Origin of the sequence: Streptosporangium sp. NPDC001559 (assembly GCF_042893955.1) — a bacterium.
In the GTDB taxonomy this organism is placed as follows: Bacteria; Actinomycetota; Actinomycetes; order Streptosporangiales; family Streptosporangiaceae; genus Streptosporangium.
Genome location: NZ_JBIAVG010000002.1, coordinates 566,651 through 650,861, shown reverse-complemented (window position 1 = coordinate 650,861; position 84,211 = coordinate 566,651). Strand labels below are relative to the sequence as shown.

The window sequence follows — 84,211 nt, the reverse complement described above, 5'->3', positions numbered from 1 at the left end:
CCCCACACAAAAAACCACCTTTTTTTTTTGTTGGGGGCGGCCGCCCGCCGGGGGGGGGGGGGGGGGGGGGGGGGGGGGGGCGGGCCCCCCCCCCCCCCCGCCCGTGGACCAGGCACTATTCGTGAATGGGTGACATGTTTGTCCACTCCCGGTCACCATCCCGGTCACCGCCACCGTCGCCGGAGCGGGGTACGGCGGACCTCAGGAACGCAGTTCGGGGAACTGGTCGTCGCGCCACTCACCGGAGGAGCCGCCCTCGGCCGCGTCCCGTTCCGCGCGGCCCCTCAGCTCGACACGGCGGATCTTGCCGGAGACCGTCTTCGGCAGCCCGGAGAACTCCAGGCGCCGTATCCGCTGGTACGGCGCCAGCCGCTCGCGGGCGTGACGCAGGATGGCCAGCGCGGTCTCCCTGTCCGGCTCCCACCCGGCCGCCAGCGTGACGTAGGCCTTCGGCACGGCCAGGCGCAGCTCGTCGGGCGCGGGCACCACGGCGGCCTCGGCGACGGCCGGATGCTCGATGAGCACGCTCTCCAGCTCGAAGGGGGAGATCTTGTAATCGGAGGCCTTGAACACGTCGTCGGTGCGGCCGACGTAGAAGATGTAGCCGTCCGCGTCGCGGGAGGCGACGTCTCCGGTGTGGTAGTAGCCGCCCGCCATGGCCTCGGCGTTGCGCGTCTCGTCACCCCGGTAACCGGCCATCAGCGAGACGGGACGCTCGCCCAGGTCGACGCAGATCTCCCCCTCCTGGGCGCGCTCGCCGGTGACGGGATCGACCAGTACCACCGGGACCCCGGGCATGGGCAGCCCCATCGAGCCGGGCTTGACCGGTGTGCCGGGCACGTTGCCGACCGAGAGCGTGGTCTCGGTCTGTCCGAAACCGTCGCGGATCGTCAGCCCCCAGTGGCCGCGGACCTGCTCGATCACCTCGGGGTTCAGCGGTTCTCCGGCGGAGACCACCTCCCGCAGCCGCCCCGGCCCACCCGACAAATCAGCTTTTATCAGCATCCGCCAGACGGTCGGCGGTGCGCAGAACGTCGTCACCTCCGCCCTGCGGATCTGGGCGAGCAGCGCGCCGGCGTCGAACCTGCCGTAGTTGTGCACGAAGATCGTCGCCTCGGCGATCCAGGGCGCGAAGAAGCAGCTCCAGGCGTGTTTGGCCCACCCGGGGGAGCTGATGTTCAGGTGTACGTCCCCCGGCCGCACGCCGATCCAGTAGGCCGTCGTCAGGTGGCCGACCGGATAGGAGACCTGGGTGTGCTCGACCAGCTTCGGCCTGCTCGTGGTGCCCGAGGTGAAGTACAGCAGCAGCGGGTCGTCCGGCACGGTGCCCGGATGCGCGGCCGGGGGCGCGTCGAGGGTGTGGGCGTCACGGTAGGGAACCCAGCCCGCCGGGGCGCCGTCGACGCAGATCCTGATGTAGGTCCCCTCGATCCCGTCGAACTTGGCGGTGTCGGCGGCGTTGGCGATCACGTACCGGGCTCCGCCCCTGCCGATGCGGTCGGGCAGGTCGGCCGGGCCGAGCGCGGTGGTCGCGGGCAGGATCACCGCGCCCAGCTTCATCACCGCCAGCATCGACTCCCACAGCTCGATCTGGTTGTCGAGCATGAGCATGACGCGTTCCCCCCGGCGAACCCCCTGGGCCGCCAGGAACGCCGCGACCCGGTCGGAACGCCGGGCCATCTCGTCGAAGGTGTAGCGGGCCTCGGAGCCGTCCTCCTCGACGATCCACAACGCCGTACGGCCGTTGCCGCGCGCGATCGCGTCGAACCAGTCGACCGCCCAGTTGAAGGGACCCTCGAACCGGGGCCAGGCGAAGCGCCGCACCGCCTCCGCGTGCTCCCCGCCAAGTCCCAGCAGCAGGTCACGCGCCTGACGATAGATCTCCGTGTTACCGCTTTTCCCCATCGCACGACTCCTCTCTGCGGCACCTTACTCCGAGTGGCGCTCGGCACCGTTTCCGGAACAAAGGTCCTTTTCGTGAACCGGCCGGAAGGCACCGGCGTCATCGTGCGGGAGACCACAGCGGGCTCCCGGGTGAGTGAGGAGTCATGATGCGTGGGTCGAAGGCCGCCGCCGTACTGACCGCGGCGGGAGCGCTGGCGCTCTGCGCGCCGGCACAGGTCCAGGCGGAGACCGCGACGACGGCGGGACACGCCGCCGTGGCGAAGCCGTCCGAGGTTGCGGGCAGGTTGTTCCGGGCCTGGCTGGGGAGGGACCGCCGCGCGGCCTCCGCCGTGGCGACGCCCGCCGCGGTGAACACGATCTTCGGGTACCCGTACCGGACGCCGGACCGCTTCGCCGGTTGCGCCGGCAACGCCTGCCGGTTCGTCCACACGAGCGTCCGCGTCCCCGGCGGGCTCAACGGAATCCTGATGATCGTGTCGGGGTCGAAGGTGACCAGGGTCTACACCTCACGTCACGTCACCACCCCCGGCGGGGCCGCCACCCGCCTCTTCGGCGCCTGGCGGGCCGGAGACAGGAACCGCGGTCTTGAGGTCGCCTCGGCCGGGGCGGTGAGGACCCTGTTCAGGACCAGGTACGGCGGCGTCGGCTACATCTTCCAGGGATGCGAGTCCGAGCGCGGCGGACAGCGGTGCGCCTACTCCTACGAGGGCGGCGCCATGTTCATGCACGCGCGCAGGCTGTCGGCGGGGTCGGGGTACTGGATCAACTCGATCGACTACGTCGCGGACTGATTTTCGGACATCGCCGTCCCGGCACCGCGGCTGTCGGGACGGCCTCATCCATGAGACCTCCGGTTGCCGGTTCACCGTCCTGCGCACACCCTGACAGTGATCCCGTGAGGGATCCCTGAGGCCTCCGCCGTCCGCCATCGGGGCCTTTTCGCTCCACGCCCTCCCACAAGCAGGAAGGACCCCCCAAACGATGCGCCGCGTGCTCCTCGTCACCGCGTTCGCCGCTCCCCTCCTCGCCCTTCTCCCCGCCGCTCCGGCTCAGGCCATGCCCTGCGGGATGGGCCGCAGTTGCAGCACCACCTACTACTCCGACGACTCGCTCACCACCGCGGTCGGCGGCGAGTGGACCGACTGCTACGGCTACACCGCGAGCTGGGGGGTCTGGAGCGGTCACAGCACCTACTACGAGAGTGACTGCTGACAGTCCGCGGGGCCGTACGTCCGGGAAACGGAGGTGCGGCCCCACGCGTTCCGCGTCGCGGAAGGAAACGGATACACCGGTGTGACGTGCGCCACACTGCACTAATGTCCTTATTTTTCAGTACATATTCATGATAGTTATTTGGGCCAACGGGGATCTTGCTTCATCGCAGAAACGGGGAACCATGCTCGCGCCCACGACGGGAAACCATCACCAAGGGTGATCACACCGGTTCGCTCGGCGAACCGGCCGCTCTCCTCCCTCTTCACACCGACGCCACGGGGCAAGAAACGGCGCCGGTGAATCCCATGTCGGAGGAACCTGAAACCGCCCGCCGTTTCCAGGGGAAATGACGGGCGTCCGAACTCCACGCGACCCGTCACGGTCGGTGTGAACGCGTTTTCCGTGCGAAGAGGCATTCCCGTCGAATGTTCGCTCACGACATAGGACGCACATGCGAATTTCTCTTGGGGGCTCCCTGGGCCGGCTGGCCCTGGGCGTGACGACGGTGGCCGCTCTCACCGGCGGGACGGCCTTCCAGGCCCTGGCCGCACCGGGCGAAGGGCAGCCGCCGCAGACCGTGGCCGACGACGACGCGAGGGACGCCGTCGAGCAGGCCGCCGCTGAGCAGGCCGCCTCGCTGGGGCGGGCCGTCCCCGTGCCGGGGCTGACCGACGAGACCAGCACCACCGTGGCCAACCCCGACGGCAGCTTCACCTCCACGATCACCTCCGGCCCCTCACAGGTCAGGCGGAACGGCCAGTGGGTGGCCGTCGACACCGACCTGGTCGAGGAGGGCGGGGCGCTCAGGCCGCGCGCGGCGCGGGCGGACGTCAGGATCTCCGGCGGCGGCGACGGGCCGCTGGCGACGCTGACGGACGACGCGGGACGCGTGTTCTCCCTGCAGTGGCCCAAGCCGCTGCCCAAGCCCGTCGTCAAGGGGAACGTCGCGACGTTCACCGACGCCGCCGGACCCGCCGCCGACCTCGTCGTGACCGCGCTGCCCACCGGCTTCCGGCACGACGTGGTGCTGCGGGAGCGGCCCTCGGGCCCGCTCGAACTGCGCATCCCCGTCCAGACCACCGGGGTCGCGCTGTCGGAGTCCCCGGCGGGACGGCTGCTGCTGACCGACACCGAGGGCGCGGGCAACGGCGAGGTCGTCGCCTCGGCGTCGCAGCCGCTGATGTGGGACTCGCGCGGGCACGGCAAGCCCCGCGGCAAGGCGGTCTCGGTGATCGACACAAGGGTCGAGACGGAGAACGGCTCGACGACTCTGGTCCTCAAGCCGGACCAGGCGTTCCTGTCCAACCCCGCGACCGTCTACCCGGTGACCGTCGACCCGACGACCACCCTGCCCATCGAGGCGGACACCGACGTCGCGACCTCCTGGAACTCGCACCCGGGCGACGTCCTGATCATCGCCGGGACGATGCTGAAGGAGGACCAGAGCGGCAGCGACGTCATGCGCTCCCTGCTGAGGTTCGACACCCACGCGCTGAACAGGAAGAAGGTCCTGTCGGCCCGGCTCGGGCTGTGGAACGTCGAGACCAGCGCCTGCGGCAGGCGGGTCGGCTCGGGCCTGACCGTGCAGCGCCTCACCGGCGCCTGGAACGAGCACAACCTGACCTGGGCGAACAAGCCCCCGGCGACCTCGGCGGGCGCCACGACCAACCGTGAGGGTCGCGGCCGTACCTGGACCGCCCCCTGCCGCCGCGGGGCGGGCTACCTGCGCTGGGAGGTGACCTCCATCGCCCGCGCCTGGGCCTCCGGCGCCCCCAACCACGGCGTCCAGCTGCGCAGCGCCAACGAGTCCGAGGCCAACAACTGGCGTGCGTTCGCCGCCTCGGAGAACAAGGAGGAGGGCGTCGGGCAGCCGACGCTCACCGTCACCTACCGGCGGCACTGACCCCTCGCCGACCCCTTTCACCGACCCAGGACCGGCCCCGCCGGGCGGGCGCGTCGCGCTCACCCGGCGGGGCCGGTCCGCGTACACGGTCGTGCGGACGGCCAGGGCTCAGTACGGTCTAAACAGAGGGCGTCGCCACGGGGGCGGCGAACCGTACAGCGAAAGGGCGCGCATGACCACCGAAGCGATCCACGGCGGCGGCGACGAGCTTCCCTCCGGCGGGGAGAGCGATTCGGCCTGGGTGGTCGAGGAGGCCTCCCTGGTCCTGGTCGAGGTGACGCTCAACGCGGTGGCCGAGATGAGCGACCTGTCGCTCACCCAGTTGCGGGTGCTGCTGGCGGTCGACCGGCACGGCCCGCTCAACCTCAGCACGCTCGCCGCCCATCTCAGCATGTCGATCTCGGCCACGGGCCGGATGGTCGACCGGCTCGACGGCGCCGGGCTGCTGACCCGTTTCCCCGCCCCGCACAGTCGCCGTGAGATCCGCATCGAGACCGCCGAACGGGGCCGGGAGACGCTGCGGCGGTTGCGCTCGGCCCGTCGCAGGCGCATCGGCGCGGCGCTGGAGCGACTGACGCCCGGGACGCGGCAGGCCCTCGCCCGGGGGCTGCAGGAGTTCACCGCGGTCGCGCAGGACGAGGACGATACCGACCTTCTCTCCTGAAGCCCCGCTTTCCCCATGACAACCCCACACATCCAGCCATAAAGGTCAGTTCACGACGGCCCGCATCAATGGCTCATTTTCCTTCCTCATGCCCCCCTGGCGTGCAGAAAACCCCGAAAACGCTCCTCCGGGCGACCCTTTCCGTCATTCCGGAGGACCGTCTCGCACGTTTCGGGCCTGAAAGAATCGACAGGCCGAGCAGATGGATTCCCCCGTTAACCATCGCATGATAGAAACACTTTCCTTGACGAAAGTGTTGCCCGACTGCTGACTCCGGTTGTTTCCATGCGGCAATGAGGCCGCCACCGACAGCGGGCAGCTCCACACAGTGAACATCAGGAGCGGCGCGGGCGTGATGACGCATGCCCGCCGAGGGGGTTCCATGGTTCCTCGGACAGCGCGTGACAGAACCGACCGGGCGGCGGCAGCCGCGACGGAGATGCTCCTCCAGGCGGGCAGGTTACTGCACCGCTCGGAGACAACCCCCGACCTGCGGGCCGTCTTCCGCGGCGACCAGGCCGTCAACGACGCCCCCTACCGGGAGCGATGGGCGCACGACAAGGTGGTGCGCTCGACCCACGGGGTGAACTGCACCGGATCGTGCTCCTGGAAGGTGTACGTGAAGGACGGGCTGATCACCTGGGAGACCCAGCAGACCGACTACCCCTCCGTGGGCCCCGACCGGCCGGAGTACGAGCCGAGGGGGTGCCCGCGCGGGGCCTCCTTCTCCTGGTACACCTACTCTCCGACCAGGGTCCGCCACCCCCACGCCCGCGGCGTCCTGGTACGGATGTACCGGGAGGCCAGAGCCAGGCTCGGCGACCCCGTCGCGGCCTGGGCGGAGATCACCTCGGACCCGGAGAGACGACGGCGCTACCAGTCGGCGCGCGGCCAGGGCGGGCTGGTGCGGATCGGGTGGGACGAGGCGCTGGAGATCGCCGCCGCCGCGCACGTCCACACCATCATGAAGTACGGTCCCGACCGCGTCGCGGGCTTCTCCCCCATCCCCGCCATGTCGATGGCCTCGCACGCGGTCGGCGCGCGTTTCATGTCGCTCATCGGCGCCCCCATGCTGTCCTTCTACGACTGGTACGCCGACCTGCCGGTGGCCTCGCCCCAGGTCTTCGGGGACCAGACCGACGTGCCGGAGTCGGCCGACTGGTGGGACGCGGCCTACCTGATGCTGTGGGGGTCGAACGTCCCGGTCACCCGCACCCCGGACGCGCACTGGATGGCCGAGGCCCGCTACCGGGGCCAGAAGGTCGTCGTGGTCTCACCCGACTACTCGGACGCGACGAAGTTCGCCGACGAGTGGCTGCACCCGCACCCGGGCACGGACGGCGCGGTCGCCATGGCGATGGGACACGTCATCCTGAACGAGTTCTTCGTCGAGCGCACCGTGCCGTACTTCACCGACTACGTCAGGCGCTTCACCGACCTGCCGTTCCTGGTCGCGCTGGAGGAGCACGAGACGGGCGGATACGTGCCCGGCAAGTTCGTCACCGCCGCCGACCTGGCACCGGACGACGCCCCGAGAGAGGGGGCCGACCGGTGGCGGCCGGTGCTCGTCGACGCGGTCACCGGTGAGCCGGTCGCGCCCAACGGCACCCTCGGCGAACGCTGGACCGAGGAGGGCGCGGGCCGGTGGAACCTGGACCTGGGCGCGGTCGAGCCGCTGCTCAGCCTCCACCCGCCGCAGGGCGGCGAGACCGCCGAGATCCTGCTGCCCCGCTTCGACTCCGGCCTCGGTGAAGGCGACGGGGAGACGGGCGCGGTGCGGCGCGGGGTGCCGGTGCGGCGGATCGGCGGGCGCCTGGTGACCACCGTCTTCGACCTGCTCCTCGCCCAGTACGGCGTGCGCCGTCCCGGCCTTCCCGGACGGTGGCCGGACGGCTACGACGACGCCGACTCCCCCTGCACCCCGGCCTGGCAGGAGCGGATCACCTCGGTCCCCGCCGAACGGATCACCCGGATCGCCAGGGAGTTCGCCACGACCGCGGAGAAGACCCGGGGCCGGGCGATGATCGTGATGGGCGCGGGCACCAACCACTGGTTCCACTCCGACACGATCTACCGCTCGTTCCTCTCGCTGCTGCTGCTGACCGGTTGCCAGGGCGTCAACGGCGGCGGGTGGGCGCACTACGTGGGCCAGGAGAAGGTACGGCCGCTGGCCGGATGGCAGCAGCTGTCCACGGCCGCCGACTGGGTGCGTCCCTCACGGCAGATGGCGGGCACGCCGTACTGGTACGTGCACACCGACCAGTGGCGCTACGAGCGTTTCTCCGCCGACGCGCTGTCCAGCGCGACCGGGCGGAGGCTGTTCGCGGGACGGCACACCGCCGACCTCGTCGCGCAGTCGGCCAGGCTCGGCTGGATGCCGTCGTATCCGACCTTCTCCGCCAACCCCCTGGAGCTCGGGGCCAGGGCGCGGGCCAGTGGGAAGGACCCGGCGCTGTGGGCGGCCGAGGAGATCGCGGAGGGCAGGGTCGGCTTCGCCTGCGAGGATCCGGACGCGCCGGAGAACTGGCCGAGGGTGCTGACGGTGTGGCGGGCCAACCTCATCGGCTCCTCGGCCAAGGGCAACGAGTACTTCCTGCGGCACCTGCTCGGCGCCCCCGACAACGCCACCGCCCAGGAGGCGCCCGCAGGCGACAGGCCCCGCGAGGTGGAGTGGCGCGACGAGGCGCCGCGCGGCAAGCTCGACCTGCTGCTCTCGCTGGACTTCCGGATGACCTCGACCACGTTGTTCTCCGACCTGGTGCTTCCCGCCGCGACCTGGTACGAGAAGCACGACCTGTCCAGCACCGACATGCACCCGTACGTGCACGCCTTCTCCCCCGCCATCAGCCCGCCCTGGCAGGCCCGCACCGACTTCGAGATCTTCCACGGTCTGGCACGCAGGTTCTCCGAGCTGGCCGCGGGGCGCCTGGACGTCGCCCACGACCTGGTCGCCACCGCGCTGCAGCACGACACACCTGGTGAGACGGCCCAGCCCGGCGGCTGCGTTCCCGACTGGCGCGGCGGCGACGTCCCGGCGCGGCCGGGCCACAACCTGCCCGCGCTGACCCTCGTCGAACGTGACTACACCGCCGTCGCCGCCAAGCTCGCCTCCCTCGGCCCGCTGCCGGAACAGGTGGGCCTGACGGTCAAGGGCGTCACCGTCGGCACCGCGCCCGAGGCGCGCTGGCTGACCGCGCGCTGCGGGCAGGCCGGGGACGGCCCGGCGGCGGGCAGGCCGCTGCTGGACAGCGACGTCAAGCTGTGCGAGGCGATCCTGGCCCTGTCCGGCACCACGAACGGGCGGGTCGCCGCCGAGGGCTTCACCAGGCTCGGCGAACGCTGCGGCCCCGGCTCCGGCATGGCCGAACTGGCCGCCTCCGTCGCCGAGCGCCGGGTGGTCTTCTCCGACACCCAGGACCGTCCCGTGCAGGTCGGGGCGAGCTTCGAGTGGTCGGGCAAGGAGGCCCCCGACCGCCGCTACGCGCCGTTCACCGTCAACGTCGAGCACGCCAAACCGTGGCACACCCTCACCGGGCGCCAGCACTTCTACCTCGACCACGACTGGATGGCCGAGCTGGGCGAGCAGCTCCCGGTCTACCGGCCGCCGCTGGACATGACGGCCCTCGGCGAGGGCGGCGTCGGCGAGCACGGCGGGGCGCAGCAGGAGGGCCGCGCGGTGACCGTCCGCTACGTCACCCCGCACTCCAAGTGGTCCATCCACTCCGAGTACCAGGAGAACCTGCTGATGCAGACCCTGGCCAGGGGCGGCCCCGTCATCTGGGTCAGCGTCGAGGACGCCCGGGCCGCCGGGATCGCGGACAACGACTGGATCGAGGCGGTCAACGCCAACGGCGTCGTCGTCGCCCGCGCCGTGGTCTCCCACCGGATGCCGCAGGGCACCGTCTTCATGTACCACGTGCAGGAACGCCTGGTGAACGTGCCGAAGTCGCAGGCCACGGGCCGCCGGGGCGGCGTGCACAACGCCCTCACCAAACTGCTGATCAAGCCGACCCACCTCATCGGCGGATACGGCCAGCTGTCCTTCGCGCCCAACTACTACGGGCCGACCGGCAACCAGCGTGACGCGGTGACCGTCATCCGCCGTCGTTCCCAGGAGGTGCAGTACTGATGCGCGTGATGGCTCAGATCGCCATGGTGATGAACCTGGACAAGTGCATCGGCTGCCACACCTGCTCCGTCACCTGCAAGCAGACATGGACCAACCGGGCGGGCACCGAGTACGTCTGGTTCAACAACGTCGAGACCCGTCCCGGGCAGGGCTATCCCAGAGGTTACGAGGACCAGGACAAGTGGAAGGGCGGCTGGCGGCTGCGCAACGGCAGGCTGGTGCCGCGCTCCGGCGGCCGGATCAGGCGCCTGAGCCGGCTGTTCGCCAACCCCGAACTGCCGTTGCTCGACGACTACTACCAGCCGTGGACCTACGACTACGAGAACCTCATCAACGCCCCGCTGGGCGACGACGTGCCCACGGCCGCGCCCCGCTCGCTCATCGACGGCTCCCCGACGGCCGTCACCTGGGGGCCCAACTGGGACGACGACCTGGGCGGCGGCCCCGAGCACCTGGCGGGCGACCCGGTGCTGCGCAAGGTCAGCCAGGAGGTGCGGCTGGAGTACGAACGCTCCTTCATGTTCTATCTGCCGCGCATCTGCGAGCACTGCCTCAACCCGTCCTGCGTGGCCGTCTGCCCCTCCGGCGCGATGTACAAGCGGCTTGAGGACGGCATCGTCCTGGTCGACCAGGACAGGTGCCGGGGCTGGCGGATGTGCGTCAGCGGCTGCCCGTACAAGAAGGTGTACTTCAACCACGACAGCGGCAAGGCGGAGAAGTGCACGCTGTGCTACCCGCGGATCGAGGCCGGGGCGCCGACCGTCTGCTCCGAGACGTGCGTCGGCAGGCTGCGCTACCTCGGGGTGATGCTCTACGACGCCGACCGGGTCGGGGAGGCCGCCGCGACGCCTAAGGAGGAGGACCTCTACCCGGCCCAGCTCGACTGCTTCCTCTCGCCCGACGACCCCGAGGTGGTCGCCGCGGCGGAGGCGGCGGGCATCCCGCACGACTGGATCCTGGCCGCCAGGCGCTCCCCGGTGAACGCGCTCATCACCCGTTACCGGGTCGCGCTGCCGCTGCACCCGGAGTACCGGACCATGCCGATGGTCTGGTACGTGCCGCCGCTGTCCCCGGTGGTGGACGCGCTGGCCGGGACCGGCAACGACGGGGAGGACGCGGACAACCTCTTCGGCGCGATCGACGCGCTGCGCATCCCGCTGGAGTACCTGGCGGGACTGTTCACCGCGGGCGACACCGCCCCGGTCGAGGCGGCGCTGCGCAGGCTCGCGGCGATGCGCTCGCACATGCGGGCGCTCAACCTCGGCGAGGAGCCGGACCCCACGGTCGCGGAGGACGTCGGGATGCGGCCCGGGGAGATCGAGGAGATGTACCGCCTGCTCGCCCTGGCCAAGTACGACGAGCGGTACGTGATCCCCACCGCCTACGCCGCGGGCGCGGGGCGGGCGGACGCGGCGGCGGGGTGCAGCCTGGACGGACCGGGCGGCCCCGGCATGACGGAGGACATGTTCGCGGGGATGAGGGCGGGAGCCGACGCCGCCGCCTTCCACGCGTCACCGATCCCGAACGGCGGCGACGAGCGGCGCGGGCGGTTCAACCTGTTCGGCTGGGACGGCAAGGGCCGGCCCGACGGCCTGTTCCCGCCCCGGAGAGGAGAGGCCGGATGAACCACGCCGTCGTCCACCAGGCCGCCTCCCTGCTGCTCGCCTATCCGGGTCCCGCCTGGCCCGGCCACCTCGACCTGGTAGCGCGGGCCCTGGCCGTCGTCCCGACGCCGCCGGCCCGCCTCCTGCTGCGCTTCTGCGACCACGTGCGGGAGCAGGACACCCTCGACCTCGCCGGCCGGTACGTCGCGACCTTCGACCGCAGCGGCCGCCGTACCCTGCACCTGACCTACTACACCGACGGCGACACCAGACGGCGGGGCGCCTCCCTCGTCGAGATCAAGGCGCTCTACCGCGACAGCGGCTGGCAGCCGGAGGAGACGGAACTGCCCGACTTCCTGCCGCTGATGCTGGAGTTCGCGGCCCGCTGCCCCGAACGGGGCGGGCCACTGCTGCGCGGGCACCGGGCGGCGCTCGACCTGCTGTCCGCCGCCCTGCACAAGTACCGCAGCCCCTACGCCGACGTGCTCGACGCCGTGCGCGCGACCCTGCCTCAGGCGAGCGCGCGGGAACGCCGGGCGGTGGGCGAGATCGCGCAGGCGGGGCCGCCCTCCGAGAGCGTCGGCCTCGACCTCACCCCCTATCCAATGGTCACTCAGCACTCCAGCCAGGGAGCCCGCCGGTGAGACATCTGCAGATCGCGTTGTGGGGCGTACTGCCCTACCTCGTCCTCGTCCTGTTCGTCGCGGGCAGCGTCTGGCGCTACCGCTACGACCGCTTCGGGATGACCACCCGATCAAGCCAGCTGCACGAGAGCCGCCTGCTGCGCGTGGCGGGGCCGCTCTTCCACTACGGCCTGCTGTTCGTCATCGCGGGCCACCTCGTCGGGCTGCTCGTCCCCGAACGGCTGACCGAGGACATGCACATCACCGAGTCCCTCTACCGCGCGAACGCGCTGTTCGTCGGTGGCCTGGCCGGGATCGCCGCCGTCTGCGGGCTCACCCTCCTGCTGTGGCGAAGGCTGCGGGTCAGGGCCGTCAGGCAGGCGGGCGTCCGTGGTGACCGCCTGGTCTATCCGGTGCTGGTCACCGTCCTGCTCGCCGGGGTCGCGGCCACCCTGATCGGGGCGAGGACGGGCTCCTACGACTACCGGCTCGGGGTCTCGGTGTGGTTCAGGAGCCTGTTCGAGCTGGAGCCCGACGTGCCCGCCATGGCGAACGCCCCGCTGCTCTTCCAGGTGCACACCCTGCTCGGCATGGCCCTGTTCGCGCTGTGGCCGTTCAGCAGGCTGGTGCACGCCTTCGGCGTCCCGCTGGGTTATCTGGTGCGCCCCTACGTCGTCTATCGGTCGCGGGCCACGCTCGCGGGCCGGGGCGGGACGCGCTGATCCCATGACCACTTCACCCCTCCCCGCCCCGGTCGCTCTGGTCTCGGTCAGGATGCCCATGACCGTCACCCCTCACCTGCTGACCCGGACCCCCCACCCGCCGAGTGGACCGACCACCTTTCTCGTCACGTTGGGCCTGCTGCGCACCCACTGGCAGCTCCTCGCCCTCATGCTCGCCGTGGCCATCGCCACGGCCGTGCTCCTCACCGTCAACCGCCAGGCCAGGCGTCCCCGCCTCCTGACCCCCACCACCGAGCTGCTCACCTTCCTGCCCGCGGAGCCGTCCTCGGCCTCGGCGCCGCTCCCGTCGGCCCTGACGGCCCCGGCGCCGAGGCCCGTGCGAAAGAAAAAGGACAACAGCCTGCCTCCGGTCAAGGAGACCGCGGCACGGCGGGCCGCGGAGATCCTGGTGGCGACGATGCCCACCCCGTTGTGGCCGATGGCCAGGGCCAGGGCCGTACGACTGCTCGCCCGGGGGGACTCCGCCCGTGAGGCGGAGGTCCGCCGCCGCCTGAACCTGTCGCGGACGGCCCTCGCGGAGGCCGCCCCGGCCGAGACGGAGACCGTCCACCGCGCCGTCGTCCAACAGTGGAACCTGGCGTTCATCGCCACCCGGGGAAGGGACCCCCACACCCCCGCCCTGCTGCACGCCTTCAGCGACACCTTCGCCCACCTGCTCGTCACCGCGGTCCCCGGACGGGACCCCGACCCCCGCTGAGGACACTCCGGCACCCGCGCCCACCGGTCGCGGGTGCCGGGAAGTCGGATCGCGGCGGCCGTACCCGGCGGTGGACAGGGGGAGCGCGGGGTGCGTCCCGGTGGCACGGAACGCCAAGGAAGGCGCCGTGTTTCCGCGTCACACGGAATAAGCGGAGCGTGAACAAGAATCAGGTCGGCCGATCTTTCTGATTGATTATGGAAGATCCCCGGAATTGCATCACACCAGGCCGGAACCATTGATCACTTTTTCCCCGCATTAACGACCTGTTCGACACAACCAATTCGGACTCTATAACAAAACATCATCGGCGAAACAAATACATTGCAGTGCACAATGCCGAATGGTTCCCTCGTTGGCGTACCTGGATAGCTGATTCTTCCGCTGCCGGTCCCTCCACGGGGGAGGTTTGGGCAATGCTCGCCATCGGTCGACTTCGTCGTGCCCGAATTCTGATTCCACTTGTCGTCTCGACGCTCGTCGCGTCGTTTCTCACGGTGCCGGACGTGCCTCCCGCGGTTGCCGCGCCGCCGCCGGTTCCGCAGGCCAGGCCCGGTCCCGGCCCCGTCGAACGCCCCCTGCCCAGGGGGATACGCCCGGACAGGGCGTTCAAAGCCGGCGAACGGCCTCCGGTCGTACCCCTGGGGGCGAAGGCCGCGGGTGAGCCGGTCGGGGTCAGCGGGGAACGCTGGACGTCCCTCACCGGAAAAGGCGCGAGAAAAGCCGCGGACGACGGGTTCACCGATCTGTCGCTGCAGCCGGGTTACGTGCTGGGCGACACCTCGCTGGTGACCTACTTCAACGTCGGCCAGGCCGATCCCTCGTGGACGGCCGCGCGGGTGCGGCTGTACGACGCCGAGTCGCAGACCGAACAGACCTCCACCCTGGTGGGGCGCCCCGACCTGCAACGGTCCTACTGCGGCGGCGCGGGCGACCTCTGCCGTTCCTTCGGCGCCGCCGACGGCTGGACGCTGGAGACCGGCAGGGAGTACTTCGTCACCGTCGCCGCCGTCTACGACGACGGCCGCGAGGTGGTCTCCGCCCCGTCGGACCGCTCGGTCCCGCGCGAGACCGTGGACCCGCCGCCGGTCCCGAACGAGCAGGCCTCGGGCTGTGGGTGCGGCAACGCGCTGGCGTTGACCGCCGCGGGCCAGGCCTCCAGGGCGCTGGGCGTCAACACAGGCACCGGTGCCTTCGTGCGGACCGAGCAGGACCTGGCGATGGCCTCGTACGGCCCGCAGTTCGTCTCGGCGCGCACCTACTCCTCGATGAACCGGGGCGCGAGCCCTCTCGGTCCCGGCTGGGCCTGGTCCTACGACATGCGGGTGAGCGTGGGCGAGGACGGCGTGGCCGTGGTGCGCGCGGAGGACGGCGCCCAGGCCCGCTACGCCCCGGCCGGGGACGGCGGATACAGACGCCCGCCCGGCGTGCGCTCCGCCCTGCGCGAAACGGCGGACGGCTGGGAGCTGACCACGCCGCGGCAGGTGCGCTACGGCTTCGACGATCAGGGACGCCTCGTCTCGATCCGCAACGCGCGCGGCGTCGGGGTGCGGCTGGCCTACGAGGGGCTCGGGGTCAACGTCACCGACGCCTCGGGCCGGGTGGTCTCGGTGCGGATCGAGGGCGGCCTGATCCGGGAGATCAAACTCCCCGACGGCCGCAACGTGAACTACTTCTACACCTCCGGGCTGCTCACGTCGGTGATCGACGCCCGCGGGTTCACCTGGAGGTACCGCTACCACGCCGACACCCTGCTGTCGCAGGTGGCCGACCCGCACAACGTGGCGATCGTCTCCAACGACTACGGCGCCGACGGCCGGGTGACCGCGCAGCGCGACGGCCTGGGCAAGCAGACCACCTTCGCCTGGGACGCCGCCAAACAGGAGGCCACCACCACCGACCCCGACGGGGTGGTGCTCTGGGACGGGTACCGGGGCAACACGCTGGTGTACTCCCAGCGCGGCACCGGCGACTCCGACAACCACCGCTACGACCGGGAGCTCAACCGGAACCTGGTGGTCAACGGCAAGCAGCACCAGCACGAGGCGACCTTCGACGCCAACGGCAACCGCCTCCAGACCAAGGCGCCCCAGCCGCTCGGCTTCTCCGAGAAGACCCGGTTCGACGAGCGCAACAACCCCACCACCCACACCGACGCCAACGGCCAGGTGTGGAAGGACACCTACAACGAGTTCAACGAGCTGGTGCGCAGCGAGGACCCCGAGGGCCACGCCATCACGCACACCTACGACTCCCGCGGGTCGCGGACCTCGACGACCGACCAGCGCGGCAAGGTGAGCCACTACGAGTACCTGCCGCAGGGCGATCCGAACGCCGGACTGCTCAAGGCGGCGATCTCCCCCTCCGGACGGCGCAGCGAGGTCGTCTACGACGCCACCGGGCGTCAGACCGCCACGGTCGACCCGCGCGGCACCGTACCGGGCGGCAACCGGGCGGCCCACACCACCCGCTACGCCTACGACGCCCAGGACCGGGTGACCGGCACCCTTGAGCCGGGCAAGAACGGCGCCTGGCGCAGCGGGTTCGACGAGACCGGCCGCCTGGTGCGCAGACAGACCCCGACCGAGGCCACGACCGACTACTTCTACTTCGCCAACGGCCTGCTCAAGACGGTCGACGACTCCCGGCGCACCACCACCTACACCTACACCGACGCCGGACGGCGGGCCTCGACGCAGGCGCTCCTGCGTACCAGGGCCCCCATCACGACCACCTACGGCTACGACGGCAAGGGCCTGCTCAAGACGGTCACCTCGCCACGCGGCAACGAGCCCGGCGCCAACCCGGCCGACTTCACCACCACCTACTTCTACGACGCCGACGACAACCCGATCCGGGTACGGCACCCCTATCCCGGCGGCGGGTTCACCGAGCGCGACATCAAGGTCGACGCTCTGGACCGGACCACGAACAAGACCGACGAGCTGGGCAAGGAGTCGGCGTTCGGGCGCGACAACAACGGCCAGGTCACCTCCACCACCGACGCGCTCGGCCGCAGGACCACCATGGGTTACGACCGCAGCGGACGGCAGACCGAGATCAAGGACCCGGCGGGCAAGACCACCCGCACCGAGTACGACGCGGCGGGCAACCGGATCAGAGAGACCAACGCCGAGGGCGGCGTGACCACCTGGAAGTACGACGACGACGGCCTGCTGACCGGCGTCACCGAACCGCGCGGCAACGTCGAGGGCGCCGACCCCGCCCGCTTCACCACCCGCTACGAGTACGACCGGGCGGGCAACCAGGTCAAGTCCGTCGACCCGCTCGGCGGCACCACGACCGCCGTCTACGACGCGAGCAACCGGGTCACCTCGGTGACCGACGCCAAGGGACGCACCACCTACCGGACCTACCGGGAGGACGACCTCCCGGCCACGGTGCACACCCCGGAGACGCCCTACAACCCGAACGACCCGACGGCCCGCTCCACCGTCTACACCTACAGCACCGACGGGCTGCTGGAGTCGGTGCGCGACCCACTGGGCCGCTACACCCGGATGTCCTACGACGACGCCGGACGCCTGATCACCAAGGCCGATCCGCTGTCGCGGCGGGTCGAGGTCACCTACGACGCCGAGAGCAACCCGCTGACCGCGATCACCGTCAACGGTCCCGAGTGGGTCAGCCCCGAGGAGCGCCTCAAGCGGACCGTCGTCAGCACCTACGACATCCTGAGCCGCCGTACCAAGACCGCGCTGGGCTCGCAGGGGCCGGCCTACACCTTCGGCTACGACGCCAAGGACCGCACCACCTCCTACGGTGACCCCACCGGGGTGCGGGAGGTCGGCTACGACGACGAGGACCAGATCCTCAAGGTGACCCGCAAGACCGCCGGCCAGGCCGACGAGACCTTCTCCTACGGCTACGACGAGCGCGGCAACATCACCTCCCGCACCTACCCCGACGGCACCGCGGTCACCTTCGCCTACGACGGCGACGGCAGGCAGACCGAGCAGAAGGTGACCGGCGGCACCGCGGGCGCGGGCGCCGAGTGGCGCTTCGGCTACGACGTGGCGGGGCGGCGCACCAGCACCACCCTGCCCGGCGGCACGGGCCTGACCGAGAGACGGGCCTACGACGACGCCGGGCGGCTGACCCGCATCGCCACCGCGAACGGCGACGCCGATCCGGTCTCGGCCTTCGACCTCACCCTGGACCAGGTCGGCAACCCCACCAAGGTCGTCACCACGCGCGGCACCGCGAGCGAGTCGGTTTCCTACGCCTACGACACGGTCGACCGGGTCACCTCGGCCTGCTACTCGGCCACGAGCTGCGCCACCGGCTCGCAGATGGCCGGGCGGATCGACTACACCTACGACCTGGTCGGCAACCGCCTCAGCCAGAAACGCACCGGTACGGCGGGCGACGACACCACCGTCTACGCCTACGACGAGGCCGACCAGCTGACCCGCGAGACCGTGACCCGGCCCGGCTCCAGCGTCGCCCGCGACTTCGCCTACGACGTCAACGGCAACCAGATCCGCGCGGGCGCCGACCGGTTCGAGTACAACCTCGACAACAGCCTCGCCAAGGCCACCGTCAACGGCAACTCCACCATCTTCGCCTACGACGCCACCGGCCTGCGCCTGTCGGCGACCACCGCGGGAGCCGGTGGCACCGTCTCGGCGATCCAGCGCTGGAGCTGGGACGTCAACGGCACTCTGCCGCAGATCGCGCTGGACACCACCGTCAACGCGGGCGGCGCCGTCGTCGAGAGGCAGGGCTTCACCTACGGCCCCGAGGACGAGCCGCTGGCCCTGCTGGCCGGCGGCGCGCACTCCTACACCCACGACTGGCTCGGCGGCGTCGCCAACATGGTCTCGCCGTCCGGCCAGATCGAGGCGGGCTACGACTACGACCCGTTCGGCAACCCCCGCACGGGCACCACCCTCACCGCCGGAGCCGCCGGGCGGGCGACCCCGCCGCCGGGAGGGGCCGGAGCCGCCGGGCGGAGCGGAGCCGGCACGCCCGAACGGAGCGCCGCGGCGGGCCCGGACAACCCGCTGCGGTTCACCGGCGCCTACCAGGACAGCACGACCGGCGACGGCAACTACTACCTGCGCGCCCGCAACTACAACCCCGGCACGGGCCGCTTCGGCAGCGTCGACCCCATGCCGACCGGTGCCGGCGCCACCTCCGCCTACACCTACGCCTCCAACAACCCCCTCGTCTACACCGACCCCACCGGCATGGTGAACGCGGCGGCGGACGGCGGCGGCAGTACCGCACCCGGTCAGGAGGCCGAGTCCGGGCCCAGCCCCGAGGACGTCGCCAAGGCCCAGCAGCTGCAGAACAAGAGCGTGCTGGACGTCATCCTGGAGGCGGGCGGCCAGATCCTCATGGAGATCATGGGGATCAACGACATCGTCAACTGCCTCAACGGCGACATCGGCTCCTGCGTGATGGCCGTGATCGGGGCGCTGCCCTGGGGCAAGATCTTCAAGGCCAAGAAGATCGCCGAGGCGATCTGGCGGGCGGGCAAGGCCGTCTTCGCCTTCTTCGAGGAACTCAAGTGGGCCAAGGCCATCCTGCGCGGCGCGGAAAAGGCGGCCGAGGCGGCCAAGGCCGCGGCCGCGAGGGCGGCCAGAGCGGCGGCGGAGAAGGCTGCGGCGGCCAAGGCGGCGGCCGAGGCCTACGCCAAGAAGGTGGCCGCCGAAGCAGCCGAGAGATCCAAAGCCCTCGCCGCCAAGGCCAAGGCCAAGACGAAACCCAAGGCGGCGTCGGAGAGGCCCCGTTTCGACAGGCCGAGCTGCAAACCCGGCAACAGCTTCGTCGCCGGCACACCCGTGCTCATGGCCGACGGCACCGTCAAACCCATCGAAAAGGTCGACCTGGGCGACCGGGTCGTCGCCACCGACCCGGAAACCGGCCAGACCTCTGCCGAACCGGTCGTGAGGCTGATCGTCGGCGAGGGCGACAGGAACCTGGTCCGCGTCACCGTCGACACCGACGGCGACAGGGGATCCGCAACCGGCCGGATCGTGGCGACCGACGGCCACCCGTTCTGGGTCGAGAGCGCACACGAGTGGCTCGAAGCCGGCGAACTCCAGCCCGGCATGTGGCTGCGTACCAGCTCCGGCACCCACGTCCAGGTCACCGCGCTCAAGAAGTGGACCGCCCACGAACGCGTCCACAATCTCACCGTCGCCGACCTCCACACCTACTACGTGGTCACCGGCGGCACCTCGCTCCTTGCCCACAACGACGGCTGCGACTTCATCGGCCCCAAGGACCATGTGGCGCTCGGAAGACGTGACTTCAAACTGAACGAGTTCTCGGAGAAGGTCGGCGCGCGGAATCTCCTCGGAGCGACAAGCGCGACGTGGCGGGACGAGGTCCAGTCGGCGATCGCCAGGGTCGGACGCGGCGAGGGCGAGATCTCGTTCATGCTGGACGGTCTCCCCGGCGCCAACCGCGGGCCCGCGAAGGCACTGGAGATCGCCAGGAACACCAACTCTCGTGATCTGCTGCACACCCAGTGGGAGCTGTTGCAGGTGGACGCGGCGGGCATCATGGATCAAGTCAACTTCTTCCGCTGGAACCGTAGGCTCAACGACTGGGCTGGTGTGGGATGAACATGTCGATCGAGAACGGACGGCTCCCGCTCGTCCTGCCGGGGCGGTTCAAGCCCTGGGCGATCGAGGTGGGGCACAGCAAGGTGCTGCTGCGAGGTTTCCAGGGTGACCCCGAGGACGAGGAGCGGCCGAGGGTGTTCGACGTTCTGTTCCAGGACGTCTCACGGATCTCCCTGCCCGCCCTCCACTTCGGTTTGCGCCTCACCGTCGCCGATCCCGAGGTGACACGCTCGGAGGAGCGCCGGGTCGGAGAGAACTGGGGAAAGGCGAGGATGTTCCTCCTGGACCAGGACAGAGACTCCGACTACGTGGTCGCGGGGTTCGTGTTCTGGGCGGAGGTGCTCGTCGGTGGCGGCTCGCCGAGCCCCCTCCTGGCCGAGGAACCGGCTGAGGGGTCGATCAGAGGAGCCGTCCACCGTCTCTGAGAGGTCGCGGTCCGCGAGATCCCCTCGCGGACCGCGGTCCGCCGGCCCATCACGGCGAGCCCTGTCCGGCAAAAGTATGAACCGGAAACATTTTCCTCAGAAAGCATGATCGCTACGCTGGTCGTCCATGACTTTCACGCATTCCACGCGGTGGCTGGCGGCGGCGTCACTCGTCGCCGGGCTGTCCGTGGCCGCACCGGCACACGCCCACGAGGCTGCCGTACCCCCGTCGAGCACCGTCCTGCGCGGCCTGGACCTGGACCGCGCGACCGTCCTGGACATGCAGCGCGCCATGAACCAGAAGCGCTTCGACTCGGTGGCGCTCACCCGCTTCTACCTCGACCGGATCCGTACGGTCGACCCGCTGCTGCACGCGGTCATCGCGACCAACCCCGCGGCGCTGCGGGAGGCGAAGCAGAGCGACCTGCGGCGGCGCCAGGGCGCGCGCGGCCCCCTCGAGGGCATCCCCGTCCTGCTCAAGGACAACATCGCCGCCACCGGACGCGCGACCGCCGGTTCGCTGGCACTGCTCGGCTCCCGCCCGGCCCGTGACGCCTTCCTGGTCCAGCGGCTGCGCGCCGCGGGCGCGGTGATCCTCGGCAAGACCAACCTGTCGGAGTGGGCCAACTTCCGTTCCAGCGCCTCCTCAAGCGGGTGGAGCGCGGTCGGCGGCCAGACCAACAACCCCTACGTCCTGGACCGCAACCCCTGCGGGTCGAGCAGCGGTTCGGGGGTCGCCGCCGCCGCGAGCCTGGCCGCGGTCACCGTCGGCACCGAGACCGACGGTTCGATCGTCTGCCCGGCCGGCATCAACGGCGTCGTCGGGGTCAAGCCGACGGTCGGCCTGGTCAGCCGCACCGGAGTGGTGCCGCTCTCCCTGGCCCAGGACACCGCGGGTCCGCTCACCAGGAACGTCACCGACGCGGCCGCCGTGCTCTCGGTCATCCAGGGGGTGGACCCGCGCGATCCGGCCACCGTTCCGGGCGGCAACCGCGACTACCTCAAGGCTCTGCGGCCGGACGCGCTCGCCGGCAAGCGCATCGGCGTCTGGCGCTCGGCTGCGGGGAACAAGCGGGAGGTTGTCGCCGCCCTGGACGCCACCATCGCCACGCTCAAGGCGCGCGGAGCGACCGTGGTCGACAACCTCGAACTGACGGGGACGGCCGAGGCGGCCGAGCAGGAGTTCCCGGCTCTGACGAACGAGTTCAAGCACGACATCAACGCCTATCTGGCCGAGGCCCCCGGACGGCACCCGGCGGACCTGGCCGGGCTGATCGAGTTCAACAAGAAGCACGCCTCGACCGAGCTCCGCTACTTCGGGCAGGAGCTGTTCGAGCAGTCGCAGGCGACCAGCGGCGACCTGAACGACTTCGAGTACCGCGCGGCCAGGGAGAAGGCGACCTCGCTCTCCCGTGACGCGATCAACTCCGTGATCTCCGCCAACCGGCTCGACGCGGTGCTCGCCCCGACCAACAACGGGGCCTGGGTGACCAACCTGGCCAAGGGTGACGACTTCACCGACTTCGTCGCCACCTCCTCGCCCTCGGCCATGGCGGGCTACCCGGCGGTCACGGTCCCCGGCGGATACGCCAAGGACGTGCTGCCGCTCGGCGTGACGTTCTTCGGCGGCCGATTCTCCGAGCCGACGCTGATCGCCATCAGCTACGCGTTCGAGCAGGCGAGCCAGGTGCGCAAGGCCCCGACCTACCTGCGGACGCTGCCCTGACGGGCTCTTCGGGCTGACAGCCGCGCCCCGCGGACGGATCTCCGTCCGCGGGGCGCCCTCCGGATTCCCGACTGTAAGACTAGGATTTTCGATCCTAGGGAAAACACTCCGCTTCTCGTCCGTCTCGGGGGATGGGACCGTTTCGGCCATGTCCCGGTGCGCGGTGCACCGCCCGCGCGCCCCGATCACGGCTCAAGGAGTGTCATGTCCTCTTCGTCCTTCCCCACCGTCGGCAGGGCCGTCGTCGTCTCCTCCTACGGAGGCGCCGAGGAGCTGCGGCTCGCCGAGGTGCCCGTCCCCTCCCCCGGTCCCGGCCAGGTGCTGTTGCGGGTGCGCGCCGCCGGGGTCAACCCGGTCGACTGGAAGATCCGGGCCGGGCTGCTCAAGGAGTTCCTGCCGGTCGACCTGCCGTACACGCCGGGGGGCGAGGCGGCCGGTGAGGTGGTGGCCGTCGGTGAGGGAGTGAGCGCCTGGGCGGTCGGGGACGAGGTCCTCGGCCCGGTCACGGGCGCGTACGCCGAGTACGCCCTCGCCGACGCCGCCCTGCTCTCCGCCAAACCGGACGACCTGTCCTGGGAGGCCGCCTCCGGGCTGTACACCTCGGCGGAGACGGCCAACCGGGTGCTGGATCTCCTCAAGGTCGGTGAGGGGGAGACCCTGCTGGTCCACGGGGCCGCCGGCGGCGTCGGCGGCCTGGTGGTCCAGTTCGCGGTCGCGTCCGGCGCCCGTGTCGTCGGTACGGCCGGCACGGCGAACCACGACTACCTGCGTGAGCTCGGTGCGGTTCCGGTCTCCTACGGAGAGGGGGTGTTCGACCGGGTTCGTGAGGTGACGCCCGAGGGGGTGGACGCCGTACTGGACGCGGCCGGGGGCGCGCTGGCCGGCTCGGTCGACCTCCTCGGCGGTCCTGAGCGGATCGTCGGCATCGTGAGCGTGCCGGAGGCCGTCGAGACCGGGACGCGCTTCACCGGGGGCGGCGAGGGGGAGAGCCACGGTGTCCAGGCCGTGGCACGGGCCCTGGCCCTGCACGCGGCGGGGACCCTCGCCCTGCCGATCCGCGCCGTCCTCCCGCTGGCCGACGCCGCCGGGGCGCACCGGCTCAGCGAGGAGGGGCACGGACGCGGCAAGATCGTCCTGGTGCCCTGAATCACGTGAGAAGTCACCCGGGTGGCTCTTGATCAACACGTGGGGGATTCGGTTGACTTGACCCCGGAAGAGCAAGGTCAAGAAAACAGGGTGTCAAACGACAGAGGGGACCTGTCAGAAAATGCACGTGCTTTTCGTACCTGCTCCGGGAATCGGGCATGTGTTTCCCATGGTGCCGCTCGCGTGGGCGTTCCGCCTCGCCGGACACGAGGTCACCTTCGCCGCCGCCGGGGACGCCCTCGCGGTCCGCGACGCCGGATTCCTCACACTGGACGCCGTACCCGGTCTCACCACGGCGCGAATGATCGCCGACTTCAAGGAGGGCCCCGCGGCCGAGCGTCTCCAGCAGCCCCGGGAGGGCATCAGTCCCGAGGAACTGGAGCAGATCAAGCCGCTCGTCGTCGCGATGTGGGACGGCTATGTGGACGGACACGTCAGGCTCGCCGAGCGCCTGCGCCCGGACCTGATCGTCTACGACCCGATCTTCACCGCGGGGCCGGTGGCCGCCGCCAAGCTGGGCGTGCCGTGTGTCGCGCACAGCTACGGGGTCGGCGGATTCGAGCCCGAGATCTTCGATCGGGCGCCGGCGAACGAGGCGTTCCTGCGCCACGGTGTCACGGTGCCCAAGGGCATCGAGACGATCGGCGTCGTCCCGCCCTCCCTGGAGATCGGGCTCCGGCCCCGGTGGTCGATGCGTTACACGCCCTACAACGGCGGCGGGCTGCTGCCCGAGTGGCTGCTCGACGAGGGTGACCGGCCCCGGGTCGCGGTCACCCTGGGCACGGTGGTTCCCGAGACCCACGGGCTCGGCGAGTTCGCCCCGATCATCGAGGCGGCCGAGGCGGTGGACGCGGAGTTCGTGATCGCCACGGGCTCCGGCGAGACCTCGTGGTCCACGCCCCTGCCGCCGAACGTCCGGGTGACCGGCTGGGTGCCGCTCGGGGCTCTGCTGCGCGGCAGCGCGGCGGCCATCCATCACGGCGGCGCGGGCACCACGCTGACCTGCTCCGCGCTGGGCGTTCCGCAGCTCATCCTGCCCAACGGCGCCGACCGGCACATCAACGCCGAGACGCTGGCCGCCAGGGGCAGCGCGCTCACCACGCTGATCGGTGACCTGGAGGTGCCGCTGATCGAGCGCCTGCTGACCGACGAGGCGCTGCGCGCGACGGCGCACGAGGTCAGGGCCGAGATCGAGGCACTGCCCACACCGGTCGAGATCGCCGCCGAACTGGCGGCGCTGTACACCCCGGACGCGCTCAGGCCCGCCGTGGTGTGACGCCGCGACCGGCCCGGCCGTGCCCGGACCTCATGTCACGGGTACGGCCGGGCCGGTCAGGGCAGCTGCCACAGGTGGGTGCGCTGCCCCTCGTGGTCGAGGACGCACAGGATCTCCGCCGGGCCGTCCTCGGCCCCGAAGGCGTGCGGGATCATGGTGGAGAACTCGGCCGCCTGCCCGGCCTCGACCCTGATGGTCCGCTCCCCCAGCAGCAGCGTGAGGGTTCCGGACAGGACGGTGAACCAGTCTCTGCCGGGGTGGACCTTCAGCTCGTCGACGCCGCGCCGTACGGGCTTGGTGACGCGCATCTTCGCGACGGTCACCCCGTGCGGCCCGTCGCGCCCGCCCAGCATCCAGGTGGTCAGCCCCCGCGCCTCGTCGTGCCTCGGCCTGATCACCACGTCCTCGTCGCCCACGGGCTCGACGAGCTGGTCGATGGTGGTGCCCAGGGCCCGGGCGATCGCGCTGAGCTGGTCGAGGCTGATGCGCCGGTGGCCGGTCTCGATGCGGCTCAGGGTCGAGGGGCTCAGGTAGCAGCGGCCCGCCAGGTCGTCGAGCGACCAGCCCCTGGCCACGCGCAGCCCTCTGATCCGCCCGCGCACCACGCTGTCGAGATCACCGTCTTGCTTCATACGCAAGATGGTATGTCATCAACGCAAAATCCTCGTAGGGTTCCCTCATGGGAAACCCTCACCACCACCATCACCACCACGCCACCGCCGACCACGACGGCGCGGGCATGGCCGAGCTACTCGACCTGGACGCGGAGGTCCTGCACGCCCACCTGGCCGAGGTGACGGACCTGATCGCCGGACTGACCGCGGACTCGCCGCCCCGTACGATCCTCGACCTGGGCAGCGGCACGGGAACCGGCGTCCTGACGCTGCTCGCACGGTTCGGGGACGCCGAGGGGATCGCCCTCGACCAGGACGAGCACATGCTGCGCCGCCTCACGGACCGGGCCCGCGCCCTCGGCCTCGACCGGCGGGTCCGCACCGTCCAGGCGGACCTGGACACCGCCTGGCCGTCCGTCGGCGCCGTCGACCTGGTCTGGGCCTCTGCCTCCATGCACCACATGGCGGACCCCGGCCGTGTCCTGGCCGACGTCCACGCGGCCCTCAGACCCGGAGGGCTGCTGGCCGTACTCGAAATGGACTCCCTGCCGATGCCGCGCTTCCTGCCCGACGACCAGGGCGTCGGCCGTCCCGGGCTTGAGGCGCGCTGTCACGCCCTCATGGCGGAGATGCGCGCCGAGCACATGCCGCTCCTGGGCTCCGACTGGGGGGTGCCGCTGGCCGAGGCGGGGTTCACCGTCGAGACCGAGCGGAGCTTCGCCATCGACCTGCGGCCGCCGCTGCCCGCCGCGACGGGCCGCTACGCCCTGGCGGCCCTGCGGCGCATCCGCTCCGGCGTCGAGAACCTGCTGGACGCCGACGACCTGACCGCTCTCGACGTTCTCCTCGACGGCGACGGCCCGGAGTGCGTGCTGCGGCGGACGGACCTCACCGTCCGTACCGTGAGGACCGTGTGGCTGGCCAGAAGGCCGTGACCGGCGGGCCGGACGACCGCCCGACGTAGGTCCGCCGACTCACCCGCTCCGGGATACGGCATGATCACCGGTGGTCAGGGTGACCGGCGCGGACGAGGGGTTCGTGCGCGCGCCGGCGCGCCGGAGCTGGAGAACGGCCACGGACGACAGCACCAGCGCGCCACCGGCGAGCTGCACCGGGGTCAGGGACTCGCCGAGGAAGAGCGCGGCCAGCGCGGCGGTGACGACGGGCTCGAAGGTGGACATGATGGCGGCGGTCGACGGGCCGGTGCGCCTGAGCCCGGCGAAGAAGGTCAGCATCGCCACGACGGTGGAGACCACGGCGATACAGGCCAGCCAGAGCCATCCCGGCACCCCGAAACCGAGATCGACGCCGCCGGTGAGCAGGGCACGGGCGCCGAGGGTGCCGGCCGCCCCGGTCATCACCAGCGCGGACAGCGCTATCGGTGCCAGCCGGTGCACGACGGTGTCGGCGACGAGGATGTAGACGGTGTAGGTGATCGCGGAGGTGAAGGCCAGCAGCGCCCCGAGCGGGTGGAAACTCACGCCGCCGGCGCCGAGCAGGACCAGCAGTGTTCCGCCCGAGGCGGCCGCCAGCGCCGCTCCGCGCGCGGGGGTGAGCCGGTCACGGCCGAGCAGCACCGCCACCACGGTGACCATGACCGGGTAGGTGTAGAGGATCAGAGCCAGCAGGGACGCGTCCATCAGCTGCAGCGCGGAGAAGAACAGACTCGCCTGCGTGGCGTACCCGACGGCACCCAGGCCGAAGGCGACGGCCGTCACCCGGCCACGCGTCATCGCCGGCCGGCTGGCCGCCTCACCTCGGGGAGAACCGGAGGCGGCGCGGCGCAGCCCCGGCCGTACCAGCAGGACGATCCCGAGCAGGACGGCGGCCAGGGTGAAGCGCACCAGCAGCAGCGCCCCGGGGGAGACACCGGCGTCGTAGGCGAGTTTGCCGAAGATCGCCATAGCGCCGAAGCAGGCCGCGGACAAAAGACACAGTGCTGCACCCATGCGCCAAGGATTGGGCACTTGATCCATCGGGTCCAGCGATGATTCCCGGAGGTGACTCGTTAGGATTCCCGAATGATCGAGCTGGACCTTCGACGGCTGCGCTTCCTGCGGGAGTTCGAGGAACGAGGCACCCTGGCCGCGGTCGCCGCGGCTCTGGGCTACAGCCCTTCCACGGTCTCCCAGCAGCTCGCCCTGCTGGAGAAGGAGGCCGGCTCCCGGCTGCTCGACAAGGCCGGGCGCGGTGTGCGGCTTACCGACGCCGGACGCCTGCTCGCCCGGCACGCGCGGGTGTTGCTTTCGGCCGCCGAGGCGGCGGAGGCCGACCTCGCCGCCCTCAGCGGCGTCATCCGGGGCACCGTCCGCGCCGGCGGCATGCAGTCGGCGGCCCGCCGCCTCCTCATCCCGGCGGTGGCCCGCATGAAGGCGGACCACCCGCGGGTTCGCGTGGAGATCTTCGAGCTGGAACTCGAACAGTCCCTGCCAGGTCTACGCCTGGGCGCGGTCGACCTCGTCATCGGCGACGAGTACGACAGCCATCCTCGCCCCCGCCCGGCCGGACTCCGCTTCACGCTTCTGCTCGAAGAACACCTGAAGATCGTGCTGCCGGCCGCGCATCCACTCGCCCGGCCCGGGAGACCCGTGGCGGTCGCCGACCTGCGATCCGACATCTGGGCCGCCTCCGCCGAGGGCACCGGCCACCACGCCATGGTCGTCGGGACCTGCCGCGCGCTCGGCGGCTACGAGCCCGACATCCGGCACCGCTCCAGCGACGCCGACGTCCAACTCGAACTCGTCCGCGCCGCGACCGCCGTCGCCCTCATGCCGACCCTGAGCCTGCCCGGCGACGACCCCGCCCTCGCGATCCGGGACATCGCGGAAACCACCCTCAGACGCCGCCTGGTCGCCGTCACCCGAGACACCCCGCCCACTCCCGCGCTGACCGCCCTCCTGACAGCCGTGACGGACCAGGTGCACAGGCTCGACCTGTAGAAGCCCGCTGGATCAACCGCCTGGCGTCGTTCTCGGACCGGAAGCCGTGGGCGGTCCACACCGGCTCTGCCATGTCGACGCCATCCCTCCGTCCTGCCGGGCTCGCGGCTCCGGGAGTCCGAAGCGATCTCGGCTGCCACGCCCCAGCCTGATCACGATCCACAGCCGGAGCACCGGACCTTCACCGGTGGACACGGGGACATCGGACATGATTCGCCCCGGCTGTCGTTGCCTCAAAAGATACATTGATCATGAAAAGCATAAAGTGGACTATTCGCTCACACGTACGGCCGTGAACCCCGCACCGAAACCCGCGCGCCACGCGCGAACACGACCGACGACAGGAGCTTCCATGAAAGCCGCGAGATCTCTCCTGCACGCCCTCACCGCGACGGCGGCCACCGGCCTGCTGGTGCTGGGCGGCATGACCGCCCCCGCGCACGCCGTGACCGCCGCCCGGACGGTCTCCGTCTCCCCCGGCTGCGGCACACCGGCCCCGCAGACGCCCGGCACGAGCGTCCTGAACTCCCTGACCAGCCAGGGAACCACCCGGACCTACCAGCTCCACCTTCCCTCTGGCTACACCTCCCAGCAGTCCTGGCCGGTGGTCCTCGCCTTCCACGGGCGCGGCGGTACCGGTGCGGAGATGGAGGGGTTCTCCGAGCTCTCCACGCTTCCCGCCATCGTGGTCTACCCCAACGGTGTCATCGGCACCGGTGGCGGCAACCGGCAGGCGTGGCAGGGCGCGCCCTACGCGGCATCCGGCGTGGACGACGTCACCTTCACCGCCACCCTGCTGAACACCCTGGAGAACAACCTCTGCGTCGACCAGCGGCGGGTGTACGCCACGGGCAAGTCCAACGGCGGTGGGTTCACCGGGCTGCTGGCCTGCCGCATGGCCGATCGGATCGCCGCGATCGCACCGGTGGCCGGGGCCTTCTACCTCGGTACCCGCGACAACTGCAGCCCCACTCGCGCCGTCTCGGTCATCGACTTCCATGGAACGAACGATGGCACCATCCCCTATGGCGGGGACACCGACCGGGACCTTCCCGACATCCAGAGCTGGGTCTTCGAGTGGGTGGTGCGCAACGACTGCGCCAGGCGGGCCTCCTACCAAAGCGTCTCCCCCGACATCGCGATCTCCCTGTGGGGGAACTGCACCGAGGACGCGGAAGTCGAGCACGTCGCGATCGACGGTGGCGGCCACACCTGGCCGGGCGCCCAGGCCGAGAGCGGCGGAAGCGGTACGACCACCCAGACCATCAAGGCGCACGAAGTCCTGTGGGACTTCCTGCTCCGCCACCAGCTGCCCAGCTGACCCTCCGGCCCCTGTGCCGCCCCTGTGCCCCGTAGGATGTGACGTCCTGCGGGGCGCACCGCCGTCCGCGCCCGGACGCACGACCTCACTGTCGGCGCCCCGGCCCGCGGGCGATCGCGCGGTTCCCGGGCGTCTCCCGGGCGTCTCTCCGGGCGAGAGCGCATCGGAGCCGCTCGTCTCCGGCTTCCCCGGCCCGGGTCTCGTGAAGCGGTGAACGACCTCACGTTCCGACAACGGAAATGACAGGGCACGTTTTCCCGGTGTTCCACCTCCGGCAGCCGTGAGACCACACGACCTTTCTGGGCATCCGGAACACGCGTTCTCCCGCGTAGGAGATTATCCGTAAAGCGAAGACCCATATCCCGGGAAATCCAGCGAAGAGCGACCGGGCCCCGAGGAAAACGCCGTACGGCCTGGCCACACCCCCGAGCGCGCATCCCCGAGACCCACGGCCACAGGCGTTCAGGTCACCCCGGACAACACAATCCAAACGACACATAGTGAAATTTCACTTAAATCGAACGGGAATCGTATAACCCTACGACATCCAAACTGGGGGACTTGACGAAGATGATCTTATCGATCAAGATTTCCCTCCGATTGTGTGCTCATTCCGTGACACCCCCTACTCGGCCGAGCACACCAACTGGAGGAATCTCGCATGAGAAGTTCTCTCAACGACAGAGGGAGCGGCCGCGTCGTGGCCGCGTTCGTCCTGCCCGTCGTCCTGGCGCTCGGCGCCACCCCGGTGCTCGCCAGTCCCGCTCCCCCGGCCCTGTCCGGCGGTGAGGTGGTCCCCGACCGGCAGCCGAGCACCACGCAGGACGGGGTCGCCCTGCTGCGGGTCGTCGTCCCCGACCAGGCGGCCGTCGACCGTCTCAACGCCCTGGGCGTCGACCTCGCGGAGTACCGCAAGGCCGTCGACGACGGGATCGAGGTGCACGCCGTACTCAGCCCCCAGGAGGCGCGGGAGCTGCGCGGGCAGGGCTTCGACGTCCGTGACGCCGTGCCCGGCCAGGCCGCGTTCGCGGCGAACCAGGCGGAGCGGCGGACCGCGATGTCGGCCGCGGTCACCGCCGCGCAGCAGAACGACACCCTGACCCCGCTGCGCGCGGAGTGGTTCACCAGCACCGACGACCGGCGGTTCCTCTCGGTCGAGGTCAAGTCGAGCGCGACCGACGCCGAGACCGTGCTCACCGCCACCTGGGACTCGGGGCGGGGCACTCCCCCCGACTCGGGCGGCACGGCCACGCTGTCACGCTTCACCGACGCCGGGCAGTACATGTACCACCGCTTCGACTACCCGCTGCCGGTGACGCAGGCCCCCTCCCGGGTGACGATCAAGAGCAGCCGCGGCGGCTCGGTCACGGTCCCGGTCACCAAGTGGCTCGGCGAACGGCGCACGCCGCCCGGCGGGCACTACGTCTCCGACTTCGTCGACCACTACATGGACCCGACCGAGGTCACCGGCCGGATCACCGCCCTGGCCGCCGAGTTCCCCAGGATCACCCAGATCATCGACCTGCCGTACAAGACGAACGGCTACCGCAGGGCCGCGCAGGCGCAGTTCGGCACGGGTGCGGCGAGCACGTTCTACGTGACCTCGACCGCGTACGGCTCGCAGGGCGGCAACGACGTCAGCCTCGCCCTGACCCGCCCCGAGGCCGCCTCCTCCCCGCTGACCGTCACGGTCACCGGCAAGGACGTCGTGGTCGGCCTGGCCACCGACGCCTCCGGCGCGATCTCCAGCACCGCCCGCCAGGTGGTCGACGCGCTCAACGCGAACACCGCGGCCTCGGCGCTGCTGACCGCCGCCACCTACCGGGGCGACCAGGGCGGCGGTCTGGTCGCCGCGGCCCCCGCGACCAGGCTGACCGACGGCCTGAAGGCGCCGCGGAGCGTCTCGCGTGAGCCGTTCCAGATGAAGGCGCTGCGCGTCGGCACCAAACGGGGCGGCCCGAAGGTCGGCGTCTTCCTCTACTGCCAGGAGCACGCCCGCGAGTGGGTGACCCCGCTGGTCTGTGTGGAGACGGCGGAACGGCTGCTGCGCAACTACGCGCACGACCCGCGGACCAGGAGGATCGTCGACGACCTCGACATCTTCATCCTGCCGACGTCCAACCCGGACGGCGCGCACTACAGCTTCTACGACTACAACATGCAGCGCAAGAACATGACCAACCACTGCCCGGCCAAGGCCGCCGACCCGGCCTCGCGCAACTCGTGGGGCGTCGACCTGAACCGTAACTTCTCCGTCGGCTCCATGTTCGACGGCTACCTCGGGGCCTCCTCGGACTGCACCAGCGGCGTGTTCGCGGGCCCGTCCGAACTGTCGGAGCCCGAGGACCGCAACCAGGTCTGGCTCACCAGGAAGTACCCCAACATCAAGTTCGCGATGAACACCCACTCCTACGGCGGCTACTTCATGTGGCCTCCCGGCTCCTACAAGGAGGCCGGTCGCGAGACGCTGCCGCGGATCGATCTGGGCACGGAGAACTACTTCTGGGAGTCCTCCCGGCACATCCTGTCCGCGGTGCAGGAGAGGCGTGGCACCGCGATCTGGCCCGGCCGTACCGGACCGGTGCCCGACGTGCTGTACTCGGCGGCGGGCAACAGCGCCGACGAGCACTGGTACAACCGCGGCATCATCGGCTGGGACTTCGAGGTCGGCGCCGACCTCTACGACCCGGCGACCAAGCGCTTCCAGCCGGTCGGCTTCCAGCCTCCGTTCGCCGAGGGGCACGAGGAGGCGATGGAGTTCTCCAGCGGCCAGATCGCCATCCTGGAGGTCGCCAGGGCCTACTCGGGCGACCGGCGGCGTCCCGGCTCCGAGCTGGAGGTGACCGGCAGGACCGGCACCTCGGCCACGTTCACCTTCACCACCGACGAGCCCGCGAACGTCTACTACACGCTGGACGGCAGCAGGCCGACGCTGAACTCCCCCAAGCTCGTCGCCGCCGGGACGCGTGAGGGGGCGCAGCGGATCACGGTCGACCGTACGACCGAGGTGCACTGGTTCTCCGTGGACATCGCGGGCAACGTGGAGCGCGGCTACCGCCCGGGCGGGCCGGGCGCGAACTACCGCAGGCAGCGGGTCGAGGTACGCGGCGACCGATGACCGGTGACCCGGTACGGCCGCCGGTCCAGGCCGGCGGCCGTACCGGGCATGACCGGCCCTTTGCGGATTGGTGACACACAGTTACAGTCAATAACTGTGTGTACCATTCCCCGGCTTCCTGCTCCCCGGTCCGACATCCACCCTCGTGTCCTCCGGTAGCCCGGCGGCCGTCAGGTTCGCGCGCGGGATGCTGGTGCTCGCCGCCCTGGCCGTCGTGATGCTCGGCCGGGGCGGTGGGCGGACCGCCTTCCCCTCCCCGGTCCCGGCCGGGTGCCCGGCGCCCGCCGTCGTCTCCCACCGCGGGTACGGTCCGCCGGGCACGGAGAACACCCTCAGGGCCTTCCGTGACGCCCTGGCGGCGGGGTCCGGGCAGATCGAGCTGGACGTCCACTTCACCAGGGACCACCAGCCGGTGCTGATGCACGACGCCACGGTCGACCGGACGACCACGGGCACGGGACGGGTCTCCGGCATGACCCTGTCCCGTTTCCGCGCGCTGCGCACCCTGGGCGGCGAGCGGCCCGCGACGCTGGACGAGGCGCTGCGGCTCCTGCGCGCGGCCGGCGGCCGGACACTGCTCGACCTCAAGGAGGTCCCGGACGCGGCGGACCTGCGTTCCCTCTCCGGCGAGTACCGCCGGTTGAACGCCTACCGGTGGGCGAGCCTGATGTCGTTCTCCCCGGACACGCTGCGGGCGGTGCGCTCCATCCACGCGCGCCGGGGCCTGCTGGCCAGGACGGCCCCTCCGGTCTCGCTGGCCAGGAGGTTCGCCTTCGTCGGAATCCGTCACGACAGGCTCACCGGGGAGCTGGCCCGCGCGTACGCGCGGGCCGGGGTCGCCGTCTACGCCTGGACCCCCAACGACCCCGTCGCGTGGCGGCGCCTGGCGGGCTACGGCGTCGAACGCGTCGTCACCGACGAGACACCCGCCTACCTGGCGTGGGCCGTGCGGCGGTGCGGGGCCGATCCGGTACGGCGTCAGCGTTTGGCGGCCCGCAGGACGACGAACTTCGGGTCGCTCGCGACGACCTCGCAGTTGCCGAAGAGCCTGCGCAGCTTCACGTGGTAGCCGAGGTGCCGGTTTCCCACGACCCACAGCTCACCTCCGCGGCGCAGCGCGGCGCGGGCGCCGGTGAACATCCGCCAGGCGGTCTCGTCGGTCGTCGCCCGGTGGCTGTGGAAGGGCGGGTTGTTCAGCACCAGGTCGACCGATCCGGCGGGCGTCCCGGACAGGCAGTCGCCGACGAGGAACTCCGCCCTGTCCGGGGCGGGGACGTCGTTGGCCAGGAACGTGGCCCGCGCCGAGGCGACCGCCTGGTGGGACTCGTCGACGAAGGTCACCCGCGCCTCCTCGTCGGCCAGCGCCACAGCCAGGCCGACGACCCCGTTGCCGCAGCCCAGGTCGACCACGTGCTCCGGCCCCTTGCGGCCGGGAAGGTTCCTCAGGAAGAACCTGGTGCCGATGTCGAGGCGGTCGGCGCAGAAGACTCCCGCGTGGTTGACGACGGTCAGGCCGGAGACCGCTCCGACGTCGCCGGGCAGCGTGTAGCTCAGCGGCCAGGGGTTGACGGCCGGGACCGGGCGCGGCTCCGGCGTGCAGAAGATCAGCCGTGCCTTCCTGACGGCCAGTGACGTCCTGGTCGGCCCGAGGACGCGTTCGAACAGCCGCAGCGTCGAGGTGTGGATCTCGGTGACCATCCCGGTGCCGACGACGACGGTGCCCGGGTGCACGGCCGGGGCCAGCCGGCACAGCTGGTCCTCCAGGAGCGCCAGGCTCTTCGGCACCCTGACCAGCAGCACGTCGATCCGCTCCGGAGGCGCGTCCGCGGTCGACAGGAGCCGGACGGCGTCCTGATCGATCCCGTTGCGGGCGAGGTTCGCCCGGGTCGCCTCCTGGGTGAGGAAGGAGTCGGTGATCTGCACGGGCGCGGGCCGGTGGGCGGCCAGCGCGGTGGCCAGTGCTCCCCACCGGTCACCGGACACGACCACCGTGCCGGACAGGGCGACCGGCTCGCCGTCCTCTCCTGCGAGGTGCCGCAGGAGATACTCGTCGGCGGCGTCCCAGGCGCGCAGCTCCTGCCGGGAGTGCTCGGGGAAACGGGCGAGTTCGAACTCGCCCCTTGAGGTCGTCAAACGGTTCATCGCGCCTCAGGCTAGCCCAGCTGCGACGTCCCCCGGTCTTCTCGGGGCTTGACCTGGCTGACAGGATGACGGTCATGGCCCCGGTGGCGTCAGCGCTTCGTCTGCCACGGGCACTCGTCTTCGCGACGTTGTGCCTCGTGGTCTCCGGCGGTGGCCACGCCCTGGCCGGGGGTGGGGCGGTGCCGCCGTACACGGCCGTCCTCGGGGGGATCGTCGCCCTCTGTCTCGGTTACGCCCTCAACGGACACGAGCGCGGCCCGGAGGTCGTGCTGCCCGCGAGCGTGGGCGCGCAGGTCCTGTTGCACGAGCTGTTCAGCCGGGCCGCGCCCGTGCCGTATCCGGTGATCCCGCTGGCCCACGGGCACGCCCGGCCCGGCATGACGGCGGTCCACCTCGCGGCGGCGCTGCTGACCGGCTGGTGGCTGTGGCGCGGCGAGAGCGCCCTGTGGCTCATGATCCGCGTGTACGGCGCGCGGCTCCCGATCCTTCCCGTGCTCGCCGCCACCTGGACGCCCGCGGCCGTTCCCGTTCTCGTGCCGTTCGTCGAGGCCGTGCCCCTCCTGAGCGGGTGGGCCTGCCCGGTTCCGCGCAGACGCGGGCCGCCCGCGCTCCCGCGCGCCGGCTGAGGGAGACCCTGGCGGGTCCGGCGGCCGGCGTGCCCCGTGACCGGGCTCCCCCTGCGGGGGTGCCTTCCGCCTTGCCCGGACGCGCCGACCACGCGTCCGGAAATCTCCATGGAGTCCGTTATGACATATCTGCCGCAGTTCATACGCAGAATGGTCCTGGCGGTCGCGGGCTGCGGGGTCCTCCTCGTCCTGACCGCGCCCGCGGCGCTCGCCCACGACCAGCTGCGCAGCAGTTCCCCGGCGAAGAACGCCGAGGTGTCCTCCCCCGAGCGGATCGAGCTGGTATTCAGTTCCCGGGTCCACTTCCCCGCCGTCGTCCTGCGCCGGACGGACAACGCGCAGGCACCCCTGGGCACGCCTCGCACCGAGGGACCGAAGGTGACCGCCGACGTGACGCAGCCGCTGGCCCCCGGTGGCTACGTGATCGCCTGGCGGGTCGTCTCCTCGGACGGTCACCCCATCGAGGGCGAGATCCCCTTCACCGTGACCGGCTCCGGAGAGCCGTCGGCACCGGGTGACTCCGTCGCGCCCACCGCCTCCGCGGTCCAGGTCTCGGCCTCGCCGGCGCCCGCCGCGGCGGGTGGGGAGGCCCCGAGCGGCATCCCCTGGTGGATCTGGGCCGCCCTGGCTGCGCTCGCGGCGATCGGCGCGGTCGTCTGGTACAGAACGCCCCGTCACGACCGGCCCGCATCGGAGGAGTGAGCCCGCGGGCGAACCGCCGGGCGCCGGGATACGTGATGAGGACATGATTAACAGGGTTGTCACCGTCCTCCTCCTGCTGGCCGCCGCCATCGTGGCCTTTCCCGGCACCGCGTGCGCCTGTAGTTGCGCCCCGCTCCAACCCACGGAACAGGTCGGGAACGCGAGTGTCGTCTTCACCGGGACGGTGCTCGCCTCCCGCCCGGCCAAGACCGACGCGTCCGTGCCCGCGCCGGTCGTCTACACCTTCAAGGCCGACCAGGTCTACAAGGGGCAGGCGCTGACCGAGTACCAGGTGACGACCAACGCCGACAGCGCGGCCTGCGGCTACAACTTCGAGCAGGGGGCCCGGTACCTGGTGTTCGCGTCCTCCCGGGAGAGCGGCATGATCCCGACCGAGCCGGGGCTGCCGCTGCACACGGCACTGTGCGACGGCGACTACCGGGTGCGCGCCGGGACGGGGGCGCTGGTCGCGGACGACGGGATCGAGGGGCAGCCGCTGCCCGCGGCCCTGTTGTCCGCGCTCGGCACGCCCACCGGCCCCACCGTCACCCCTGCCGTCACCGCCCCCGCGACTCCCGCCCCCACCGCCTCATCGGCCGGGGGCTCCTCGCCGTCTCCGTGGGTCTACGTGGCCGGAGTGCTGGTTCTGGCCGCGGTGGGGCTGGCCGGGTGGCGGCTGACCGCCCGGCGCGGCGCGTAGCCCCGTCACCCGCGCGGGCCGGTCACTTCGCCGGGCGCCGTCCCTCGACGGTGGCCATCGGGGGCCGCTCGGCGACGGCCACGTCGCGCACGGTCGCCTGGTGGCCGTGCGCCCCCCTGCGGAACTGGGCCAGCCGGGGCGAGGGCGTGTGCAGCGAGACCATCTTGTTGTGCCGTTCCAGGCGGGACCAGGCGGTCTGCAGGATCTGCGCGGCCATCCCGCCGAGCGCCTCGGTCGACTGGTGGGAGTGGACCCGCCTGCCCAGGTCGACCTGGGCGAGGGCGTCGAGGCCGACGAGTTCGAGCAGGTCGACCAGCAGCGCCAGCTCGACTCCGTAGCCGGTGACGAAGGGGACCCGCTCCAGCACGGAGCGCCTCCCGGCGTACTCACCCGCCAGGGGCTGCACGAATCCGGCCAGCAGCGGCCAGTGCAGGTTGAGCAGCGGCCTGGCGACCAGCTCGGTGACCCGCCCTCCCCCGCTCTGCACGTTCTGCAGCGGCCGGTCGTAGCAGCCCTTGACGTAGGCCACGCCGGAATCGTCGAGCAGCGGGCCGAGCAGCCCGGTCACGAACGACGTGCGGAACTCACGCAGGTCGGCGTCGACGAAGACCAGCAGGTCGCCCGAGGTCACCGCGAGGGACTTCCACAGGGCCTCCCCCTTGCCGTCCAGCGGTTTCAGGTCCGGCAGGATCTCGTCCTGGGCGACCACCCTGGCCCCGGCCTGCGCGGCGCGCGCCGCGGTCTCGTCCACGGAGCGTGAGTCGATGACCACGATCTCGTCGACGAGCGGGGTCTTCTCGACCAGGTCGCGCCGGATCGCCGTGACGATCTCACCGACCGTCTCGGCCTCGTCACGCGCGGGCAGCACGACGCTGATCGTGCTGTTCCCCTTGGCCTCGAGCAACCAGGGCAGGGACCAGTCATCCGACGACGAGGTGCGCCTGCCCAGCCATGCCTCCACCTCAGGCAGCACAGCCCTTCCTTCCCAGCACCTCGAAATCCACGGGTATCACCCTATGCGGCTCCTATTCTCGGCGGGTACGGGCTCTCGTACCCGCCGCGCAGTGGGAAGATCGGCTCAGAGCGGAGCGAGGAGGGACGGTATGGACCCGGTGGCCGTGATGAGGGCGGCGCGCACCGTCCGTGACGAACTCGGCGGCATGCCGGGTGAGCCTCCGGCAGAGCTCGGCGCCCGGCTCGATCCGCTGCTCGCCGGGGAGGGCGGGCAGCCGCCCGGACCACTGGCCGAGGCCGTGGTCGCCCTCATCTCCCAGTACGGCCCCGCGTGGGAACGCTTCCGCCTGCTGCTCGGCCAGGACGCGCCCCCGCAGGAGGAGCCTCCGGCCGCGAGCACCGGCCCGCTCGGCCGCGTCCCGTCCGGCGCCTCCCCCGGGCCCGCGCGCTCGGTGATCGGCAGACTGACCGGCGCCTTCCGCCGTCGCCGCAGGCAGGGCGAGTCGTCCGCCGCCGGGCAGGCACCCCCGCTTCCCCTCATCGAGGCGCCCGCCGAGGTCGTCGCGGGCTGGGGGGCCGAGGTCGAGGTCGGCCTGGTGGCCGAGGAGACGCCCAGTGGGCGGGCGGCGCCGTACGGCGGGCTTGGGCCCGCCGATCTGGACATCCAGATCGTCGCGGAGGGGTTCGAGGCTCCCGGCGGCTGGCGGGTACGGCTGCGCGCCGACGAGGCCTCGCCGTACCCCAGGGCGAAGGTCGGCCTGGTCGCCGCGGCGCAGGAGCAGCCGGTGACCGCCAGACAGATCCAGGTGGTGCACGCGGTGCGCGGCCAGGTGGTCGGTTTCGGCGTGCGGGCGCTGGCGGTCCTCGACTCCCCCGGACTGCTCGGCCGGGACAACGCCCCGCATCCGGTGGCCGGGACCCGGGTTCGGCTCGCCGAGGCCGGGCAGGCGCCGGACGTCACGGCGGTCGTCGTCCACGGTGACCGGCCGGGGCGGCTGTGGTGGACCTACCAGTCGCCGCACTTCGTCACCCCCGACCAGGCGGAGGTCTGCGAGCTGGGCATGCGGGCCTCGGAGTTCGGGCGGAGCCTGGCCGAACAGTCCCTGCCCCTGGAGGAGGTGGGGGCACGGGTCGCGGCGCACGTCCCGCCGGGGTTCTGGGAGTTGCTGAACGCGGTGGCCGGGCGGGTGTCGCCCCGTCGGCCGAGTGTGCTCTTCCTGTCTCAGGAGCCACACGTCCCGTGGGACCTGGCCGTGCTCCAGCATCCGTTCGACCGGTCCCTGCCCGGTTTCCTGAACTGCCAGGCGGTGACGGGGCGCTGGCCGCTCGGCGGGAACCGCCCTGAGCTGCCGCCTCCGGCGCGGGCGGGCGCACGGGGCATGGCGGTCGTGCACGGCGGGCCGCACCCGCACCCGCTGGTCTCCGCCTTCGGCGCCCGGCAGGTCGGCACCTCGCTGGGCGAGGTGCTCGCGCTGCTCGGCGACCCGCCGGACGTGGTGCACTTCGCCACGGGCGGCCCGGCCGCCGAGTCCCTCGGGCGGGGCATGGGCGGTGGCGCGTTCGTCTTCCTCGACGAGCCCGGTGACTGCCAGCCGTTCCTGCTGGCGGGGGCGTGCGCCGCCGTCGCGCCGTTCAGGCCCGTCGGGGACGGCCTGGTCGAGGAGTTCCACCGGCGCGCCTTGGCCGGGGAGCCTCCGGCTGAGGTGCTGCGCTCGCTGCGCTGCGTCGCCCCGGCGACGGCGCCCGCCTACCAGTTCTTCGGCAACCCCTGGCTCGTGCTGGAACGCGATCAGCCCGCGGCGTGACGTTCGAGGAAGGCGTAGACGTCGGCCTCGTCGACGCCGGGGAACGATCCCGGCGGCAACGCGGCCAGGACGTGGGAGTTGCCGCGCGCCGAGGGCCAGGCGTAACCGTCCCAGCGCTGGGCCAGCTCGACGGGCGGACGGCGGCAGCAGTCACCGGTCGGGCAGTTCGACCTGGTGCGGTTGGTCGTCTCCCTGCCGCGGAACCAGCGTGACTCCCGATACGGCACACCCAGGGTGATCGCGAAGTCCCGCTCCCGCGAGGGGTCGACGTGGGCGATGCAGAAGTAGGTGCCGGTCGGCGAGTCGGAGTACTGGTAGAAGACCGAGAACCTGTCCGGGGAGCGGAAGACCTGGCGTCCCGACCACTGCAGGCACATCCGCTGGCCCTCGATCGCCCCCTGCTCGTCGGCGGGGAAGACGATGCCGTCGTTCTCGTAGGCCTTGAAGATGATCCCGCCCGCGTCGTTGCGAACGAAGTGACAGGTCAGGTCGAGGAAGTGGGTGGCGAGGTTGGTGAAGCGGTGCGCGGCCATCTCGTAGGAGACGGCGAACACGTCCCTGAGGTCCTCGACGCTGAGCGCCCTGTCCTGTTTCGCCTCCCTGAGGAAGGGCACGGCGGTCGCCTCGGGCACCAGCACCGCGGCGGCGAAGTAGTTGGCCTCGGTCCGCTGGCGCAGGAAGTCGGCGAAGTCGCGGGGCCTGTGGTGGCCCAGAGCGAGGTGGCCGAGTGTCTGCAACAGGATCGTGCGCGGGGTGTGCATGCCGAGTTGTTCGTGCTTGACGTAGATGCGCCGGTTGCGTAGGTCGGTGATGGAGCGCACCGTGCGGGGCAGGTCCTGGACGGTCTGCACGGTGTAGCCGAAGTGGGTGACCAGGGCCTGGACCGTGCCCTGCGACAGCGCCCCGGTACGGTAGCCGACCGCGGACAACGCCTCGGCCGCGGCCTTCTCGATCTCCTCGAAGTGGTTTCCCCGTTCGCGTTGCATGCGCCGCAGTTCGGCGTTGGCGACCCGTGCCTCCTCCGGGGTCGCGGTGCCCCTGGCCTGGCGTGAGCGCAGCTCGCCGTACAGGCCGAGGATGTGTTCGAGCACGTCGTTGGGGACGCGCGCGGAGACCTTCAGCCTGGCCAGGCCCAGTCCGGCGTACAGCGGGTCGCGCTGGGCCTCCTCAAGCTCCATCTCCAGCTGGGCCCTGCGGTTGGGCGCCTGGCGGCGCAGCAGTTCCTCGACGGGCACGCCGAGCGCGACGGCCAGGGACTTCAGCAGCGACAGCTTGGGTTCGCGTTTGCCGTTCTCCAGCAGCGACAGCTGGCTCGGCGCGCGGCCGACGCGTTCACCGAGGTCGGAGAGGGTGAGACCGCGCTGCTTGCGCAGGTGTCTCAGCCGCTGCCCGAACGCGATGAGGTCGAGCTCCTGCGTCAAGGACAGCGGTTCTTCTCCGACGAGCGATGCCATAACACGATGCTAAACGAAATTTCGAGAGATATTTCAAGCACTCACGCACCCAACCCGGGATTGGTCTAGTCCATATCGAAAACTATGAATTTCTTCTGCACCAAAGACAGCCGATCCTTGCCGAAGCAGCAAGAAAGTTGATTCTTTCGCGATCGATGACCTGTTCGTCCCTTTCGATGGGGAACACACTCGGTGCAAGGCACCCAGGGGACGACAAGGAGTGACGATGAACGATCGCCTCAAGGGAGCCGCAGACGAGCTGCGGCGAGAGTGGCGGACCGACCCTCGTTGGGCGGGTACCGAGCGGACCTTCACGGCCGAGGACGTGGTTCGACTCCGGGGCTCCGTCCAGGAGGAGCACACTCTCGCCCGGCTCGGTTCCGAGCGGCTTTGGAAACTGCTCCACACCGAGGACTACGTGCACGCCCTCGGCGCGCTGACCGGCAACCAGGCCGTTCAGCAGGTCAAGGCCGGGCTGAAGGCCATATACCTGTCAGGCTGGCAGGTGGCCGCCGACGCCAACCTGGGCGGGCAGACCTATCCCGACCAGAGCCTCTACCCCGCCAACTCGGTTCCGGCCGTGGTGCGCCGTATCAACAACGCGCTGCTGCGCGCCGACCAGATCACCTGGTCGGAGGAGGAGCGCGACGCCCCCCACTGGCTGGCCCCGATCGTGGCCGACGCCGAGGCGGGCTTCGGCGGAGTGCTCAACGCCTTCGAGCTGATGAAGGGCATGATCGCCGCGGGCGCGGCGGGCGTGCACTGGGAGGACCAGCTCGCCTCGGAGAAGAAGTGCGGCCATCTGGGCGGAAAGGTGCTCATCCCCACCGGCCAGCACGTCAAGACGCTCAACGCGGCCCGTCTCGCGGCCGACGTCGCGGGCGTCCCCTCGGTGATCATCGCGCGGACCGACGCCCAGGCCGCGACGCTCCTGACCACCGACGTCGACCCCCGTGACCAAGCCTTCACCACCGGCGAGCGCACCGCGGAGGGGTTCTACCGCGTCCGCAACGGCGTCTCCGCCTGCATCGCACGGGGCCTGGCCTACGCCCCCTACGCCGACCTGCTGTGGATGGAGACCTCGACTCCGGACCTGGACGTCGCCCGCCGGTTCGCCGAGGCCGTCAAGGCCGTCTACCCCGACCAGATGCTCGCCTACAACTGCTCGCCCTCGTTCAACTGGAAGAAGCACCTCGACGACTCCACGATCTCCAAGTTCCAGCGCGAACTGGGGCACATGGGATACAAGTTCCAGTTCATCACGCTGGCGGGCTTCCACTCGCTCAACTACTCGATGTTCGACCTGGCCAGGAGGTACGCCGAGGAGGGCATGACCGCCTATGTCGGCCTCCAGGAGGCCGAGTTCGCCGCGGAGCGACGCGGCTACACCGCCACCCGCCACCAGCGCGAGGTCGGCACCGGATACTTCGACCTGGTCAGCACGGCCGTCGCGCCGGACTCCTCGACCACGGCCCTCAGGGGCTCGACCGAGGAGGAGCAGTTCGAGACGGCTCACTGACCCCTCGGACAAGGACCCGCCCGGGCGCCTCCAGGGCATGGGATCGCTCCCCGGGCGGGCCCGGCCGCCAGGTCGTCGCGTGAGGCCCCGCCGTACGGATCTTCCGGGTCCGTACGGCGGGGCCTTCGCCGTGCTCCGCCTCGGGGCGTCGTTCAGCTCGCCGTTCCGCTCACCAGGGCCCTGATCAGCCTGCGCCGCTGCTGCGCTCCCAGGCCGCCGAGGCGGCGGGTCTCGTCGACCTCGGCCCGCTGCATGAGCTGGGCCGCCTTGACACTGCCGATCCCCGGCAGGGCGCGCAACGCCTGCGAGACCTTGATGCGCCTGGCGACCTCGTCGTTCCTGGAGAGCAACTGCTCAAGACTGATCGATCCCGCCTTGACCTCGGCCAGAAGCCTGGCCCTGGCGACACGGGTCTCGGCGGCCTTGGCGAGGGCCGCCTGACGCTGTTCGGGGGTTAGCTTGGGCAGAACCATGTTGATTTCTCCCTGATTACTTGGATTAAGACCGTCTGTTACCCAGAGCACAACGGCTAATCACCGACGGAAGCGGTCAAACCACATGGCTTACGGGACCTATCACGATATGCCCGGTTGGTTACCCCGGCCTTACCTGACTGTTCGTAGCCTCGACTCCATGGGGATCTGGCGAGGGCCGGACGGCATCGAGGTCGAGGCGGTCGTGCTCAACGATCGACCGTGCCTGCGTGTCACCCGGCGGGTCGGCGAACGGCGGGTTCTGCTGGCGTACTGCCTGGACGTGCGCGAGGTCGGCGAACACGTCGATCTCGCCGAGCTCGTCGCGACATAGGCATGGCAGAGGCCGCTCGCACGCCCGGCGCGGTTTCACAGATCACGGTCACGTCCGATCCGGTACCCGTGTGAACTTTCACGGCCCGTGAGACGTCCGAGTAGTGGGAGGCCCGAATGGAAGTTCTGGACGGCCTCGTCGACGAAGACCTCCGCCTGGAGCTCATCCTCGTCGAGGCCTTGTACGGGGAAGCGGAACGGCTGGCCGCCCAGTCGGACCGCTGAAGGCCCCAGGTGCCTGCCGTCTCCCCATGGGACGGCAGGCACCTCCCCGGCGATGAGGGGAATGGCGTTAACTGTCCCCATGAACAAGCGCGAGCTGATCGAGAAGGCCGCGGCCGAGGCTGGACTCACCAGGAGGCAGACCGCGGCGGCCCTCGAAGCGATCCTGGGAACCATCCAGACAGCCGTCGCGGCCGAGGAGAAGGTCGCGATCCCAGGCTTCGGTTCCTTCGAGATCGTCCACAAACCCGCACGGACCGGCCGTAACCCACAGACCGGGGAACCCCTGGAGATCGCCGAGACCTGGACCGCGAGGTTCAAACCGAGCCCGGGGTTCATGGGCCTCATCCGCCAGCGCAAGAGGGACTGACCCCACCGGACATGGGACCGGCCGATCCCGCGTCAGCTCCGTACGGCCACAGCCGACCAGCGTCCTTCGTGCCGGCCGACCCGCAGCGGCCTGCCGAAGCAGCCGGACAGGTTCTCCTCCGTCAGCACCCGCTCGACCGGCCCCGCCGCGCAGATCCGAGACTCGCGCATCAGCAGAGCGTGGGTCGTGGTCGCGGGCACCTCCTCAAGGTGGTGGGTGACCGTGACCGTGGTCAGCGCGGGCCGGGTCATGGCGAGGCCCTCCACCGCGTTGACCAGGTCCTCCCGCGCCGGAAGGTCGAGCCCGGCGAACGGCTCGTCGAGCAGCAGGAGAACCGGATCGGCCATCAACGCCCTGGCGACCCGGATCCTGGCCCGCTCTCCCTGCGAGCAGACCCGGAAGAGCCGCTCGGCCAACTCCCCGCAGCCCATCTCGCCCAGCATCCGGTGGGCGCGCTCGTGCTCCTCGGGCCGGTAACGGTCCCACAGCGGGGCGCTCGTGCCGGTGTGGCCGGTCAGCACGACCGTGTGGGCGCTCGCGCCCTCCTCCTCAAGCAGTTCCTCGTCGACAAGCCGCTGGCTCGCGGCGACCAGGCCGATGTGGCGGCGCAGTTCCCGCAGGTCCATCCGGCCCAGCCGCTGGCCGAGCACGGTCACCGTGCCCTCCGTCGGATGCCGTACGGCCGCCGCCAACGACAGCAGAGTCGTCTTGCCCGCGCCGTTCGGCCCGAGCACCACCCAGTGCTCGCCGTACCCGACCCGCCAGTCGACCCCGTCCAGCAACGTCCCACCGACCACCCGGACACCGACGCCGCTCAACTCGACCGCGCCCGGCGCGAGTCCGCCCACAGGCCTCCCCCTCCGACTCGACACGCGCCGATCACCCTAACGGACGCCCCCGCGGGATCACTCGCCGGACTTGAGCGCGGGCCCCGCACTCGACGAGGGAAGGGACGGCGGCACCGCCGTGGAGCCCCCCGTGACGGGGGCGACGCTCTCGCTCCCCCCTACCTGCGGGACCGGGGTGAGGAACGACTTGGAGTCACCCGGGCTCGCCGGGCACTCCACGCTCTTGTCCAGGGTGCCCGCGCAGCCGACCGGCTCCTCCGCCTCGGCGGTTTCCCTGGTCCACCGCGGAAGCCGCGACCACCGTGGAAGCCGCGGATAACGCCTCGGATAGTGCTGCGGTCTCGCGAACCCCGGCTCCTCGAAGGCGGGCGGAAGAGCAGGGGGCTCCGTGACACCGACCGTGGGCGTGGCGATCGGAGCGGCCGGGACGACCGAGACGACCGGGACCGCCGAGGCCCCCGGACCCACCGGAGTCGGCGGCGGCGGCCCCTTCGGCGTGGCGGGCCGCCCCGTCTCCCTCCGGACACGCTCGGTCGGGCTTCCGTGGACCGGCGCGATCACCGCGGGAAGCTCCCCCACCTCGGGATCGGCGTACGGCCTGGCCCCTCCCCTGGCGGCTGCCAAGACCGTGACGGCCGCCATGACGAGGGTGGCCAGCGCCGCGAAACCCGCCTGCGTCCGGTGCGGCCGTCGCTGCGGCATCGTCCTCGCCACCCGGTGGGAGGCGGAACCCGCCATGACCGAGGGACGTCCCCCGCCCACCCCGCTTCCCTCCCTGACCGGGGACGACCCCTGCCCCGCCCCGCCCTGGGGCCACGGCACCGGGGTCCAGATCCAGCCGAGCACCTCGGCGACCGCCACGCGGAGATTCCCCGGGGCGCCGACCCCTCCCGCCGCGAGCAACGCGCCGAGCAGATCGGCGGCGCCCGGCCGCCGTGCGGGATCCTTGGCCAGCGAGGCCTCGACCACCGGACGCAGCCTCTCCGGAAGACCGGTCAGCTCCGGCGGATCGGCCAGCACGCGGCGGGCCAGCGCCTCGGCGTCCCCCGCGCCGAAGGGATGGGAGCCGGTGGCCGCGTAGGCGACCAGGCATCCCCAGGCGAAGACGTCGGAGGCGGGCAGCGCGGGCCCTCCGGTGAGCCGCTCCGGAGAGACCCAGCCGGGACTGCCCATGACCTGCCCCGCCTCGGTGTGCGCGACGAGGGTGTCGACGCCCCTGGCGATGCCGAAGTCGATCAGCCTCGGCCCCTCCTCCGACAGCAGCACGTTGCCCGGCTTGAGGTCGCGGTGGACCAGGCCCGCCTCGTGCACCGCGACCAGCGCGGCCGCGACCCCCAGGGCGACGCCGTAGGCGAGGTCGGCGGACAGCGGCCCCACCCGGGCCATCACCTCCGACAGCGCGGGACCGGGGATGTACTCGCAGACGAGGTACTGGCGGTCGCCGTCCACGCCGTCCTCGTAGACCCGCGCGGTGCAGAAGGGCACCACCCGCCGGGAGTTGACGATCTCCTCGGCGAAACGCGCGCGCAGGGTGGCGTCACCGAGGTGGGCCGGGTGCGGGGTCTTGAGCGCGACCACGTCCCCGTTCGGACGCTCGGCCAGGTAGACCACGCCCATGCCCCCGGCCCCCAGCCGTCCGAGCAGCCGGTGGCCGCCGACCGCGATCGGATCTCCTGACGTGAGGGGCCGCACGCCGGGCGGCATGCCGTACCTGGGACCAGTTCCGCCACGTGCCATCCTGGTTGAACCTCTCGTGTACGCGATGCGGCACACACACTGTGGCGAACCCGGGAGCCCGCCGCCCGTGCCCCAGACCTAAGGGATACGAAAGGTAAGGGGAATCATCCCTAACGGTAATCAACCTGTGACGCCATGTGGCCGAGGAGACGGAAAAACCCGTTGCCCCGATCAAGATCGGCGACAACGATAGGACGGTTGTCCCGACGCTTCCCGGGGAGGCCGTCTTCCTTCTCTACCTTCACATCGCCCGGTACGGCTTCCGCCGCCACTTCGCCTACCGGTCCGCCGCCCTCGCCGGGGCCTTCACCAACACCGTCTTCGGCATCCTGCGCGCCTACGTGCTGATCGCCCTGTGGACCGCCCGGCCCGGCCTGGGGGGCTACGACCTGGCCGACGCCGTGACCTTCTGCTTCCTCAGCCAGGCCTTCATCGGGCCGATGCAGGTCTTCGGCGGCGGTCTGCAACTGGCCGAACGCGTGCGCAACGGAGACGTGGCCGTCGACCTCGTCCGTCCCGCCTCACTGCAGCTGTGGAGCCTCGCCGACGACGTGGGCAGGGCCGCCCACCTGTTCCTGCTGCGCAGCCTGCCGCCGACGATCGTCGGCGCGGCGCTCTTCGAACTTGTCCTGCCCCCCGGCCCCGCCGCCTGGCTCTCCTTCGCCGCGGGCTTCGCGCTCGGGGTCGTCGTCAGTTTCGCCTGGCGCTACCTCATCGCGCTCTCGGCCTGCTGGCTCGTCGACGACAGGGGCATGCAGTCGCTGTCGTTGGTCCTGACGTTCTTCTTCAGCGGCATGGTGCTGCCGCTGAACCTGTTCCCCGGCTGGCTCGGCGACCTCGCCCGCGCACTGCCCTGGTCGGCGATGGTCCAGGTCCCCGCCGACCTCTACCTCGGCAAGCGCGACATCCTCGACGCCCTGGGCTTCCAGGCCGCCTGGGCGGTCGCCCTGCTCGCACTCGGCGCCCTGGCGACCTCCGCCGCCCGCCGCAAGGTCGTGATCCAGGGTGGTTGACATGGTCAGGACCTATCTCCTGCTCGCCTGGACCTGGCTGCGCGCCTCCGCCCAGTATCCGGGGCCGCTGATCACGATGGCCGTGGGCTCGTTCGCCATCAACATGCTCGACGTCCTGGCGATCTGGGTGATCTTCGAACACACCCGTTCGCTCGCCGGATTCGGCGTGGCCGAGGTCATGTTCCTGTACGGCACGTCGAGCCTGGCCTTCGGGGTGAGCGACATGCTCTTCGGCAACCTGGACCGGCTCAGCCAGCACATCAGGACGGGCGGGTTCGACACCATGCTCATCCGTCCGGCGAGCGCGTTCGTCCAGATGGCCGTCGACCGCTTCAGCGTGCACCGCTTCGGCAGGATCACCCAGGCCGTGGTCGTGCTCACCATCGCCCTGTCCGGACTCGACCTGCCCTGGGACAGGGCCTGGGCGATCCCGCCGATGATCCTGTGCGGAATCGTCATCTTCTCCTCCCTCTTCGCCCTGGCCGGCGCGGCGCAGTTCCTGCTGACCGACGCGCCCGAGGTGGCCAACGCCTTCACCTACGGGGGCAACGCGCTCACCCAGTACCCGCTGAACGTCTACAGCCGCGACCTCGTCAGGGGAGTCACCTTCGTCGTACCGCTGGCCTTCGTGAACTGGCAGCCCGCACTGTTCGTGCTGGACCGTCCCGACCCGCTCGGCCTGCCGTACTGGCTGCGTTTCGCCTCCCCGCTCGCCGCGCTGACGCTGGCCGCCGTCGCCGCGCTCGCCTGGCGGGCGGGCGTCCGCCGCTACCGCTCGACAGGGAGCTGACACGACATGATCGAGGTTCAGGGAGTCGGCCGCTCGTTCACCGTCGGCCGCCGCAGCGCGCGTAAGACGGTGCACGCCGTACAGGACCTGTCGTTCACGGTCGGGGCCGGGGAGTTCGTCGGCTACCTCGGGCCGAACGGCGCCGGCAAGTCGACCACCATCAAGATGCTCACCGGCATCCTCGCGCCGACCACGGGCCGCATCGAGGTGGCCGGCCTCGACCCGGCACGACGCCGTACGGCTCTCGCGCGCAGGATCGGCGTGGTCTTCGGCCAGCGGACCACCCTGTGGTGGGACCTGCCGCTGCGGGACAGCTTCGAACTGATCCGGCACCTTTACAAAGTAGATCGGGTTGTTTTCCGGGAGAGGCTCGAGGAGCTGTCCTGCCTGCTCGGCCTGGAGTCCTTCATGACCACCCCGGTCCGCCAGCTCAGCCTGGGCCAGCGCATGCGCGGCGACGTCACCGCGGCCCTGTTGCACGACCCCGCCGTGCTCGTGCTCGACGAGCCGACCATCGGCCTGGACGTCGTCAGCAAGGCCGCCATGCGGGAGTTCCTGAGCCGCCGCAACGCCGAACACGGCACCACGGTCCTGCTCACCACCCACGATCTGGGCGACATCGAGCGGCTCTGCCGCCGGGTGATGCTCATCGACCACGGCCGCCTGACGTTCGACGGCACCCTCGACGACCTGCGCGCGACCGTTCCCGAGGAGAAGTCGATCGAGGACGTGGTCGCCCGCCTCTACACCGGCGGAACCGCGCCGGCCGCGGAACCGTCCGTCTGAGCGCCGTCGCGGGGACGGTGACGTCCGTCACCGCGGGCGACGCCCGACGCGCGCCCCAGCGGTCAGGGGGATGGGAGCGCACGCCGGGCTGGAGGGGTGGTCCGGGGTCAGGCCGTGAGATTGACGTAGTAACTGGAGTAACCGTTCAGATCGACCAGGCGGGCGCCGACCCGCCGCGCGGCGGTGCTGCCGATGTTCAGGCAGGAGTCGAAGGAGTCCCGGTAGACGTAGAACGGGCCGTGGGAGCCGGTCCACACCGCGCCGTCGGCGGCCTCGGCGTAGAACGCGGCATAGCGGTTGCCCGTGTTGAGAACGTGGGCCTCACCACCCGGGTCGACGGCCCACCAGCCCCGGGTGCCCCACTGCCCCTGGTCGCGGCAGCCGTCCGGGCTGTAGAACATGATCGCGATCCATGCCCTGGCGGTGTAGCGGTTGCGGAAGTGCAGCTCCATGGCCTATCCCTCCGGCTCCGCGAAGCGCTGGGTCAGCGGTCTGTCGTCCGGCCGCTCCTCGGCCAGCGGGGGCAGGTGGCCACCGGCGCCCGTCGCGGCGGCGACACCCTCGGCTGCGCCCGGGCGCGCGTCGGTCTCACCGACGCGCGATCCCGTCTCTCCGGCGAACGCCACCCGGGGGTCGGGGTGACGCTCGATGCCGTTGTCGGGCATGTCTCACCTCTATCTCGCAAGCACTTAGGGTGATCAGTCAACAACGTACAGTTACGCAACGGGTGTGTAAAGAGGAGTTCTGGCGCATCCAACGCCCACGGATCCACATTCCGGGCAGAGTCCGGAAAGATCTTCTCCGGGCCGTCCGCGCCCCGGCTTTCACGTCCGTGCCCGGCCCCGAGCCCGGAACGGCGGGGGAGGCCGGACCGTGAGAACATATGGGCGTCATGCATGCCCGTCTCCCGTTACGCCTCATGCGCACGGCCGCCTTCTCGGCCGTCTGCGTGACGCTCGCCGTGCTCGGCCACCTGGCCGCGGGCGGCTCGGGGCCCGAGTCGTGGGCGGTCGCGGCCGGTGGCGCCACGGTCATGGCGTTGACGACGGCGCTGGCCGGTCGTGAACGGTCGGCGACGACGATCGGCGTGACCCTGTCCGGCATGCAACTGTTCCTACACGAACTGTTCGCCTTCGACGACCCCTCGGGGATCTCGCTGGCCGTACACGGCCACGGCGGCAGGCTGGGCGAGGGCCTCGGCATGATCATCGCGCACCTCACCGCGACGCTGATCACCGGCTGGTGGCTGTCACGCGGCGAGGCCGCCCTGTGGGCGCTGCTGCGCGCCGCCGGACGGCGGCTCGGCGCGGCCCTGCGCCTGCTCCCGCTGCCCTCGATCCCCGCTCCTCCGCGCACGGTGCCCGCCACCGTCGCACCCGTCCCCGCCGGGCGGCTGCTCCGCCATACCGTCAGCAGACGCGGTCCTCCACTTCCCGCCGTCTGAGATCACCTGGCACCTACCTGTGTCGCCTGTCACCGCAAGAACAGAACACGAAGCATCGAAGTGGAGTCCCCAAGCATGTCCCTTTCCTCAGCGTGCCGCCGTGCCGCCGCCGTGACCGCCGGTGCCGTCGCGCTCACCATCGGCCTGGCGCTGCCCGCCCTCGCGCACGTGAGCATCAACCCGGGAACCGCGGAACAGGGCGGGTTCACCAAGGTCGCCTTCCGGGTGCCGAACGAGCGTGACAACGCCTCGACCGAGAAGGTCGAGGTGGAGTTCCCCACCGACCACCCGCTGCCGTTCGTCTCGGTCAAGCCGGTGCCCGGCTGGGACGTCAAGGTGGTGACCGGCAAGCTGCCCAAGCCGGTGACGACCGAGTACGGCGAGATCACCGAGGCCGTCACGAAGGTCACCTGGTCGGGCGGGAAGATCGGCCCCAGCCAGTTCCAGGAGTTCGAGGTCTCCATGGGGATGCTCCCCAAGGACACCGACCAGCTCACCTTTCCCACCACCCAGACCTACACCGGTGGTGAGGTCGTCAAGTGGGCCGACCAGCCCAAGGCCGACGGCTCCGAGGCCGACCGCCCGGTCCCGACCCTGAAGCTCACCCCCTCGACCGGGGGCGACGAGCACGGCGCAGGAGCGGCCAGCCCGTCCGCCACGGCCACCGTGGCCGCCCACGAGTCCGAGGCCGCCAAGCCCGCCGCCGCGCAGGCGTCCTCCTCGGACGGCACCGCACGGCTGCTGGGCGGGGCCGGCCTGCTGGCCGGAGTCGTGGGCGTCGTGGTCGGCGTGCTCGGCCTGCGCCGTGGAGGACGCGCCTCCTGACCTCCCCGCGGCGTGTCCGCCGGTGAGGCGCTCCGGCGGAGGCCCGTGCGGGGATGCCGCGGCGGAGATGAGAGCAGACGGCGGGGGCCCGCGGATCGATTCCGCGGGCCCCCGCCGCCGTCTCCTCCCCAGACCGGATCAGCCGCTGATGTCCTTGCCGCTGAACCTGGCCCACGCGATCGAACCGAAGATCACGATGTAGGCGCCGAACACCAGCAGCCCCTGCCCCATCTCCCCGGTGGCGACCGGGTCTCGCAGCACCCCGTCGAAACCGCTCCACCAGCTCGACAGCAGGTACGGCCGCAGCCCGGACAACTGCGGGATGACCCCGAGCACCTGGGCGACGATGACCAGCACCACGGTCGCGGCGATGGCGCCGATGGCGATCTCCGTCAGCGTCGAGAACGCCAGCGAGATCGCCGCCAGCGCCGCCATGCCCGCCGCGACGTACAGCACGACGAGCCCGATCCTCAGCAGCCCCTCGGCCATGGGGATCGTCCCGCCGGACAGCAGCGTGATCGGCCCCGCCGGGAACAGCAGCAGCCCGGTGAGCAGCGCCGACGACGCGACCGCCGCCACGGCCGCCAGGCAGAAGATCACCGCGTTGGCGTACTTGACCACCAGCAGCCTGGTGCGGCCCACCGGAACCGCCAGCAGGTAGCGCAGCGTGCCGATGCCCGCCTCCCCCGCGACCGAGTCCCCCGCGACCACCGCGACCGAGACCGGCAGCAGCAGCTGCACCAGGAGTGAGAGCGCGGCGAAGGTGAGGAACAGCCCGTTGCCGGTGATCTGGGTGAAGACGCCGGGAGCGCCGTCACCGGGCTCGGGACCGCCGAACGCCCTGAGCGCGACGCCGAGCAGCACCGGCACCAGGACGAGCACCCCCAGCATGGCGAGATTCCTCGGCCTGCGGAAGGTCAGCCCGACCTCGGAGAAGAGGAAGCGCATGAGGTTGCGTCCCTTTGCGACGCCTGGCGGCGTCGCGCCCGGGCCGGGGGCCTTCCCGCTGTCCTCTGTGGTGCGGGTCAGGCCTGAGATCTCCGGCGCGTCCAGGCCGGGAGCCCCCGGCTCGACCGGACTGGGGACGGGGCCTTCTAAGGCGTCGGACCGGTCGGCTTCGGGGGGCGGGATGTCCTTCTTCAGGGTGTTCTGGGGGGCGGTCATTGTCTGGTTCGGGGAACCCTTCTCAGCCGGCGACATCGAAACCCTCTCCGGTCAGGCCGACGAACACGTCCTCAAGGCTTGGGCGGCGTACGGCCAGGCCGCGTACCGCGACACCGGAGGTGACCAGTTCGGCGCAGATCCGCTCGGCGGCCTCCTCGCCCAGTTCTGCGCTCACCTCGTCCTCACGGTCCTCGCCGAGCCGTACCCCCGCCAGGCCCAGGTCCGCCAGTACGGCCGCCGCGGCCGCGACGTCCGGTGTCTCGACGCTGATCCTGACCGCCTCCGCGGCTCTGAGGGTGGCCAGAGGACCCTGGGCGGCCAGCCGTCCGGCCCGCATCACGGCCACGTGGGAGCACATCTGCTCGATCTCGGCCAGCAGGTGGGAGGAGACGAACACGGTCGTGCCCTCCGCCGCGATCTCCTTGACCAGGCCGCGCACCTCCCTGGTGCCCTGCGGGTCGAGGCCGTTGGTCGGCTCGTCGAGGATCAGCAGTTCCCTGGGCCGCAGCAGCGCGGCGGCGATCGCCAGGCGCTGACGCATGCCGAGGGAGTAGGCGCGGTAACGCTTGCGGGCGGCGGCCGTGAGCCCGACCCTTTCGAGGGCCTCGCCGATCCTGGCCGAGGCGGTACGGGGGTCGACCGTGAGGTCGGCCGCGTCGTAGCGGCGCAGGTTGGCCGCACCGGACAGGTAGGGGTAGAAGGACGGCCCCTCCACCAGCGCGCCCACCCTCGGCAGCGCCGTCCGCAGGCCGTCCGGCATGGCGGTGCCGAGCAGTTCCCAGCCGCCCTCCGAGGGGGCGACCAGGCCGAGGAGCATACGGATCGTCGTGGTCTTTCCCGAGCCGTTGGGGCCGAGGAACCCGAAGACGCTTCCCTTCGGCACGGCCAGGTCCAGGTGGTCCACGGCCACCTGGCCGCCCCTGAAGCGTTTGGTCAGTCCGCGGGTGACGATCGAGTGGTCCTCCGTGCGGGCCTCGGGAGGCACAGCGGAGGAAGCGGAGGAGGATCTGTCCTCCTGGACGGTCAGCATGGCTCTCCCATCGTCGCCTGTGTCGTCTCCGCCTTCGAGCGCGACGGCCCTCCGCTCGCGGCGTCGTTCCTGGGGCGTGGCCCGGCGGGGCGGGTAGGGCCCCACCCCGCCGGAGTCCCGGTCCCGGGAGACGCTGGCGCGTCCCCCGGGGCCGGCCGCCGGGAGTCATGACTCTCCCGGCGTCCCGTTCGTCAGCTCGCCGCCGCTTCCTGCAGCCTCTCCGGGGTGACCGCGCCGACCAGCAGGCGGCCGTCATCGGTCAGCAGCGCCGAGAGCAGCTTGCTCTGGATGACCCTGCCGCTGCCCCACGGCCCGCTGACCTGCTTGGCCGACCTCAGCAGGGTGTCCGCGAGGGCGTTCGCGTTCCCCGCCGGGCCGTCCGCGTCCTGGGACTGGTTCGCGCCGAGGTCCTTGACGGAGAAGGGAAGCACCGCGACCGAGGTCCAGCCCTGCCCGACGACCTTGGCCCTGCCCTTCAGCGCCCGCTCCCGTTCCTGCCTGGCCCGGTCCTGCTTGCTGAACTCGTCGGCGGCCCGCTCGGTCACCTTCGCCCCCGCGGGCGGGGTGAATGTGAAGTTCTCCGCGGCGGGCGGGGTGAACGTGACCGAGGTGAAACCGACCTCGAAGGCCGGCTCGGCGGCGCTCTTGGCGTAGACCTGCACCCGCAGGGGGACGAAGGTCTCCCCGTCGAGCGCCAGCTTGACCTCCTTGACCAGGGACGCACCGTCCTTGGGAGCCAGGACGAGCTGGTAGGCGGGGCGGTCGGCGACCCGCTCGGTGTTGCTCACGCTCACCACGGTGTCCGTGGCCGCCCTGCTCAGCACCTGCTGCGCGGCCTGCTGCGGAGTGGTCGCGGAGGGAAGCGCGGTGGCGTGCTTGTCCTGCGCCTCGGGGTCCACCCCGCTGATCCGGGTGGCCTCGTTGTCCTCGCTGCGCCACAGCCAGACCTGGTCCCCGTTGACGATCAGGTCGGTCTCGCTCATCTTGCCCGGAAGAGCCAGCCTGAGCCGGTCCGCGCCGCCGTACCAGACCTTGAGCTCGTGTGAGCCCGCCAGCAGCGCGGCGGGTGAGGAACCGCCCATGCCCGAGATCTCCGGCAGGCCGGGAAGTCCCAGGGAGGCTGTCTGAATGACGGTGCCCGACATGGGCTTCATTCCGGACTGGGAGGCCTTGGCGGCGTCTGCGAGCAGCTGCTCCGCCGTACGCGCGGGGAGCGTGGGCTCCCCCTGGACGGCTGCGATGACCGGGCCCGCTCCGATGGCCGCGGCTACCACCGCGATCGCAGCGACCGGCACACCCCATCTCGTCACGCGGCTTCGCCTTGTTCGTTCAGACATGTCACTCCTTTACGGTAGTGCGTCGATCGTTTCTGAAGGCAGCTTGCGTGACCGTTCCTGTGCCGGAGCTGAGACAGACTGAGAGGTCTCACAGGTTCTCAGCGGTCTCTCAGTGCCGCTGGCCGAAGATGGGGGCGAAGGCGGAGGTGGTGGGGGATGCGGGTTCTCGTCGTTGAGGACGAGCGGCGGATGGCCGCGGCGCTCCAGCGTGGGCTGCAGGCCGAGGGGTTCGCGGTCGACCTCGCGCATGACGGCGAGGAGGGGCTGCACCTGGCCAGGGTCGGCGACTACGACGTGGTCGTGCTGGACATCATGCTGCCGAGGATCTCCGGCTACAACGTCTGCAAGCAGTTGCGGGCCGAGGAGAACTGGGTGCCGATCCTGATGCTGTCGGCGAAGGACGGCGAGTACGACATGGCCGACGGCCTCGATCTGGGCGCCGACGACTACCTGACCAAGCCGTTCTCCTACGTCGTGCTGGTCGCCAGGCTCAGGGCGCTGCTGCGCCGGGGCGCGAACCGGCGCCCCGCCGTGCTGCGGGCCGGTGACCTGACCCTGGATCCCGCGCGGCGCCGGGTCTCCAGGGGGCAGCAGCCGATCGAGCTGACGCCCAGGGAGTTCGCCCTCCTGGAGTACCTCATGCGCCACCACGACGAGGTGGTCTCCAAGTCCGAGATCCTGGAACACGTGTGGGACACCTTCGACACCGACCCCAACGTGGTCGAGGTCTACGTGGGCTACCTGCGCCGCAAGGTCGACGCCCCGTTCTCCAGGAACGCGCTGCAGACCGTCAGGGGGGCCGGGTACCGGCTCGCGGGCGATGGCGGCTGACCCGCGCGCGGGGGGCGGGCGCCGTACGGCCGGTTGGTGGCGGCGCAAGAGCCTGCGTTTCCGGCTGACCGCGGTCGCCTCCGCCGTGCTCGCGCTCGCGCTGGTCGTCTCGGCGTACGTGATGGTCGGCGTGCTGGGCCAGGCGCTGATCACCACCATCGACGACGCGATCTACCAGCGGGCGCGCGACACGGTCTCGCTGGCCGATGCCGGGCGGCTGCCGGACGAGCTGACCACGTCGGACGGCACGCTGCTGCAGGTGATCGACGGCCGGGGGCGGATCACCCACGCGACCACCGGCACCGACCGGCTGGTGCCGCTGCTGAGCGCGTCCGAGCGGGCCACCGCGATCACCAGGGGAAGGGCGAGTTTCGTCAACGGCGAGCCGTACGGCATCCCGCATCTGCTGCGGGTACGGGTGCTCAGCGCGGACCGGGGGCAGAGTGTGATCTCGGCGCGCTCGTTCCGTGAGGTGGAGACCAGCCTCAGTACGGCCGGTCACGTGCTGGTCGTCGGCACGCCGCTGCTGCTCGTGCTGCTCGCCGGGGCCAGCTGGGTGATCATCGGCAGGACGCTGCGTCCCATCGCCGCGCTGCGCAGGGGCGCTGACGAGATCACCGGCACCGCGCGTTCCAGACGGCTGCCGGTGCCCGAGGCCAGGGACGAGGTGCACAGCCTCGCCACCACCCTCAACGACATGCTGACCCGGCTCGAACAGGCCGACGCGCGGCAGCGGTCCCTGGTCTCCGACGCGGCGCACGAGCTGCGCAGCCCGCTGGCCAGTATCCGTCTCCAGCTTGAGGTCGCGCTCGGCCATCCCGAGGGGCAGGACTGGCGGGAGACGGCCGAGGGCGTGCTTGAGGACACCATGCGCCTGTCCAGGCTGGCCGAGGACCTGCTCGCCCTGGCCAGGCTCGACGAGCGGGACGGTCCCGCCCGCAGGGAGCCCGTCGAGCTGGAGCAGCTCATCCAGCAGACCGTCGAGCGCTACGGTGAGGCCGTCACGGTACGGCTGCCCGCCCCGGTGGACGACTCCCCCGCGGGGGCGGCCGTGGTGACGGGCGACGCGCTCGACCTGGGGCGGGTGCTGGTCAACCTCGTGGACAACGCGCTGCGGTACACCTCGGCCCCGGTGGTGGTCGAGTTGCGCGTCGAGGGCGCGGACGCGGTGCTGACCGTCACCGACGACGGCCCCGGCATCCCCGAACCGGACAGAGAGCGGGTCTTCGACCGTTTCACCCGTCTGGACAGCGCGCGCAGCCGTGACGAGGGTGGTTCCGGGCTCGGCCTGGCGATCGTCAGGGAGACGGTCAACGCCCACGGCGGCGCGGTGCACCTGGAGGATGCCTCGCCTGGTTTACGGGCAGTTATACGACTTCCGCTATCTTGACCGACGCTTGTCCATCATGTGCTTGGCCGGGAAGGGCCCGGAGACCTAGCGTCACTCTCATGACTTCCGCTGACGGCGGCGAGCGGGAGCTGATCCTGCGGGTCGCGACGCGGCTCTTCGCCGCCCTTGGCTACGACGGAACCTCGGCCAGTCAGATCACCGAGGCCGCCGGGGTCGACGTCGCCACGCTCAACGAGCACTTCGGCGGCAAGCGGGAGCTGTACCTCGCGGTCATGGAGCGCGCCCACCTGACCGAACTCGCCGATCTCGAGGGGACGATCACGCAGATCGCCACCGCGCCTCCGGGAGACCCCCTCCGGGAGCCCTCGGGAGCCGTGCACCGCCTGCTCGACAGCTACATCGACTTCTGCGTCAGGAACCCCGACATCGCCGCGTTGTGGATGCACCGCTGGCTGTCCGACGCCAGCGACGTCACCGAGCCGGAGCGGCAGTACGTCCAGCCGGTGGTCCGGCGCATCAGCGAGACCCTGCGGTCCCTGGCCTCGCCGTCCGCCGACGTGATGTTCGCGGTCTGGACGGTGACGTGGTCGGCGCACGCCTTCTCCCGCGGCGGGGTGCTCGACGAGGAGGGCAACCACTGGAGCCCCGGGGATCCGGAGATCCTGCGCCGTTTCCGCGCCTACATGCACGACGTGGTGCACCACGCCCTCGGCCTGCCGGGTGACCCGCCGCCGTCGTGAGCGAGGGCCGTGACCTTCGGTTCCCTCCGGCGGACGGTACGCGACGGACCAGATAACAAATCGATTTACCCCGGTCAGGATATTGCGGTAAACCCGTCGCGGGTTCACGATGGGGACGCTCACTTGTGCCTCTTCAGGGCCGCCGGGGCACCCCCGGCGGGCGAGACCGTCAGCACGAGCCAGGCGTGCGTTCCCAGGCCTGCGGGACGGACCGTCTGCCGCCGTCGCGGGACCGCCCGCGGACAGGACCCATCGAAAGGCGAGGTGCGCCCCCGCCTCGCGATCGGGCCACCCGTTCCCCCCACGGGTGGCCCGATCCCATTCCGGTCCTCCTCAGAGGCCTGATCCGCGCAGTCCGGAGACGACGGCGAGGGCGTCACGGGCGGAGGCGGCGTCGTGGACCCGGAAGACCCGGGCGCCCTGCCAGGCGGAGACCGCGAGGGTGGCGATGGTCCCGGCGTGCCGCTCGTCGACCGGAAGCCCGCCGAGGGTCTCGCCGACGAAGTCCTTGTTGGAGACCGCGACGAGCACCGGCCAGCCGGTGCCGACCATCTCGCCGAGACGGCGGCTGATCTCCAGGGAGTGCCGGGTGTTCTTGCCGAAGTCGTGCGCCGGGTCGATGAGGATCGACTCTCTGGCGACCCCGGCGGCGGCCGCTCGCTCGGCGAGGCCGACGGTGTGGTCGACGACGTCGGCGACCACGTCGTCGTAGGCGATGCGGTGCGGGCGGGTGCGCGGGGTCACGCCTCCCGCGTGCGCGCACACCAGCCCGATCCCGTGCCCGGCCGCGACGGCGGCCAATCCGGGATCGACTCCGCCCCAGGTGTCGTTGAGCAGGTCCGCGCCCGCCTCGGCGACGACCTCGCCGACCTCGGCGCGCCAGGTGTCGACACTGATGATCAGATCGGGGTGACGGTCCCTGACCGCCGCGACCAGGCCGGCCACCCGGCGGATCTCCTCCGCGGGGTCCACCTCGTCACCCGGTCCCGCCTTGACACCGCCGATGTCCACGATGTCCGCGCCGCCCTCGACGGCCCCGTCGACGGCCTTGAGCGCGGCCTCGAAGCCGTAGGTCCTGCCCCTGTCGTAGAAGGAGTCGGGGGTGCGGTTGACCACCGCCATGATCGCGAATTCGCCGGGCCGGAACTCACGGCCTCGCAGGCGCAAGATAGTCATCGACACCGAGCCTATCGGGCCGGTACCGGAGAGGCGGGCGCTCCCACCTGCGCCGCCTCCGGGGGTTGGGGAAACCGTGCCTCACGTGGAGGTCAGGCGGCCGACCCACCCTCGGCCACCGTGACGAAGTCCTGGGCGACGGAGGGCAGCCGCCGCCGCGCGTGGACGAGGGCGATCACCCTGCGGACCGAGGGGTCGAGGGAGCGGACCACCAGCCCGGCCCTGGCCGCCTGCTCGGCCATGCCCCGGTACCACAGCAGGGAGGCCGCTCCCGAGCGGACCGTGTTGAGCCAGTTGCCGCGCTCGTCGAGCTGTACGGCGGGCACGGGAGCGATGCCGTACTTGGTGAACAGGGCGTCGAACTCCCTGCGCCGGGCACTGCCGGGGACGGGCATGACCAGCCGCATGCCGTTGAGCCTGTTCATCGGGACCGGGTCGGGCAGGTCCAGACCGGAGGGGGAGATCAGCACGATCTCCTGGCGTTCCAGTGGATGGCTGACCAGGTCGGCCGGGACGGGCAGGTCCGTCAGGCCGAGATCGGCCCGCTGGTCCCTGATGGCGTTGACCACGCCGTCCCGTCCGTCGCAACGGACGATGTGCACGCGCACCCCTGGATGCTCGGCGGCGTAGGCGGGAAGGAGTCGTCCGGCCAGCCCCGGTTCGAGGCTGGGGGTCGAGGCGATGCGCAGTTCCGCGTCGGCCTGGTGGCCGTGGGCGGACAGCGCCTCGATCTCCCTGACTGCGTCGAGCGCCTCCCGGGCCAGCTTGACCACCCGGCGTCCCTGCGCCGTGACGACCACGCCGCGCCCGGAACGGGCGAACAACGTCATTCCCAACTCTCGCTCAAGGTCTCTGATCGCGCGGGAAAGCGCGGGCTGCGCGATGTACAGCGACCTGGCCGCATCTGTCATGGTGCGGTGCTCCGCCGTCGCGACCACGTAGCGGAGCTGCTGCAGATTCATGGCTTCGACGCTAGGACACGGGCCCGGGGTCGGTCCCGGACATTGCAGAGATCACCTTTGACGATTTCAGAATGTAACCGTATATAGCGACATCCGTGACGGATGATAAATCAGTATGCTTACGCCCCAAATTCGATAAAAGTCCGGTCATTCATGGACGGCCGGACACTCGGGTTAACGGGGAGACAGCGTGACAGGCAACGGGCACAACCCTCCACAACCACCGTGGCCTCAAGGGCCTCAGGGGCCCCAGGGCCCTCAGGGGCACCCCCGTTCCGCGCCGCCTCCTCCCGCCTGGCCCGCCGCACCACCTCAGGGACCTCCGCAGGGGCCGCCGCCCCAGGGGGTACCCGGACAGCCGTACCCGTCCGCGCCGCAGCCCCCTCCGGGACAGGGTTTCCCCCCGGGTTACGGCTACCCGCCGCCCGGTCAGGGACGCCCAAGGCCCGGCCCTAACCAGGGATACGGTCACCCGCCCGCGCCGCCGCCCGCGCCGCCGCCCGCCCCGCCGCAGGGCTATCCGCCGCAGAACCAGGGAGCACAGGGCTATCCGCCCGCGGGCCAGGGGTATCCGCCGCCGCCCGCTCAGGGCTACCCGCGGCCCGGACCCCAGGGGCAGCCGCCGTACCCCGGGGCGCCCCAGGGGCGGCCGCCGTACGGCGCGCCGATCCCGCCACCGCCTCCCACCCCGCCCGCTCCGTGGCAGCCGCCGCCGCGGCGCTCGGGAGGCGCCGGAGTGATCGTGGTGAGCGTCTTCGGCGTGATCGCGCTGCTCTTCATCGGGCTCGTGGTCGCCGGGTCGCTCATCAAGAACCGTTATCGGGACTCGGCCCCGCACTTCGCCGTACCCACCTACACGCCCTCCCCCCTGGAGACCTCGCGACCGGCCACCGAGGACACGTTCACACCCACGCCCACCCCGACGGAGACGCCGCAGGAGACGAAGCCGACGGACGTGCCGAGCCCCTCCAAGGAGGTCGTCCGCAACACCACCCTGGAGGGCAACACCCTCTACCGGACCGGAGGCCTGCCCACGGTGAGCTGCTCCGCGGGTTCGCCGAGCATCTACAGCCACAGCCAGCTCAAGGGGCTGATCCTGAAGACCTCCAGGTGCCTGGACAAGGGGTGGTCGCGAATCCTCGGCGAGCAGGGCATCGACTGGAGCCCGCCGGGCTACGCCATCGTCTCGGGCAAGGGACGCGGGGCGTGCGGGGACTTTCCTCAGATCGGCAGCATCGTGCCGTACTACTGCCCGCGCAACCACACCATCTACGCCTCGACCGGCGCCATGGCCAAGGGATCGGGCAACAGCCTCGGATACGGTCAGATCGTCGGCTGGCACGGCGCGATCATCAGCATGATGGCCCACGAGTACGGCCACCACGTGCAGCAGCTGACCGGCCTGTCCGACAGCTGGTGGCAGAAGACGCAACGCTCGTCGAGCAGGAGCGGCAGGCTCGCGCTGAGCCGCAGGTTCGAGCTCCAGGCCACCTGCTTCGGCGGGATGTTCATGCGCTCGGTCGCGAGCACCTATCCGGTCACCCCGGCCAGGCGCAACACGCTCTACTACTTCTACTCGCGGGTCGGGGACTGGCCCGGCTACCCCCGTGACCACGGGACCCCGGCGAACAACAACCGCTGGTTCCGCCAGGGCTACGAGAAGAACAAGACCTTCCAGTGCAACACCTGGCTGGCCTCCTCCTCCTCGACGTCATAGCTTAAATACTCATTAACCGAAGTTTGGTTGTCTGTCTGCCATGTCCATGTATGGGGCTAGAATCCTGCCAATTCCATGTAATCGGGGGACCTCGGCTGTTTTGCCAGGTGGACCGGGGTAGGACGCAGTAGGAAGCGGTGTGATCATGCGCCATGGGCAGGGCCCGGGGGACTCTTCCGGCGAGGACGGGAAACGGCACGCCCCTGAGCAGGACCCGGTGGGCGGGGTCACCCCTGGCACCCCCGCCGCCCCTGACGTTCCCGGTGCTCCGGGAACCCCCGACGCTCCCGGAACCGCCGGTGTTCCCGGCGCTCCCGGTGTTCTTGGCGCTCCCGGTGTTCTTGGCGCTCCCGGTCCTCCCTCGGCCGGGGCCGTCGAGGGGGCCGGGGAGACCGCCCAGGCCCCGGAGGAGGCCGCCCGGATCCCGCAGGGCTCCGTACAGGGCCCGGGGAGACCCACGCGGGGCTCCGCCCCCGCGGCGCGGCCGGCCGGGAAGCGGCCCGGGTTCGCCAAGCCGCTGACGACCGCCTCGCTCGTCGGCTGGACCGGGCTCTCGGTGGTCCTGCCCGGCGCGGCCCACCTGCGTGCGGGGCACCGCCGTACCGGCTACGCGCTGCTGGGCGTCTTCGCCGCGCTCCTGATCGCCGCGGCGGTCGTCGCGTTCGTCGTCCTTCCCGGCAACGTGGGCTTCCTGACCAGGGACAGCACGCTGACGAGCGCGGTGGCCCTGGCCGGCGCCGGAGCGCTCGCCTGGTTCCTGATCGTGCTCTCCTCCTACGTCTCCCTGCGCCCGAGGAGGCTCAGCGGCAGGGGGCAGATCGTCTCCGGCGTCGCGATCGGCCTGCTGTGCGTCGGGGTGATGTCGCCGTTCGCACTGGTGGCGAACACCGTGCTGACCGCGAAGAACACGGCCAACGCCATCTTCCAGAGTTCGAGCGACAACCCGACCGTGGTCCCCGTCAAGCACGAGGACCCGTGGAACGGGCGCGACCGGGTGAACTTCCTGCTCGTCGGCGGCGACGGCGCGGGCAACAGGGAGGGCATCAGGACCGACAGCATGACCGTGGCCAGCGTGCAGGTCTCGACCGGCAACACGGTCATGTTCAGCCTGCCCCGCAACCTGCAGCACGTCCGCTTCCCTCCGGACGGCACGCTCGGCAGGCAGTTCCCCAACGGCTTCATGCGCGAACTGCCCAGCGGCGGCCTGCTCAACGAGGTGTGGCAGTACGGCGAGGAGCACCCCGAGGTCGTCCAGGGCAAGGACGGTCAGCGCGGGCCCAGGGCTCTCATGGAGGCGATCGGTTACACCCTCAACCTGAGGATCGACTACTACGCGCTGATCAACATGTTCGGCTTCGCCCACCTGGTCGACGCCATCGGCGGCCTGAAGATCCGGGTGGACAGGGACGTCCCGTGGGGCGGCCTCTACGGCACCGCGGGCACGATCAGGGCGGGCTACCGGACGCTGTCGGGTGAGGAGGCCCTCTGGTACGGCCGCTCCCGTGTCGGCAGCGACGACTTCTCCCGGATGAGCCGCCAGCGCTGCGTCATCGGCGCCTTCGCCCAGCAGGCGACCCCCTCGGTCGTGCTCACCAACTTCGTCAAGATCGCGAACGTCGCCAAGAAGATGGCCAAGACCGACATCCCCCGTGAGCTGCTCGACCCGCTGACCGAGCTGGCCCTCAAGGTCAAGAACGCCAGGATCACCAGCCTGCAGTTCGTGCCGCCGGAGTTCTACTCCGGCTCCCCCGACTGGCGGAAGATCCGCGCCGCGACCGTCAGGGCGCTGCGCCAGTCCGAGCGGCCCGCCCGCCGGGCCCAGGCCGCGGGGGTGACGGCCTCGCCGGGCGTGAGCGGGGCGACGGCCTCCCCCACGGGCGGCGACGGCGCCGGCACGCCCACGGCGACCCCCTCGACGACCCCCTCGTCCGGGCGGCCCACGCCGCACCGGACGGCGCCGCAGACACCGCACGAGACGCCCACCCAGAACGGCGCCACCGCCAAGTCGCTGAGCGAGATCTGCGGCTTCTGACCCACTCCGTCCTGTGCGGGCGGGCACCCGGTTCGGTGCCCGCCCGCACAGGGGTCCGGTGGCAGGCGGGCGAGGGCTCCCGGTGCCGCGATCATGTCCGCCGGGACAGTGATCGGCGACCTTCCGGAGAAGGAAATCAATCCCGGCGTTTTGATGGGATTGACGGCATAAGGCCTGCTCAGAGGCATTTTTCACGGCTGGACGGGGCCGCCGGAAATGCAGGAACGTGGGGAGAGTTCGATCCCCTCGAATCCGGTGGTGCGCCATGCGAGTCCTGATCCAGCTCCGCCCAACCCCCGACATCGTCGCGGCCGTGGCCGACCCGGGTGTCGCCACGACCACGGCCGACGTGTCCGACGGCCTGCCCGGGGTCGTCCTTGACCATTCCTTCGTCCCGGTCGCGGTGCCCCGTCCCGTGCCCGCGGCCGGGGGCGACCCCCTGTCCCTGAACCAGGCGCTGACCTTCTCCTTCGCGGCCGAGCACGCCTCGGTCCTGGTCCGCGGCGAGATCTCCGACGACGAGCTCTCCACCAGGGTCACGCTGCTGCCCAACACCCGCTCCGACGTCATCGGGGTGCACGCCGACCCGGTGATCGGGTCGAGCATCGTCTGCGGCGGCGACGCCCCCGTCGGCGACTGGCACGACGTGGAGCGGCTGCTGCGCGTCGCCGAGCTCAGGTCGGAGGGGCTGGACGGCTCCGGCGTCCCCCTTGCCATCGTGGACACCGGCATCAACGCCGCACACGTCGCCCAGCGCATCGGCCACACCCCGGTCATCGACTCCGCCCACAGCTGGAACCCCTCCGGCGTCTCCGGGACCGCGGGTCAGTTCGAGGTCGACCACGGCACGATGTGCGCCTTCGACGCGCTGATCAGCGCCTCGAAGGCGTCGCTGATCGACATCCCCGTGCTGCTCTCCCGGCGTCCCGGTGGCTCGGAGATGGACGGCCTGCTCTCCGACGCCGTCGCCGCCTTCTCCCACCTGCGCACCGTGCTCGACTCCCTGCCCGCCGCGACCCGGTCTCTGGTCGTCAGCAACAGCTGGGGCTCCTTCTCCCCCGAATGGGACTTCCCCGTCGGCCACCCCGGCAACTACTCCGACAACGCGGCCCACCCGTTCAACCTGATCGTCTCCAGTCTTGAGCAGGCGGGCGCCGACGTGTTGTTCGCCGCGGGCAACTGCGGGCGCGACTGCAGGGACCGCCGGTGCGCCTACCCCGACCGCCCGATCGGCGGCGCCAACTCGCACCCGAGCGTGCTGTCCGTCGCCGGTGCGGACACCGAGGGCGAGCGGGTCGGCTACTCCTCCCAGGGGCCCGGCCGTCTCGCCCAGCGCAAGCCCGACATCTGCTCCTACACCCACTTCTCCGGCTCCGGGGCCTTCGGCGAGGGCGAGCCCGACTCGGGCACCTCCGCGGCCTGCCCCGTCGCCGCCGGACTGGTCGCGGCCATCCGCACCCGCTGGCCCGCCGCCACGCTGTCCCCCTCGCAGTTGCGCACCCTGCTGCACCGCACCGCGGACGACCGGGGCGGCGTCGGATACGACTACGACTACGGCTACGGCCTGCTGGACGTCGCGGGGGTTCTCGCCGCACTGCGGCGCAGAGACCTGCGTGTGGCGTAGCGGCGGTACGGTCATGGTCCTCATCACCGTACGGCTGCCGCCGCAGGCCACGCTCGAACAGGCCACACACCGCCTCGGCCTCAGGGACGAGGAGGTCGACCTGGGTTACGACCTGGTGCTCATCGACCCCCGCAGGGGCCTGTACGGCCTGCGCGTGACCGAGGCCGCCGCCGGCCGGATCTCCCCGGCCGCCTTCGGAGGCACGGGTCCCCACTCCGACCCCCGCATCGAACCGTACGGCCCGCCGCGCTAGACCGAGCACCGGCGGGGAAACACGAAAAGGCCCGGCCGAAAAAAGAAGAACAACCGGAAAGCCGCATCTCCTTTTCTGTCACGTAACCTTCCGGAGGCATTTCCGGAACAGGTGGCGGCCGTTTTCCCGCCTTTTCCGCTTCCTGATCCTCATGCACCCTTGGTCCGTGGAACCCGGCGCCGGCCCCCTTATCCCGGCGCCGGGGAAATCATTCACCGCGACCATGGAGGGGAAATGCCCGAGAGGAAGAGCGATTACGGCCCGGCACGATTACCGGGGGCGGTTCGCACGGCCGCCGTACTCGTCGGGGCCCTGTCCGCCGTCCTGGCCACGGCCGGACCCGGAGCGGCCCTGCCCGCCCCCGCTCTCGCCGCGGCCGCGCAGTGCGGTGACGTGGTGACGGCGAACCTCGTCCTGACCGCCGACCTGGTGTGCCAGGGCACCGGCCTGACCATCGGCGCGGACAACGTCACCGTCGACCTCGCGGGGCACACCGTCAGCGGGGCGCCCGCCGTCCAGATCCCCGACCGCAGGGGCACGACGCTGGTCAACGGCACGCTCACCGGCTCCCAGTCGCTCACCGCCACCGGTTCCCAGCTGATCTCACCGATCCCGCTGACGGCCTCGGGGGTCCGGCTCGGGGCGCAGGCGAAGCTGACCAACGCCTCCGCCGTCCTCGGCCGGGGTTCCGGCGGCTGCACGGTCAACGGGATCAGGGCCCAGGACTCCTGGGTGACTCTCGACGGCTGCGAGGCGCGCGACCTGCTGTACCTGCGCCAGTCGACGGGCACCGTGCGCGCGAGCAAGCTGACCTCCGGCTCCCTGCGGCTTGAGCAGTCCAGCAGGGGACGCTACGAGAACAACGTCTTCGACGACTTCACCGTGCTCCTCTACGACATGTCCCGCGAGAACGTGTTCACCGGCAACGTCCTGAAGAACGCGGAAAGCGCCTTCTACACGGCCATGCCGCAGTCGCCGACCGTCACCAACACGATCCAGGACAACGACATCAGGAACAACGACATCGGCTTCGAGGCCAATGACGTCACCGGTTTCACCATCAAGGGCAACCGGTTCACCTCCAACCGCACCGCGGGCGTCTTCGTCGACAACGGCATCAGGCGCGCGAACTCGGAGTGGATCTCCGACAACGTGTTCACCGGCAACGGCCTGCGGCCCAGCGGGGTCAAGGATCGTGACGGCAACCCGGTCGCGGGTGGCATCCACGTCCGCACCGTCCCCGAGTCCCGGCTCAAGCTGTCCGGCAACGTCGGCAGGTTCAACGGCGGCCACCTCATCTGGGCTCCCGCGGGTCAGGTCGTCGACGGCGGCGGCAACAAGGGCCCCTGCGGGCCGGTGCCCAACCCCGATCTGACCTGCCTCTGACCACGCGTTCCCGCGTTCCGCCCCGTCCGGCGTCCTCTCGGCTCGTCGATCTTCCGTACGCTCCGAGTCCACGTTGGCGGATTTATCACCAAATTTCAGGAAGCGGTGCGGGCAGGTCGGCGGGTTCCGATCACCGAAGACGGCGCGTGTGACCGTCACCGCCGCGCGGCGGCGACCGGGTTCGGGGTGGCCCGCGCCGCCCCGGCCTCGGCGCGCGTCCCAGAGGTGAGCCCCCTGCGGCAGGACGGGACGGCCCCTGGCCCGAGGAGGCCGGATTCCGGGCGGGGCGGATGATCCCCGAACGATATGATCTTCCCTCAGTTCACCCGGCCAACGACCCACGGGGAGTCATTCGTGCCGCTGCGCGAGCGTGCCCGCGCCGTCCTGGAGGCTCCGCGCTTCCAGCAGGCCGTCATCGCGATCATCCTGGTCAACGCCGCGACCCTGGGACTGGAGACCTCCGCGACGGCGGTCGAGCGGTACGGCACGGCCCTGACCGTCATCGACCACGTCGCGCTCTACGTCTTCGTCGCCGAGTTGCTGGCCAAGGTCTACGTCTACCGGGGCCGGTTCTTCGCCGACCCGTGGAACCTGTTCGACACCTCGATCGTGACGATCTCCCTGTTGCCCGTCGCCAGTGGCCTCTCGGTGCTGCGGGCGTTGCGCATCCTGCGGGCGCTGCGCCTGATCTCGGTCGTGCCGAGTCTGCGCAGGGTGGTGACGGCGCTGCTCAACGCGGTGCCCGGGATGACGTCGATCGTGCTGCTGCTCGGCCTGGTGCTCTACGTGGCGGCGGTGATGGGCGCCAAGCTCTATCACGACACCGCGCCGGACTACTTCGGGGACCTGCCGACCTCGCTGTTCACCCTGTTCCAGATGATGACCGGGGACGGATGGTCGGACATCACCCGGGAGGTCATGGACGAGCACCCCGCCGCCTGGATCTTCTTCGTGGCCTTCATGCTGGTGTGCACCTTCGTGGTGCTGAACCTCTTCATCGCCGTCGTGGTCAGGGCCATGGAGGACGAGCACGCCGAGCAGTCGGCCGAGGCCGCGGCCCAGGAGGCCCTGACGGTCAGGGAGACGAACGAGGCGGTTCTCGCGGAGCTGACCGCGCTCAGGGCGGAGATCCGCGAGTTGCGGGACCGGGTCCCGGTGACGCCCGCCGGCCGCTGACCGGTGGGAGGGCGGGCGCCAACGGTGAGCCGTCAGCGGGAGTAGAACTCCACGACGAGCTGCTCGTCGACCGGGATCGCGATCTGCTCCCGCAGCGGGCGGCCGACGAGGGTGAACCTCAGGTCGGCGTGGCTGACGTCGAGGTAGGCGGCGATCCGGTCGTCGGCGTAGACGCCCTCCGCCGCCGCGACGAACGGCTGCATCGTCCTGGACCTCTGACGGACCGCGATGACCTGGCCCGGCTTGACCAGGTAGCTGGGGATGTCGACCTTGCGGCCGTCCACGGTGATGTGGCCGTGGGAGATGTACTGACGGGCCGCGTAGATCGACGGGGCGAGACCCGCCCGCAGGACCAGGGAGGCCAGACGGCTCTCCAGCAGCACGACCAGCTCGGCTCCCGAGCGGCCGGTGCCGCGCAGCGCCATGTCCCAGTAGCGGCGCATCTGCCGCTCGGAGACGTCGTAGTACCAGCGCAGCTTCTGCTTCTCCATCAGCCGCAGGCCGTAGTCACCGGTCTGCCGCCTGTTCGTCTTGCGCCCGTGCTCGCCCGGAGGGTACGGCCGCTCCTCGAAGTAGCGCACGGCCTTGCGGGTCAGCGGGACGCCCGCCCTGCGGGACAGCCGCACCTTGGGCCCGGTGTAGCGCACGGTCACTCCTCTGTGGTTAGGTTTGGCTTAGTGAGGTAAGCCTTACCTTAGGTCAAGGGTCCCCCGATCTCAAGGAGAGCCTGTTCATGCAGCCCGTCACCGCTCCCCCGATCCCCGAGCGGGTCCGCACCCTCGCCGCCACGGCCACCCCGACCCACGTGTCCCTGACCGGGACCCGCCTGCCCGCCTCGCCCGCCAGGGGAGGCGTCGACGACCGGGGCCGCCCGGTGCTGCTGGTCATGCCGGGAGATCCGCTCCACGGCGCGCTCGACGAACCCGTGGTGACCGTCGACCTGACGGCCAGCCGCAGTCTTGGAGCCGTCCAGGCCTCGCGCGGCCTGCTCAAGGTGCAGGGGTGGGCTCAGGCCGTACCCGACGGGGAGGCACGGCAGGCCGCGATCGCGATCGCCGAACGCTGCCCCGACGAGGCGTTGTTCGAGGCTCTTGAGGACCGTGGACCCCGGCTGCTGCGGATCGACGTCGGCCAGGTGATCTATCTCACCGGCCCGGAGTCGGGGGTGCTCGACGGTGAGGAGTATCTCGGCGCCCGGCCCGACCCCCTGATGGACGTCGCGGAACGCCTGCTCGACCATGTCAACGACACACACCGGGACCAGCTTGAGACGGCGCTGGTCTCCCTGCTCGACGGACCCGTCCCCGACGTCTGGCTCTGGGAGCTCGACAGGTTCGGCGCTACCGTCCGCTCAGGCGTCGGCGAGCCGACGCTGATCCGTCTGCCCTGGCCCGTCCCCGTCTCCGACGCCGGGTCCCTTGAGCGCGCCCTGCGCTGCCTGCTCTGTCACCGCTGACGCGCCCGGCCTGCTCCCGTTCTCCCCGGCCGCGCCCCTGGCCGTTCACGGGACGCGCGGGGAGAGGGTTCTCTCAGCTCTCGGGGACGACCTCCCTGGTGGTACGGATGACCTCGTCGACGAGCCCGTAGTCCCTGGCCTCGGTCGCGGTGAACCAGCGGTCGCGGTCCCAGTCCTCCTCGATCTGCTCCAGCGTCTGGCCGGTGTGGAAGGCGATCCGCTCACGCATGAGCTGCTTTGTGTACAGCATCTGCTCGGCCTGGATGGCGATGTCGGTGGCGGTGCCGCCCAGGCCCCCCGAGGGCTGGTGCATGATGATCCTGGCGTGCGGCAGCACGTAACGCTTGCCCGGCGCCCCCGCGCACAGCAGGAACTGCCCCATGGAGCCCGCGATGCCCATCGCGACCGTGGCGACGTCGTTGGAGATGTACTGCATGACGTCGTAGATGGCCATGCCCGCCGAGACCGAGCCGCCCGGCGAGTTGATGTAGAGCCAGATGTCACGCCGGTCGTCGTCCGCGGACAGCAGGAGCAGCTCGGCGCAGATCCTGTTGGCCACCTCGTCGTTCACCTCCGTGCCGAGAACGACGATCCTCTTACGCAAAAGCCGCTGGTAGAGCTGATCCTCGGCGACCGGCCGCGAATTGGTCATCTCTTTCACCCACCCCGGAGCTGAATTTACGAATGACGATTCATCGCGACCATAACGCCCCCGAGCCGGCGTTCCCGCGCCGTTCGCTGTGAGCGCTTTCCGCTCACAGCGCACCTGGGAGCGGCTCCCATAGGTGACAGACAAACCTCCACCCCTGCCTCATCAAAGGATCAAGGCATCGTTCAAGATATGGGGATGCGACCGATCTCACCCGAACGCCGGGACGGGCGGACCCGCCCGGAGCGCGACCGTCGGAGCGTGTCATGAACTCCCCCATCCGTGTCCTGGACGCCCACGCCGCGAACCGCTGGGCGGACGTCGGAGCGTTGATCTTCGAGTACATGGGAGCGACCCAGGCGGAGCTCGGTCTTCCCGTCCCGGTCTCCCTCGACGAGCTGCCCGCCCGCATGCAGAACGAATGCCGCGACCCCGGGTCCGTCTACCGCGACCCCGGCGCGTTCCTCGTCGCCTGCCACGACGAGAGGCCGATCGGCGGCGTGGGTCTCAGGCCCCTCCCCGGGACGGACGCCGTCCAGGTGAACCGTCTCTACGCGCGCCCCGGCCACCGTGGCGGGACGGGCAAGCTGCTGATGGAGCACGCGCACAGGCATGCCGAGCAGCGGGGTTTCGCCCGGCTGGTCCTCGACGTCATGCCCCAACGCCACCAGGTCATCGGCCTCTACCGCCGTCTCGGCTACACCGAGGTCGAGCGCGAGGACCACCGCTCCTTCCGCATGCTCTCCATGGAACGGCTCATCACCCCCGCGTAACCCCTTTCCCGCGGGCCCATGTTTATCTCCCTCATCCTCGGACACTGGATATGTCTGTGCGGGGAAACCCCACATAGAGGATGTAAGGGGATGAATTACTCATGGGTGCGGAGGACAAGGTCTCCAACAAGGCCGAGGAGCTCGGGGGCAAGGTCAAGGAGGGCGCCGGGCGCCTCACCGACGACGAACGGCTTGAGGCCGAAGGTCGTGCCGACCAGAGCAAGAGCCACCTCAAGCAGGCAGGCGAGAAGCTGAAGGACGGCGCCGAGAAGGTCAAGGACGCCTTCAAGGACTGATTCCACCGGTCTCGCCGTGCCGTACGAGGCCCGGCGAGACCCGAGGTCCGCGAGGAAGGGGGACCGGTATGACCGTGACGCGGTTCCATGACCTGCCGCTGGCCGACTCCGAGCGGCGCTGGAACAAGGAGGCCGCCGAGAGGCGCGTACGCGCCTGGGCGGGGGCACAGGACAGGCCGAACGCCAGGTACCGCGAGGCCCACCTCTGGTACGACGGCGGCGAGCCCGACGAGTTCGGGAGCTACAAGCTGCCCTTCGCCGACGTGGTCGACGGCGAGCTCAAGGCCGTCCCGCGCGCGCTGCACGCCGCCGCCGGCGTCATCGACGGGGCCAGGGGCGGGGTCGACGTCCCCGGCGGTGACGTCGGGCCGATCAAGTCACATCTGGCCAGGTACTACACCAAGATGCACGAGACACCGCCCTGGGAGGGCTGAGCGCGGGGCCGCACCCGCCGGAGAACCCCGCCCGCCCGAAGGAGGAGACGATGACACCCGAGGAACAGCCGGAGCGGATGTCCGCGGACGGCAAGCCCATGGTCGGCGCGACACCCCGCGACGTGGTCCACATCAGGCTCGGCTCGTTCGCGTTGATCGCGGCCGTCGGCATCGGTGTGCTCGGCTTCGTGGCGGGTCTGACCTGGCTGACCGTGGTGATGGCGCTGGCGGTCGTCGTCGCGATCGTCGACATCGTCCTGGCGGTCCGCCGTCAGTCGCACGCCAGGAGGGGCACGACGACCGAGGCGGGCTGAGCGCCCCTCCAGGAGAACCGCCGCCCAGAAGCACGGCCCCGGAGTGCGGCCCACCATGGGCGCGGCCGGGCACGGGGTCAGGAGGGCGCGTCCACGGCCTCTGGCGACAGGATGTGGTCCAGGACCATGTGCGCGCAGCCGACGATGCCCGCGCCGGGGCCGAGCCTGCTCCGCTCGATCCGCAGGTTACGGGTCGACAGGGCCGTCGAGCGCCGGTGGACGACCTCGCGCACCCCGGCGAGCAGCGGCTGGAAGGTCTCGGCCACGTCCCCGCCCAGCACGACCACGGCGGGGTTGAGCAGGTTGACGGCGGTGGCGACGACCTCGCCGAGCATCCTGGCCGCGTTGCGGACGACGGTCATGGTCTCGGCGTCGCCCGCCCGCACCAGGGTCACCACGTCCGCCAGGGTCCTCACCTCGTGCCCCCTGGCGCGCAGGTCGCGCAGGATCGCGGTGCCGCTGGCGACGGAGTCGACGCAGTCGACGTTGCCGCACCGGCAGAGCACCCCGCCGCCGTCGCGGACCGGGATGTGCCCGATCTCCCCGGCCGCGCCGAGCGCGCCGCGCAGGATCTCGCCGCCCGCGATGATGCCGGAGCCGATCCTGGTCGAGACCTTGATGAACAGCAGGTCGTCGGCCTGCCCGGCGTAGACGGCCCGGTGCTCGCCGATCGCGATGACGTTGACGTCGTTGTCGAGGAAGACCGGGGCGGGGAAACGGTCCGCGATGATCGGCGGGATCGTGACGCCGGTCCAGCTCGCCATGATGCGGGCGCTCTCTGTACGGCCCGCCGCGAACTCGACCGTCGCGGGCACCCCGAGGCCCACCCCCCGCACCTGGGAGACGGGCCGGTCGCCGAGCAGCTCGCCCCAGGTCCGCATGACCAGGGGGAGGACGACGTCCGGCCCCTCCTCGACGTCGATGGCTAGGTCGGCGCGGGCCAGCTCTCCGCCCGCGAGGTCGCACACGGCGATCTGTGTCTTGCTCGCCCCGAGGGAGCCGACCAGCACGACGCCGCCCGAGGCGTTGAAGACCAGGCGGGTCGGGGGGCGGCCTCCGGTCGAGGGACCGTCGCTGTCCTCGATGACGAGGCGACGGTCCAGCAACTCGGTGACCCGAAGCGAGACGGCGGGCCGGGACAGGCCGGTGACACGGCCGATGTCCGCGCGCGTGATCGCCTCACCGGTGCGGATGAGGCGCAGAACCTCACCGCTGGTGGCGAGCGCGGCAGCGGGACGACGAGGCATCCGCTAAGTGAACCACACCCCCTTAGGAAATGAAAAGTTCAAACTTTCTCATCTAAGATGACAAAACTCCGCTTGTGTAGAGCGCAAGATCCGGATAGTGTCCGATCTATCCCTAATTCCGGTAGATCACCACGGAGTACTCCCCATGTCCGAGCTCCCGCAGTCCGCCGACCTGATCGTCTTCGGCGGTACAGGCGACCTCTCCATGCGGAAACTTCTCCCCGCGCTGTACCACTGCGACCGTGACGGCCGCCTCTCCCCCGAGACCCGCATCATCGCGATGTCCCGGGGCGGACTCGACGACGCCGACTTCCGCGGCAAGGTGGACGCCCAGGTCCGCGGCGCGGTACCGATCGACGACTTGAACGTCTGGGAGCGTTTTCTCGGCAGGCTGCACCACGTCTCGGTCGACATCGGCGGCGAGGACACGGCCGGCTGGGAGCGGCTCGGCGCCATGCTCGCCGGGCACGAGCAGCGGACCCGGGTGTTCTACCTGGCCAGCCCGCCCATGACGTTCGGCCCCTTCTGCAGGCAGCTCGAACGCGTGGGGCTGGTCACCCCCGCCTCCCGGGTGGTGCTCGAAAAGCCCCTCGGCCGCGACCTGGCCAGCGCGCGGCGCATCAACGACGAGGTCGGCGCCATCTTCGACGAGCGGCAGATCCACCGCATCGACCACTACCTGGGCAAGGAGACCGTGCAGAACCTGCTCGTGCTCCGCTTCGCCAACGCCTTCCTCGAGCCGATCTGGAACTCCCTGTGGATCGACCACGTCCAGATCACCGCCTCGGAGACCGTCGGCACCCCCGGCAGGCGCGGCTACTACGACCACGCGGGCGCGCTGCGTGACATGGTGCAGAACCACCTGCTCCAGCTCCTGTGCCTGGTCGCGATGGAGCCCCCCTCGCGCAACGACCGCGAGGCCATCCGCGACGAGAAGGTCAAGGTCCTGCAGGCGCTGCGGCCCATCGTCGGCGGCGAGGTCGACCGGTTCACCGTCCGCGGCCAGTACACCGCGGGCGAGTCCGGCGGCGAGCAGGTCCCGGGATACCTCGACGAGCCGGACGGCACCGCGCCGACCGAGACCTCACGCCGGGTAGAGACCTTCGCCGCGATCCGCGCCGAGGTGAAGAACTGGCGCTGGGCGGGCGTCCCCTTCTACCTGCGCACGGGGAAGCGCATGCCCCACCGGTACTCGGAGATCGTGGTGCAGTTCAAGGACGTGCCCCACTCGATCTTCCCCGGCAGCGCGCCCAACCGGCTGGTGCTGCGGCTGCAGCCCAGCGAGGGAATCCGGCTGCACATCATGGCCAAGGAGCCGGGCGCGGGCGAGGTAGCCCTCAAGCCGGTCCCGCTCAGCCTGAGCTTCGCCGAGACCTTCACCACCCGGGTGCCCGAGGCCTACGAGCGGCTGCTCATGGACGTCCTGACCGGCAACCCCACCCTGTTCATGCGGCGTGACGAGGTCGAGGCCGCCTGGCGGTGGATCGACCCGATCCTCGGCGAGTGGGAGGCGCACGGCACCCTGCCCGAGCCGTACCCCGCGGGTACCTCGGGTCCCGCGGGCGCCCACGAGCTCCTCGGCCGCAGCGGCCGTACCTGGCACGAGGAGGCCTCCGAGTGAACGAGCCCGCAGACCACGACGACCGACGAGGAGGCCGGATGAACCCCTTCATCCAGGAGATCACCGACCGCCTGGCCGAGCGCAGCCGCGCCAGCCGGGGCGCCTACCTCGCCCGGCTCGACGCCGAGGCGAGGACGGCCCGCGAGCGCGGGCCCGCGCGCGGACATCTCGGCTGCGCCAACCTGGCCCACGGCTTCGCCGCCGCCGGCAGGGACAAGCCGGACCTGATGGCCAACGTCAAGCCCGGCGTCGCGATCGTGTCGAGCTACAACGACATGCTGTCGGCGCACCAGCCGTACGAGACCTATCCGCCGATCCTCAAGGCGGCCGTGCGCGCGGCGGGCGGCGTCGCGCAGTTCGCGGGCGGCGTGCCCGCCATGTGCGACGGCATCACCCAGGGCCGCGCGGGAATGGAGCTGTCGCTCTACAGCCGCGAGGTCATCGCGATGTCCACCGCGATCGCGCTCTCGCACGACATGTTCGACGCCGGTCTCATGCTGGGCGTCTGCGACAAGATCGTGCCGGGCCTGCTGATCGGCGCGTTGCACTTCGGACATCTGCCCGCGGTGTTCGTGCCCGCGGGCCCGATGACCTCGGGCCTGCCCAACAAGGTCAAGGCACGCACCCGGCAGCTCTTCGCCGAGGGCAAGGTCGGCAGGGAGGAGCTGCTCGACGCCGAGTCGCGCTCCTACCACTCGCCCGGCACCTGCACCTTCTACGGCACCGCCAACTCCAACCAGGTCATGATCGAGGTCATGGGCCTGCACCTGCCGGGGTCGACGTTCGTCAACCCGCGCACCGAGCTGCGCGAGGCCCTGACGAAGGCCGCGGGCAGGCGGGCGGTCGAGATCACCGTGCACGGCGACGAGTACACCCCCGTGGGGCGGGTCGTCGACGAGAAGGCGATCGTCAACGCCTGTGTGGCGCTGCTGGCCACCGGCGGCTCGACCAACCACACGATGCACCTGGTGGCCATCGCCGCCGCCGCGGGCATCGAGCTGCTCTGGGACGACCTGGCCGCGTTGTCGAAGGTGGTGCCGCTGCTGACCCGCATGTACCCCAACGGCCAGGCCGACGTGAACCACTTCCAGGCCGCGGGCGGCATGCAGGTGCTCATCGGCGACCTGCTCGACGCCGGGCTGCTCCACGCCGACGTGCTGACCGTCGCCGGACACGGCCTCGACCACTACCGCTCGGCCCCCGTCCTCAAGGACGGCGGGGACGGCGAGCTGCTGTGGGAGGAGCGCACCGAGGGCAGTACCGACCCCGACGTGCTGCGGCCGGTCTCCGAGGCCTTCTCCCCCGACGGCGGCATCCACATGCTCGACGGCAACCTGGGCCGCGCGGTCAGCAAGGTCTCCGCGGTCAAGCCGGAGCACCTGGTCGTCGAGGCCCCGGCGAAGGTCTTCGACGACCAGCTCGAACTGCTGCGCGCCTTCGAGGCGGGCGAGCTCGACGGCCAGGACTTCGTCGCCGTCATCCGCTACCAGGGACCCAGCGCCAACGGCATGCCCGAGCTGCACAAGCTCACCCCGCCGCTGGCGGTGCTGCTCGACCGGGGGCAGCGGGTGGCGATCGTCACCGACGGCCGCATGTCCGGGGCCTCCGGCAAGGTCCCCGCGGCCATCCACCTGTCGCCCGAGGCCGCGCACGGCGGGCCGATCGCACTGGTCAGGGACGGCGACCCGATCCGTCTCGACTCGGCGGCAGGCACCCTTGAGCTACTCGTCCCCGCCGAGGAGCTGGCGGCCCGCACCCCGCAGGGCGCCCCGCTCACCGACGCCCGGTGGGTGGGCACGGGACGTGAACTGTTCGCCGCCTTCCGCCGTACGGCGGGCCCCGCCGAACGCGGCGCCGGGATCTTCGCCCTGAACGGCCACGCGGAGAGCCTCGAGGCCGGGGCATGAGGGGCGCGCGATGGTGAGCCTGCCCTGGCTCCCCTGGCTCGTCGCCGACGTCGGGGGGACCAACGCCCGTTTCGGTCTGGTCACCGAGCCGGGCGGCGCCCCCGAGGCGGTGGCCGTGCTGGCCGGCGCCGATCACGAAGGGCTTCCCGAAGCCGTAGCCGCCTATCTCGCGGAACACGCGGGCGGAGTTCAGCCGGGAGCGGCCTGTATCGCGATCGCGGGTCCCGTCGAGGGAGACCGTTACCGGCTCACGAACGCGGGCTGGTCGGGCTCCGTGCACGCCCTCGGCATCCCCAACGCCGAACTGCTCAACGACTTCGAGGCCCTGGCCGCCTCCCTGCCCCACCTGGGCGGGGAGGACCTGGTCTCGCTCGGCGGCCCCGCGCCCTCGCACGGCGTCAAGGCCGTGCTCGGGCCGGGAACGGGCCTCGGCGTCGGAGGGCTGGCGCCCGCGGCCGAGGGCTGGGTGCCGATCCCCAGCGAGGGCGGCCACGCCACCGTGCCGATCCTCGACGAGCGCGACTACGAGGTCGTCCGCGCGCTGCGCTCCGAGGGGCTCGAACACGTGATCGCCGAGCACCTGCTGTCCGGCCCCGGCCTGACCCGGCTGCACCGTGCCCTGGCGCTGGTGCGCGGGACCGACGCGCCGCGCCTGGCCGCCGCCGACATCGTGGCCAGGATGGACGACTCGCTGTGTGCGGAGACCGTCGAGGTGTTCTGCTGCATGCTCGGCACCTTCGCCGGGAACGTGGCGCTCACCCTGGGCGCCAGGGGCGGCGTCTATCTCGGCGGCGGCGTGCTGCCCCGTATGGTGGGACGGGTTCTCTCCAGCGGCTTCCGCCGCCGGTTCGAGAGCACCCCCATGCTGAACGACTACCTTTCCGGCATCGCCACGAACCTGATCGTGGCGCCCCAGCCCGCGCTCGTCGGCGCGGCGGCGTGGCTGAGCCAGCGCCTGTCCAACATGGAGTATCGATGAGTCTGCTCGACATCGCCCCGGTGATCCCGGTCGTCGTGATCGACGACCCGGAGACCGCGGTCCCCATGGCCCGTGCCCTGGTCAGGGGCGGCCTGCCCGTGATCGAGGTCACCCTCCGCACCGAGGGCGCGCTGGAGGCCGTCGAGCGGATCGCCGCCGAGGTGCCCGAGGCCGTCATCGGCGCGGGGACCATCCGCACCGGCGCGGACGTGGACGCCGCCGTCAAGGCCGGTGCCCGGTTCCTGGTCAGCCCCGGCTCCACGCCCTCGCTGCTGGACGCCATGCGGGACAGCGGCGTGCCGTTCCTGCCCGGTGTCGCGACCGCCTCGGAGGTTCTGGCGCTGGCCGAGCGCGGCCTGACCGAGATGAAGTTCTTCCCCGCCGAGGCGGCGGGCGGGCTGCCGTACCTGAAGGCACTGGCCGGACCGCTGGCGGAGGTGCGGTTCTGCCCGACAGGCGGCATCAAGCCCGCGACGGCCGCGACCTACCTCGCGCTGCCCAACGTCGGATGTGTCGGCGGCAGCTGGCTCACCCCGGCGGACGCGCTGGCCTCCGGTGACTACTCCCGCGTCGAGCGGCTGGCCGCGGAGGCCGCCGCTCTCCGCTGAACGACGTTCACAGGGTGGAGCCGGGAGCACCGTTCCCTTACCCTGTAGGGACGAGGGGAGTACTTCCCAAGAGCCGACCCGGTCAGTACGGACGCCCCACGACGTCCCCGGGCGGCCGCCCGCGCGGCGCGGGTGAAGGAGACCTCGGATGACCGCGTCATTCGAGGAGTCGCCATGCCCAACCTCCCCTCCCCCACCGGCGACACGCCCTCGTTTCCCCTCGGGGGAGGGGCCGCGACGGTCCTGACCTATCCGCCGGGTTCCCTGGTCCTGCTCGCCGGTCTCCCCGGCGCGGGCAAGAGCACCCTGCTCGACCGGCTGTACGGCCTCAACGGCGACGAACGGGAGCCGGTGGCCTCCGGCGGTACCCGGGTGATCGACTCACGGCAGTCACGCAACTGGTGGGCCCGCTATCTCGGGCCGGTCCCACATCGGGCCCGCACTCCGCTCGTGCATGCCACACACGTGTGGCGGATCGCACGGGCGGTGCTCGGCGGGCACGACGTGGTCGCGCACACCCGGGGCACCTGGCCGCACATTCTGTACGGCTTCGCCTGGCTGGCCCGCAGGGCGGGCGGCGAGGTCCACCTCGTCCTGCTCGACGTCGACCCGGAGACGGCGCGGGCCGGGCAGCTCGCCCGGGGGCGCACGGTCACCGCGACGACCTTCGCCAGGCACCGTCGCCGCTGGCGGGACCTGGTCGGCCGTGCCCGCCGCGGCCCTCTGCCGCCCGCCGCGGGTGTGACCCTGCTGGACAGGCCCGCGGCGGACCGGGTCGGCGCGATCCGCTTCACCGGCCCTCGCCGGCCTCCCGCCCGGAGGGAAAGCGCAGGTCGGCCAGGATCGGCCGGTGGTCGCTGACCGACCTGGGCAGCACCCGGCTGTCGAGCACCTCGAACCCCCGGGTGAGCACGTGGTCGAGGCGCACCAGGGGCAGCGTGGCCGGCCAGGTGAACTGCAGGCCGGAGCCCGCCCGCTCAGCCGCAGGTGAGAGCGTCTCGGTGAGCGCGCGCAGCTCCCGGTCGGTCGAGGCGGTGTTGAGGTCGCCGACGACGATGACCCGGGGGCTCGGATCGGCCCTGACCGCCGCGGCCAGCGCCTCGACCTGGGCGTTGCGCTCGGCGATGACCCACCGCGCCCCCGGGCGGAAGGACGCCAGGTGCACGGCGTAGAGGCTGACCCGGCCGTGCGGGGTACGGATGGTCGCCCACCGGGAGCGCGGCACCCCGGGCACCGACTTGGGCCTGCCCACGAAGGGATATCTGCTCCACACCGCGATGCCGGGGTTGTCGGGGAACCGGTAGGGCAGGTCGGGGTCGATCTCCGCGGCGAAGGCGGGATCGACCGTCCCGTTCATCAGGACCGGGTCGTCGTAGAGCTCGGCCGCCACCAGGATGTCGGGGCGCGCCGCGCGCAGGGCCCTCGCGGTCCCGGCGAGGTCGGGGTTGGCCATGTTGACGTTCTGGTGGACCACGCGCAGGTCCGGCGGCCCGGCCCGGACGACGGGCACGAACGCGGGCCCGAACATCACCCCCCACGTCACGGCCGGAACCAGCGCCCCCGCGGTGGCGAGCCGTGACCTCCTGGCGAGCGCGGCCACGGCCAGCATCGGGACCACGAGACCGAACCACGGCAGGGCGCTGTCGAGCGTGTTGCCCCACCCCCGCCAGTTCGGCACCAGCCGGTGCCCGGCGAGGACGAGGGCGGTCAGTGTGCCCGCGGCCGCGACGAGCCCACCCCGAAACCGCTGCGCCATGACGTTCCAGAGATCCCTTCGACGGCCGGGCCCGCGCGTACGGCCCCGCCGTGGGATCCGGGGCCGCGCGGAACGGTCCACGCCCCGGGTCCGCCGTACTCGATGGCCGGGCGGACGACTCTACCGCCGTCCGCCGCCCCTTTCCGCCCCGCCCGGCAGGACCAGGCGGAAAGGGGCGCCTCTCCGGACCTACCGGACGGGTACCGGGCGTGAACGGCTCCCGTCCGTCACGCCCAGCGCGACCCCGGTCGCGAGCATGACCCCGGACACGGCCGGTGGCCGCGGCAGGGCGTGGGAGGGCGGCTCCTCAGGACGGTCTCCCGTGGCCGGCCCTCGCAACGCCCTGCCCGGCGGCGGCACCGTCCTGTCCGGCGGAGGCGCGAAGGAGGGGCGGCGTTCCCCCGGCCGCCCTCCCTGCCCGTCGCCCTGCCCGTCGCCCTGCCCGTCGCTTTGTCCGCCGCCGTGATCGTTTCTGTGCTCGTTTCCGTACCCGCCACTGTGCTTGTCGCCGCGCCCGTCGCCGTACTCACCGTCCTGTCCGCCGTCCAGCTCGACGTAGCGCAACATCACCCCACGCGCGACGGTCGCGGGGTTGTCCACCCCGTAGACGGCGTAGAGCCGCCGTCCCGTCCGCCGCGACAGGTGCCCGGCCCACCAGCGGTAGACCGTTCCGTCCGTCCAGACCACCAGGTCTCCGTGCACGGAGACCAGCGCCAGACCGTAACCCCCGTGGACGTCACCCTTGACTCCCCCCCTGGCCAGCTCGTCATTGAGCAGACCTGCGGCGCGCACGGCGGGCGTCCAGGCGGATGTGCCGTGGACGATCGTCACCACCGTCCACCTCCTCTCGGTAATCGATGCAAGCGATTCTTCGTTTCCACTTCCCAGAGTGAACAGGAGTGATTACTTTCTGTAGATGTTCGACTACGAAGAGGTACATGCACCTCGGTTCGGGTCGGCTGTAGGTTCCACCCCGACCCCTGTAGGACCCAGAAAGACGGGAGCCCCCCATGCCCGCCCCCAAAGAGCTGGACCCCAGCACGAGCGTCAGCGCTTACTGGGGTTCCGAGCTGCGCAGGTTGCGCGAGGCGATGGGCTGGAGCCAGCAGGAGCTGGCCAGACGGACCTCGTACTCCACCTCACTGGTCGGCTTGATCGAGACCGCCGCACGTGCTCCCACCAGGAAGTTCGCACAGAGATGCGACGAGGTCCTGGAGACCGGCGGCACCCTCGTCAAGCTCTGGCCGCTGATCGGCAGGGAGTCCTCCCCCGCGTGGGTGCGCTCGCTGTTCGAGCTGGAGTGGGAGGCAAGGACGCTGCGTAACTACCAGTTGTCGGTGGTTCCCGGGTTGCTACAGACCGAGGACTACGCACGGGCGCTGACCCGGGCGGGAAGGCCGTTCGACACCGAGAAGGAGGTTGAGGAGATGATTACTGTGCGTATGCAACGCCAGCGACTGCTCGACCGGCCGGACCCGCCGATCCTCTTCGTCCTGCTGGACGAAGCCGTGCTGACCCGCCCCATCGGTGGCGGCGCGGTCATGCGCGCGCAGTTGCAACACCTTCTGGATGCCACGATGCGACCGCGGATCACCATCCAGGTGATCCCCTTCGACGTGGGCGCCTATGCCGGGCTCGCAGGGCCCATCTTGGTCCTGTCCTTCAAAGGCGCCCCCGACATCGTGTACATGGAGAACGCGGAAGCCGCACAGCTTCTGATCGATCCAGCGCGGGTCGACCCTCTATCGGCCCAGTTCGACGCCCTGCGCTCATATGCCCTACCCCAGGCCGCATCGGCGGCCTTCATCGAGAAAAGGATGCATTCATGGACCTGACCGGCGCACAGTGGCGCAAGAGCAGCCGTAGCAACGGAAACGGCGGCGAGTGCGTGGAGGTGGCCGACAACCTCCCCGGCGTCATCGCGGTTCGCGACAGCAAGAACCCCGATGGCCCGGCTCTGCTGTTCAGCCCCCAGGTTTGGGCCGACTTCCTGACGCGTGTCAAGACCGGCGTGGTCTGACACAGGTCCGTGAGGCCCCCGCTTCGGCGGGGGCCTCGTGCTTTTTCGCTCCCGTTTTTGGGGTTTCTTGACTGGCTGTTCCCCGAGGGGCCCGTGCCCGCGGTGCTAGCTTTCTCATGATCGAGAACCTGAACGGGGACTTTTCGAAAAGGACGCCGAACGCGGGCTTCAAGCAGTACTCGACCCGGTTTCGCCGAGTTTCCCGAGAGATCATTTCCGGAAAAATCCGGATAATGTGCCGCCGTCTGGTTCCCGTTCCCACCGTTCCACGCGGAGCGGCGGGCCGCCGTGGCCTGGCCATCTCTGAGAGCGCGGAGGCGAGACGCGTGCGCAGATTCCTGCCGTTGCTCGGCTGCCTGACGGCGGGCGGCGTCCTGCTGGCCCTGTTCGGCCCCGGCGATCCGGCCCCCGGCCCCGGAACGCCTCCCGAAACCTCGGCCGGACCCGGCGGGTCCTCCGCCGGAGGCTCACGGACCTCCCGGACTCGGACCGACCCCGTCGCGGACGCGCGCGCCCACCTGCGTGAGCATCCCGCCGACGCGCGGGCCTGGACGGCGCTCGGCGACGCCCACCTCGACGCGGCGGGGCGCAGCGGCGACCCTGCCCACTACACCCTGGCGCGCTCGGCCTTCAGGTACTCGCTGAGCCTGTCCCCCGAGGCCGACGCGATGATCGGCATGGGCGTGATCGCCAACGTCAGGCACGACCACGGCGCCGCGCGCGTCTGGGGGACGCGGGCCCGCAGGACCGCGCCGCGCCGCTGGCCGCTGTACACGGTGCTGGCCGACGCCTACACCGGGCTCGGCCGGTACGGCAGGGCGGACCTCGCCCTGAGGAGGATGCTCGGCGGCACCCCGGACGTGGCCTCGCTCACCCGGGCCGCCGACCTGCTGCGGCTGCGCGGCGAGAGCGGACGGGCCAGGGCCGTGCTTCGCAGGGCCGGGTTCGCGGCCTCCTCCCCCGCCGACCTGGCACGCCAGGCCTACGGGCTCGGCGAGCTCGAATGGAGCCTGGGACGGCCGCGGCAGGCCGTACGCGCCTACGGGCGGGCGCTCACCGCCGACCCCGAGCACGCCCCCGCGTACGCGGGACGGGCCAGGGCCGAGGCGGCGCTCGGCTGGACCGGCGCGGCGATCCGCGACTACGGCGCCGCGGCGGCGCGTGACCCCGGCTACACGGCCGACCTCGGCGAGCTGTACGAGTATCTCGGGCGGCCGGAGCGGGCCGCGCGGCAGTACGCCCTGTTCGCCTCCTACGGCCTGGCGAGGGTGGACGCGCTGAGGGCGGGACGGTTCGAGGCCGACCACGGCGACCCCGCCTCCGCCGTACGACGCCTGCGGGCCGAGTGGAACGGGCACGGCGGCGCGGATGTCGCCGACGCCCTGGCGTGGGCGCTGCACCGGGCCGGTCACGACGCCGAGGCGGCCGGGTACGCCGCCCGCGCCGAACCCCCCGGCTCCCGGAACGCGCAGGCCGCCTACCACCGGGGCGAGATCGCGCGTGCCCTCGGCGACACGGCCGCCGCCCGCTCCCACCTGGCCAGGGCGTTGCGGATCAACCCCTACTTCTCCCTCGACGGCGCGCCCCGGGCCAGGCAGGCGCTGATCGACCTGCCCAGGACACCGCCCCCTCCCCCGCCCGCGCCCTCCCCCAAGCCGTCGCCCGCCGGGGCCGTACCCTCGGCGAAGCCCTCCGGGACCCCCGCCCCGTCCGCCACGCCGCGGAGGTCACAGCGGTAGGACACCACCGGGTTTGAGGGCCTTCATCGCGATCTGGGAGGTCAGCTTGTCGAGACCGGGCAGTTTGCCGAGCCGTTCGAGGCACAGCTGGCTGTAGGCCTCCATGTCGGGCACCGCGATCCGCAGCACGTAGTCGGGGCGGCCGAACATGCGCAGGCACTCGACCACGTCCTCGACCTCCAGGACCGCGGCCTCGAAGGCGGTGACGGTCTCGGCGTCCTGGCCTTCAAGCTCCACGTACGC

At 71.1% G+C, this 84,211-nt stretch carries 75 protein-coding genes (1 of these 75 only partly in view); 53 read left to right on the top strand and 22 right to left on the bottom strand.

From position 1 onward, the window contains the following. Positions 1 to 201 precede the first annotated feature (201 nt). A complete protein-coding gene (locus ACFYY8_RS07015) occupies positions 202 to 1,905 on the bottom strand; it encodes an AMP-binding protein (protein WP_390037989.1) in 1,704 nt (567 codons plus the stop codon). A 143-nt stretch (positions 1,906 to 2,048) separates the two neighbouring features. On the opposite strand from ACFYY8_RS07015, the gene ACFYY8_RS07010 reads away from it, so the two are divergent. The 14 genes from ACFYY8_RS07010 to ACFYY8_RS06945 all read left to right on the top strand — a co-directional run bounded on the left by ACFYY8_RS07010 (position 2,049) and on the right by ACFYY8_RS06945 (position 24,655). Further along, on the top strand, positions 2,049 to 2,696 hold the full coding sequence (locus tag ACFYY8_RS07010) for a hypothetical protein (RefSeq protein WP_390037987.1): 648 nt from the start codon (positions 2,049 to 2,051) through the stop codon (positions 2,694 to 2,696). A 190-nt stretch (positions 2,697 to 2,886) separates the two neighbouring features. Then, the gene (locus tag ACFYY8_RS07005; protein ID WP_390037985.1) at positions 2,887 to 3,117 is read left to right on the top strand and encodes a DUF6289 family protein; all 231 of its coding nucleotides are present in this window, start codon (positions 2,887 to 2,889) and stop codon (positions 3,115 to 3,117) included. Positions 3,118 to 3,571: 454 nt separating this feature from the next. Next, entirely contained in the window at positions 3,572 to 5,023 is a 1,452-nt protein-coding gene (locus tag ACFYY8_RS07000; RefSeq protein ID WP_390037983.1) for a DNRLRE domain-containing protein, read from the top strand. A 172-nt stretch (positions 5,024 to 5,195) separates the two neighbouring features. After that, positions 5,196 to 5,687 carry a MarR family transcriptional regulator gene (locus tag ACFYY8_RS06995; protein WP_352009417.1) on the top strand — a complete coding sequence of 164 codons (492 nt, stop codon included), beginning with the start codon at positions 5,196 to 5,198 and terminating at the stop codon, positions 5,685 to 5,687. A gap of 382 nt (positions 5,688 to 6,069) precedes the next feature. Next, the gene (locus tag ACFYY8_RS06990; RefSeq protein ID WP_390037980.1) at positions 6,070 to 9,816 is read left to right on the top strand and encodes a nitrate reductase subunit alpha; all 3,747 of its coding nucleotides are present in this window, start codon (positions 6,070 to 6,072) and stop codon (positions 9,814 to 9,816) included. Beyond that, the gene (gene narH, locus ACFYY8_RS06985) at positions 9,816 to 11,441 is read left to right on the top strand and encodes a nitrate reductase subunit beta (protein WP_390037978.1); all 1,626 of its coding nucleotides are present in this window, start codon (positions 9,816 to 9,818) and stop codon (positions 11,439 to 11,441) included. The genes ACFYY8_RS06990 and narH overlap by 1 nt, the downstream gene beginning before the upstream one ends. Continuing rightward, positions 11,438 to 12,064 carry a nitrate reductase molybdenum cofactor assembly chaperone gene (gene narJ, locus ACFYY8_RS06980; protein ID WP_390037976.1) on the top strand — a complete coding sequence of 209 codons (627 nt, stop codon included), beginning with the start codon at positions 11,438 to 11,440 and terminating at the stop codon, positions 12,062 to 12,064. Before narH ends, narJ begins: the two co-directional genes overlap by 4 nt. Next, entirely contained in the window at positions 12,061 to 12,765 is a 705-nt protein-coding gene (narI, locus tag ACFYY8_RS06975; RefSeq protein ID WP_390037974.1) for a respiratory nitrate reductase subunit gamma, read from the top strand. The genes narJ and narI overlap by 4 nt, the downstream gene beginning before the upstream one ends. Positions 12,766 to 12,769: 4 nt before the next feature. Next, the gene (locus ACFYY8_RS06970; protein ID WP_390037972.1) at positions 12,770 to 13,483 is read left to right on the top strand and encodes a hypothetical protein; all 714 of its coding nucleotides are present in this window, start codon (positions 12,770 to 12,772) and stop codon (positions 13,481 to 13,483) included. Between the two features lie 506 nt (positions 13,484 to 13,989). Further along, positions 13,990 to 20,082 (top strand): RHS repeat-associated core domain-containing protein, encoded by a 6,093-nt coding sequence (locus tag ACFYY8_RS06965; RefSeq protein WP_390037970.1) that lies wholly within the window; start codon positions 13,990 to 13,992, stop codon positions 20,080 to 20,082. Between the two features lie 2 nt (positions 20,083 to 20,084). Continuing rightward, entirely contained in the window at positions 20,085 to 20,507 is a 423-nt protein-coding gene (locus tag ACFYY8_RS06960; RefSeq protein ID WP_390037968.1) for a hypothetical protein, read from the top strand. Between the two features lie 127 nt (positions 20,508 to 20,634). Continuing rightward, the gene (locus tag ACFYY8_RS06955; RefSeq protein WP_390037966.1) at positions 20,635 to 22,233 is read left to right on the top strand and encodes an amidase; all 1,599 of its coding nucleotides are present in this window, start codon (positions 20,635 to 20,637) and stop codon (positions 22,231 to 22,233) included. 204 nt (positions 22,234 to 22,437) lie between these two features. Then, positions 22,438 to 23,379 (top strand): NADP-dependent oxidoreductase, encoded by a 942-nt coding sequence (locus tag ACFYY8_RS06950; RefSeq protein ID WP_390037964.1) that lies wholly within the window; start codon positions 22,438 to 22,440, stop codon positions 23,377 to 23,379. 169 nt (positions 23,380 to 23,548) lie between these two features. After that, positions 23,549 to 24,655, top strand: coding sequence for a nucleotide disphospho-sugar-binding domain-containing protein (locus ACFYY8_RS06945; RefSeq protein WP_390037962.1), 1,107 nt, complete (start codon positions 23,549 to 23,551; stop codon positions 24,653 to 24,655). Between the two features lie 56 nt (positions 24,656 to 24,711). On the opposite strand, the gene ACFYY8_RS06940 is transcribed toward ACFYY8_RS06945, so the two are convergent. Further along, on the bottom strand, positions 24,712 to 25,287 hold the full coding sequence (locus tag ACFYY8_RS06940) for a helix-turn-helix transcriptional regulator (protein ID WP_352009406.1): 576 nt from the start codon (positions 25,285 to 25,287) through the stop codon (positions 24,712 to 24,714). Positions 25,288 to 25,334: 47 nt separating this feature from the next. On the opposite strand from ACFYY8_RS06940, the gene ACFYY8_RS06935 reads away from it, so the two are divergent. Further along, positions 25,335 to 26,204 (top strand): class I SAM-dependent methyltransferase, encoded by an 870-nt coding sequence (locus ACFYY8_RS06935; RefSeq protein WP_390037960.1) that lies wholly within the window; start codon positions 25,335 to 25,337, stop codon positions 26,202 to 26,204. Between the two features lie 39 nt (positions 26,205 to 26,243). Here ACFYY8_RS06935 and ACFYY8_RS06930 read toward each other — a convergent pair whose 3' ends face one another. Beyond that, positions 26,244 to 27,218: a DMT family transporter gene (locus ACFYY8_RS06930; protein ID WP_390037958.1), complete on the bottom strand. Its 975-nt coding sequence runs from the start codon at positions 27,216 to 27,218 to the stop codon at positions 26,244 to 26,246. A gap of 72 nt (positions 27,219 to 27,290) precedes the next feature. Here ACFYY8_RS06930 and ACFYY8_RS06925 point away from each other — a divergent pair, with 72 nt between their 5' ends. From ACFYY8_RS06925 to ACFYY8_RS06910, 4 genes are all read left to right on the top strand, one after another. Next, positions 27,291 to 28,208: a LysR family transcriptional regulator gene (locus ACFYY8_RS06925; RefSeq protein WP_390037956.1), complete on the top strand. Its 918-nt coding sequence runs from the start codon at positions 27,291 to 27,293 to the stop codon at positions 28,206 to 28,208. Positions 28,209 to 28,560: 352 nt separating this feature from the next. Then, positions 28,561 to 29,529, top strand: coding sequence for an alpha/beta hydrolase family esterase (locus tag ACFYY8_RS06920; protein ID WP_390037954.1), 969 nt, complete (start codon positions 28,561 to 28,563; stop codon positions 29,527 to 29,529). A gap of 661 nt (positions 29,530 to 30,190) precedes the next feature. Next, positions 30,191 to 32,647, top strand: a complete 2,457-nt coding sequence (locus ACFYY8_RS06915) for a M14 family zinc carboxypeptidase (RefSeq protein WP_390037952.1) — start codon at positions 30,191 to 30,193, stop codon at positions 32,645 to 32,647. Positions 32,648 to 32,792: 145 nt separating this feature from the next. After that, complete coding sequence (locus ACFYY8_RS06910; protein WP_390037950.1) at positions 32,793 to 33,716, top strand: glycerophosphodiester phosphodiesterase; 924 nt, start codon at positions 32,793 to 32,795, stop codon at positions 33,714 to 33,716. Here the strand turns inward: ACFYY8_RS06910 and ACFYY8_RS06905 are convergent. Next, positions 33,626 to 34,789 (bottom strand): methyltransferase, encoded by a 1,164-nt coding sequence (locus ACFYY8_RS06905; RefSeq protein WP_390037948.1) that lies wholly within the window; start codon positions 34,787 to 34,789, stop codon positions 33,626 to 33,628. The genes ACFYY8_RS06910 and ACFYY8_RS06905 overlap by 91 nt on opposite strands. Before the next feature lie 74 nt (positions 34,790 to 34,863). On the opposite strand from ACFYY8_RS06905, the gene ACFYY8_RS06900 reads away from it, so the two are divergent. From ACFYY8_RS06900 to ACFYY8_RS06890, 3 genes are all read left to right on the top strand, one after another. Beyond that, entirely contained in the window at positions 34,864 to 35,415 is a 552-nt protein-coding gene (locus ACFYY8_RS06900) for an MFS transporter (RefSeq protein ID WP_390037946.1), read from the top strand. Positions 35,416 to 35,535: 120 nt separating this feature from the next. Beyond that, positions 35,536 to 36,117, top strand: a complete 582-nt coding sequence (locus ACFYY8_RS06895) for a copper resistance protein CopC (protein WP_390037944.1) — start codon at positions 35,536 to 35,538, stop codon at positions 36,115 to 36,117. Positions 36,118 to 36,160: 43 nt separating this feature from the next. After that, positions 36,161 to 36,817: a hypothetical protein gene (locus ACFYY8_RS06890; RefSeq protein WP_390037942.1), complete on the top strand. Its 657-nt coding sequence runs from the start codon at positions 36,161 to 36,163 to the stop codon at positions 36,815 to 36,817. Positions 36,818 to 36,839: 22 nt separating this feature from the next. Here the strand turns inward: ACFYY8_RS06890 and ACFYY8_RS06885 are convergent, their stop codons facing one another. After that, on the bottom strand, positions 36,840 to 37,790 hold the full coding sequence (locus ACFYY8_RS06885; protein WP_390037940.1) for a glucosyl-3-phosphoglycerate synthase: 951 nt from the start codon (positions 37,788 to 37,790) through the stop codon (positions 36,840 to 36,842). A gap of 130 nt (positions 37,791 to 37,920) precedes the next feature. Here ACFYY8_RS06885 and ACFYY8_RS06880 point away from each other — a divergent pair, with 130 nt between their 5' ends. Next, positions 37,921 to 39,576 carry a hypothetical protein gene (locus tag ACFYY8_RS06880; RefSeq protein WP_390037938.1) on the top strand — a complete coding sequence of 552 codons (1,656 nt, stop codon included), beginning with the start codon at positions 37,921 to 37,923 and terminating at the stop codon, positions 39,574 to 39,576. Here the strand turns inward: ACFYY8_RS06880 and ACFYY8_RS06875 are convergent. Beyond that, entirely contained in the window at positions 39,561 to 41,030 is a 1,470-nt protein-coding gene (locus ACFYY8_RS06875; RefSeq protein ID WP_390037936.1) for a helix-turn-helix domain-containing protein, read from the bottom strand. The genes ACFYY8_RS06880 and ACFYY8_RS06875 overlap by 16 nt on opposite strands. 226 nt (positions 41,031 to 41,256) lie before the next feature. On the opposite strand from ACFYY8_RS06875, the gene aceA reads away from it, so the two are divergent. Continuing rightward, positions 41,257 to 42,549, top strand: a complete 1,293-nt coding sequence (gene aceA, locus ACFYY8_RS06870; RefSeq protein WP_390037934.1) for an isocitrate lyase — start codon at positions 41,257 to 41,259, stop codon at positions 42,547 to 42,549. A gap of 152 nt (positions 42,550 to 42,701) precedes the next feature. Here the strand turns inward: aceA and mihF are convergent, their stop codons facing one another. Next, positions 42,702 to 43,022, bottom strand: coding sequence for an integration host factor, actinobacterial type (gene mihF / locus ACFYY8_RS06865; protein WP_390037932.1), 321 nt, complete (start codon positions 43,020 to 43,022; stop codon positions 42,702 to 42,704). Between the two features lie 160 nt (positions 43,023 to 43,182). Between mihF and ACFYY8_RS06860 the strand changes: the two genes are divergently transcribed. Both ACFYY8_RS06860 and ACFYY8_RS06855 read left to right on the top strand, forming a co-directional pair. Then, entirely contained in the window at positions 43,183 to 43,356 is a 174-nt protein-coding gene (locus ACFYY8_RS06860) for a hypothetical protein (RefSeq protein WP_352009389.1), read from the top strand. Positions 43,357 to 43,659: 303 nt separating this feature from the next. After that, positions 43,660 to 43,947 carry an HU family DNA-binding protein gene (locus ACFYY8_RS06855; RefSeq protein ID WP_390037930.1) on the top strand — a complete coding sequence of 96 codons (288 nt, stop codon included), beginning with the start codon at positions 43,660 to 43,662 and terminating at the stop codon, positions 43,945 to 43,947. A gap of 32 nt (positions 43,948 to 43,979) precedes the next feature. Here the strand turns inward: ACFYY8_RS06855 and ACFYY8_RS06850 are convergent, their stop codons facing one another. Together ACFYY8_RS06850 and ACFYY8_RS06845 are read right to left on the bottom strand one after the other, a co-directional pair. Further along, the gene (locus ACFYY8_RS06850) at positions 43,980 to 44,795 is read right to left on the bottom strand and encodes an ABC transporter ATP-binding protein (RefSeq protein ID WP_390037928.1); all 816 of its coding nucleotides are present in this window, start codon (positions 44,793 to 44,795) and stop codon (positions 43,980 to 43,982) included. A gap of 57 nt (positions 44,796 to 44,852) precedes the next feature. Then, positions 44,853 to 46,487, bottom strand: coding sequence for a serine/threonine-protein kinase (locus tag ACFYY8_RS06845; RefSeq protein ID WP_390037926.1), 1,635 nt, complete (start codon positions 46,485 to 46,487; stop codon positions 44,853 to 44,855). A gap of 182 nt (positions 46,488 to 46,669) precedes the next feature. Here ACFYY8_RS06845 and ACFYY8_RS06840 point away from each other — a divergent pair, with 182 nt between their 5' ends. Genes ACFYY8_RS06840 through ACFYY8_RS06830 form a run of 3 tightly spaced genes read left to right on the top strand, consistent with a single transcriptional unit; the run spans position 46,670 to position 49,121 of the window. Further along, positions 46,670 to 47,545 (top strand): ABC transporter permease, encoded by an 876-nt coding sequence (locus ACFYY8_RS06840; RefSeq protein WP_390037924.1) that lies wholly within the window; start codon positions 46,670 to 46,672, stop codon positions 47,543 to 47,545. Between the two features lies 1 nt (position 47,546). Beyond that, positions 47,547 to 48,335: an ABC transporter permease gene (locus ACFYY8_RS06835; protein ID WP_390037922.1), complete on the top strand. Its 789-nt coding sequence runs from the start codon at positions 47,547 to 47,549 to the stop codon at positions 48,333 to 48,335. Positions 48,336 to 48,341: 6 nt separating this feature from the next. Then, positions 48,342 to 49,121: an ATP-binding cassette domain-containing protein gene (locus ACFYY8_RS06830; protein ID WP_390037920.1), complete on the top strand. Its 780-nt coding sequence runs from the start codon at positions 48,342 to 48,344 to the stop codon at positions 49,119 to 49,121. 107 nt (positions 49,122 to 49,228) lie between these two features. Here ACFYY8_RS06830 and ACFYY8_RS06825 read toward each other — a convergent pair whose 3' ends face one another. Next, positions 49,229 to 49,573 carry a hypothetical protein gene (locus tag ACFYY8_RS06825; protein ID WP_390037918.1) on the bottom strand — a complete coding sequence of 115 codons (345 nt, stop codon included), beginning with the start codon at positions 49,571 to 49,573 and terminating at the stop codon, positions 49,229 to 49,231. 3 nt (positions 49,574 to 49,576) lie between these two features. Beyond that, entirely contained in the window at positions 49,577 to 49,786 is a 210-nt protein-coding gene (locus ACFYY8_RS06820; protein WP_390037917.1) for a hypothetical protein, read from the bottom strand. 254 nt (positions 49,787 to 50,040) lie between these two features. On the opposite strand from ACFYY8_RS06820, the gene ACFYY8_RS06815 reads away from it, so the two are divergent. Both ACFYY8_RS06815 and ACFYY8_RS06810 read left to right on the top strand, forming a co-directional pair. Further along, positions 50,041 to 50,565, top strand: coding sequence for an MFS transporter (locus tag ACFYY8_RS06815; RefSeq protein WP_390037915.1), 525 nt, complete (start codon positions 50,041 to 50,043; stop codon positions 50,563 to 50,565). A 75-nt stretch (positions 50,566 to 50,640) separates the two neighbouring features. Then, positions 50,641 to 51,390: a YcnI family protein gene (locus tag ACFYY8_RS06810; RefSeq protein ID WP_390037913.1), complete on the top strand. Its 750-nt coding sequence runs from the start codon at positions 50,641 to 50,643 to the stop codon at positions 51,388 to 51,390. Between the two features lie 138 nt (positions 51,391 to 51,528). Here ACFYY8_RS06810 and ACFYY8_RS06805 read toward each other — a convergent pair whose 3' ends face one another. The 3 genes from ACFYY8_RS06805 to ACFYY8_RS06795 all read right to left on the bottom strand — a co-directional run bounded on the left by ACFYY8_RS06805 (position 51,529) and on the right by ACFYY8_RS06795 (position 54,894). Further along, a complete protein-coding gene (locus ACFYY8_RS06805; protein WP_390037911.1) occupies positions 51,529 to 52,554 on the bottom strand; it encodes an ABC transporter permease in 1,026 nt (341 codons plus the stop codon). A gap of 22 nt (positions 52,555 to 52,576) precedes the next feature. After that, the gene (locus tag ACFYY8_RS06800) at positions 52,577 to 53,584 is read right to left on the bottom strand and encodes an ATP-binding cassette domain-containing protein (protein WP_390037909.1); all 1,008 of its coding nucleotides are present in this window, start codon (positions 53,582 to 53,584) and stop codon (positions 52,577 to 52,579) included. Positions 53,585 to 53,775: 191 nt separating this feature from the next. After that, complete coding sequence (locus tag ACFYY8_RS06795; protein ID WP_390037907.1) at positions 53,776 to 54,894, bottom strand: outer membrane lipoprotein carrier protein LolA; 1,119 nt, start codon at positions 54,892 to 54,894, stop codon at positions 53,776 to 53,778. 183 nt (positions 54,895 to 55,077) lie between these two features. On the opposite strand from ACFYY8_RS06795, the gene ACFYY8_RS06790 reads away from it, so the two are divergent. Genes ACFYY8_RS06790 through ACFYY8_RS06780 form a run of 3 tightly spaced genes read left to right on the top strand, consistent with a single transcriptional unit; the run spans position 55,078 to position 57,843 of the window. Further along, the gene (locus ACFYY8_RS06790; protein ID WP_352009376.1) at positions 55,078 to 55,752 is read left to right on the top strand and encodes a response regulator transcription factor; all 675 of its coding nucleotides are present in this window, start codon (positions 55,078 to 55,080) and stop codon (positions 55,750 to 55,752) included. After that, the gene (locus ACFYY8_RS06785; protein WP_390037905.1) at positions 55,742 to 57,142 is read left to right on the top strand and encodes a sensor histidine kinase; all 1,401 of its coding nucleotides are present in this window, start codon (positions 55,742 to 55,744) and stop codon (positions 57,140 to 57,142) included. Before ACFYY8_RS06790 ends, ACFYY8_RS06785 begins: the two co-directional genes overlap by 11 nt. A gap of 59 nt (positions 57,143 to 57,201) precedes the next feature. Further along, positions 57,202 to 57,843 (top strand): TetR/AcrR family transcriptional regulator, encoded by a 642-nt coding sequence (locus tag ACFYY8_RS06780; protein WP_390037903.1) that lies wholly within the window; start codon positions 57,202 to 57,204, stop codon positions 57,841 to 57,843. Positions 57,844 to 58,176: 333 nt separating this feature from the next. Here ACFYY8_RS06780 and folP read toward each other — a convergent pair whose 3' ends face one another. Further along, positions 58,177 to 59,019: a dihydropteroate synthase gene (folP, locus tag ACFYY8_RS06775; RefSeq protein WP_390037901.1), complete on the bottom strand. Its 843-nt coding sequence runs from the start codon at positions 59,017 to 59,019 to the stop codon at positions 58,177 to 58,179. A 92-nt stretch (positions 59,020 to 59,111) separates the two neighbouring features. After that, positions 59,112 to 59,981: a LysR family transcriptional regulator gene (locus ACFYY8_RS06770; RefSeq protein ID WP_352009372.1), complete on the bottom strand. Its 870-nt coding sequence runs from the start codon at positions 59,979 to 59,981 to the stop codon at positions 59,112 to 59,114. Between the two features lie 736 nt (positions 59,982 to 60,717). Between ACFYY8_RS06770 and ACFYY8_RS06765 the strand changes: the two genes are divergently transcribed. The 6 genes from ACFYY8_RS06765 (at position 60,718) to ACFYY8_RS06740 (ending at position 68,169) form a co-directional block, all read left to right on the top strand. Beyond that, complete coding sequence (locus ACFYY8_RS06765; protein WP_390037899.1) at positions 60,718 to 61,698, top strand: neutral zinc metallopeptidase; 981 nt, start codon at positions 60,718 to 60,720, stop codon at positions 61,696 to 61,698. Positions 61,699 to 61,843: 145 nt separating this feature from the next. Further along, positions 61,844 to 63,730 carry an LCP family protein gene (locus ACFYY8_RS06760; protein WP_390037897.1) on the top strand — a complete coding sequence of 629 codons (1,887 nt, stop codon included), beginning with the start codon at positions 61,844 to 61,846 and terminating at the stop codon, positions 63,728 to 63,730. A 265-nt stretch (positions 63,731 to 63,995) separates the two neighbouring features. Beyond that, positions 63,996 to 65,354: a S8 family serine peptidase gene (locus ACFYY8_RS06755; protein WP_390037895.1), complete on the top strand. Its 1,359-nt coding sequence runs from the start codon at positions 63,996 to 63,998 to the stop codon at positions 65,352 to 65,354. Between the two features lie 13 nt (positions 65,355 to 65,367). After that, complete coding sequence (locus ACFYY8_RS06750; protein ID WP_390037893.1) at positions 65,368 to 65,607, top strand: hypothetical protein; 240 nt, start codon at positions 65,368 to 65,370, stop codon at positions 65,605 to 65,607. 234 nt (positions 65,608 to 65,841) lie between these two features. Beyond that, on the top strand, positions 65,842 to 66,993 hold the full coding sequence (locus ACFYY8_RS06745; protein ID WP_390037891.1) for a right-handed parallel beta-helix repeat-containing protein: 1,152 nt from the start codon (positions 65,842 to 65,844) through the stop codon (positions 66,991 to 66,993). Between the two features lie 354 nt (positions 66,994 to 67,347). Further along, on the top strand, positions 67,348 to 68,169 hold the full coding sequence (locus ACFYY8_RS06740) for an ion transporter (RefSeq protein WP_390037889.1): 822 nt from the start codon (positions 67,348 to 67,350) through the stop codon (positions 68,167 to 68,169). Between the two features lie 32 nt (positions 68,170 to 68,201). Here the strand turns inward: ACFYY8_RS06740 and rpsD are convergent, their stop codons facing one another. Continuing rightward, positions 68,202 to 68,816, bottom strand: a complete 615-nt coding sequence (rpsD, locus tag ACFYY8_RS06735) for a 30S ribosomal protein S4 (RefSeq protein ID WP_390037887.1) — start codon at positions 68,814 to 68,816, stop codon at positions 68,202 to 68,204. A gap of 86 nt (positions 68,817 to 68,902) precedes the next feature. On the opposite strand from rpsD, the gene ACFYY8_RS06730 reads away from it, so the two are divergent. Then, entirely contained in the window at positions 68,903 to 69,625 is a 723-nt protein-coding gene (locus ACFYY8_RS06730) for a DUF2470 domain-containing protein (RefSeq protein WP_390037884.1), read from the top strand. A 73-nt stretch (positions 69,626 to 69,698) separates the two neighbouring features. On the opposite strand, the gene ACFYY8_RS06725 is transcribed toward ACFYY8_RS06730, so the two are convergent. Further along, a complete protein-coding gene (locus ACFYY8_RS06725) occupies positions 69,699 to 70,277 on the bottom strand; it encodes a ClpP family protease (RefSeq protein ID WP_390037882.1) in 579 nt (192 codons plus the stop codon). A gap of 263 nt (positions 70,278 to 70,540) precedes the next feature. On the opposite strand from ACFYY8_RS06725, the gene ACFYY8_RS06720 reads away from it, so the two are divergent. The 4 genes from ACFYY8_RS06720 (at position 70,541) to ACFYY8_RS06705 (ending at position 72,091) form a co-directional block, all read left to right on the top strand. Continuing rightward, positions 70,541 to 71,047 (top strand): GNAT family N-acetyltransferase, encoded by a 507-nt coding sequence (locus ACFYY8_RS06720; protein ID WP_390037880.1) that lies wholly within the window; start codon positions 70,541 to 70,543, stop codon positions 71,045 to 71,047. A gap of 101 nt (positions 71,048 to 71,148) precedes the next feature. Then, entirely contained in the window at positions 71,149 to 71,343 is a 195-nt protein-coding gene (locus ACFYY8_RS06715; protein WP_352009360.1) for a CsbD family protein, read from the top strand. 68 nt (positions 71,344 to 71,411) lie between these two features. Then, positions 71,412 to 71,777, top strand: coding sequence for a hypothetical protein (locus tag ACFYY8_RS06710; protein WP_390037878.1), 366 nt, complete (start codon positions 71,412 to 71,414; stop codon positions 71,775 to 71,777). A 50-nt stretch (positions 71,778 to 71,827) separates the two neighbouring features. Continuing rightward, complete coding sequence (locus ACFYY8_RS06705) at positions 71,828 to 72,091, top strand: hypothetical protein (RefSeq protein WP_390037876.1); 264 nt, start codon at positions 71,828 to 71,830, stop codon at positions 72,089 to 72,091. Positions 72,092 to 72,168: 77 nt separating this feature from the next. Here ACFYY8_RS06705 and ACFYY8_RS06700 read toward each other — a convergent pair whose 3' ends face one another. Further along, positions 72,169 to 73,338, bottom strand: a complete 1,170-nt coding sequence (locus tag ACFYY8_RS06700) for an ROK family transcriptional regulator (RefSeq protein ID WP_390037874.1) — start codon at positions 73,336 to 73,338, stop codon at positions 72,169 to 72,171. Positions 73,339 to 73,483: 145 nt separating this feature from the next. On the opposite strand from ACFYY8_RS06700, the gene zwf reads away from it, so the two are divergent. From zwf to ACFYY8_RS06675, 5 genes are all read left to right on the top strand, one after another. Next, complete coding sequence (gene zwf, locus ACFYY8_RS06695) at positions 73,484 to 74,959, top strand: glucose-6-phosphate dehydrogenase (protein WP_390037872.1); 1,476 nt, start codon at positions 73,484 to 73,486, stop codon at positions 74,957 to 74,959. A 38-nt stretch (positions 74,960 to 74,997) separates the two neighbouring features. Beyond that, positions 74,998 to 76,866: a phosphogluconate dehydratase gene (gene edd / locus ACFYY8_RS06690; protein ID WP_390037870.1), complete on the top strand. Its 1,869-nt coding sequence runs from the start codon at positions 74,998 to 75,000 to the stop codon at positions 76,864 to 76,866. A gap of 10 nt (positions 76,867 to 76,876) precedes the next feature. Further along, entirely contained in the window at positions 76,877 to 77,845 is a 969-nt protein-coding gene (locus ACFYY8_RS06685) for a glucokinase (RefSeq protein WP_390037868.1), read from the top strand. Beyond that, on the top strand, positions 77,842 to 78,453 hold the full coding sequence (gene eda, locus ACFYY8_RS06680) for a bifunctional 4-hydroxy-2-oxoglutarate aldolase/2-dehydro-3-deoxy-phosphogluconate aldolase (RefSeq protein ID WP_390037866.1): 612 nt from the start codon (positions 77,842 to 77,844) through the stop codon (positions 78,451 to 78,453). Before ACFYY8_RS06685 ends, eda begins: the two co-directional genes overlap by 4 nt. 174 nt (positions 78,454 to 78,627) lie before the next feature. After that, positions 78,628 to 79,314 carry an AAA family ATPase gene (locus tag ACFYY8_RS06675; protein ID WP_390037864.1) on the top strand — a complete coding sequence of 229 codons (687 nt, stop codon included), beginning with the start codon at positions 78,628 to 78,630 and terminating at the stop codon, positions 79,312 to 79,314. Here the strand turns inward: ACFYY8_RS06675 and ACFYY8_RS06670 are convergent. Beyond that, positions 79,244 to 80,209 (bottom strand): endonuclease/exonuclease/phosphatase family protein, encoded by a 966-nt coding sequence (locus tag ACFYY8_RS06670; RefSeq protein WP_390037862.1) that lies wholly within the window; start codon positions 80,207 to 80,209, stop codon positions 79,244 to 79,246. The two genes, ACFYY8_RS06675 and ACFYY8_RS06670, sit on opposite strands and share 71 nt — an antisense overlap. 189 nt (positions 80,210 to 80,398) lie before the next feature. Beyond that, positions 80,399 to 81,043, bottom strand: coding sequence for a hypothetical protein (locus tag ACFYY8_RS06665; RefSeq protein WP_390037860.1), 645 nt, complete (start codon positions 81,041 to 81,043; stop codon positions 80,399 to 80,401). Positions 81,044 to 81,219: 176 nt separating this feature from the next. Between ACFYY8_RS06665 and ACFYY8_RS06660 the strand changes: the two genes are divergently transcribed. From ACFYY8_RS06660 to ACFYY8_RS06650, 3 genes are all read left to right on the top strand, one after another. Beyond that, positions 81,220 to 82,044 (top strand): helix-turn-helix transcriptional regulator, encoded by an 825-nt coding sequence (locus ACFYY8_RS06660; RefSeq protein WP_352009349.1) that lies wholly within the window; start codon positions 81,220 to 81,222, stop codon positions 82,042 to 82,044. Next, the gene (locus ACFYY8_RS06655; RefSeq protein ID WP_352009348.1) at positions 82,035 to 82,229 is read left to right on the top strand and encodes a DUF397 domain-containing protein; all 195 of its coding nucleotides are present in this window, start codon (positions 82,035 to 82,037) and stop codon (positions 82,227 to 82,229) included. Before ACFYY8_RS06660 ends, ACFYY8_RS06655 begins: the two co-directional genes overlap by 10 nt. A 326-nt stretch (positions 82,230 to 82,555) precedes the next feature. Next, on the top strand, positions 82,556 to 83,968 hold the full coding sequence (locus tag ACFYY8_RS06650; protein WP_390037858.1) for a tetratricopeptide repeat protein: 1,413 nt from the start codon (positions 82,556 to 82,558) through the stop codon (positions 83,966 to 83,968). On the opposite strand, the gene ACFYY8_RS06645 is transcribed toward ACFYY8_RS06650, so the two are convergent. After that, a protein-coding gene (locus ACFYY8_RS06645; protein ID WP_390037857.1) for an Lrp/AsnC family transcriptional regulator crosses the window boundary here: on the bottom strand, positions 83,957 to 84,211 show its 3' portion. Its footprint extends 198 nt past the window's final position; only the last 255 of its 453 coding nucleotides appear in the window; the start codon falls outside the window, past its right edge; its stop codon occupies positions 83,957 to 83,959. The genes ACFYY8_RS06650 and ACFYY8_RS06645 overlap by 12 nt on opposite strands.

What these genes read in the sequence shown, in the direction of transcription:
- ACFYY8_RS07015 (WP_390037989.1), bottom strand. Translation starts at nt 1,905, where the DNA reads ATGGGGAAAAGCGGTAACACGGAGATCTATCGTCAGGCGCGTGACCTG.
- ACFYY8_RS07010 (WP_390037987.1), top strand. Translation starts at nt 2,049, where the DNA reads ATGATGCGTGGGTCGAAGGCCGCCGCCGTACTGACCGCGGCGGGAGCG.
- ACFYY8_RS07005 (WP_390037985.1), top strand. Translation starts at nt 2,887, where the DNA reads ATGCGCCGCGTGCTCCTCGTCACCGCGTTCGCCGCTCCCCTCCTCGCC.
- ACFYY8_RS07000 (WP_390037983.1), top strand. Translation starts at nt 3,572, where the DNA reads ATGCGAATTTCTCTTGGGGGCTCCCTGGGCCGGCTGGCCCTGGGCGTG.
- ACFYY8_RS06995 (WP_352009417.1), top strand. Translation starts at nt 5,196, where the DNA reads ATGACCACCGAAGCGATCCACGGCGGCGGCGACGAGCTTCCCTCCGGC.
- ACFYY8_RS06990 (WP_390037980.1), top strand. Translation starts at nt 6,070, where the DNA reads ATGGTTCCTCGGACAGCGCGTGACAGAACCGACCGGGCGGCGGCAGCC.
- narH (WP_390037978.1), top strand. Translation starts at nt 9,816, where the DNA reads ATGCGCGTGATGGCTCAGATCGCCATGGTGATGAACCTGGACAAGTGC.
- narJ (WP_390037976.1), top strand. Translation starts at nt 11,438, where the DNA reads ATGAACCACGCCGTCGTCCACCAGGCCGCCTCCCTGCTGCTCGCCTAT.
- ACFYY8_RS06970 (WP_390037972.1), top strand. Translation starts at nt 12,770, where the DNA reads ATGACCACTTCACCCCTCCCCGCCCCGGTCGCTCTGGTCTCGGTCAGG.
- ACFYY8_RS06960 (WP_390037968.1), top strand. Translation starts at nt 20,085, where the DNA reads ATGTCGATCGAGAACGGACGGCTCCCGCTCGTCCTGCCGGGGCGGTTC.
- ACFYY8_RS06955 (WP_390037966.1), top strand. Translation starts at nt 20,635, where the DNA reads ATGACTTTCACGCATTCCACGCGGTGGCTGGCGGCGGCGTCACTCGTC.
- ACFYY8_RS06950 (WP_390037964.1), top strand. Translation starts at nt 22,438, where the DNA reads ATGTCCTCTTCGTCCTTCCCCACCGTCGGCAGGGCCGTCGTCGTCTCC.
- ACFYY8_RS06945 (WP_390037962.1), top strand. Translation starts at nt 23,549, where the DNA reads ATGGTGCCGCTCGCGTGGGCGTTCCGCCTCGCCGGACACGAGGTCACC.
- ACFYY8_RS06940 (WP_352009406.1), bottom strand. Translation starts at nt 25,287, where the DNA reads ATGAAGCAAGACGGTGATCTCGACAGCGTGGTGCGCGGGCGGATCAGA.
- ACFYY8_RS06935 (WP_390037960.1), top strand. Translation starts at nt 25,335, where the DNA reads ATGGGAAACCCTCACCACCACCATCACCACCACGCCACCGCCGACCAC.
- ACFYY8_RS06930 (WP_390037958.1), bottom strand. Translation starts at nt 27,218, where the DNA reads ATGGGTGCAGCACTGTGTCTTTTGTCCGCGGCCTGCTTCGGCGCTATG.
- ACFYY8_RS06925 (WP_390037956.1), top strand. Translation starts at nt 27,291, where the DNA reads ATGATCGAGCTGGACCTTCGACGGCTGCGCTTCCTGCGGGAGTTCGAG.
- ACFYY8_RS06920 (WP_390037954.1), top strand. Translation starts at nt 28,561, where the DNA reads ATGAAAGCCGCGAGATCTCTCCTGCACGCCCTCACCGCGACGGCGGCC.
- ACFYY8_RS06915 (WP_390037952.1), top strand. Translation starts at nt 30,191, where the DNA reads ATGAGAAGTTCTCTCAACGACAGAGGGAGCGGCCGCGTCGTGGCCGCG.
- ACFYY8_RS06905 (WP_390037948.1), bottom strand. Translation starts at nt 34,789, where the DNA reads ATGAACCGTTTGACGACCTCAAGGGGCGAGTTCGAACTCGCCCGTTTC.
- ACFYY8_RS06900 (WP_390037946.1), top strand. Translation starts at nt 34,864, where the DNA reads ATGGCCCCGGTGGCGTCAGCGCTTCGTCTGCCACGGGCACTCGTCTTC.
- ACFYY8_RS06895 (WP_390037944.1), top strand. Translation starts at nt 35,536, where the DNA reads ATGACATATCTGCCGCAGTTCATACGCAGAATGGTCCTGGCGGTCGCG.
- ACFYY8_RS06890 (WP_390037942.1), top strand. Translation starts at nt 36,161, where the DNA reads ATGATTAACAGGGTTGTCACCGTCCTCCTCCTGCTGGCCGCCGCCATC.
- ACFYY8_RS06880 (WP_390037938.1), top strand. Translation starts at nt 37,921, where the DNA reads ATGGACCCGGTGGCCGTGATGAGGGCGGCGCGCACCGTCCGTGACGAA.
- ACFYY8_RS06875 (WP_390037936.1), bottom strand. Translation starts at nt 41,030, where the DNA reads ATGGCATCGCTCGTCGGAGAAGAACCGCTGTCCTTGACGCAGGAGCTC.
- aceA (WP_390037934.1), top strand. Translation starts at nt 41,257, where the DNA reads ATGAACGATCGCCTCAAGGGAGCCGCAGACGAGCTGCGGCGAGAGTGG.
- mihF (WP_390037932.1), bottom strand. Translation starts at nt 43,022, where the DNA reads ATGGTTCTGCCCAAGCTAACCCCCGAACAGCGTCAGGCGGCCCTCGCC.
- ACFYY8_RS06860 (WP_352009389.1), top strand. Translation starts at nt 43,183, where the DNA reads ATGGGGATCTGGCGAGGGCCGGACGGCATCGAGGTCGAGGCGGTCGTG.
- ACFYY8_RS06855 (WP_390037930.1), top strand. Translation starts at nt 43,660, where the DNA reads ATGAACAAGCGCGAGCTGATCGAGAAGGCCGCGGCCGAGGCTGGACTC.
- ACFYY8_RS06835 (WP_390037922.1), top strand. Translation starts at nt 47,547, where the DNA reads ATGGTCAGGACCTATCTCCTGCTCGCCTGGACCTGGCTGCGCGCCTCC.
- ACFYY8_RS06830 (WP_390037920.1), top strand. Translation starts at nt 48,342, where the DNA reads ATGATCGAGGTTCAGGGAGTCGGCCGCTCGTTCACCGTCGGCCGCCGC.
- ACFYY8_RS06825 (WP_390037918.1), bottom strand. Translation starts at nt 49,573, where the DNA reads ATGGAGCTGCACTTCCGCAACCGCTACACCGCCAGGGCATGGATCGCG.
- ACFYY8_RS06820 (WP_390037917.1), bottom strand. Translation starts at nt 49,786, where the DNA reads ATGCCCGACAACGGCATCGAGCGTCACCCCGACCCCCGGGTGGCGTTC.
- ACFYY8_RS06815 (WP_390037915.1), top strand. Translation starts at nt 50,041, where the DNA reads ATGCGCACGGCCGCCTTCTCGGCCGTCTGCGTGACGCTCGCCGTGCTC.
- ACFYY8_RS06810 (WP_390037913.1), top strand. Translation starts at nt 50,641, where the DNA reads ATGTCCCTTTCCTCAGCGTGCCGCCGTGCCGCCGCCGTGACCGCCGGT.
- ACFYY8_RS06805 (WP_390037911.1), bottom strand. Translation starts at nt 52,554, where the DNA reads ATGACCGCCCCCCAGAACACCCTGAAGAAGGACATCCCGCCCCCCGAA.
- ACFYY8_RS06800 (WP_390037909.1), bottom strand. Translation starts at nt 53,584, where the DNA reads ATGCTGACCGTCCAGGAGGACAGATCCTCCTCCGCTTCCTCCGCTGTG.
- ACFYY8_RS06790 (WP_352009376.1), top strand. Translation starts at nt 55,078, where the DNA reads ATGCGGGTTCTCGTCGTTGAGGACGAGCGGCGGATGGCCGCGGCGCTC.
- ACFYY8_RS06785 (WP_390037905.1), top strand. Translation starts at nt 55,742, where the DNA reads ATGGCGGCTGACCCGCGCGCGGGGGGCGGGCGCCGTACGGCCGGTTGG.
- ACFYY8_RS06780 (WP_390037903.1), top strand. Translation starts at nt 57,202, where the DNA reads ATGACTTCCGCTGACGGCGGCGAGCGGGAGCTGATCCTGCGGGTCGCG.
- folP (WP_390037901.1), bottom strand. Translation starts at nt 59,019, where the DNA reads ATGACTATCTTGCGCCTGCGAGGCCGTGAGTTCCGGCCCGGCGAATTC.
- ACFYY8_RS06770 (WP_352009372.1), bottom strand. Translation starts at nt 59,981, where the DNA reads ATGAATCTGCAGCAGCTCCGCTACGTGGTCGCGACGGCGGAGCACCGC.
- ACFYY8_RS06760 (WP_390037897.1), top strand. Translation starts at nt 61,844, where the DNA reads ATGCGCCATGGGCAGGGCCCGGGGGACTCTTCCGGCGAGGACGGGAAA.
- ACFYY8_RS06755 (WP_390037895.1), top strand. Translation starts at nt 63,996, where the DNA reads ATGCGAGTCCTGATCCAGCTCCGCCCAACCCCCGACATCGTCGCGGCC.
- ACFYY8_RS06750 (WP_390037893.1), top strand. Translation starts at nt 65,368, where the DNA reads ATGGTCCTCATCACCGTACGGCTGCCGCCGCAGGCCACGCTCGAACAG.
- ACFYY8_RS06745 (WP_390037891.1), top strand. Translation starts at nt 65,842, where the DNA reads ATGCCCGAGAGGAAGAGCGATTACGGCCCGGCACGATTACCGGGGGCG.
- ACFYY8_RS06730 (WP_390037884.1), top strand. Translation starts at nt 68,903, where the DNA reads ATGCAGCCCGTCACCGCTCCCCCGATCCCCGAGCGGGTCCGCACCCTC.
- ACFYY8_RS06725 (WP_390037882.1), bottom strand. Translation starts at nt 70,277, where the DNA reads ATGACCAATTCGCGGCCGGTCGCCGAGGATCAGCTCTACCAGCGGCTT.
- ACFYY8_RS06720 (WP_390037880.1), top strand. Translation starts at nt 70,541, where the DNA reads ATGAACTCCCCCATCCGTGTCCTGGACGCCCACGCCGCGAACCGCTGG.
- ACFYY8_RS06715 (WP_352009360.1), top strand. Translation starts at nt 71,149, where the DNA reads ATGGGTGCGGAGGACAAGGTCTCCAACAAGGCCGAGGAGCTCGGGGGC.
- ACFYY8_RS06710 (WP_390037878.1), top strand. Translation starts at nt 71,412, where the DNA reads ATGACCGTGACGCGGTTCCATGACCTGCCGCTGGCCGACTCCGAGCGG.
- ACFYY8_RS06705 (WP_390037876.1), top strand. Translation starts at nt 71,828, where the DNA reads ATGACACCCGAGGAACAGCCGGAGCGGATGTCCGCGGACGGCAAGCCC.
- ACFYY8_RS06700 (WP_390037874.1), bottom strand. Translation starts at nt 73,338, where the DNA reads ATGCCTCGTCGTCCCGCTGCCGCGCTCGCCACCAGCGGTGAGGTTCTG.
- zwf (WP_390037872.1), top strand. Translation starts at nt 73,484, where the DNA reads ATGTCCGAGCTCCCGCAGTCCGCCGACCTGATCGTCTTCGGCGGTACA.
- edd (WP_390037870.1), top strand. Translation starts at nt 74,998, where the DNA reads ATGAACCCCTTCATCCAGGAGATCACCGACCGCCTGGCCGAGCGCAGC.
- ACFYY8_RS06685 (WP_390037868.1), top strand. Translation starts at nt 76,877, where the DNA reads ATGGTGAGCCTGCCCTGGCTCCCCTGGCTCGTCGCCGACGTCGGGGGG.
- eda (WP_390037866.1), top strand. Translation starts at nt 77,842, where the DNA reads ATGAGTCTGCTCGACATCGCCCCGGTGATCCCGGTCGTCGTGATCGAC.
- ACFYY8_RS06675 (WP_390037864.1), top strand. Translation starts at nt 78,628, where the DNA reads ATGCCCAACCTCCCCTCCCCCACCGGCGACACGCCCTCGTTTCCCCTC.
- ACFYY8_RS06670 (WP_390037862.1), bottom strand. Translation starts at nt 80,209, where the DNA reads ATGGCGCAGCGGTTTCGGGGTGGGCTCGTCGCGGCCGCGGGCACACTG.
- ACFYY8_RS06660 (WP_352009349.1), top strand. Translation starts at nt 81,220, where the DNA reads ATGCCCGCCCCCAAAGAGCTGGACCCCAGCACGAGCGTCAGCGCTTAC.
- ACFYY8_RS06655 (WP_352009348.1), top strand. Translation starts at nt 82,035, where the DNA reads ATGGACCTGACCGGCGCACAGTGGCGCAAGAGCAGCCGTAGCAACGGA.